The organism is Ruegeria sp. CDSC052 (genome assembly GCF_059610685.1).
Genome location: NZ_JBXWOB010000005.1, coordinates 111,691 through 223,789, shown reverse-complemented (window position 1 = coordinate 223,789; position 112,099 = coordinate 111,691). Strand labels below are relative to the sequence as shown.

At 57.6% G+C, this 112,099-nt stretch carries 113 protein-coding genes, 4 tRNA genes, 1 other RNA gene and 1 pseudogene (1 of these 119 cut by a window edge); 54 read left to right on the top strand and 65 right to left on the bottom strand.

From position 1 onward, the window contains the following. The first annotated feature begins 515 nt into the window (after positions 1-515). Positions 516-3,953 carry a pyruvate carboxylase gene (locus AC2FIM_RS11390; protein ID WP_496677743.1) on the top strand — a complete coding sequence of 1,146 codons (3,438 nt, stop codon included), beginning with the start codon at positions 516-518 and terminating at the stop codon, positions 3,951-3,953. 56 nt (positions 3,954-4,009) lie between these two features. Here the strand turns inward: AC2FIM_RS11390 and AC2FIM_RS11385 are convergent, their stop codons facing one another. Together AC2FIM_RS11385 and AC2FIM_RS11380 are read right to left on the bottom strand one after the other, a co-directional pair. Then, complete coding sequence (locus AC2FIM_RS11385) at positions 4,010-4,939, bottom strand: hypothetical protein (RefSeq protein WP_496708138.1); 930 nt, start codon at positions 4,937-4,939, stop codon at positions 4,010-4,012. Positions 4,940-5,073: 134 nt separating this feature from the next. Then, the gene (locus AC2FIM_RS11380) at positions 5,074-5,457 is read right to left on the bottom strand and encodes an MAPEG family protein (protein ID WP_142636882.1); all 384 of its coding nucleotides are present in this window, start codon (positions 5,455-5,457) and stop codon (positions 5,074-5,076) included. Positions 5,458-5,658: 201 nt separating this feature from the next. Between AC2FIM_RS11380 and AC2FIM_RS11375 the strand changes: the two genes are divergently transcribed. The 3 genes from AC2FIM_RS11375 (at position 5,659) to AC2FIM_RS11365 (ending at position 6,053) form a co-directional block, all read left to right on the top strand. Continuing rightward, positions 5,659-5,733: transfer RNA gene (locus AC2FIM_RS11375), tRNA-Gly, on the top strand. Between the two features lie 33 nt (positions 5,734-5,766). After that, positions 5,767-5,841 (top strand) — tRNA-Gly (locus AC2FIM_RS11370). A gap of 56 nt (positions 5,842-5,897) precedes the next feature. Continuing rightward, on the top strand, positions 5,898-6,053 hold the full coding sequence (locus tag AC2FIM_RS11365) for a hypothetical protein (RefSeq protein WP_185956685.1): 156 nt from the start codon (positions 5,898-5,900) through the stop codon (positions 6,051-6,053). Here the strand turns inward: AC2FIM_RS11365 and AC2FIM_RS11360 are convergent. Then, positions 6,050-6,289: an Lrp/AsnC family transcriptional regulator gene (locus AC2FIM_RS11360; RefSeq protein WP_142636899.1), complete on the bottom strand. Its 240-nt coding sequence runs from the start codon at positions 6,287-6,289 to the stop codon at positions 6,050-6,052. The two genes, AC2FIM_RS11365 and AC2FIM_RS11360, sit on opposite strands and share 4 nt — an antisense overlap. Positions 6,290-6,443: 154 nt before the next feature. Between AC2FIM_RS11360 and hisB the strand changes: the two genes are divergently transcribed. After that, complete coding sequence (hisB, locus tag AC2FIM_RS11355; protein ID WP_142636880.1) at positions 6,444-7,031, top strand: imidazoleglycerol-phosphate dehydratase HisB; 588 nt, start codon at positions 6,444-6,446, stop codon at positions 7,029-7,031. Beyond that, positions 7,032-7,670 carry an imidazole glycerol phosphate synthase subunit HisH gene (gene hisH, locus AC2FIM_RS11350; RefSeq protein WP_271949515.1) on the top strand — a complete coding sequence of 213 codons (639 nt, stop codon included), beginning with the start codon at positions 7,032-7,034 and terminating at the stop codon, positions 7,668-7,670. It begins immediately after the preceding gene. Positions 7,671-7,674: 4 nt separating this feature from the next. Here the strand turns inward: hisH and AC2FIM_RS11345 are convergent, their stop codons facing one another. Continuing rightward, positions 7,675-8,082 carry a DUF2147 domain-containing protein gene (locus tag AC2FIM_RS11345; RefSeq protein ID WP_271949514.1) on the bottom strand — a complete coding sequence of 136 codons (408 nt, stop codon included), beginning with the start codon at positions 8,080-8,082 and terminating at the stop codon, positions 7,675-7,677. 134 nt (positions 8,083-8,216) lie between these two features. Between AC2FIM_RS11345 and hisA the strand changes: the two genes are divergently transcribed. Then, on the top strand, positions 8,217-8,936 hold the full coding sequence (hisA, locus tag AC2FIM_RS11340; protein WP_142636874.1) for a 1-(5-phosphoribosyl)-5-[(5-phosphoribosylamino)methylideneamino]imidazole-4-carboxamide isomerase: 720 nt from the start codon (positions 8,217-8,219) through the stop codon (positions 8,934-8,936). A 1-nt stretch (position 8,937) separates the two neighbouring features. Here the strand turns inward: hisA and AC2FIM_RS11335 are convergent, their stop codons facing one another. After that, the gene (locus tag AC2FIM_RS11335) at positions 8,938-9,384 is read right to left on the bottom strand and encodes a DUF302 domain-containing protein (protein ID WP_425596240.1); all 447 of its coding nucleotides are present in this window, start codon (positions 9,382-9,384) and stop codon (positions 8,938-8,940) included. Between the two features lie 116 nt (positions 9,385-9,500). Between AC2FIM_RS11335 and hisF the strand changes: the two genes are divergently transcribed. The 3 genes from hisF (at position 9,501) to AC2FIM_RS11320 (ending at position 11,204) form a co-directional block, all read left to right on the top strand. After that, entirely contained in the window at positions 9,501-10,262 is a 762-nt protein-coding gene (gene hisF, locus AC2FIM_RS11330; RefSeq protein ID WP_271949509.1) for an imidazole glycerol phosphate synthase subunit HisF, read from the top strand. After that, complete coding sequence (locus AC2FIM_RS11325; protein WP_271949507.1) at positions 10,259-10,576, top strand: phosphoribosyl-ATP diphosphatase; 318 nt, start codon at positions 10,259-10,261, stop codon at positions 10,574-10,576. Before hisF ends, AC2FIM_RS11325 begins: the two co-directional genes overlap by 4 nt. Before the next feature lie 61 nt (positions 10,577-10,637). Continuing rightward, positions 10,638-11,204 carry a hypothetical protein gene (locus AC2FIM_RS11320; RefSeq protein WP_142636866.1) on the top strand — a complete coding sequence of 189 codons (567 nt, stop codon included), beginning with the start codon at positions 10,638-10,640 and terminating at the stop codon, positions 11,202-11,204. Between the two features lie 4 nt (positions 11,205-11,208). Here the strand turns inward: AC2FIM_RS11320 and AC2FIM_RS11315 are convergent, their stop codons facing one another. From AC2FIM_RS11315 to rlmB, 4 genes are all read right to left on the bottom strand, one after another. Continuing rightward, positions 11,209-11,679: a CoA-binding protein gene (locus tag AC2FIM_RS11315; protein WP_271949505.1), complete on the bottom strand. Its 471-nt coding sequence runs from the start codon at positions 11,677-11,679 to the stop codon at positions 11,209-11,211. Between the two features lie 201 nt (positions 11,680-11,880). Next, positions 11,881-12,327 (bottom strand): YHS domain-containing (seleno)protein, encoded by a 447-nt coding sequence (locus tag AC2FIM_RS11310; protein ID WP_496677742.1) that lies wholly within the window; start codon positions 12,325-12,327, stop codon positions 11,881-11,883. 108 nt (positions 12,328-12,435) lie between these two features. Beyond that, a complete protein-coding gene (locus AC2FIM_RS11305; protein WP_271949529.1) occupies positions 12,436-12,711 on the bottom strand; it encodes a hypothetical protein in 276 nt (91 codons plus the stop codon). Between the two features lie 15 nt (positions 12,712-12,726). Further along, on the bottom strand, positions 12,727-13,500 hold the full coding sequence (rlmB, locus tag AC2FIM_RS11300; protein WP_496677741.1) for a 23S rRNA (guanosine(2251)-2'-O)-methyltransferase RlmB: 774 nt from the start codon (positions 13,498-13,500) through the stop codon (positions 12,727-12,729). Positions 13,501-13,616: 116 nt separating this feature from the next. On the opposite strand from rlmB, the gene AC2FIM_RS11295 reads away from it, so the two are divergent. Then, positions 13,617-13,700 (top strand) — tRNA-Tyr (locus tag AC2FIM_RS11295). A gap of 110 nt (positions 13,701-13,810) precedes the next feature. Here the strand turns inward: AC2FIM_RS11295 and AC2FIM_RS11290 are convergent. The 5 genes from AC2FIM_RS11290 to AC2FIM_RS11270 form a co-directional block, all read right to left on the bottom strand. Continuing rightward, positions 13,811-14,332 carry a DUF2478 domain-containing protein gene (locus AC2FIM_RS11290; RefSeq protein ID WP_496677740.1) on the bottom strand — a complete coding sequence of 174 codons (522 nt, stop codon included), beginning with the start codon at positions 14,330-14,332 and terminating at the stop codon, positions 13,811-13,813. 70 nt (positions 14,333-14,402) lie between these two features. Next, entirely contained in the window at positions 14,403-15,068 is a 666-nt protein-coding gene (locus AC2FIM_RS11285; protein WP_142636854.1) for an NnrU family protein, read from the bottom strand. 105 nt (positions 15,069-15,173) lie between these two features. Then, positions 15,174-17,237, bottom strand: coding sequence for an ABC transporter permease (locus AC2FIM_RS11280; RefSeq protein WP_496677739.1), 2,064 nt, complete (start codon positions 17,235-17,237; stop codon positions 15,174-15,176). After that, the gene (locus tag AC2FIM_RS11275) at positions 17,234-18,283 is read right to left on the bottom strand and encodes a quaternary amine ABC transporter ATP-binding protein (RefSeq protein ID WP_496677738.1); all 1,050 of its coding nucleotides are present in this window, start codon (positions 18,281-18,283) and stop codon (positions 17,234-17,236) included. The genes AC2FIM_RS11280 and AC2FIM_RS11275 overlap by 4 nt, the downstream gene beginning before the upstream one ends. A 10-nt stretch (positions 18,284-18,293) precedes the next feature. Beyond that, complete coding sequence (locus tag AC2FIM_RS11270; protein ID WP_496677737.1) at positions 18,294-19,244, bottom strand: ABC transporter substrate-binding protein; 951 nt, start codon at positions 19,242-19,244, stop codon at positions 18,294-18,296. A 386-nt stretch (positions 19,245-19,630) separates the two neighbouring features. Between AC2FIM_RS11270 and AC2FIM_RS11265 the strand changes: the two genes are divergently transcribed. Beyond that, positions 19,631-20,293 (top strand): DNA-3-methyladenine glycosylase I, encoded by a 663-nt coding sequence (locus tag AC2FIM_RS11265; RefSeq protein WP_496677736.1) that lies wholly within the window; start codon positions 19,631-19,633, stop codon positions 20,291-20,293. Positions 20,294-20,337: 44 nt separating this feature from the next. Further along, a complete protein-coding gene (locus AC2FIM_RS11260; protein ID WP_496708136.1) occupies positions 20,338-21,024 on the top strand; it encodes a hypothetical protein in 687 nt (228 codons plus the stop codon). Between the two features lie 3 nt (positions 21,025-21,027). Here AC2FIM_RS11260 and AC2FIM_RS11255 read toward each other — a convergent pair whose 3' ends face one another. Next, positions 21,028-21,432 carry a c-type cytochrome gene (locus AC2FIM_RS11255; RefSeq protein WP_271949485.1) on the bottom strand — a complete coding sequence of 135 codons (405 nt, stop codon included), beginning with the start codon at positions 21,430-21,432 and terminating at the stop codon, positions 21,028-21,030. A gap of 91 nt (positions 21,433-21,523) precedes the next feature. Between AC2FIM_RS11255 and AC2FIM_RS11250 the strand changes: the two genes are divergently transcribed. Beyond that, positions 21,524-21,961: a DMT family transporter gene (locus AC2FIM_RS11250; RefSeq protein WP_496706574.1), complete on the top strand. Its 438-nt coding sequence runs from the start codon at positions 21,524-21,526 to the stop codon at positions 21,959-21,961. On the opposite strand, the gene AC2FIM_RS11245 is transcribed toward AC2FIM_RS11250, so the two are convergent. The 3 genes from AC2FIM_RS11245 to AC2FIM_RS11235 all read right to left on the bottom strand — a co-directional run bounded on the left by AC2FIM_RS11245 (position 21,945) and on the right by AC2FIM_RS11235 (position 25,065). Further along, positions 21,945-22,631 carry an ABC transporter ATP-binding protein gene (locus AC2FIM_RS11245; RefSeq protein ID WP_281972747.1) on the bottom strand — a complete coding sequence of 229 codons (687 nt, stop codon included), beginning with the start codon at positions 22,629-22,631 and terminating at the stop codon, positions 21,945-21,947. The genes AC2FIM_RS11250 and AC2FIM_RS11245 overlap by 17 nt on opposite strands. After that, positions 22,624-23,919 (bottom strand): lipoprotein-releasing ABC transporter permease subunit, encoded by a 1,296-nt coding sequence (locus tag AC2FIM_RS11240; RefSeq protein WP_271949481.1) that lies wholly within the window; start codon positions 23,917-23,919, stop codon positions 22,624-22,626. Before AC2FIM_RS11240 ends, AC2FIM_RS11245 begins: the two co-directional genes overlap by 8 nt. Positions 23,920-23,982: 63 nt before the next feature. Further along, positions 23,983-25,065: a DUF6492 family protein gene (locus AC2FIM_RS11235; RefSeq protein ID WP_271949479.1), complete on the bottom strand. Its 1,083-nt coding sequence runs from the start codon at positions 25,063-25,065 to the stop codon at positions 23,983-23,985. A 248-nt stretch (positions 25,066-25,313) separates the two neighbouring features. Here AC2FIM_RS11235 and AC2FIM_RS11230 point away from each other — a divergent pair, with 248 nt between their 5' ends. After that, positions 25,314-25,673, top strand: a complete 360-nt coding sequence (locus AC2FIM_RS11230; RefSeq protein WP_142636832.1) for a hypothetical protein — start codon at positions 25,314-25,316, stop codon at positions 25,671-25,673. On the opposite strand, the gene AC2FIM_RS11225 is transcribed toward AC2FIM_RS11230, so the two are convergent. Together AC2FIM_RS11225 and proS are read right to left on the bottom strand one after the other, a co-directional pair. Beyond that, the gene (locus AC2FIM_RS11225) at positions 25,670-26,560 is read right to left on the bottom strand and encodes a glycosyltransferase family 2 protein (RefSeq protein WP_496732009.1); all 891 of its coding nucleotides are present in this window, start codon (positions 26,558-26,560) and stop codon (positions 25,670-25,672) included. The genes AC2FIM_RS11230 and AC2FIM_RS11225 overlap by 4 nt on opposite strands. Continuing rightward, positions 26,544-27,884 (bottom strand): proline--tRNA ligase, encoded by a 1,341-nt coding sequence (gene proS, locus AC2FIM_RS11220; RefSeq protein ID WP_496732007.1) that lies wholly within the window; start codon positions 27,882-27,884, stop codon positions 26,544-26,546. Before proS ends, AC2FIM_RS11225 begins: the two co-directional genes overlap by 17 nt. 167 nt (positions 27,885-28,051) lie before the next feature. Here proS and AC2FIM_RS11215 point away from each other — a divergent pair, with 167 nt between their 5' ends. The 5 genes from AC2FIM_RS11215 to AC2FIM_RS11195 all read left to right on the top strand — a co-directional run bounded on the left by AC2FIM_RS11215 (position 28,052) and on the right by AC2FIM_RS11195 (position 33,839). After that, positions 28,052-29,416: an FAD-dependent oxidoreductase gene (locus AC2FIM_RS11215; protein ID WP_496732005.1), complete on the top strand. Its 1,365-nt coding sequence runs from the start codon at positions 28,052-28,054 to the stop codon at positions 29,414-29,416. After that, the gene (locus AC2FIM_RS11210; RefSeq protein ID WP_496708132.1) at positions 29,416-30,390 is read left to right on the top strand and encodes an isopenicillin N synthase family dioxygenase; all 975 of its coding nucleotides are present in this window, start codon (positions 29,416-29,418) and stop codon (positions 30,388-30,390) included. Before AC2FIM_RS11215 ends, AC2FIM_RS11210 begins: the two co-directional genes overlap by 1 nt. A gap of 91 nt (positions 30,391-30,481) precedes the next feature. After that, on the top strand, positions 30,482-31,555 hold the full coding sequence (locus tag AC2FIM_RS11205) for an AI-2E family transporter (RefSeq protein ID WP_142636822.1): 1,074 nt from the start codon (positions 30,482-30,484) through the stop codon (positions 31,553-31,555). Continuing rightward, positions 31,556-32,245, top strand: a complete 690-nt coding sequence (locus AC2FIM_RS11200) for a P-loop NTPase family protein (protein WP_271949468.1) — start codon at positions 31,556-31,558, stop codon at positions 32,243-32,245. A gap of 49 nt (positions 32,246-32,294) precedes the next feature. Continuing rightward, entirely contained in the window at positions 32,295-33,839 is a 1,545-nt protein-coding gene (locus AC2FIM_RS11195; protein WP_271949467.1) for a Ppx/GppA family phosphatase, read from the top strand. Positions 33,840-33,842: 3 nt separating this feature from the next. Here the strand turns inward: AC2FIM_RS11195 and AC2FIM_RS11190 are convergent, their stop codons facing one another. The 6 genes from AC2FIM_RS11190 to scpA all read right to left on the bottom strand — a co-directional run bounded on the left by AC2FIM_RS11190 (position 33,843) and on the right by scpA (position 39,309). Next, positions 33,843-34,214 carry a hypothetical protein gene (locus AC2FIM_RS11190; protein ID WP_271949466.1) on the bottom strand — a complete coding sequence of 124 codons (372 nt, stop codon included), beginning with the start codon at positions 34,212-34,214 and terminating at the stop codon, positions 33,843-33,845. Between the two features lie 37 nt (positions 34,215-34,251). Next, the gene (locus tag AC2FIM_RS11185; RefSeq protein ID WP_142636815.1) at positions 34,252-35,256 is read right to left on the bottom strand and encodes an endonuclease/exonuclease/phosphatase family protein; all 1,005 of its coding nucleotides are present in this window, start codon (positions 35,254-35,256) and stop codon (positions 34,252-34,254) included. A gap of 4 nt (positions 35,257-35,260) precedes the next feature. Continuing rightward, positions 35,261-35,941 (bottom strand): molecular chaperone DjiA, encoded by a 681-nt coding sequence (locus AC2FIM_RS11180; protein WP_142636813.1) that lies wholly within the window; start codon positions 35,939-35,941, stop codon positions 35,261-35,263. 45 nt (positions 35,942-35,986) lie between these two features. Continuing rightward, positions 35,987-36,475 (bottom strand): GNAT family N-acetyltransferase, encoded by a 489-nt coding sequence (locus AC2FIM_RS11175; RefSeq protein WP_282021472.1) that lies wholly within the window; start codon positions 36,473-36,475, stop codon positions 35,987-35,989. Next, on the bottom strand, positions 36,472-37,074 hold the full coding sequence (locus tag AC2FIM_RS11170; RefSeq protein ID WP_496708131.1) for a VOC family protein: 603 nt from the start codon (positions 37,072-37,074) through the stop codon (positions 36,472-36,474). The genes AC2FIM_RS11175 and AC2FIM_RS11170 overlap by 4 nt, the downstream gene beginning before the upstream one ends. A gap of 108 nt (positions 37,075-37,182) precedes the next feature. Further along, positions 37,183-39,309 carry a methylmalonyl-CoA mutase gene (scpA, locus tag AC2FIM_RS11165; RefSeq protein WP_282021474.1) on the bottom strand — a complete coding sequence of 709 codons (2,127 nt, stop codon included), beginning with the start codon at positions 39,307-39,309 and terminating at the stop codon, positions 37,183-37,185. Positions 39,310-39,477: 168 nt separating this feature from the next. On the opposite strand from scpA, the gene AC2FIM_RS11160 reads away from it, so the two are divergent. Further along, the gene (locus tag AC2FIM_RS11160; RefSeq protein ID WP_271949456.1) at positions 39,478-39,924 is read left to right on the top strand and encodes a DUF4174 domain-containing protein; all 447 of its coding nucleotides are present in this window, start codon (positions 39,478-39,480) and stop codon (positions 39,922-39,924) included. 76 nt (positions 39,925-40,000) lie between these two features. On the opposite strand, the gene AC2FIM_RS11155 is transcribed toward AC2FIM_RS11160, so the two are convergent. From AC2FIM_RS11155 to AC2FIM_RS11135, 5 genes are all read right to left on the bottom strand, one after another. Next, positions 40,001-42,046: an acetyl-CoA carboxylase biotin carboxylase subunit gene (locus AC2FIM_RS11155; RefSeq protein ID WP_271949454.1), complete on the bottom strand. Its 2,046-nt coding sequence runs from the start codon at positions 42,044-42,046 to the stop codon at positions 40,001-40,003. Between the two features lie 114 nt (positions 42,047-42,160). Then, on the bottom strand, positions 42,161-42,364 hold the full coding sequence (locus AC2FIM_RS11150) for a hypothetical protein (protein ID WP_142636801.1): 204 nt from the start codon (positions 42,362-42,364) through the stop codon (positions 42,161-42,163). A 706-nt stretch (positions 42,365-43,070) separates the two neighbouring features. After that, on the bottom strand, positions 43,071-43,424 hold the full coding sequence (locus AC2FIM_RS11145) for a hypothetical protein (RefSeq protein WP_496708130.1): 354 nt from the start codon (positions 43,422-43,424) through the stop codon (positions 43,071-43,073). 73 nt (positions 43,425-43,497) lie between these two features. Continuing rightward, on the bottom strand, positions 43,498-43,824 hold the full coding sequence (locus tag AC2FIM_RS11140) for a DUF6497 family protein (protein ID WP_496689677.1): 327 nt from the start codon (positions 43,822-43,824) through the stop codon (positions 43,498-43,500). A 256-nt stretch (positions 43,825-44,080) separates the two neighbouring features. Then, positions 44,081-45,613 carry an acyl-CoA carboxylase subunit beta gene (locus tag AC2FIM_RS11135; RefSeq protein WP_142636795.1) on the bottom strand — a complete coding sequence of 511 codons (1,533 nt, stop codon included), beginning with the start codon at positions 45,611-45,613 and terminating at the stop codon, positions 44,081-44,083. A gap of 183 nt (positions 45,614-45,796) precedes the next feature. Here AC2FIM_RS11135 and AC2FIM_RS11130 point away from each other — a divergent pair, with 183 nt between their 5' ends. After that, positions 45,797-47,002: a multidrug effflux MFS transporter gene (locus AC2FIM_RS11130; RefSeq protein WP_271949449.1), complete on the top strand. Its 1,206-nt coding sequence runs from the start codon at positions 45,797-45,799 to the stop codon at positions 47,000-47,002. Between the two features lie 65 nt (positions 47,003-47,067). Beyond that, positions 47,068-48,468, top strand: a complete 1,401-nt coding sequence (locus AC2FIM_RS11125; RefSeq protein ID WP_271949447.1) for a helix-turn-helix domain-containing protein — start codon at positions 47,068-47,070, stop codon at positions 48,466-48,468. 59 nt (positions 48,469-48,527) lie between these two features. Here AC2FIM_RS11125 and AC2FIM_RS11120 read toward each other — a convergent pair whose 3' ends face one another. The 6 genes from AC2FIM_RS11120 to AC2FIM_RS11095 form a co-directional block, all read right to left on the bottom strand. Next, positions 48,528-48,767 carry an HP1242/YdcH family protein gene (locus AC2FIM_RS11120; RefSeq protein ID WP_142636790.1) on the bottom strand — a complete coding sequence of 80 codons (240 nt, stop codon included), beginning with the start codon at positions 48,765-48,767 and terminating at the stop codon, positions 48,528-48,530. Positions 48,768-48,845: 78 nt separating this feature from the next. Continuing rightward, entirely contained in the window at positions 48,846-50,504 is a 1,659-nt protein-coding gene (betA, locus tag AC2FIM_RS11115) for a choline dehydrogenase (protein WP_496732001.1), read from the bottom strand. Between the two features lie 86 nt (positions 50,505-50,590). Continuing rightward, entirely contained in the window at positions 50,591-52,099 is a 1,509-nt protein-coding gene (betC, locus tag AC2FIM_RS11110) for a choline-sulfatase (RefSeq protein ID WP_496731999.1), read from the bottom strand. Next, the gene (gene betI, locus AC2FIM_RS11105) at positions 52,096-52,668 is read right to left on the bottom strand and encodes a choline-binding transcriptional repressor BetI (RefSeq protein ID WP_271949443.1); all 573 of its coding nucleotides are present in this window, start codon (positions 52,666-52,668) and stop codon (positions 52,096-52,098) included. Before betI ends, betC begins: the two co-directional genes overlap by 4 nt. 87 nt (positions 52,669-52,755) lie before the next feature. Then, on the bottom strand, positions 52,756-53,664 hold the full coding sequence (locus AC2FIM_RS11100; protein WP_271949441.1) for a DMT family transporter: 909 nt from the start codon (positions 53,662-53,664) through the stop codon (positions 52,756-52,758). Between the two features lie 40 nt (positions 53,665-53,704). Continuing rightward, positions 53,705-54,304 (bottom strand): LysE/ArgO family amino acid transporter, encoded by a 600-nt coding sequence (locus AC2FIM_RS11095; protein ID WP_271949439.1) that lies wholly within the window; start codon positions 54,302-54,304, stop codon positions 53,705-53,707. An 86-nt stretch (positions 54,305-54,390) separates the two neighbouring features. Here AC2FIM_RS11095 and AC2FIM_RS11090 point away from each other — a divergent pair, with 86 nt between their 5' ends. Then, positions 54,391-55,275, top strand: a complete 885-nt coding sequence (locus AC2FIM_RS11090; RefSeq protein WP_496677723.1) for a LysR family transcriptional regulator ArgP — start codon at positions 54,391-54,393, stop codon at positions 55,273-55,275. A 14-nt stretch (positions 55,276-55,289) separates the two neighbouring features. Here AC2FIM_RS11090 and AC2FIM_RS11085 read toward each other — a convergent pair whose 3' ends face one another. Both AC2FIM_RS11085 and AC2FIM_RS11080 read right to left on the bottom strand, forming a co-directional pair. Next, positions 55,290-56,561 (bottom strand): permease, encoded by a 1,272-nt coding sequence (locus AC2FIM_RS11085; protein ID WP_271949435.1) that lies wholly within the window; start codon positions 56,559-56,561, stop codon positions 55,290-55,292. A 136-nt stretch (positions 56,562-56,697) separates the two neighbouring features. Then, positions 56,698-57,438: a YebC/PmpR family DNA-binding transcriptional regulator gene (locus tag AC2FIM_RS11080; protein ID WP_271949434.1), complete on the bottom strand. Its 741-nt coding sequence runs from the start codon at positions 57,436-57,438 to the stop codon at positions 56,698-56,700. A gap of 110 nt (positions 57,439-57,548) precedes the next feature. Here AC2FIM_RS11080 and AC2FIM_RS11075 point away from each other — a divergent pair, with 110 nt between their 5' ends. From AC2FIM_RS11075 to AC2FIM_RS11060, 4 genes are all read left to right on the top strand, one after another. Next, a complete protein-coding gene (locus tag AC2FIM_RS11075; protein WP_496708129.1) occupies positions 57,549-59,321 on the top strand; it encodes an SLC13 family permease in 1,773 nt (590 codons plus the stop codon). A gap of 17 nt (positions 59,322-59,338) precedes the next feature. Then, positions 59,339-60,073 (top strand): glutamine amidotransferase, encoded by a 735-nt coding sequence (locus AC2FIM_RS11070; protein WP_496677721.1) that lies wholly within the window; start codon positions 59,339-59,341, stop codon positions 60,071-60,073. Positions 60,074-60,145: 72 nt separating this feature from the next. After that, positions 60,146-61,003 carry a bile acid:sodium symporter family protein gene (locus tag AC2FIM_RS11065; RefSeq protein ID WP_271949427.1) on the top strand — a complete coding sequence of 286 codons (858 nt, stop codon included), beginning with the start codon at positions 60,146-60,148 and terminating at the stop codon, positions 61,001-61,003. 11 nt (positions 61,004-61,014) lie between these two features. After that, entirely contained in the window at positions 61,015-62,676 is a 1,662-nt protein-coding gene (locus AC2FIM_RS11060; RefSeq protein WP_496677720.1) for an FAD-binding dehydrogenase, read from the top strand. On the opposite strand, the gene AC2FIM_RS11055 is transcribed toward AC2FIM_RS11060, so the two are convergent. From AC2FIM_RS11055 to AC2FIM_RS11045, 3 genes are all read right to left on the bottom strand, one after another. Continuing rightward, positions 62,677-63,423, bottom strand: coding sequence for a YbaY family lipoprotein (locus AC2FIM_RS11055; RefSeq protein WP_496677719.1), 747 nt, complete (start codon positions 63,421-63,423; stop codon positions 62,677-62,679). It lies immediately after the preceding gene. Between the two features lie 96 nt (positions 63,424-63,519). After that, entirely contained in the window at positions 63,520-65,298 is a 1,779-nt protein-coding gene (locus tag AC2FIM_RS11050; protein WP_271949419.1) for an SLC13 family permease, read from the bottom strand. A 90-nt stretch (positions 65,299-65,388) separates the two neighbouring features. Beyond that, the gene (locus tag AC2FIM_RS11045; RefSeq protein ID WP_142636761.1) at positions 65,389-66,204 is read right to left on the bottom strand and encodes a TIGR00282 family metallophosphoesterase; all 816 of its coding nucleotides are present in this window, start codon (positions 66,202-66,204) and stop codon (positions 65,389-65,391) included. Positions 66,205-66,291: 87 nt separating this feature from the next. Here AC2FIM_RS11045 and AC2FIM_RS11040 point away from each other — a divergent pair, with 87 nt between their 5' ends. Continuing rightward, positions 66,292-66,525 (top strand): putative hemolysin, encoded by a 234-nt coding sequence (locus AC2FIM_RS11040; RefSeq protein WP_142636759.1) that lies wholly within the window; start codon positions 66,292-66,294, stop codon positions 66,523-66,525. An 8-nt stretch (positions 66,526-66,533) separates the two neighbouring features. Here AC2FIM_RS11040 and AC2FIM_RS11035 read toward each other — a convergent pair whose 3' ends face one another. Beyond that, positions 66,534-67,091, bottom strand: a complete 558-nt coding sequence (locus tag AC2FIM_RS11035) for a 5-formyltetrahydrofolate cyclo-ligase (protein WP_281994934.1) — start codon at positions 67,089-67,091, stop codon at positions 66,534-66,536. Then, positions 67,088-68,482, bottom strand: coding sequence for a magnesium transporter (gene mgtE / locus AC2FIM_RS11030; protein WP_496689670.1), 1,395 nt, complete (start codon positions 68,480-68,482; stop codon positions 67,088-67,090). The genes AC2FIM_RS11035 and mgtE overlap by 4 nt, the downstream gene beginning before the upstream one ends. A 140-nt stretch (positions 68,483-68,622) precedes the next feature. Between mgtE and guaD the strand changes: the two genes are divergently transcribed. Then, entirely contained in the window at positions 68,623-69,912 is a 1,290-nt protein-coding gene (guaD, locus tag AC2FIM_RS11025; RefSeq protein WP_271949527.1) for a guanine deaminase, read from the top strand. Here guaD and AC2FIM_RS11020 read toward each other — a convergent pair. The 3 genes from AC2FIM_RS11020 to AC2FIM_RS11010 form a co-directional block, all read right to left on the bottom strand. Beyond that, a complete protein-coding gene (locus tag AC2FIM_RS11020) occupies positions 69,909-71,243 on the bottom strand; it encodes an 8-oxoguanine deaminase (protein ID WP_496708127.1) in 1,335 nt (444 codons plus the stop codon). The two genes, guaD and AC2FIM_RS11020, sit on opposite strands and share 4 nt — an antisense overlap. A gap of 114 nt (positions 71,244-71,357) precedes the next feature. After that, on the bottom strand, positions 71,358-72,149 hold the full coding sequence (gene hisN, locus AC2FIM_RS11015; RefSeq protein ID WP_281972720.1) for a histidinol-phosphatase: 792 nt from the start codon (positions 72,147-72,149) through the stop codon (positions 71,358-71,360). 44 nt (positions 72,150-72,193) lie between these two features. Next, positions 72,194-72,565, bottom strand: a complete 372-nt coding sequence (locus AC2FIM_RS11010; RefSeq protein ID WP_142636749.1) for a helix-turn-helix domain-containing protein — start codon at positions 72,563-72,565, stop codon at positions 72,194-72,196. Positions 72,566-72,904: 339 nt separating this feature from the next. On the opposite strand from AC2FIM_RS11010, the gene AC2FIM_RS11005 reads away from it, so the two are divergent. Continuing rightward, complete coding sequence (locus tag AC2FIM_RS11005; protein ID WP_496677716.1) at positions 72,905-73,861, top strand: NADPH:quinone oxidoreductase family protein; 957 nt, start codon at positions 72,905-72,907, stop codon at positions 73,859-73,861. Between the two features lie 7 nt (positions 73,862-73,868). On the opposite strand, the gene AC2FIM_RS11000 is transcribed toward AC2FIM_RS11005, so the two are convergent. Beyond that, a complete protein-coding gene (locus AC2FIM_RS11000; RefSeq protein ID WP_142636745.1) occupies positions 73,869-74,750 on the bottom strand; it encodes a LysR family transcriptional regulator in 882 nt (293 codons plus the stop codon). 125 nt (positions 74,751-74,875) lie between these two features. On the opposite strand from AC2FIM_RS11000, the gene AC2FIM_RS10995 reads away from it, so the two are divergent. Both AC2FIM_RS10995 and AC2FIM_RS10990 read left to right on the top strand, forming a co-directional pair. After that, on the top strand, positions 74,876-75,085 hold the full coding sequence (locus AC2FIM_RS10995) for a DUF1127 domain-containing protein (protein WP_496677715.1): 210 nt from the start codon (positions 74,876-74,878) through the stop codon (positions 75,083-75,085). Positions 75,086-75,266: 181 nt separating this feature from the next. Further along, the gene (locus tag AC2FIM_RS10990; RefSeq protein ID WP_142636741.1) at positions 75,267-76,046 is read left to right on the top strand and encodes a Bax inhibitor-1/YccA family protein; all 780 of its coding nucleotides are present in this window, start codon (positions 75,267-75,269) and stop codon (positions 76,044-76,046) included. 166 nt (positions 76,047-76,212) lie between these two features. Here AC2FIM_RS10990 and AC2FIM_RS10985 read toward each other — a convergent pair whose 3' ends face one another. From AC2FIM_RS10985 to gatC, 7 genes are all read right to left on the bottom strand, one after another. After that, a complete protein-coding gene (locus AC2FIM_RS10985) occupies positions 76,213-76,719 on the bottom strand; it encodes a hypothetical protein (RefSeq protein ID WP_185956682.1) in 507 nt (168 codons plus the stop codon). Positions 76,720-76,947: 228 nt separating this feature from the next. Next, positions 76,948-77,115, bottom strand: a complete 168-nt coding sequence (rpmG, locus tag AC2FIM_RS10980) for a 50S ribosomal protein L33 (protein WP_007799108.1) — start codon at positions 77,113-77,115, stop codon at positions 76,948-76,950. Between the two features lie 281 nt (positions 77,116-77,396). Continuing rightward, an RNA gene (rnpB, locus tag AC2FIM_RS10975) (RNase P RNA component class A) lies at positions 77,397-77,812 on the bottom strand. A gap of 123 nt (positions 77,813-77,935) precedes the next feature. Beyond that, positions 77,936-78,619 (bottom strand): N-acetylmuramoyl-L-alanine amidase, encoded by a 684-nt coding sequence (locus tag AC2FIM_RS10970; RefSeq protein ID WP_496710170.1) that lies wholly within the window; start codon positions 78,617-78,619, stop codon positions 77,936-77,938. Continuing rightward, positions 78,603-79,295 carry a hypothetical protein gene (locus tag AC2FIM_RS10965; RefSeq protein WP_142636737.1) on the bottom strand — a complete coding sequence of 231 codons (693 nt, stop codon included), beginning with the start codon at positions 79,293-79,295 and terminating at the stop codon, positions 78,603-78,605. The genes AC2FIM_RS10970 and AC2FIM_RS10965 overlap by 17 nt, the downstream gene beginning before the upstream one ends. Positions 79,296-79,334: 39 nt before the next feature. Then, entirely contained in the window at positions 79,335-80,822 is a 1,488-nt protein-coding gene (gene gatA, locus AC2FIM_RS10960; RefSeq protein WP_271949391.1) for an Asp-tRNA(Asn)/Glu-tRNA(Gln) amidotransferase subunit GatA, read from the bottom strand. A 3-nt stretch (positions 80,823-80,825) separates the two neighbouring features. Next, on the bottom strand, positions 80,826-81,113 hold the full coding sequence (gatC, locus tag AC2FIM_RS10955) for an Asp-tRNA(Asn)/Glu-tRNA(Gln) amidotransferase subunit GatC (protein ID WP_142636734.1): 288 nt from the start codon (positions 81,111-81,113) through the stop codon (positions 80,826-80,828). A 227-nt stretch (positions 81,114-81,340) separates the two neighbouring features. Between gatC and AC2FIM_RS10950 the strand changes: the two genes are divergently transcribed. Then, entirely contained in the window at positions 81,341-81,499 is a 159-nt protein-coding gene (locus tag AC2FIM_RS10950; RefSeq protein ID WP_496677714.1) for a hypothetical protein, read from the top strand. A 136-nt stretch (positions 81,500-81,635) separates the two neighbouring features. Then, positions 81,636-82,199, top strand: coding sequence for a DUF4202 domain-containing protein (locus AC2FIM_RS10945; protein WP_496677713.1), 564 nt, complete (start codon positions 81,636-81,638; stop codon positions 82,197-82,199). On the opposite strand, the gene AC2FIM_RS10940 is transcribed toward AC2FIM_RS10945, so the two are convergent. After that, complete coding sequence (locus tag AC2FIM_RS10940; RefSeq protein WP_496677712.1) at positions 82,190-82,846, bottom strand: ceramidase domain-containing protein; 657 nt, start codon at positions 82,844-82,846, stop codon at positions 82,190-82,192. The genes AC2FIM_RS10945 and AC2FIM_RS10940 overlap by 10 nt on opposite strands. Before the next feature lie 58 nt (positions 82,847-82,904). On the opposite strand from AC2FIM_RS10940, the gene AC2FIM_RS10935 reads away from it, so the two are divergent. Beyond that, positions 82,905-83,597 (top strand): metal-dependent hydrolase, encoded by a 693-nt coding sequence (locus AC2FIM_RS10935; RefSeq protein ID WP_271949385.1) that lies wholly within the window; start codon positions 82,905-82,907, stop codon positions 83,595-83,597. Positions 83,598-83,604: 7 nt separating this feature from the next. Beyond that, positions 83,605-84,582 carry a nuclear transport factor 2 family protein gene (locus AC2FIM_RS10930; protein ID WP_271949383.1) on the top strand — a complete coding sequence of 326 codons (978 nt, stop codon included), beginning with the start codon at positions 83,605-83,607 and terminating at the stop codon, positions 84,580-84,582. Between the two features lie 25 nt (positions 84,583-84,607). Here the strand turns inward: AC2FIM_RS10930 and AC2FIM_RS10925 are convergent, their stop codons facing one another. After that, a complete protein-coding gene (locus AC2FIM_RS10925; RefSeq protein ID WP_271949381.1) occupies positions 84,608-85,063 on the bottom strand; it encodes a nucleoside deaminase in 456 nt (151 codons plus the stop codon). 61 nt (positions 85,064-85,124) lie between these two features. Between AC2FIM_RS10925 and AC2FIM_RS10920 the strand changes: the two are divergent. The 16 genes and pseudogenes from AC2FIM_RS10920 to AC2FIM_RS10845 all read left to right on the top strand — a co-directional run. Continuing rightward, positions 85,125-85,931 (top strand): annotated as a pseudogene (locus tag AC2FIM_RS10920) (pseudouridine synthase); the annotation flags it as partial. A gap of 177 nt (positions 85,932-86,108) precedes the next feature. Next, positions 86,109-87,023 (top strand): 5-bromo-4-chloroindolyl phosphate hydrolysis family protein, encoded by a 915-nt coding sequence (locus tag AC2FIM_RS10915; protein ID WP_496731996.1) that lies wholly within the window; start codon positions 86,109-86,111, stop codon positions 87,021-87,023. A 31-nt stretch (positions 87,024-87,054) separates the two neighbouring features. Continuing rightward, positions 87,055-88,245 (top strand): toxic anion resistance protein, encoded by a 1,191-nt coding sequence (locus tag AC2FIM_RS10910; protein ID WP_496731994.1) that lies wholly within the window; start codon positions 87,055-87,057, stop codon positions 88,243-88,245. Further along, on the top strand, positions 88,214-89,218 hold the full coding sequence (locus tag AC2FIM_RS10905) for a DUF2927 domain-containing protein (RefSeq protein WP_496701987.1): 1,005 nt from the start codon (positions 88,214-88,216) through the stop codon (positions 89,216-89,218). Before AC2FIM_RS10910 ends, AC2FIM_RS10905 begins: the two co-directional genes overlap by 32 nt. 22 nt (positions 89,219-89,240) lie before the next feature. Next, the gene (locus AC2FIM_RS10900) at positions 89,241-90,389 is read left to right on the top strand and encodes an SPFH domain-containing protein (RefSeq protein ID WP_496694759.1); all 1,149 of its coding nucleotides are present in this window, start codon (positions 89,241-89,243) and stop codon (positions 90,387-90,389) included. Between the two features lie 65 nt (positions 90,390-90,454). Further along, positions 90,455-90,946 (top strand): cytochrome b, encoded by a 492-nt coding sequence (locus AC2FIM_RS10895; protein WP_281994944.1) that lies wholly within the window; start codon positions 90,455-90,457, stop codon positions 90,944-90,946. Positions 90,947-90,964: 18 nt separating this feature from the next. Then, a complete protein-coding gene (locus AC2FIM_RS10890) occupies positions 90,965-92,074 on the top strand; it encodes a TFIIB-type zinc finger domain-containing protein (protein ID WP_281972708.1) in 1,110 nt (369 codons plus the stop codon). Between the two features lie 85 nt (positions 92,075-92,159). Beyond that, entirely contained in the window at positions 92,160-92,828 is a 669-nt protein-coding gene (locus AC2FIM_RS10885) for a nitroreductase (RefSeq protein WP_496677707.1), read from the top strand. A 20-nt stretch (positions 92,829-92,848) separates the two neighbouring features. Next, the gene (dtd, locus tag AC2FIM_RS10880) at positions 92,849-93,286 is read left to right on the top strand and encodes a D-aminoacyl-tRNA deacylase (protein WP_496708126.1); all 438 of its coding nucleotides are present in this window, start codon (positions 92,849-92,851) and stop codon (positions 93,284-93,286) included. Then, entirely contained in the window at positions 93,286-94,389 is a 1,104-nt protein-coding gene (locus tag AC2FIM_RS10875) for a DUF4147 domain-containing protein (protein ID WP_496677704.1), read from the top strand. Before dtd ends, AC2FIM_RS10875 begins: the two co-directional genes overlap by 1 nt. A gap of 51 nt (positions 94,390-94,440) precedes the next feature. Continuing rightward, a complete protein-coding gene (locus AC2FIM_RS10870; RefSeq protein ID WP_496677702.1) occupies positions 94,441-96,432 on the top strand; it encodes a CocE/NonD family hydrolase in 1,992 nt (663 codons plus the stop codon). A 125-nt stretch (positions 96,433-96,557) separates the two neighbouring features. Next, positions 96,558-98,141, top strand: a complete 1,584-nt coding sequence (locus tag AC2FIM_RS10865) for an ABC transporter substrate-binding protein (RefSeq protein ID WP_142636703.1) — start codon at positions 96,558-96,560, stop codon at positions 98,139-98,141. A gap of 15 nt (positions 98,142-98,156) precedes the next feature. Beyond that, positions 98,157-99,113 (top strand): ABC transporter permease, encoded by a 957-nt coding sequence (locus tag AC2FIM_RS10860; protein WP_142636701.1) that lies wholly within the window; start codon positions 98,157-98,159, stop codon positions 99,111-99,113. Further along, positions 99,113-99,928 (top strand): ABC transporter permease, encoded by an 816-nt coding sequence (locus tag AC2FIM_RS10855; RefSeq protein WP_142636698.1) that lies wholly within the window; start codon positions 99,113-99,115, stop codon positions 99,926-99,928. The genes AC2FIM_RS10860 and AC2FIM_RS10855 overlap by 1 nt, the downstream gene beginning before the upstream one ends. Then, positions 99,925-101,562 (top strand): ABC transporter ATP-binding protein, encoded by a 1,638-nt coding sequence (locus tag AC2FIM_RS10850; RefSeq protein ID WP_142636696.1) that lies wholly within the window; start codon positions 99,925-99,927, stop codon positions 101,560-101,562. The genes AC2FIM_RS10855 and AC2FIM_RS10850 overlap by 4 nt, the downstream gene beginning before the upstream one ends. A 143-nt stretch (positions 101,563-101,705) precedes the next feature. Continuing rightward, on the top strand, positions 101,706-102,542 hold the full coding sequence (locus AC2FIM_RS10845) for an alkaline phosphatase family protein (RefSeq protein ID WP_271949356.1): 837 nt from the start codon (positions 101,706-101,708) through the stop codon (positions 102,540-102,542). 4 nt (positions 102,543-102,546) lie between these two features. On the opposite strand, the gene AC2FIM_RS10840 is transcribed toward AC2FIM_RS10845, so the two are convergent. The 8 genes from AC2FIM_RS10840 to AC2FIM_RS10805 form a co-directional block, all read right to left on the bottom strand. Next, on the bottom strand, positions 102,547-103,470 hold the full coding sequence (locus AC2FIM_RS10840; RefSeq protein WP_271949354.1) for an alpha/beta hydrolase: 924 nt from the start codon (positions 103,468-103,470) through the stop codon (positions 102,547-102,549). A gap of 13 nt (positions 103,471-103,483) precedes the next feature. After that, a complete protein-coding gene (locus AC2FIM_RS10835; RefSeq protein ID WP_142636690.1) occupies positions 103,484-105,373 on the bottom strand; it encodes an acyl-CoA synthetase in 1,890 nt (629 codons plus the stop codon). A gap of 151 nt (positions 105,374-105,524) precedes the next feature. Then, entirely contained in the window at positions 105,525-107,345 is a 1,821-nt protein-coding gene (locus tag AC2FIM_RS10830; RefSeq protein ID WP_496677696.1) for an ABC transporter transmembrane domain-containing protein, read from the bottom strand. Between the two features lie 127 nt (positions 107,346-107,472). After that, a tRNA-Gly gene (locus AC2FIM_RS10825) sits at positions 107,473-107,547 on the bottom strand. Between the two features lie 138 nt (positions 107,548-107,685). Beyond that, positions 107,686-108,822, bottom strand: coding sequence for an N-acetylglucosamine-6-phosphate deacetylase (gene nagA / locus AC2FIM_RS10820; RefSeq protein ID WP_496708125.1), 1,137 nt, complete (start codon positions 108,820-108,822; stop codon positions 107,686-107,688). Further along, on the bottom strand, positions 108,819-109,847 hold the full coding sequence (locus AC2FIM_RS10815; RefSeq protein ID WP_271949347.1) for an SIS domain-containing protein: 1,029 nt from the start codon (positions 109,845-109,847) through the stop codon (positions 108,819-108,821). Before AC2FIM_RS10815 ends, nagA begins: the two co-directional genes overlap by 4 nt. Before the next feature lie 19 nt (positions 109,848-109,866). Further along, positions 109,867-110,616 carry a GntR family transcriptional regulator gene (locus AC2FIM_RS10810; protein WP_271949346.1) on the bottom strand — a complete coding sequence of 250 codons (750 nt, stop codon included), beginning with the start codon at positions 110,614-110,616 and terminating at the stop codon, positions 109,867-109,869. Further along, positions 110,603-111,478 carry a glucosamine kinase nucleotide-binding domain-containing protein gene (locus AC2FIM_RS10805; RefSeq protein WP_496708124.1) on the bottom strand — a complete coding sequence of 292 codons (876 nt, stop codon included), beginning with the start codon at positions 111,476-111,478 and terminating at the stop codon, positions 110,603-110,605. Before AC2FIM_RS10805 ends, AC2FIM_RS10810 begins: the two co-directional genes overlap by 14 nt. 171 nt (positions 111,479-111,649) lie before the next feature. Here AC2FIM_RS10805 and AC2FIM_RS10800 point away from each other — a divergent pair, with 171 nt between their 5' ends. Continuing rightward, on the top strand, positions 111,650-112,099 hold the 5' portion of the coding sequence (locus AC2FIM_RS10800; RefSeq protein ID WP_496677688.1) for an N-acetylmuramic acid 6-phosphate etherase. Its footprint extends 435 nt past the window's final position; the window shows 450 of its 885 coding nt (coding positions 1-450); it begins with the start codon at positions 111,650-111,652; the stop codon falls past the right edge of the window.

Sequence of the window (112,099 nt, the reverse complement as noted above, 5' to 3'; positions counted from 1 at the left end):
CCAAAGGTATTCCTCTCGGCCATCGCTCTCGCTGCTACAGTCCTATTCTGGCTGTAAATCAATGAGTCTGGAGCCTAGACTCTTAAACGGTCGGTGATCTTTCAGAGGATCGGATAAAGAAGTAACGCAATGATTTGAGGCAAGCGGAACGCAAACGATCTGCCCAAAACCTCTCGGGGCTGCACATCCACGAAAACCGGGCGCGGTCAGGCCTTTCATTCCCAACGTGCTTGAAATCAATCGGCTCGGCACCCGGCACGACCATGCGCGCAACTTGCCGGCTAAGTCGAAACTTGGCAAAGCATCTGCCGACCGTGGCCAAAAAGTCCTTAATGAACACACCAAATCACGCCGCAATTCACCAGTCTTGATGCCGCAGCGCAGCAAGGCTATCAAACATTCACCAACAGGAGGCGTTTGCGAGCGTTAACATGCCGGTTCTACCCAAATCACCGATATACCTGCGCGTATTGTTCGCCTAGAAGTTCGCCAAACAAACAGGACCGGGACCTGATATGACACATTTCGACAAGATCCTGATCGCCAACCGCGGCGAGATTGCCATTCGCGTGATGCGCGCAGCGAATGAGATGGGCAAACGCACAGTCGCCATATATGCGGAAGAGGACAAGCTTGGCTTGCACCGTTTCAAGGCGGACGAGGCCTATCGCATCGGCGAGGGGATGGGGCCGGTTGCGGCTTACCTCAGCATTGACGAGATTATTCGCGTGGCCAAGGAATGTGGTGCGGATGCCATCCACCCGGGCTATGGCTTGTTGTCGGAAAACCCAGATTTCGTGGATGCCTGCGTCCAGAACGGGATCACCTTCATTGGACCAAAGGCCGAAACCATGCGCGCCTTGGGCGACAAGGCCAGCGCCCGCCGCGTGGCCATCGCCGCCGGAGTTCCGGTGATCCCAGCGACCGAAGTGCTGGGCGACGATATGGACGCGATCCGGTCACAAGCCAAAGAGATCGGATATCCCCTGATGCTCAAAGCATCCTGGGGCGGAGGTGGCCGCGGCATGCGCCCAATCGAATCCGAGGACGAAATGGAAGAAAAAGTCCTGGAAGGCCGCCGCGAAGCCGAGGCTGCCTTTGGCAATGGCGAGGGCTATCTGGAAAAGATGATTATCCGCGCCCGCCATGTCGAGGTGCAGATTCTGGGCGACAAACATGGCGAAATTTACCACCTGTATGAGCGCGACTGCTCGGTCCAGCGCCGTAATCAGAAAGTCGTGGAACGCGCGCCTGCCCCGTATCTCAGTGAAGAACAACGCGCGGAAATCTGCGAACTGGGCCGCAAGATTTGCGCCCATGTAAATTATGAATGCGCAGGCACCGTCGAGTTCCTGATGGATATGGAAACCAGCAAGTTCTACTTCATCGAGGTGAACCCGCGCGTTCAGGTGGAACATACCGTCACCGAGGAAGTCACAGGTATCGACATTGTGCAGGCACAGATCCTGATCGCCGAGGGCAAATCGTTGGCCGAAGCCACCGGCGCCGCCAGCCAAGCGGATGTGCACCTGAACGGTCATGCCCTTCAGACCCGGATCACAACCGAAGACCCACAGAACAACTTTATTCCCGACTACGGTCGCATCACCGCATACCGCTCGGCTACTGGCATGGGTATTCGCCTAGATGGCGGCACGGCCTATGCGGGTGGTGTAATCACGCGGTACTACGACTCGCTGCTGACCAAGGTCACGGCCTGGGCCCCGACGCCACAGGCCGCGATTTCGCGAATGGACCGAGCGCTGCGCGAGTTCCGTATTCGTGGCGTCAGCACCAATATCGACTTTGTCATCAACCTGCTGAAACACCCGACCTTCCTGTCGAATGAATACACCACCAAGTTCATCGACACGACGCCCGAGCTGTTCACCTTTAAACGACGCCGTGACAGGGGCACCAAGGTTCTGACCTATATTGCGGATATCACCGTGAATGGGCATCCCGAAACCAAGGATCGTCCCGAACCGCGTACCGATCTGAAAGAGGCCAAGGCCCCGGCTCTGAAAAGTGAACCGCAGATGGGCACCCGCAATCTGCTAGAACAAAAGGGCCCGCAGGCGGTGGCCGATTGGATGAAGGCTCAGCGCCAGTTGCTGATCACCGACACCACGATGCGCGACGGGCACCAGTCGCTGCTGGCGACGCGGATGCGGTCGATCGACATGATCAAAGTGGCCCCGAGCTATGCGGCCAACCTGCCGCAGCTGTTCAGCGTCGAATGCTGGGGCGGCGCCACTTTCGATGTGGCTTATCGGTTCTTGCAGGAATGTCCGTGGCAACGTCTGCGTGACCTGCGCGAGGTGATGCCGAACCTGATGACCCAGATGCTTTTGCGCGGTGCAAACGGGGTTGGATACACCAATTACCCCGACAACGTGGTGCAGGAATTCGTTCGTCAGGCGTCAGAAAATATCGACGTGTTCCGCGTCTTCGACTCTCTCAACTGGGTCGAAAATATGCGTGTCGCGATGGATGCGGTGGTCGAGAACGGTAAAATCTGTGAAGGCACCGTTTGCTATACTGGCGATATTCTGGACCCGAACCGTGCCAAATATGACCTAAAATACTATGTCGGCATGGCGAAAGAGCTCCGCGATGCCGGGGCTCATATTCTGGGCCTGAAAGACATGGCCGGCCTGCTGAAACCAGCCTCGGCCAAGATTTTGATCCGTGCGCTGAAAGAAGAGGTCGGGTTGCCAATCCACTTCCACACGCACGACACTGCCGGTATCGCCAGCGCCACCATTCTGGCCGCCTCCGAGGCGGGTGTGGACGCAGTGGACTGCGCGATGGACAGCTTCAGTGGCAACACTTCTCAGGCGACATTGGGCACTGTGGTCGAAGCGCTGCGCCATACGGAACGCGACACCGGTCTGGACATCAAGGCCATCCGCGAAATCAGCGACTATTTCGAGGTGGTCCGAGGCCAGTATGCGGCCTTTGAATCTAGCCTGCAGGCCCCTGCATCCGAGGTATATCTGCACGAGATGCCCGGTGGCCAGTTCACCAACCTCAAGGCTCAGGCGCGCAGCCTTGGCCTGGAAGAGCGTTGGCATGAAGTGGCGCAGATGTATGCGGACGTGAACCAGATGTTCGGCGATATCGTCAAAGTCACGCCTTCGTCAAAAGTGGTTGGCGATATGGCGCTGATGATGGTCAGCCAGGGGCTGACGCGCGCCGATGTCGAAAACCCGGACTCGGACGTGGCCTTCCCGGATTCGGTCATCGACATGATGCGCGGCAATCTGGGGCAGCCTCCGGGCGGGTTCCCTGATGCGATCATCAGCAAGGCGCTTAAGGGCGAAAGCCCCAACACTGACCGCCCCGGCAAAGACGTACCCCCGGTCGATCTGGAGGAAACGCGCGCCGAGCTATCCAAACAACTGGACGGCAAAGAGGTCGACGACGAGGATCTGAACGGATACCTGATGTATCCCAAGGTGTTCCTTGATTACATGGGTCGCCATCGGATCTATGGCCCCGTCCGCACCCTGCCCACGCGCACATTCTTCTATGGAATGGAGCCCGGCGAAGAGATCGCCGCGGAAATCGATCCTGGCAAGACTCTTGAGATTCGCTGTCAGGCCATCGGTGAAACCGATGAAAATGGTGAGGTCAAAGTGTTCTTTGAACTGAACGGTCAACCCCGTGTGATCCGGGTGCCAAACCGTCTGGTGACGTCAACCACGCAGGCCCGACCCAAAGCGGAAATCGGCAACCTCGCACATATCGGCGCACCGATGCCGGGTGTCGTGGCAACCGTTGCGGTTACTGCGGGACAAGAGGTCAAAGAAGGCGATATGCTTTTGACCATCGAGGCCATGAAGATGGAAACTGGCATTCACGCCGAAAGGGACGCCGTAGTCAAAGCCATCCACGTTCAGCCAGGCGGCCAAATTGACGCCAAGGACCTGCTGATCGAGCTGGAATAGCAAAAAAATAAGGCGCGCCTCTGGGGCGCGCCTTTTCCATTTCATCGGGTTAAGGTTCAGCCGTCTACGGTTTCTTCTTCAACCTCATCTTCGACCAATGCCTTTTCTGTTTCATCATCAGAAACATCATAATCCGCAAGCGCCGGCAGACCCAGCAGGTCGTGCAGCTCGTTCAGGGCGTCGTCAGACAACTCGCGACCGCCGGTCAGAATATCCAGAGCCTCTTGCGGGTCAGAAGATCCGGCCAGGTTTGTCTCGGCCTCCTCTACGGCCAGCGCAGCCTCTTCGACCGCGTCGTCGTACTTGTCCTGAGCGGTGATGCCCTCGGTAAGCTCGTCCTCGGTCGGCTCATAGGCCTCTTCGATCTCTTCTGCGGTCAGTTCCTGCAGGTCTTCCAGTTCATCCGTCTTATCCTGCAGATCTGTCGCCGCATCGGTATGACCAAGAATGCTCTGCTGATAAGAGTACAGTTTTCCTGGCATACTGTTCGGGGACGCATTCATAAGAGCCGTTTGGCTGGCATGGGCTGCGTTCAGACCTTTAAGCTCCGATGCAATTTTGCCGTGCTTGTTGGGGTGAACCGGCTCCTCATCAACGACAGGAGTGGTAACTTTGGTCATCTTGGCAGGTTTCTTATTGCCCTTGACCAGATTACCAATCGAAGCGACCAGCCCGTTTTTCTTTTGAGTCGTAGCGCCCGTTTTGGCAGTTTTTTGCTTTTTCAGGCCAAGACTGGCGAGCAACCCTTTGCCAGTCCCCTTTTTACCCAAGGACTTGCCACCTTTCACCTGTGAGGACTTGTCGCCAGACTTATCCGCGCCGTTCCCATTTCCACCACCATTGCCTTTGCCACCGCCATTACCTTTGCCGCCACCATTTTTGGCGATGGCCATATCAGGTACGGCAACAACTGCCACAAAGCTTACAGCGCCAAGCAGCAGAAATGAGGTCGCAACTACACGCGAAAGTAACAAGAACCGTTTCATATTATTCACCTGTCCTTCTTGAGCAGTGGCAGCAGATACCACAAAATCAAGCACCTGAGTTAACGTTGACAGTTAGTTAATAATTGAATTTGGGTAAAATGGTGGCTTTTTTCGGCGTGTGCGACCCACCGCGCTCACACCGCCAGCACAATATTGGCTATTGCAGCTACGAAGATTGAACCAAATGTCAGCAGCATTCCGATTTGCCTGAGGATAACGATCTGCGGAGACCTGCCAAACCCATATGCATGAAGCAGGCGACCACCCAGCAAGGCCAATCCCAACAGGTTCAACAGCAACCCGCTGGCGCCCTGCAATTCAACCATCGCCATCAATAACAGCGCAAACGGCGCGTATTCCGCGAAATTTCCATGAGTTCGGATCGCCTTGATCATTTGCCCCTTGCCACCATCCCCGTAGGAAACCTTTTCGCCCCGTCGGTGGCCAATGACCCGAAGGCTCAGCGCCAGATACAAAAAGGCGGCTAATGCCGCATAAACCGGTGTAATTGTCAGCATGGGTGGCTCCGTCTATTAATATTCCTAAGCTCTGGGCAAAGCTTAACGCGGAATCTCGACCGGTCCAGTTGAACCGGGCTGCTGCTACGCGAGGTCAAGTCTGTCTGGATTTCCTCCGCACGAGAAGATTTTTTGCAAAAGTCGCGTTTTTCCCCTTGCAGCTTTCCGCCAGAATTAATACTTCACGCCTCACTCAACGGCGCGGGCGTAGCTCAGGGGTAGAGCATAACCTTGCCAAGGTTAGGGTCGGGCGTTCGAATCGCCTCGCCCGCTCCATTGAGAGGTCTCCGGACCAAATATGTATCTGATGCGGGCGTAGCTCAGGGGTAGAGCATAACCTTGCCAAGGTTAGGGTCGGGCGTTCGAATCGCCTCGCCCGCTCCAGATACAAACCCTCTCACTCAACGCTGTTTTCTTATGGCGCGGCCTGCTGAAAAAGCATGACCCGCGTATATGTTCATATGCCGCAACCGAACAAAGCCACCTTCACATTGGCCGCGCGGACGGCGCATAAGAACGTCTTTGACACCGCGCCGAAGTACTCCGATCACGACCCGGACCGAATCTTCCGCGTGACAACGTTTGAGCAGGGCTAGAAGGCCTTGAACGTCATTGTGGTCAGCGAGCGTTCTATACCCGAGATCACCAGCAGATTTTCATTGATGAAATGTCCCACATCCTCGGCCTCGGGGATGTAAAGCTTCAGCAGCAGGTCATATTCGCCGCTGGTAGAGTAGAGCTCCGAGTGGATTTCGCGCAACGCGATCTCTTCAGCCACCTTGTAAGTGGTGCCGGGTTTGCAGCGGATCTGGATGAAAACACAGGTGGACATGGGCCGGGCCTTGTTGGTTGAGTTGGCCGCAGGCTGACATGGGCTGCGCCCGGGCGCAATCCCCTGCAACAGTTTGCGGCGATTGCGACGGATGGTCTGGATCAACCCGCCCTACCCCGTCTATAAGCACGCCTGTAGTAAAAGGAATTCGCCCATGCGCAGCGCAAAGATCAGCCGTCAGACCGCCGAAACCGAGATCACGGTCGAGGTCAATCTGGATGGGACTGGCCAGTATGACAATCAGACCGGCGTCGGTTTCTTTGACCACATGCTGGATCAGTTAGCGCGCCATTCTCTGATCGACATGACGATCCGCGCCAAGGGCGATTACCACATCGACGACCACCACACGGTCGAGGATACCGGAATCGCACTGGGGCAAGCGTTGACACAGGCCTTGGGCGACAAAAAGGGCATCCGGCGGTATGGCGAATGTCACCTGCCGATGGACGATGCACAGGTGCGCTGTGCGCTGGATCTGTCAGGGCGACCGTTTCTGATCTGGAACGTAGACCTGCCGACTCCCAAGATTGGCACCTTCGACACTGAACTGGTGCGCGAGTTCTTTCAGGCGCTGGCCACTCATGGCGGCATCACGCTGCATATCGACCAGTTGCACGGGTTCAACAGCCACCACATCGCAGAAGCGGCGTTCAAAGCTGTCGCGCGCGCATTGCGCGACGCGGTTGAGACCGATGCGCGCAAAGCAGATGCGATTCCTTCGACCAAGGGCGCGTTGTAAATGCTCACCGCCATTATCGACTATGAAAGCGGCAATCTGCATTCCGCTGAAAAGGCGTTTCAGCGCATGGCGCGGGAACTGGACGCCGGCGAGGTCGTAGTAACTTCAGACGCGGATGTCGTGGCGCGCGCCGACCGGCTGGTGCTGCCCGGTGACGGCGCTTTCCCTGCCTGCGCGGCCGAGCTGCGCGGGCACAAGGGTATCTATGACGCGATGGTCGAAGCGGTCGAGCAGAAAGCTCGCCCATTTCTGGGTATCTGCGTGGGTATGCAGCTGATGGCCTCGAAAGGTCATGAGTACACTGACACCGATGGGTTGGACTGGATTGCTGGGGATGTGGTGCAGATCGCGCCGTCAGACCGATCGCTGAAAGTGCCCCATATGGGCTGGAACGATCTGGTGTTGGAAAGCGACCACCCGGTTTTTGCCGGGGTCAAGTCAGGCGATCACGCCTATTTCGTCCACTCATACCATTTCCGGGTCAGCGATCCGGCACAGCGTCTGGCCTATGTGGATTACGGTCAGGACGTCACGGCCGTAATTGGCCGTGACACTATGGTCGGGATGCAGTTCCATCCTGAGAAAAGCCAGGATGTGGGCCTGCGCATGATCGGGAATTTCCTGACCTGGACGCCCTGAGCGGTTACTGAACCCGTGTCCAGTCCTGCCCGCGACACACCAATCCACCCGCAACACAACCTTTGACGGTCAGCTTGTTCTGGCTGTCCAAGGTCATTTTCGAGCTGTAGGTCTTGTCTCTGTCCGGAGCCCAGATCTTGCCTCCGCCATAGGTGCCGTCGCCATCGGACACCATATCCCAGATGATCTGCTTGCCGAGGTTTTCATATTCCAACTGTTCATTCCCGTCTTTGTCAAAAGCGGTATCGATGGTACCGCAAATCGCGCTGCCGCATTCGGCGATCGAAACATGCAGATATCCGCCGGTGTCTCCGGGCTGGGTTTTCCAAAGACCGTCAACCGGGTCGGCCATCGCCGCTCCCGAAATCAGTGATGCCAGCCCCAAGGCTGCTACAAAAGTTGTTTTCTTCATAAAATCCTCCCTATTTGACCAGCAGTCTGGCGCGCTGGTGGACGTGGGGCAAGATTGACTTTGCGTCGCGTTGCATCCCCTGCCCTGCCTGTGCGATATCCCGCCGGGAAAACAGCGATTCAAGGCCTGACAACATGATCCTCTATCCTGCCATCGACCTCAAAGACGGACAGGCCGTGCGCCTGCTGCGCGGAGAAATGGACAAAGCGACCGTGTTCAATGAAGACCCCGCCGCCCAGGCCCGTGCCTTTGTCGACGCGGGGTGCGAATGGCTACATCTGGTTGACCTGAACGGTGCCTTTGCCGGTGAGCCGGTCAACGCCGCCCCAGTCGAGGCAATTCTGAAGGAATGCAACGTTCCCGCCCAGCTTGGCGGCGGTATCCGCGACATGGCCACCATTGAAACCTGGATCGACAAAGGTCTGGCCCGAGTGATTCTGGGCACAATCGCGGTCGAGAACCCGGATCTGGTGCGCAAGGCGGCCAAAGCCTTTCCCGGCAAAGTTGCCGTTGGCATTGATGCCCGCAACGGCATGGTCGCGACCAAAGGCTGGGCTGAAGAGACGAATGTGCAGGTCACTGATCTGGCGCGCAGCTTCGAGGATGCCGGCGTTGCTGCAATCATCTATACCGATATCAACCGCGATGGCGCGATGCAGGGCCCTAACATTGAGGCCACCGCGGACTTGGCCCGTGCCGTATCGATCCCGGTGATCGCTTCAGGCGGCGTCAGCTCATTGGATGATCTGATCGCTCTGCGTGATTGCGGTGTGGAATTGAACGGCGCGATTTCCGGCCGGGCGCTGTATGACGGCGCGATTGACCTGGCAGAGGCCATTCGCGCCCTGTCCTGATTTACTGCGCTGCAGCCGCAGTCAGCTTTGCCAGCGCCCCGCGCATTTTCTCGATGATGGGAGAGTTTTCGACCGCGTCGAACTCATCCATCGTCTCTTTTGGATCTTCATAGATCAGCCAAACCTGACCGTCGGCATCTTCATACGCTTGCACCTTGAGCGGCAGGAACAGTCCGGCACGCGGGTCGATCTGCATTGCAGGCGTACCCAGCGCAGGATTGCCGAAAATCAGCACCTGATTGGGCGGGATCGGCGTTCCGACTTTTTCGGCCCCGGCCGCGTGGTCAACCCGCGCAAAAACCGTTGCACCAGCGTTGCCAATCGCCGTCTCAAGCGCGTCCAGCGCCTGGGTCACCGATTTGTCGGTCTTCATCTTGATGATATCGTCAGCCATTGCGGCAGCTGCTCCTGCGAAAATGAACGTGGTTGCTAGAAAGAGTCTACGCATCTCATTGATCTCCTGATGAATTGGGGACAGTTTTCACAGGTTCCAGAGTTGTGACAATCACAAGTCTGGCATCGGCGGGGCTTTGCCGTTAGAGGTGCGCCAACAAAGGACGAGAGATGCTGAAAACCCGTATCATACCCTGTCTGGATGTCGCCGATGGCCGCGTTGTCAAAGGTGTTAACTTTGTTGGCCTGCGCGATGCGGGTGACCCGGTGGAATCCGCCAAGGCCTATGACGCGGCTGGCGCTGACGAGATTTGCTTTCTGGACATCCATGCCACCCATGAAAACCGCGGGACCATGTTCGATGTGGTGCAGCGCACAGCGGAACAGTGCTTTGTACCCCTGACCGTTGGCGGCGGCGTGCGGACCAAGGAAGACGTGCGCGCTCTGTTGCTGGCCGGTGCAGACAAGGTCAGCTTCAACTCAGCGGCAGTGGCAAACCCGGATGTGATCGCCCAAGCCGCCGATCAATTCGGCAGCCAGTGCATCGTCTGTGCCATCGACGCCAAGACCGTCAGCCCTGGCAAGTGGGAAATTTTCACTCATGGCGGACGCAAGCCCACCGGCATCGACGCGGTTGAGTTCGCCAAAACCGTCGTCGCCAAGGGCGCGGGTGAGATTCTGCTGACTTCGATGGATCGCGATGGTACCAAAGCCGGGTTCAACTTGCCGCTGACACGCGCCATTTCGGATGCTGTGAATGTACCAGTGATCGCCTCGGGCGGGGTTGGAACTCTGGATCATCTGGTCGAAGGCGTCACCGAAGGCGGTGCCAGCGCTGTCCTTGCCGCATCGATCTTTCACTTCGGCGAATTCACCATCCGCGAGGCCAAGGAACACATGGCTGCCGCTGGCATCCCGATGAGGCTGACATGAGCATTCTGCACGACCTGGCCCAAACGATTGAGGCCCGCAAAGGGACGGATCCTGAAGGCAGCTGGACCGCCAAGCTGTTGGCCAATGGCCCCGAGAAATGCGCCGAGAAATTCGGCGAAGAAGCGGTTGAGGCCATCATTGAGGCGGTCAAGGGCGACCAGGCCAAGCTGACCTCAGAGGCGGCGGATGTACTGTATCACCTGCTGGTCATGCTGGCCGCGCGCGATGTGGCGCTGGATGATGTGTTGGCCGAACTGGTCCGGCGTCAGGGCACCAGCGGCATCGCGGAAAAGGCCGCGCGACCCAAGGGGTGACGCAGGTGTTGTCGATCCTTTATTCTGATCCTGACAGGTTCGCAGGTCAAAGGGCGCGCAGATGATCAGAGCTTTGGTATTTGGACTGGCGCTAGCCGTTCTGGGGTCCTGCGCAATTGCCCCGCCGTCCACCAGTGATGAAGTTCAGCGCCTGGCGTCTGAAATCCGCAACCTCGGGCCTGACATCGACCCTGAAGAGGCCAACCGCGCCGCGCGCATTGCCTATGCCTACACCGATCAACTGGCTCAGGAATATCAGATCACCGACCCGCCACTGATCCACAATGCCAAAGTCAACAAGGGCCTGAAGCCGCGAGGACTGTGTTGGCACTGGGCCGAGGATATCGAACGGCGGCTGGATCAGGAAAACTTCCAGACGCTGGAAATGCACCGCGCCATCGCTAATGCCGACAACCCGTTCCGGATCGACCACAGCACGGCAATCATCAGTCGCAAAGGCGAGACAATGTATGACGGTGTTGTGCTGGACCCCTGGCGCTATGGCGGCGTGCTGTACTGGACGCCCTTACCACAAGACACGCGCTATGACTGGGTTCCGCGCGAAGTGGTTCTGGAAAAGCGGCGTTTGGAACAATTCGGCGAACTGCAACCATATCTCGGTGAATAACCGCTCAGAGTTTCGACGAAATCATTCCGGTGGCAAAACCACCCATGCGCAATTCGCCAAACAAACGCTGATATTCGATCTTCGGGCAGCGGTTCATCACGACATCCACCCCGCGCGCCTGCGCTGTGGCCGCAGCCGTGGCATGTTCTATTCCAATCTGCATCCAGATTGTGCGCAGATTGGGAAACGCCTCAAGCGCCTCGTCCACTATGGGTGGTACAGCTTCGGATCGGCGAAAGATATCGACCATGTCTACCGGTTCGGAAATCTCGGATAGCGACGCACGGATTGTCTGGCCAAACAGCATCTTGCCCGCATGGCCGGGGTTAACAGGGATCACTTTGTATCCCCTGAGTGACAAATACCGCGCCACATAATAGCTGGGTCGCACCGGATTCATCGACACGCCCGCCACCGCAATGGTTTTGGTACGCTTTAGAATCTGGGTCAGGAAATCATCGGAATATTCAGTCATTTGCGCACCCTAGTCGCCCTTTCCAAAAGAAAAAAGCGCCCAGGAATACCTGAGCGCCAGTTGTTGGAACGAGGGACAGTGAAATGACCCGCGGCAGTTCCGTTCCGCGGTCACTGTGACATTTAAGCATGAGTTCAGAGAAAAAAAGAGGTAGCGCGCAATTTTGTGATGACAGATCAGAAAAAAACGACCGCCGCCCTGTTATTCATACAGAACGCTTGGCCAATGCGCCTCGGCCTCGCGGATATAAGCTGCGGTATCGCGTTGCCAGATGCGCTCGATTTCTGGCGAGTGGGTTAGATATAGCCGACCGTCAATCACCTGCCAAATAGTCGGATCGGTGCTGACAAGCTCTCCTTGCGCCATTGCAAAGGCGCAGTACCCGCCGAACTGAGGTGCATAGGCACGCGGATTCATCTCAAACGCATCCCGATTCTCAGCGGTGGCAAAGTGCCATTCGGCGCCTTTCCACATAACCGCGTATTCAGGCTGACCCCGAACAGGTGTTTCGCCATTGAAATAGGACACCGCATCATATCCGGCCATGGCTGCACCGTCCGTCCGATAGAAGACGGGCAGATCCTGCGCAAACGCAGGAAGAGCAATCACAAAGGCGGCAATCGCGCCAAAAAGGAAACGTCTGTTCATGGTCATCGGATCACAAATAGAAACTCAGGGTATCAAGATGCAATTTATTATCGCGACTGAAACCCCTTTTAACGCGCTTGTGAACATTCGAACCGTCAACGCCAGCCTTTAGTCGAAAATGTCCTCGATCACATCCCAGGCTTCATCCAGCACCCGTGAGAAAACGCCTTTTTTCTTCTTTTTGCTCTTGTAGGGACGATCCTGCTTGGCTGTTTGACGGTTCGCCTTGGCATCGTCCAGTTTGCGCTTTGGCATCATCTTGAGGTTATGCAGCGGGGCACCGCAGCTTGAACAACTGAGCTCTTGGCGCTGCGTGCCTTTTAGAACAAGCGCTGCCCGGGTCCCACAGTAACAGCAGGTCGCAATTTTGGATGGCGTGGAAATGGCGTTCTCCTGTCGTTATCTTTGCCTAGAAGCATATAGGGCAATCGCCGCCGCATTTGAGACATTGAGAGAACCAAACCCGCCCACAGCGTCAATTTTGACCAACTTGTCGACGGTTTCTTTGGTTTTTTGCCTCAGGCCCGGCCCCTCTGCGCCCAACACCAATGCCACTGGCTGGTCCGGGTTACCTCTCAAGGCGGCCTCGATCGTGTCGTCCGCCTCGCCGTCCAGTCCTAGAACCAGAAACCCCATTCCCTGCAACTCGACAATGGCATCAGCCAGGTTACGCACCCGCAAATAGGGTTGACGTTCCAGTGCGCCGCTGGCGGTCTTGGCCAGCGCGCCAGTTTCCGGCGCCGCGTGATGGCGCATACCGACTACAGCGCTGGCTCCAAGAACCTCAGCTGACCGTAGAATCGCTCCGACATTATGGGGGTCGGTCACGCGGTCTAACAAAATGATGCGCGGGTGTTCGCGCCCGATGCAGTTTTCCGCCAGACCACCCCATTCCAAAGGCTTAACCTCAAGGGCCGCGCCCTGATGAACCGACCCCGGGTCAATCGGAGCGGTAAATTTGCGTGGATCAACCATCTCGGGCTCAATACCTGCAAATTCAATGGCTTCCACCAGCTTGTCCCGCGCATTCCGCGTCACAATCAGGTGCAATTTTGTGCGGTTTGGGTTCATCAGCGCATCCCGCACCGCATGCAGACCAAACAGCCAAACAGTTTCGGATGCGGCAGCTTTGCGCGCCTGTTCTTTTTCGACGACCCACTTGGGTTTCTTCATTTCTTTGGCCTCCGGGCCGCGAATTCGGTTTCCTGCGTCAAAGCAGTATTTTCCTGTTGACGCTCCTTTAGAGCGCTAGTAATCACGCCTCCACGTCAGGTGCAACGCCTGACAGTGGGCGACAGGCCGCAAGGTGTGGCAGGGGACTGTAACTCCCTCGCGGAGACGCACGCCTGGTTCGATTCCAGGGTCGCCCACCATTTTCTTCCAGACATCCAGCAAGCTTTGCCAGCGCGAATGATGGATGGCTGATCACACCGCACCATGCAGAAATTGGCAGGACCGATGGCCCCGCCTTATGACCGTTCTGTCAGGCGGCAGCTTCACGTTGCGCAGTGACCCAGTCAAACCAGGCCAAGATCGCCTCAAGGTCAGGCTCAATCTGCTCGGCACCGCCGCCCGTGAATTCTTCGAATTTAGCCGCGTTCAAGCCGTTCACCCCGACAAGAACCGGAATGTCCTGCGCCAGTGCTTCAGCGATGACCGGGCGAAAACCGCGCCCATCCGCCTCGTGCTTGCCGAACTTGTTAACGATCAGCAAATGGGGATTCTCTGCCAGCGATGCCGTCACATATCCAACTGCCCGCTCAAGTGCCGCAGGGTCCAGACGGCAGCCGCGCGACTGTGTACCCAAAGATTGCGAAATCCGGATGGTCTCTCCCTCTGGCAGGACACGGACGTCCATGTCGCACTTGCTGCTGTCGGCGCATTCGGTGTTGGTTTGCACCACACCCGCCAACTGCGCATCTGCGGCCAAAAGGCGATCCGCAGCCGCGCTCAGCAGACGGTCGGTTGCACCGCGGTCGGTGGTCGTAACATAGGCGAGGTACATGCAAATCCCCTTGTCGCAACAATTCGAAACATCAAATAGCACGCACGACCCGCCCCGACCACCACTCAGCTTATGGCAGCGGAGACAATCCGATCACCGGTTCGTGTAGGTGAAGCAGGATTGCAAATGCCGCCAGCGCTACAAACCCGATCCAAACAGGCGGCCAAGGGCGTGGCGCACGCAAAGAAAACCTTGCAGTGTTGCGCGACAGCCGACCCCATTCAGCACCCATCTGACGGGATTTGCGTCGATCAATCAGCGGCAGCCCCATCGCAGCAAATACCGCAAACAAACCGAACAAAATCACGTGGGACAGGCTGCCATTGGCCAGCAGATGAGCGACGGCCCACACCAACAGCGCCACCAAAACCGGGTGGCGCGTGGTGCGCAGAATGCCGGGCTTTTCCGGATCGAACGGGCGCTGGCCTAAACCACCAAATGAAAACGGGTTCTGGATCGTCAAGCCCGCAACCGCGAGCCAGCACACAACGGGCATCATCAGAACGGGAATCCAGCGGAATATCCAAATGGGTGGGATCACCTCGACATACGGGGCTTGCGCTGCAGCGATGATCAACCAACCCAGAACCAGCAGAGACAAGATGGAATAAGCCACGAAATACCCGCGCCGTCCGAACGTAGTGATCAGACGATCGCGCACAGCGGGGCGCGCTGGTATCGCATGGGTCGCCAGAAACGCTATCAGTGCAGCAAAGAATAGGGGCCAGCCTGCCATGGTAGTCTCCGATCATTTGCGCCAGGTTTAATTACCGGCGCCGGAACGTCCTTGCCCGAAATCAAATGAGGCAGAGAGGCGGTTGTTCCGCCTTTCTGCCGATGTTTACAGGCCCAGCGCCTTGCGACGTTCCTCGGCAAAGCCCTGCACGATGCGGTCAGCTATCAGCGCAAGGATAGCCATCGCCGCCCCTGCTGAAATCCCCAACCCCACATCCGCCTGGCCCAGCGCAAGGTAGATCGACTGGCCCAGACCGGTGGTTCCGATCAGCGCAGCGATCACCAGCATGGCAAAGGCGTAAAGGATGGTCTGGTTCAGACCCAGTAAGATAGTCGGCGCAGCATAAGGCGCGCGCACGTCACGCATGATCTGCCACTCGGTCGCGCCACTAGAGATGGCGGCCTCCATCATCTCATCCGGTGTATTGACCAGCCCGTGCCGAGTGTAGCGGATCATCGGAACAACGGCATAGGCGCAGATTGCCAGAAAGGCCGAAAACTCGCCGATCTGAAACACCATCAGCACAGGAATCAGGAACACGAACAGTGGGATCGTCTGCAACATGTCACAGACGGGGCGGACCACCTTCCAAACAGGCAACCAGACTGCACTGGCAAGACCAATCACACCACCGACTACGGCACAAGAAAACACCGCAGCACCGCTCAGATACAGCGATAACAGCGCGCGTTCCCACAGGCCCGAGACAAGAATGGTACAGAGCAATCCGACCGAAAGCGCCGCCAATCGCCAGCCCCCTGCCACCCACCCCAACGCGGCGGCGGCAGTCAGAACGAAAGGCCAGGGCAGATTGGCAATGCCGGTTTCGAGCATCCCGATCAGGATCAGCATCACAAGCCCGCCGGTCAGGTGTCCGCGCCATGCCATTAGCACAGCAATCGCTGCGGCGGCGGCGAACAGGCCATAGCTCATCACGGGCGTCCACTGAAAACCCCATGTGAACGGCAGCACGGCCTGGTCCAAACCAATCCGAAGCGGCAGCAGCACATAGAACAAAGAGTTGTTCTTGAGCGCGTCAAGCCACGGCCCATTAGCCTGGGTAAACGCCGTCAGCCCGCCGTCAATCACCCCGGCCAGCGGGTCGAGAATGGTCAGTTCGGACGGGTTCGGCAGCCTGGTCCAAAAGGCAGCGGTGAACAGCACGGCAACGCCAATTACTGCCCAGGCGACACGCTGGTCATAGCGTTTACGTTCGGTCGCCAGCGTCCCGCTCATCCGGTCGATGACGACGGCAAAGACCACGATCACCAGACCGGCCATCAAGGCTTCGCCGAACTGTGCCTTGCGCATGGTCAGAAGAACCTCCCAACCGATATCGTTGAAGCCGCCAATGACGGCTGCGATGATAACCATCGACAGCGCAGCCATTAGGCACTGGTTCACACCGACCATGATCTGCGTGGCTGCAGCCGGGATCTCGACCTGAAACAGCTGTTGAAACCGCGTGCCGCCGGACATGATGGCAGCCTCTTTGATTTCCGGTTCGACCCGCTCCAGCCCCAACATCACGTTGCGCGCCATCGGAGGGGCCGCATAGATGGCCGAGGCGATCAGCCCAACCACAGGACCGAAACCAAACAGCAGCAGCAGCGGCGTCAGATAAGCGAATGTCGGCACGGTCTGCATCACGTCCAGCACGGCCTGCACAAATGACTTCACGCGCGGAACTTCGTTGGCAAGGATACCGATAGCTCCGCCCATGATCAGCGCAACCGGCACGGAAACGGCCACTAACGCCAGGGTGTTCATACTTTCGGCCCAATAGCCCGATGCCAACACAAAGCTAAGGCCCACAAAGCCCAGCGCCGCCATCGGCAAGCCGCCCAGATACCAACCCAGCGCAGTCACCAGACCGATCAGGATGGGCCATGGCGTATTGCCGAGAACAAAGTTGGCCCAGTTCATGGGATAGGCCATGAGATCGGAAAACAGCCGCGCCACCGGTTTGATCCCGTTCAGGAACCAGTCCAGAAACGTGCCGACCCATTGCGTTGCAGGCAGTTCCCAGCCTGCGGGCCATTTGACCAGCCAGGGCGCGACGCCTTCCAGCGCCAGACACAACGCACCGACGATCACTGTGATCAGTGCGGCGCGCGCGCCAATGCTCAGGCGCGCCTGCGGCACAGAAACTTCCGTCGCTACAGTCATGTTTCATCAACCTGCAGGGCGGCGGCCAGATCGGACGGATGAACCGTTCCGACGATGTTACCATCGGCATCCCTGACGGGCACCGGTTCATATAACTCCATGCAATGCGCCAATGCAGCGTCCAATGTCATCGAGGTTGTCAGGCCAGGGTCATCTGGTCCCCGCTCTCCGTCTTGGCGCATGACCGATGCGACCTTGGCATGCTGACCCTTGGCGACATCCTTTGAAAACTCTCGCACGTAATCATCCACCGGGCGCAGTACGATATCGGTGGGTGTACCGATCTGGACTATCTTGCCGTCGCGCATGATGGCAATCCGGTCGGCCAGTTTCAGCGCCTCTTGAATATCGTGGGTGATGAAGACGATGGATTTCTGCAGCGTCGCCTGAATGCGCAGGAATTCATCCTGCAACTGACGGCGGATCAAGGGATCGAGGGCCGAGAACGGTTCGTCCAAAAACCAGATATCGGGGTTCACGGCCAGAGACCGGGCAATCCCGACACGCTGTCGCTGACCACCCGAAAGCTGACGCGGGAAGCTGTCTTCGCGCCCCTCCAGACCGACCAACGAGATTACCTCCTGCGCACGGGCCATCCGCTCTTTGCGGCTAACACCCTGAACACGCAGCGGATAGGCGACGTTTTCGGCAACGGTCATATGCGGGAACAGGCCGAAATGCTGAAATACCATGCCCAGCTTTTTGCGGCGCAGCTCGGTCATGGCTTTCTTTGACGCGCCGATGACGTTCTCGCCATCCACACGGATTTCGCCACCCGTGCCCGGCAAAAGCTGCGAGATACAGCGGATCAAAGTGGACTTGCCCGAACCGGACAGGCCCATGATCACAAACAGCTCGCCCTCCTTGACCTCGAAATTGGCATCCTGAACGGCGGGGATGAACCCGTTTTCCCGCAGATCGGCTGCGGCTTTGTCAGCGTCATTCCCTGACCGAGACAGCGCGTCGGTCAGGGCTTTGTCAGCGCCGGGGCCAAACACCTGCCAGAGATTCTGGCAGGCGATGGCTGGCGAATTTGCGTCAGTCACTGATGTCAGCTCACTGCGTTGCCGCGTCAACAACAGGGCGCCATTTGCCTTCGTTTTCAGCCATCCAAGCGGCGACGACCTCTTCGACGGAACCACCATCAACGTCGATCGCACCCATCATCGGCTGCTGATCTTCGACCGCCAGCTGATAGTTGGTCAGGATTTCATAGGCTGCGGGCCATTTGTCTTCCATGCCGCTCCAACCCGCCTTGAAGATGCGCGACGGCGAGAAATCGCAATCGTTCACAGCGTTCGGGTTCGGGCCCCAAGCGGGATCGGTGAAACAGGCGTCTTCCCCGGCTGGCAGTTCGACGAATTGCACATCATAGGCCGACATAGCCCAATGCGGCTGCCAGAAGGTGATCAGCAGCGGCGAGTTGCGCTCGGTCGAGGCCCGAAGCTCGGCTATCAAAGCCCCCTCGGAACCTGCGGGAACCGCTTTGAACGGCAGATCCAGGCCCACCATACGGTCAGCGCCGGGCGTACCCCAATCAGCCGGGTAATCGACCAGACGGCCCCCGGGCAGCGTTTCGGCCGTCGCAAATACCTGCGCGCAGTCCTTCAGCGCTTCCCATGCGGGCAGGCCGGGACACAGATCAGCCACATGCGCGGGATAGGCGATGCCTTCTTTGGCGTCGAGGCCCAGATCGCCGATTTCAACGACGGTGCCTTCGTCGATCTTCTTGGAATATTCATCCGATACGTTGGACGACCAGATTTCCAGGGTCGCGTCGATGTCACCATCGGCCAGCGCCTGGAACTGATTCATCATGCCTGCGGTCACATATTCCACATTGTACCCGGCAGCTTTCAGCATCTCACCCGCGACATGGGTGGTCACGTGCTGGCCAGTCCATTCGTTGATCGCCAGTTTGATCGGCTGATCCACGGCCCCCATCTCGGCGGCATAGGCAGAGCCTGCAACGGTCAGCGCCATCAGGCTTACACTCAGTTTTTTCATTGATTTTCTCCCTGCAATATTCGTTTTGCCCGGTCCGGCGCGCTGTTACGCGCCAGTCGGCTTGTCATGTGACAAATCCATGTCGCAACATGCACAAAAACTGGCGAAGAAGGGAAGCAGACAGTTCGGCGCGGCACTGAATAACTCGCCCCTTTGCCCAAGTGTTTCCCCTCTTTCAGCATCATGCTAGGCGCCCGCGCCCACTGCATTTCCCCAGCATTGCGGTGCGGATATTGATTGACGAGTCAATCACAAACCAGAATCACCCACTTTGTCGAGCATTTCTTTTGGGCTTGGGATGTTTTTTTACCTTGGCAGGCATGTGTCCCGGGCCACCTTGCAACACCGACCGCAAAACGCGACGCTAGGTTTGGAGGATTCTGCAAATGCGCCATTTCGACGAGATTTTCGCCATAGCCGCCAGCCGTCACGGCGGGACAGATGCCCTGAGCAACAAGCTTTCCAAACCCAAAAGCCCTGCGGAACTGGCTGAAATGCCCGAAGATCGCTGGCTGTCGATTATCACGAAATGCATCTTTCAGGCCGGGTTTAACTGGAAGGTCATCGAAAACAAATGGGATGGGTTCGAAACCGCTTTTGACGGGTTCGACATTGGACGCTGCGTCTTTATGGACGACGAAAAATTCGATGCTCTGTTGCAGGACACTCGGATCGTGCGCAATGGCACCAAGATCGCCACGGTCCGCGACAATGCCGCCTTTTTGCTGGAACTGCGCCAAGAAGGTGGCGTCGGAAAGATTCTGGGAGGGTGGCCTTCGGATGACTATGTCGGTTTGCTGAACATGCTGAGCAAGCGAGGGTCGCGTCTGGGTGGCGCATCGGCGCAATATGCAATGCGATTTGCGGGGCGTGACAGTTTCATCCTGTCACAGGATGTGACCGCACGGCTGGTGGCCGAGGGCGTGGTCGATAAGCCGCCGACATCGAAAAAGGCCATGGCCTCGGTTCAAGCGGCATTCAACACATGGATGGAACAGTCCGGGCGATCTCTGACGGAAATCAGCCGCGTCCTGGCAATGAGCCTGTAAAAAAACCATTTGCACACGAGTGCTGCCAGAATAGATTTTTTGTCATGTTGCGCCTCATTTTGATGACGTCCCTTTTGGTATTCACCGCTTGCGGTCGCCCCCTGACTGATCAGGAGGCTGCTTTTACCCGCACACTTCAGGGTGATACGCTGAAACTCAACAAAGTGCGGTTGGTCGAAGGCGCACCAGCTGCGCCAATAACTTTCTATCGTAAAGATCGGTCACGCCTTGCTTGCCGCGAACGCATTTTGCCCGCCCCGCAGGAAGGTATCGTGACCGCAAAACCCGCAGCGGTGGCCCTATTCAACAAAGTCTATTTCACGCGGGACTGGTATCTGGACGACTACATGTCCGAATTCCCGGATCGGATGAGCCTGATCGCGGCGATGCTGTTGGGTCATGAACTGACCCATGTCTGGCAATGGCAAAACCGCAAGAAAACCGGATATCACCCGCTGCGCGCCGCAGCCGAGCATGGCGGCAACAGCGACCCCTACCAATTCGATCTGGAGAGCTCGCCTGATTTCCTGTCCTATGGGTTCGAACAGCAGGGCGCCATTGTCGAAGAATACATTTGTTGCCGGGCGCTGGATCCTTCGGCACCCCGCACCAGACGTCTGCACGAGATGCTGGGCGCACATTTCGATCTGGCTCCGCTACGTGGTGACAAGCGTGAAAGCGCAGTGGTCATCCCCTGGGCCGATGCCGAGATCGAAGGAATCTGTCGGTGACGTTCAGTTGGCCTGCAGCGTCTGCAGATAAGCCACCAGATCCACGATCGGCTGGCTGGTCAGGATCGGCTGCCCATCTGGTGTTTTCATCGCCGTATCCTGCCCTTCGAAATACGGTCCATAGACTGGCATCGGGCTGCCATGGCTGACCAGCGGGTCTCGTCCATCGATGCGCGCCACAACACGAGCGGTCGGGAATACCCCTTCGCTGCTTGCTAGCCGCGTCAGGTCAGTTGGCTGAATAACAAGGACGCCTGCCATTGGACCATAGCCCGTCGCGTCGATCCCGTGGCAGGTTGCACAATAATGCTGGTACAGCTCGGCGCCGGTATCTGCATCCTGCGCGCTGACCTGAGACGCCGTCACAATCGCCGCTATCGATAGCGCCCCCATTGCCTGTCTGATCATCACATCCTCCTGTCAGATTTGACATTTTCAGGCTTGCCCGTGCCTGGGCTTGGCGCAATGATCCAGATCAACGAGGCAATAGGAAAACCGCATGACACAATATGCTGCTATTATGCTTGTGGCTGGAATTGGGGTTCCGATCCTTGCCGCGTTGAATGCCGCATTGGGCAAATTGATCGGGTCGCCAACAACAGCGGCTGTGGTCCTGTTTGCGATAGCCTTTGCATCAAGTGCAGCGTTGATGGTGGTTTTTCCCGGCTTTGGAGCCCTTTCAAAAATTGCCGATGCCCCCAAGCACCTGCTTCTGGCCGGTGTGCTTGTCGCCTTTTACGTTCTGTCAATCACCCATGTTGCGCCACATTTTGGGGTCGGCAACGCGGTGTTCTTTGTCCTTCTTGGGCAACTCGTCAGCACTGCAACCATCGACCACTTCGGCTTGTTTGGCGCGCAGGTCACCCCGCTGACTTGGGTTCGCGCAAGCGGTATCGCAGTGATGGCTGCAGGCGTTGCCATCACTCAACTGGCCTAAGCGCGCCTCCGTCCAGCCTCAGTGTTCGGTCCATCCGGGCGGCAAGCTGCATGTTATGCGTGGCGATCAGGGCCGAGAGCCCCTCGTCCCGCACCAAAGCCATCAAAGCGTCAAACACCTGATCCGAGGTTTCAGGGTCCAGATTGCCCGTCGGCTCATCCGCAAGAAGAACCCGAGGTTTGTTGGCCAATGCGCGGCAGAAGGCCACGCGTTGCTGCTCACCGCCAGACAGGGCGGCCGGCCGGTGATCGGCGCGCGCGGCGACGCCGACATGATCCAGAAGGGACATCGCCCGTTCCTGGGCTGCCCTTTCGGACACGCCATTGGCCAGCTGCGGCAGTGTGATATTTTCCAGCGCGGTGAATTCCGGCAACAGATGGTGGAACTGATAGACAAAGCCGACATCCTGCCGCCGCAAGGCAGTACGCGTGCGATCACCTTTCCCGGTCACGTTCTGGCCTGCAATCTCAACCGATCCTGTGTCGGGTGTGTCCAACAATCCGGCAATATGCAACAGCGTCGACTTACCGGCACCAGAGGGCGCCACAAGAGCCACGGCCTCGCCCGCACGCAGGTCCAAATCGACACCGCGCAATACCTGAACCTCACCCGGCTTACCTTTGAGATAAGTCTTGGTTAGACCGGCCAATCGCATCATTACATCACTCATAGCGCAGCGCCTCAACAGGGTTCAGCCGCGCCGCGCGACGGGCGGGGAAATAGGTGACCAGGAAGGACAGCCCAAGTGAAAGACCAACAGCCTTGAGCACATCCGACAGATGCAGCTCCGCAGGCAGCGCATAGATGCCGCGGATGGACGGATCCCAAACCCCGCCCCCCATCACAAAGTTCACAAAACTGAAGATTGGGTCGATATAGATTGCAAAGAGACAGCCCAGCACCACGCCCAACGCAGTGCCGATGATCCCCGTAAATGCCCCGCAGATAAAGAACACGCGCAGGATCGAGCCTTCGCTCAGGCCAATCGTGCGCAGGATGCCTATGTCTCGACCCTTGTTTTTCACCAGCATGATCAGACCCGAGACGATGTTCATCGCCGCGATCAGAACCAGGATCGACAAGATGATGAACATGACGTTGTCTTCCACTTCAAGCGCGCGGAGGAACCCGCCCGAGGCATCCTGCCATGTCCAGATCTGGCTGCGCTCGCCTGCGGCTTCAAGGATCGGGATCAGGATCGGCGTCAGTTCTTCGGGGCGGTCAACCATAACTTCGATCTCATCAGCCACACCCTCGCGGTTGAAAAAACCCTGCGCCTGTTCGAAGGGCATATAGACCCGCGTCCGGTCGATGTCATAACGCCCAGCAGAAAACACATAAACCACCTGGTAGGCATTCACTCGGGGAGAGGTGCCAAACGCGGTCTTCACCCCATTGGGCGAGGTCAGCTTGATGGTATCGCCCACCGTCGCCCCGATGCTGCGCGCGACGCCTGAACCTATGGCAATGACGTCCTGGCCGTTCTGAAACATCGACAGATCACCAACCGCCTGTTCGCTTTCGGCGACACCGGGCAGTTCCAGCAAATCTTCGGGCTGGATGCCAAATACCTCAACCCCGCTGCTGCGGTCGCGATTGGTGATCAGAACCTGACCTTTCACCAAAGGTGCTGCACGCTGAACGCCCGGAACCTGAGCGATCCGGTCGGCCATGTCCGTATAATCCGCAATAGTGCGATCTACCTGCCCCTGCGCAGTGAACTCACCCGATGAATACACGGTCACATGGGCGTTAGCCCCCAGAATGGTTCCGACAAATTCGGACCGGAAACCGGACCTGACGGCCAATGTGGCGATCAGCGCAAACACTGCCAGGGTAATCCCGATCAGCGAAATCCATGTCATCACGCTGACGCCACCTTCAGCACGGCGCGCACGCAGGTATCGCCAAGCGATTTTCCACTCAAAAAGCGCAAATGGCGGTGGTGTCTTGGCCATGTCTGCTCCGCTGGTTTTGTTTTGTGGCGACCCTCTCGGCAATTCGACCGGGGGTCAAGCCGGTTATCCGCCCACTTCGACTTGCCCCGTCAAAGCAGCGGTTCTGTTCAAGGCGGCCTCGGCGATGGAACGATCGCAGATACCGCGGCTTTCCAGCTCGTGAAACACCCGGTTTCGAATGTCGGCGGGCAGCTTGTAAAGCGCTCTGTTATGCAAGCCTAGGGTCAGAGTTTCCGGATCGTCCAGGCGGGAAAGCTCATCAGTCAGTTTCTGCGCTGAAAAGGATGGCCACAGCCCTATGCTGGTGTTTCCCGAGGGTTCGAACCAAGGCGCAAAACCGGCTTCGGATTTCAGACAAAATGCATTCAACAACATAAACTCAGACGGGCGCCTGCGAGAGGCAAATAGCGACTGAACCGATCCGTGGCGCGCATTTATCTCTTGCAGCAGATTCAGGATCAGCGACCGGCGCACAGGATAAGGCGTTGCGAAATTTGTTGTCTGTATACCGTCCGTTTCCGGGATCGACGCGCCCAGCGCATCAAAGCTCTGTTCCAGCCAGCGTCTGTGATAATCGCTGTTCACACCGATAAACGGAATCCGCGCCGCACCACTGTCCGAGAAAAACTCGGCCTCCTGAAAGGGGCGCAGAAACAGGTTCTTGGTGTCCAGTATTACAATGTTTTCTGTCGAGGCAGCCCGAGCAGATCCCAATTTCAAAACCTGCTGTGTCCGGTATCCGTTGTTGCCACGCCATCCACCCTTGCGCGCGCCCGGAATGCGGTATCGGTTTTCGACTAATATCCTGTCCGAGATCGACCGGCGCGCGCATTGCCCAGGAGCCAGCAAAACGTCATCGCCGCTCAGGACTTCAACTTTGGGTCGCAACGGACCGTAAGAAGCCAAAATCGGTTCCACCATCGCGCGCAGTGCCGGTTCGTCCACATCGTTCATGATCACCCGGATCGAGCCGACCTGATCAGGGTCAACAAATCGGGCAAAAGACAATGCCTGCAATTCAAGCAAGGGGAAGTCTTTGGAATAGACGACGGTTGTGAAGCTCAGCAAACCGTGGATCCTTTTGTGATTTTCGGCCCGTGTATCAGCAAATTGCAGGTGATCCAATTCCGCAAGAAATTCAACCATCGGCGAATCAGGTCGGAGTTTTTTCAAAATACGGATGATTTCCACATGCCGCATTATACCCTTGGTTGTGAAGCCCTTCACAGACAGCACCGCATTGTTTCAGCTATGAAGTCAATGTGAGCATTCAGGGTGAAACTGCACTCAAAATGCAACATTTTAGGCGCAATATTATTTCGCTTTTTGATTATTTAAAGAAACTTTGTCACCCTACTTTGTGGGGGAATTCATTTCCAGAGCGGGGGTCGCTCATGAATATTCGTACTGAGACAGAACAACCGGGCGCAATTTCGGCCCGGAAACTATCTACAGAAATTGATTGCGAGACCGCAGCACTGCTGCGCGCAGCGATACGTCCGATATTTTCTGGCGCCGCAAGTTGGAGCAATCTGACAGATATCCTGAAAGACAAAGGGTATCATCTGGCGTTCCGGCAAGGGCGGCTCTGTATCACCGACCGCATGACCGGTGACCGTGTTTGCGGAATACGATTTCTGGGGTTCGAGTTTAAGGACCTGGTCAATCGTTTGGGTCGTCCGATCGTTGTCCCACGCGGATCAGGTGCTGATGGCGACCTGGTCTCGGTCCGACCGACTGCGACAGGCCACTAATAGCGCCGCCAAAACTGTATGGACCGGCGGGCTGTTTTCCAAAGGCTATGGCGTGCAGCCAATTTGATCCCGTCCGGCGTATCAGGGCGTCGCAGCAATTCAATCATCAGATTGGCGGGCATATGTCCGCGGCGGTAGAACCGGAAGAAATCCTGCTGGGTCAGGGTCCGAGCCGCATTGAAGCCTGAATAGAACTGCACCCAGACGCGGGCATAATCTTCGGCGGTGTTGACGATATCGCTGGTGACACCCCTGCCCCAGAACATCGAAATCGGCTCATCCGTGCGCGCGCCCTGATATCCTCCGGCGACGAGCCGCAGCATCAGGTCATAATCGGCAGCCACCCGAAACTGCGTGTCATGCCCGCCCAGCGCCTGAAACACATCCCGCCTCAGCAAGACCGAGTTGTGGCAGAACGGCATCCGTTGCAGGATCGCCTTGAGCGCCATGCGCTTTTCCCGACTTTCCGTGCCGTCCTCGTATTTGCGCAGGGTCGAGCCATAGAGGAAATCCGGTCGAGATTCCGCAAGCCGGTCGGCAAGGGTGTTCAAAATGCCAACCGATGCCAACGAGTCATCCGAGTTCAGGAACAGCAGATATTCACCCTGTGCAGCCTCGGCGCCTTTGTTCATGGCATCATACAGGCCAGTATCAGGCGCGCTGATCACGCGCGTTCGTGGTGCACCTGCCGTCAGCTCTTCCAGAAACGCCACCGTGCCGTCATCCGATGCGCCATCCTGAATGATATGTTCGGCCCGGTCGCAACTCTGCCGGGCCATACAGGCTATGACTTCGCGGAAACTGTCCTGCCGCCCTTGGGACAGTAGGTTATATGTCGCCGTGATGACCGAGATCAGCGGCGTGACGGTTTCAGGCGATGCGCTCATAGATCTCGGCGATCTTGGTGACGGCGGCTTCGGGGCTCAACTCTTCGCTTTCGCCTGTGCGGCGGCAAGTCAGTTCGACCAAGCCGTTTTTCAGGCCGCGCGGGCCAACGGTGATGCGCCATGGCAGACCGATCAGGTCCATGGTGGCGAACTTGCCCCCGGCCCGTTCCTTGCGGTCATCATAGAGCGGATCAAGCCCCAGCACGGTCAGCGCGGCATAGAGTTTTTCACAGGCTGCGTCCGCTTCGTCATCACCTTGTTTCAGGTTCACGATACCGCAATGGAACGGGGTCACGCCCTCGGGCCAGATGATGCCCTTGTCGTCATGGCTGGCTTCAATGATCGCGCCAACCAAGCGGCTGACACCGATGCCGTGGCTACCCATATGGACCGGAACCGGTTTGCCATCGGGGCCTTGAACGGTTGCCCCAAGAGGTTCGGAATATTTTGTGCCGAAATAAAAGATCTGGCCAACTTCGATCCCGCGCGCCACGCGGCGCCGATCTTCCGGCACCTGATTGAACAGCGCCTCGTCATGCGTCTCGTCGGTGCGGGCATATTTTGAAGTGAACTCTTCCAGAATAGACTGACATTGACCACGGTCGTCATAGTCAATCTGACGGTCTCCAAAAGTCAGGTCGGTGACGGCGCTGTCATAGAATACCTCAGACTCGCCGGTTTCAGCCAAAACCAGGAATTCATGCGTATCGTCGCCACCGATTGGGCCGGAATCGGCGCGCATTGGGATCGCCTGCAAACCCATGCGCTCATAGGTGCGCAGATATGTAACCAGGTGGCGGTTATAGGCGTGCAGCGCATCCTCTTTGGTCAAGTCGAAATTATAACCGTCCTTCATATAGAACTCGCGGCCCCGCATCACGCCGAAACGCGGACGGATTTCATCGCGGAATTTCCACTGGATCTGATAGAGCGTCAGCGGCAGGTCCTTGTAACTACTGACATGACCCCGAAAAATGTCGGTCACCAGTTCCTCGGCAGTCGGGGTAAAAAGCATGTCCCGGTCATGCCGGTCTTTCATGCGCAACATTTCCTGGCCGTAGTCGTCATAACGTCCGGATTCGCGCCACAGATCTGCCGATTGCATGACAGGCATCTGAATGGCGATGTGACCCGCCCGCGCCTGTTCTTCGTGCACGATGTTTTCCAGCTTGCGCAGAACTTTGAACCCCAGCGGGAGCCAGGAATAGATCCCAGCAGCGGCCTGCTTGATCATGCCCGCGCGCAGCATCAGCCGGTGGCTGACGATCTGAGCCTCGGAGGGGTTTTCCTTGAGAACGGGCAGAAAGTAACGGCTGAGGCGCATGGCTTGACCTTTAGAGGTAAAATTCGACTTCAAAGGTGATTATGCCAAAGCCCCGCCGGGGGCAATCACGCATTGGGGTTTTACGACCACGGGCCTGTCGGTTTTTTGATTGACCCGCCAGTTAGCTGCGTCAAATGTGGCGGCAATGTAAAGTCACCGAGGCGCCCATGCAGACCATTCAAGAACCCGCCCGTCAGATCCCCGTTGTCCATTCCACGGACGTTCTGGTCGTTGGCTCCGGGCCTGCAGGTCTGGCCGCAGCGCTGGCGGCCGCACGGGCCGGAGCCGAAGTGTCGCTGGTCGACCGCTTCGGCTGCATGGGCGGCAATATCACCGCTGTCGGCGTTGAAGGCTTTGCCTGGTATCGCCACGAACAAACGGTTGAGGCTGGCGGCATCGGCATGGAATTCGAAATCCGCGCCAGGGACATGGGCGCGGCCGTGCCGGAAAGCCAATCTCTGAGTTATGAGCTGGACAGCGAAGGCTTTAAACTGGTCGCGGACAAGCTGGTCGAAGAGGCGGGCGTACACCCGATGCTGCACCGGCAATTCGTGGCTCCGATCATGGACGGCGACCGGATCACCGGCATCATCACCGAATCCAAAGCCGGGCGCGAGGCGATACTGGCGAAGGTTGTCATTGACGCTACCGGGGACGCAGATGTCGCCCATCGCGCCGGTGCGCCCACGCACAAGACCGCACGCGAAGACATGATGGCGGCCTCGGTCATGTTCCATCTGGCGGGCGTCGACAAGCGCGCCTTTATCGAAGGCGTCAAGGCCGACCCCCAGACCTATAAGGATTGGGGCGGTGGTGGCGAATGGAACATTGAGACCAGCGGTAAAGAGGACGACATGTACTCGCCCTTTGTGCACAAACCGTTCCAGCAGGCGATTGATCAGGGGCTGATCCCAGCACATCTGAACACCATCGCGGGCACTTGGGGCGCGATGCATGACACCGGTGAGCTGACCTATATGAACCTGATTCATCTGGCCGAGATCGATGGCACCGATCCCGACAGCATGACCCGCGGTGAGATCGAAGGGCGACGTCAGTCAATGCTCGCCATCGAGGCGCTGCGCCGGTTCATGCCCGGGTGTGAGAACGCCCGGCTGCGGAATTTCGGGATGACCATCGGCATTCGCGACACCCGCAAGATCGACGCGGTGTACAACATGACCGAGGATGATGCCCGCCATCAGGGCCGGTTCGAAGACACCATCGGCATCTATCCCGAATTCATCGACGGCTATGGCATTCTGATCCTGCCCACGACTGGTCGGTACATGCATATCCCCTATCGGTCGATGCTGCCCAAAGGGATCAGAGGCCTGCTGGTCGCGGGCCGGTCACATGGGGCGGACCGGGTTGCCCATGCGGCGACGCGCAACATGGCTTGCTGTGCGGTCATGGGTCAGGGTGCGGGGATTGCTGCGGCGCTTTCACTCAAAAGCAACCAAGACCTCGATAAATTGAACCTTGCCCCGGTGCATAAAGAACTGGCACGGCAAGGCGTGAGGATGCGCTGATGGACCACATCCCAACAATCGACATTGCTCCGCTGGGTGACTCCAGCCACCCCGATTTCAACGCAACCGTTCAGGCAGTCATGGATGCCTGCACCCGGATTGGGTTCCTGTCGATTACCGGCACCGGCGTTTCGCGGGACACCGTCAACAACATGCGCACTTGCGTCCGGGAGATTTTCGACATCGACGATGATGCGAAATGGGATCAGGCGATCACACGCGAGAATTATCGCGGTTTTATCCCGATGGGGTTTTTCACCCCGAATGACGGGTCGGGCAAAGCGGATAAATACGAAGGCTACAAGCTGCATTATCAGGTGGACCTGGATGCGCCCATCCGCCGAGATTGTGCCCTCTATGGCCCCAATATCTGGCCCTGTCATGTTCCACGGGCACAGGCAGTGATTCTGGATTACTGGTCAAAGCTGGACGGTGTTGCGCATATGCTGCTGGGCGCGCTGGAGATGGGATTGAAGCTACCTGCGAACCAGTTGCGAGACGCGTTTCATGATCCTATGACCAATATGTCCCTGCTGCACTATCCCCCTCAGGCCCCGGACGATACCGGCTATGGCATCCACCCGCATAAGGACACAGATGCGCTGACCATCATCGCCCCTGACCCGGTCGGCGGGCTTGAAGTTCAGACCCGCGATGGCGGCTGGATCACACCCGACTGCCCGCCGGATGGGTTTGTCGTCAATATCGGCGACATGCTAGAGCTTTGGTCGGGTGGCCGGTTGAAATCCACCCCTCACAGAGTGGTCAACCGATCGGGGCAGGAACGCTATTCCTTCCCGTATTTCGCGGTGCCGCGGCATGATGTGGTTGTCGAACCGCTTTTGACGCCTCTGCCTGGCTTTGACCGTCCATCCGTTCATTGCGGCCATTGGTCTGCCGAAATCTGGCGCACCAACTGGCCCAACGAAACAGCCCATGACGCCACCCCTGAACTGGGCACGTTAAGCGACTAGCCCCGCGCGATTCTGGCAGGTCATGAAGCGCTTGCATCGTGGGGCCGCATACGCCAAGAACGTTTGCACGTGCCGAAACAAGGGGACAGCCATGGCTTTGCCGGTAAGAGATCAACTCAGGTACTGGGGCATCGCCGCAGTGGTTATTGTACTGCTGTTGTGGGCACTTGGCGATGTATTGCTGCCCTTTGTAATCGGTGGCGCGATTGCCTATTTCCTTGATCCTGTTGCGGATAGGCTTGAAAAGCTGGGCCTGTCCCGTATGGCCGCTACCGGGGTAATCACGGTTGTCGGCGTTTTGGGTTTCGTACTGCTTATCCTGATGGTCGTTCCGGCGCTGATCACCCAGTTGATCGACCTGGTCGAGGTTATGCCCAGCCTTCTCAAGCAGCTAAGAGGGTTTATCGAACAGCAATTCCCGTCGCTTTTGGACCGCGAATCCAACACGCACCAGTTTCTGGTGTCCTTGGGAGAGACGCTTCAGTCCAAAACTGGTGATGTCCTGCAATCTGTCGCTGCGTCGCTTGGATCAGCCATCAACGTGGTGGTTCTGCTGGTGATTGTCCCAGTGGTCACCGTCTACATGCTGTTGGACTGGGACCGCATGATTGCTCGTATCGCAGAGCTTTTGCCCCGCGACCACGCCCCCACCATCAAGCGGCTGGCTGGTGAGATTGACAGCGTTCTGGCCTCATTTGTACGTGGAATGGGCACGGTCTGCCTGATCCTGGGCACCTATTACGCCGTCGCGCTGATGGCCGTCGGACTGCAGTTCGGGCTGGTCGTTGGGTTCATCGCCGGCTTGGTCACGTTTATCCCTTATCTGGGCGCCCTGATCGGGGGCTCACTGGCCATTGGTTTGGCACTTTTCCAGTTCTGGGGAGACTGGACGCAAATTGGGCTGGTCGCAGCGGTCTTTGCATTGGGTCAGGTGGCCGAGGGCAATTTTCTGACGCCAAAGCTCGTCGGCAGCTCGGTCGGGTTGCACCCGGTCTGGCTGTTGCTGGCATTGTCGGTCTTTGGCGCCCTGTTCGGATTTGTCGGGATGCTGATCGCCGTCCCGGTCGCCGCAGCACTTGGCGTTCTGGCGCGCTTTGCCACGTCGATCTATTTGGATAGCCGTCTGTATACTGGCCTTGTGGGTTTGGACCAGGAAGACGATTGAATGGCCCTACAGCTGAGCTTTGATCTACCGGCCAAGACTGCGCTGGGGCGCGAGGATTTTTTCGTCTCGCCCGCAAATGCGCTGGCCGTGGCCATGATCTCGGCTACCTCATGGCCGGGGAATAAACTGGTGCTCAGCGGTCCTGCAGGCGCGGGCAAGACACATCTGGCCCATGTGTGGGCGGCCGAGACCGGTGGTCGCATTGTGCAAGCCTCGCAGATTAAGCACGACGAGGTTCCTGACCTCGCCCAAACACCGATCGCAGTGGAAGATGTCCCCATGATTGCTGGCGATATCGACCAGCAGAAAACCCTATTCCATTTGCACAATCTTGTGTTGGCAGAAGGCCACGCCCTGTTGATGACCGGACGCCTGGCGCCAAATTTCTGGCAGTTGCCCTTGCCTGACCTGCAAAGCAGGATCGAAGGCGCACATCACGTTGCGCTGGACCCGCCCGATGACGCGCTACTGGGCGCCGTGCTGGCCAAACTGTTCGTAGACCGACAGCTGAACCCCGGACCCGAGGTCATCGCTTACCTCGTCAAACATATGGATCGCCGTTTCGAAACCGCCGCCAGCGCTGTGGCGCTGCTGGATCAACTGGCGCTGTCTGAGAAACGAGACATCACGCGGGCTCTGGCCGTACGGGTACTGAGTGCGGAACTGGAAGATGCCGAAACCAGCGATTGACCCGTCCCCGGTGATTTCGCATCTTAAGCCTGGAATATCTGGAAGAGATATGGATCAAGCCGTAGATACCAACATTCCCGACTGGGGACCTTTCGGAAAGCCGTTGTTTGACAACCCCGAGGCCCGCGCCCTGTCGCGCGTCGGCGTTGTTGATGTAGGGTCGAACTCGGTCAGGATGGTGATCTTTGATGGTGCGGCGCGATCGCCTGCCTATTTCTACAATGAAAAAGTCATGTGCGAGCTTGGCGCGGGCCTGTCCGAGACCGGCCGCCTGAACCCGCTTGGCAGGATACGTGCCCTGGCTGCGTTGAAGCGTTTTTCCCGGCTGTCAGACGATCTGGGTCTGCCGGGGCTGCACGTCGTGGCCACCGCCGCCGTGCGAGAGGCCAAGGATGGCCCGGATTTCTGCGCCGAAGTTCACGCGCTAACCGGGTTGACGGTCTCGGTCATCGACGGCGGGGAAGAGGCACGCCTGTCCGCTCAGGGCGTTTTACTGGGCTGGCCCGGTGCATATGGTCTGATCTGTGATATCGGCGGGTCCTCGATGGAGCTGGCCGAGATCGGTGGTGGAGACGTTGGTCGTCGCCTGTCATCGGCCCTGGGTCCGCTGAAGCTGCGGGATATCAAGGGCGGTCGTCGCGCGCGCAAGGCGCAAATCAAGGAGACGATGGAAAACCTGCGCGACCAGATGGGCCCTCAGCGCGATCGTCTGTTTCTGGTGGGCGGAAGCTGGCGGGCCTTTGCAAGGCTCGACATGCTGCGCCGGGGATATCCCCTGAACGTGCTGCATGAATATCGGATGACGACAAAGCAGGTGCATCAGACCATCAAATTCATCGAAAAGGGTGACCCGGAAAAACTGCGCAGTCTGGCAGGCGTCTCGGGTTCTCGGATGGCGCTGATCCCTTATGCGATGGATGTGCTTGCGCGACTGGTGCGAACGTTCAAACCCAAGGACATTGCCGTTTCCAGCTATGGCATCCGCGAAGGCCTGCTTTACGAACAGATGCCACAAATCCTGCGCGATCGTGACCCTCTGATCGAAGCCAGCTATTTTTCCGAAGCCAAAGATGCCCGCCTGCCCGGGTTTGGCAAACATCTGTTCGAATTCGTCATGCCTCTGTTCAAATCCGCGCCGCCCGCGCGGGTCAGGCTGATCAAGGCTGCGTGTCTTTTGCACGATGTCAGTTGGCGCGCCCATCCGGATTACCGGGCTGAAACCTGCTTTGATTACGTAACTCGCGCCAACTTGGGCGGTTTAAAGCATTCCGAACGGGTTTATATCGGGCTGGCCCTGCAGCACAGGTATCGCAACAAGCGTGAAGGCAACCGGTTTACCCCTCTCTATGACTTGTTGGGCGAAAAAGATCAGGAACAGGCCGAGATTCTGGGCAAAGCCATGCGCTTTGGTGCAATGCTGTGGATGCAGAACGAAGCCACGATGGGCACGCTTCGGCTGTACCCTAAAAAACGTCAGCTAGAGCTGATTTTGCCAGAAGCCGCAGCCCCTCTCTTTAGCGAAGTGGCCGAAGCACGACTGAACTCATTGGCAAGCACGCTGAAATCCGAACCCCGCTTGATCATCAAAGGCTGACCCTCAGATATCAATCTCGCCTTCGGGTTCATTTTCGGGTTTTTCCGGCTCAAGCTCGGGCTCGGGCGGCTTTTTGCGGATAATGATATCCCCGTTCGGCAGGATTTCCGGAGCCTCATAAACACTCCAGTCCTGTACTTCGGCGGCCAGTTCCGCCAGGGCCGGTCCCATTTCCTCAAAAAACGACTGCATCGCGGGGCCGAATTGATCTGCCAGCCCCAACAAATCTTCAAGCGCGGGCTCCATTTCCTGACGCAGCCCTTCAAAGAACAACTCAGCCCCTTGTTCCATCAAGGATTTGCCTGTGTCGTCCTCTGCCTGTGCCGGAACGCCCATGGCCGCTGTGACCACGCATATTGAAATGAACTTTTTCATGCTTCAGATATAAGTCGCCCACGCCGGTGATGAAAGGTCACAGATCAATATCCAGCGTGACAGGGAAATGATCCGAGGCTGTCAGCAGCGCCTCGTGCAGGTCCCGCGAGGCATAGCATGCAGGGTCCTGGAAAGGATGCCATATGCGCCATTTCGGGCGCTTAACACGCAGCCCTTCGCTGATCATGACATAGTCCAACAGCGCCTCAAGATGATCAGCCCTGTCGCGGCGAACAAAGCGCGCGGACGAGGGTAAGATTTCGGGTTCAGCCTCGTTTGCCATCACCGCATGCGGATCGAACAGACCGGTCTGCAACAGGATTTCGACAGATGAGCGTCCGAACAGGTTTTCAAACTCATCCAAGCCCGGCCCGTCGTTGAGATCGCCCAAAAGGATGACATGCTCGTCAGCCGCAATATGTGCCTGTACTCGCCGCCCTAACCAGACAGCCTGTGCAAGCTGTTTGCGTCGATTGGCGATGGATATCCGGATCGCCTCATCGCGGCTTTCTGCCCCATGCGGGGCTTTGGATTTCAGATGCGCTCCGATCAGTCGAAACGTCGCCCCGCCTGACGTCTGCGCTGACAACTCCATTGGCGGCTTGGAAAAGCGCACATGATCCTCGGTTGCATCAATATCCAGGTCGATCTTGAACACGCCATCAAAACGAGGGGCAGCCCCTTTTCCCTCCTTGTTTCCTTTGGGATCATGGCGCAATGACAGGATCTGAGGATCGAAAAGAAACGCAAGTTCCTGATGGGTATCGTTCGGAAACCCCATGATCGCGTTTCCTATGCGGAGATCGAACGCTTCGGCAAACCCTTGCAGCGCACGCACGGTGTTCTGCGTCTTACCAGTATTCGGAGCTTCAACAATCAGTACGGCATCCGCGTCGATTGCCGTCAGCACTTTTGCGATGGCCTCGATCTGTTCAGCTTTGGTGACATTGTATCTGCCGGACCAGCTGTCATCTACGATCAAACGGTCTTGCCGGTCGAAGAGATTGGCGAACCATTCAATATTGTAGGTTGCCAATCGCATCGGTTCAGGCCTGCGCGCCTTTGATTTCATCCCAGGCGCGATTGATGTCGATCATCTTTTTTTCGGCCAGACGAATGGCCTCTTCCGGAACGCCTCGTGACATCATTGCGTCGGGATGAGTGTCGCGTACAAGTTGCCGCCAGACCTTACGAATGTCGGGCAGAGGCATATTCCGCGGCACACCCAGCACCGTATAAGGATCCTTTGGTGCATCCGGTACAAACCGTGCGCGTAAGGCCAGAAACTGAGCATCGGTCTGACCGAATATCCGGCTGACATCTTCCAGAAACTTATTTTCGTTGGGATGATAAAACCCGTCGGCCATTGCGATATGAAACAGCCCCTCCATCAGGTCGCACAAGGTGGTGCTGTCTTCTGCGAACATATAGGCAATTTTGCTGGCATATTCCTGATACCCGGCGACATCGGTGCGCGCCATGTCAAAGACTCGAGCTGCACCGGCCTCATCTTCGCGTGCGATCTGAAATACATCCCGAAAGGCAGTAACCTCGTCTCGCGTGACCTGCCCGTCGGCCTTGGCCATCTTGGCCCCCAGGGCGATGACCGCAATCGCAAAGGCGACCGAGCGTTCCGGCGGCGTGCGCAGTTTCTCGAACACGGCCGTCAGGCTTTCGCCCTGTGCAAGCGCGCTTAGCGCATCGGATATACGGGTCCAAATCGACATGAGTGCACCCTAACCCGCTCCTTCGCGACTGTCAGGTGCGACAGATCACTGCGGGGCAAGAATTTTCTGCATCAGCACAAGATCCAACCACTGACCGCATTTAAACCCCACCTCGGGCATCAGGCCCACTTGTGTAAATCCGGCAGCTGTATGGAAAGCGATGGCCGTAGGATTGGCCGAGGAAATGCCCGCAATCAGAACATGAACATTGTCCATCTGTGCGCGGGCTTCCAAGGCCTGCAACAATGCGCGGCCTATCCCCTGGCCCCGCGCCTGCGGTGCCAACAGGATCGAGTGTTCACGCGTATGGGCATAGCCCGGCCCTGACCGAAACGCACCATAGGTTGCGAAGCCCAGAACAACGCCGTCACGCTCGGCCACCAGAAACGCCCCCCCCCTGGAGAGGATATCCAAGGCAACGGCGTCATCGCTGCGCAATTCAGTGGTGAATGTGATCAGCGTATCGCGGATTATCGCATTCCAGATCGCCGCAACGGCGGGCGCGTCGTCTGAACTGGCTTGCCGGATATTCATTCCAGCACCCGCACCCCGTGAGGCGTGTCAATTTCCGCGCGCAACGCCGCCGGGCCGCTTTCAAACTCAACACGCTCTAACGGGCCTAGCGCTTTGGCGAGGTCCAGTGCGTCAGGGTGATAGACAATCAGGCGGCGCAGACGGCAACCGCTGTCGTTCAGCATGTTTGCCGGGTGCAGATCTCCCTGCCATTGGATGAGCGCTGGAAAGAGGTTGTCGAACGGCAAGCGCCCGTTCGGGGGCACCGCCATGCGCCAACGCAGCGCGCCACGGTTTAGGTCGATCGGTTGGCCGACTCCGTCAGGAAAGACCATCAGTGAGGTCTCGATATCCGGAACCTGGCAAATCCAGTTAGTCAGGCGGGGAGCGCCCTGAAACCGATCTAGATCGAACCAGCGGGTTCTTTGCGGATTGGGTGCATCGGGGTCAATCGCGATGGCTTCCAGATACAAACCGTCCCGCAGGCCCAACAACCGGTTATGAGTTCCGAATTTCTCGTGCTTGCCGCCGTCCTGCAAGGGTACGCCCAGCGCCTGTTCGACATGAGCCGAGGCCTGTTCAAGCGTTTCGCCAGCAACCGCCAAGTGATCAAGTAACACGGATGAGCCCCCCAGATGACATACGGCCAGACCGCAAGGGTCTGGCCGTATGTTTTCCTCAAAGGCGCTGGATCACAAGATTTTTCGACGAAAAAACTTAGCGCCGGGTCAATCTTTGGCTTCGCCGATCAAACTCAGGATATCTTGTGCCGCCTCTGGGATGTTCGTACCCGGACCAAAGATCGCCTTAACCCCGTGATCATAGAGGAACTTATAATCCTGTTGTGGGATGACACCTCCGCAGATGACGATGATATCCTCAGCCCCGGCCTTTTTCAGTTCTTCGACCAGCTGCGGGGCCAGCGTCTTGTGCCCGGCTGCCTGAGACGAAATGCCGACGACATGGACGTCATTGTCCACCGCGTCTTGTGCTGCCTCGGCTGGCGTTTGGAACAGCGGGCCAACGTCCACGTCAAAGCCGATATCGGCAAAGGCTGTGGCGATCACCTTGGCTCCCCGGTCGTGCCCGTCCTGCCCCATCTTGACGACCAGCAGGCGCGGGCGACGGCCTTCGGCCTCAGCAAAATCCTCAATGGACTTCTGGATGGCGGCAAAGCCTTCGTCGCCCTCATAGGCGGCCCCATAAACACCGGCCAGCGTTTTGACCTCGGCGCGGTGGCGACCAAATTCCTTTTCCATTGCCATGCTGATCTCTCCTACAGATGCGCGGGCACGGGCGGCTTCGACAGCAGCGGCCAGCAGGTTGCCGCCATCGCGGGCGGTGGTCGTCAGGGTGTCCAGCGCCTTTTGGCAGGCAGCCTCATCGCGCGTGGCACGGATGCGTTCCAGACGTGCCACCTGCGCCTCGCGGACAGCCACGTTGTCGACATCCAGAATGTCTATCGGGTCTTCCCGTTCCTTGCGGTACTTGTTGACGCCGACGATTACCTCGTCACCCCGGTCGATCATCGCCTGCCGTCGGGCGGCGCTTTCTTCTATCCGAAGCTTTGGCATGCCGGATGCAACGGCCTTGGTCATGCCGCCCATTTCCTCGACCTCTTCCATAAGAGCCCAGGCTTTTTCGACCAGCTCATTAGTCAGGCTTTCGACGTAGTAAGACCCGGCCAGCGGATCGACCACATCGGTCACCCCGGTTTCCTCTTGCAGCACCAACTGAGTGTTCCGTGCAATGCGAGCAGAGAAATCGGTGGGCAGCGCAATCGCCTCGTCCAAGGCGTTAGTATGCAGCGATTGGGTGCCGCCCAGAACCGCGCTCATCGCCTCATAGGCGGTGCGGATCACGTTGTTATAGGGGTCTTGTTCTTGCAGCGACACGCCTGAGGTCTGGCAATGGGTCCGCAGCATCTTAGAGCGCTCGGATTTCGCGCCGAAATCGGTCATCACCCGATGCCAAAGGGTACGGGCCGCACGCAGCTTGGCAATTTCCATGAAGAAATTCATGCCAATGGCAAAAAAGAACGACAAGCGACCAGCGAATTTGTCGACATCCATTCCGGCCTGCGTCGCTGCACGAACGTATTCGCGCCCGTCAGCCAGCGTATAGGCCAGCTCCTGCACCAGGTTCGCGCCGGCCTCTTGCATGTGATAGCCCGAGATTGAGATCGAGTTGAATTTGGGCATATCATTCGACGTATATTCGATGATGTCCGAGATGATCTTCATCGAAGGCTCAGGCGGGTAGATATAGGTGTTACGCACCATGAATTCTTTCAGAATGTCATTCTGAATAGTGCCGGACAGGACGGATTTGTCGTGGCCCTGTTCCTCACCCGCTACAATGAAACTTGCCAGGATAGGAATCACGGCACCGTTCATGGTCATCGAGACCGAGACCTTGTCCAACGGGATGCCGTCGAACAGGATTTTCATGTCCTCTACGCTGTCGATGGCCACACCGGCCTTGCCCACATCGCCGACAACGCGTGGGTGGTCGCTGTCATATCCGCGGTGCGTGGCCAGATCGAAAGCAACCGAGACCCCCTGCTGACCCGCCGCCAGATTGCGACGGTAGAAGGCATTCGATTCTTCGGCGGTAGAAAACCCCGCATATTGGCGGATCGTCCAGGGACGACCGGCATACATTGTCGCCTTTACCCCGCGCGTGAACGGCCCAAACCCGGGCATGGAGCCCATATGTGGCAGATCAGCCGTATCTTCCTGCGTATAGAGTGGCTTGACGGCGATGCCTTCCAGCGTCTCTTTGGTCAGGTCGTCCAACGGGCGACCGCGCAGCTCTTTCTCGGCCAGCGCCTGCCAGTCTTTCCTATTGGTCATTGCGATATCCTTTTCTCAATTCGGGTCGCGCAAGGGCGTGGCCCGCGCGTTATCATCCGTGGTTGCGCCCATTGGAATTGGATGGGACGCAATATTTTATGGGCTGCGTGCATTTCGCTGGTCGCATTCGTGCGCACAGGGACTATATTCAATCCAACAGGAGGCCCAATGACACGAACGCTAGCCTTTGTTTTTTCGGCGCTATTTCCACTGGCGGCCCTTGCAGCTGACGGGGTAGCCCCGGTTGACGATGAATTTGTCCGCCCTGTGGGGGATAGCGAGCTCAGCGAATATCTGTGGATCAAGCGGCCCATTGTTGTCTTTGCCGATACACCTGCTGACCCGCGATTCCAGCAGCAGGTCGACATGCTTTTGGAAGGGGAGGACGTCATGCGCGACCGCGATGTGGTCGTTCTGATCGACACTGACCCTGACGCCCGCTCGCCCATCCGGTCAAAACTACGCCCGCGCGGGTTCCAGATGGTGTTTGTCGACAAGGACGGCGTGGTCAAACTGCGCAAACCCTCCCCTTGGAGCGTGCGTGAAATCGGTCGCTCCATCGACAAGACCCCCCTGCGCCAACGCGAAATCCGTGAACGGCGCGAGGGCGGCTGAACGCGTTTCCCATACCCGACGGCCCCGGCGGCGACCGCCGGTTCCCTTGCAGGATATGACAAACGCACGGTCATGATCATTCAAACTCGATGATCACATCATCCACGGCGAGGCTGTCGCCGGGGCCTGCGTTGATCTTGGCAACGGTGCCTTTTTTCTCGGCGCGCAGAATGTTTTCCATCTTCATCGCCTCGATGGTGCACAGCGCCTGACCTTCCTGCACTTCTTGGCCCACTTCGACATCGACCTTTACGATCAGGCCAGGCATCGGGCAGAGCAGCAGTTTCGACGTATCCGGCGGCAGTTTCTCGGGCATCAGCTTGGCCAGTTCCGCCTGTCGCGGACGGCGCACATGCACCTTCATATCCGCGCCCCGGTTGCGGATCCGGAACCCGCCCGAGATTTTGTCGGCCTTCAGAACCAGCGGGCTACCGTCTATGTCCAGCACCGCCAGCTGATCGCCCGGCGTCCACTCCGAGGCCACGCGCAATGTCGCGCCGTCTTCGAATTTGACCGTCGCACCCTCTTTATCGGCATTCACCTGAACTGCGTATTCCTGGCCCTGCAGGGTCACGACCCAGCGTTTGCCGACCTTGCGTTCATGGTTGTCCATCCGGCCCGATACACGGGTGCGGCGAATCTCAGCCACCCGGTGCATGGCGGCGCAGGAGGCTGCGATCTGGCGCAGGTCAGCCTCGGGCAGCTCTACGCCCTGGAACCCATCGGGGTACTGTTCTTCGATGAACGCGGTAGTCATCTCGCCCTTGATGAAGATCGGATGATCCATCACTGCCGACAGGAACGGCAGATTGTGCCCGATGCCTTCGACCTCGAAACTGTCCAGCGCCACTCGCATCGCCTCAATCGCTTGATCACGGGTCGGGGCCCAGGTGCACAATTTGGCGATCATCGGATCGTAATACATACTGATCTCACCGCCTTCATAGACGCCGGTATCGTTGCGAACGGCGGCCTCTCCGCTGGGGGCCTCACCCTGCCATTTGTCATTTACCAACAGCGGACCAGCGGCAGTTTCCTGAGGCGGGCGGTAGCGCGTCAAACGACCAATGGACGGCAAGAAGCCACGATAAGGATCTTCGGCATACAAACGGTTTTCAATCGCCCAGCCGGTCAGTGTGACATCGTCCTGGGAGATCGACAGTTTCTCACCGGCTGCGACGCGGATCATCTGTTCAACCAGATCGACACCGGTGATCAGTTCGGTCACCGGGTGTTCCACCTGCAGGCGTGTGTTCATTTCCAGAAAATAGAAGTTCTTGTCACCATCAACGATAAACTCGACCGTGCCAGCGCTGGCATAATCCACAGCCTTGGCCAAGGCCACCGCCTGTTCGCCCATCGCCTTGCGTGTCGCCTCGTCCAGGAAAGGCGATGGCGCCTCTTCCACAACCTTCTGGTTTCGGCGCTGAATCGAGCATTCGCGTTCGCCCAGATAGATGCCATTACCATGGCTGTCGCACAGAACCTGAATCTCGATGTGACGGGGTTGGGTCACGAACCTCTCAATGAAAATCCGGTCATCGCCAAAGGAATTCGCGGCTTCGTTCTTGGAGGACTGGAACCCTTCGCGCGCCTCGTCGTCGGTCCATGCGATCCGCATACCCTTACCACCGCCACCAGCACTGGCCTTGATCATGACCGGATATCCGATCTCATTCGAAATCTTGACGGCCTCGTCGGCGTCTTCGATCAGGCCCATATAGCCCGGAACCGTAGAGACGCCGGCCTCTTGCGCGATCTTTTTAGAGGTGATCTTGTCACCCATGCTTTCAATCGCACCGACCGGAGGGCCGATAAAGGCCACGCCTTCGGCATCCAGCGCTTGGGCGAATCTCGAGTTTTCCGACAGAAAACCATACCCCGGGTGAACCGCCTGTGCACCGCTCTGACGGATTGCCTCCATCACGCGGTCGATGACGATATAGGACTGGTTTGCAGGCGGTGGGCCAATATGCACCGCCTCATCCGCCATCGATACATGCAGGGCGTTCTTGTCCGCGTCAGAATAGATGGCGACCGTGCCGATGCCCATCTTGCGGGCGGTTTTGATAACCCGGCAGGCGATCTCGCCCCGGTTGGCGATCAGGATCTTGTTGAACATGGAACGTCCTCTGTCTTGAAGTTCTGGAAACGCAAAACGCCGCCGCGGGGCAATGGCCCCACGACGGCGTGTCGCGCGATGACGGTCGGGGCGACGGGGGCCCCGAAGATTTCGTTATCTACAGTTGTTCTGGGTCTTGCAGTAAAGCACGTTGCCTGCCGCGCCGACCACGGCACCCAACAGCGGGTCGGCACTGACGACTGCCGCGCCAACGGCGCCGGCTCCGCCGCCAAGCAACGCCTGCTCGCCGGTCGAGTCTCCGCACGCCGCGAGCCCTGCACAGGTCGCCATTGCAAGAATGACTTTCGAGATTCGCATGATGTCTGCCCTTTTTGGTTTTTTAACAATTTCAGAGCCAGATGCGGGAAATCGCCACTGTTATTCAATAACGAGCCTACCGAAATGCCCATTTGCGCAGTTTTATGCCATCCAATGACTGAAGTTTGCACAAAGAAAAACGCGGGCAGGACATTGTGAGAACCACAAGCCTGCCCGCGGAAGGAAGGGGTACGGAATAGTAGGTGCGCGTGCGGCGCAGGCAAAGTAGAGCCGCACGACCCGCTCACCATGCACGGCCCGGTTGCACCTGCAAACCGGGATTGGCCAGTGGTGAAATTTCCGGCCAGAATCTGCCCATTCAGCGAAATATCGCGCAGAAACGCGCCGATTCCGCTCGCGTGAACTTTGGTTGGGCAGGGCGAAATTCGCACCCCGACAGTCACGCAAACCTTTGTTTTATCAACGCTACCTGAGATCACATGACCTGAAGAATTCGATCCTAAGTCGCCGCGGCCAACCCCCGCCGACCGGCCTTTTTCCTGTCCGAGCCTTGATGGTTTTCCCGCCACCAAGCCACGGGTTATACAGGCCATAGTATCAGTGGTTTGCGCCCTTTCCCTCAGGTATTTTGCGCGATTGTCACGCGCCCGATCTGCACAGCGCACATATCCTTCTTGACCCAACCGGGGCAAAGAAACCCTGTTGGAATTTCCAAGGCGTTTATGTGCGACGACGTCGATCACCTTCAGCTATCCCCGCCGAAAATGTCCGGAAACGAGGCTCTGGCCACGCTCGGATCAATGACCAGCAAGGCATCATAGCTGGCGGGGTCAAACGGATCCTCCGCCGGAATGACCTCACGCCCGAAAAACCAGCTCAGGCGACCGGCATCCAGATTGCCACGTTCGAATGGCTGGTCGCCGAAATGCTCCCACAGGGCCTCGATAAAGGCTGCATCCGCGCGACGATCAGCAGGTTTACGATCCCGGAACCGTTCACGCATTGTCAGTGGGGTAACACCCTTTGGGTTGGCCCGTCTGATAGTGAATTGATAATCCGTCCCGGTCAGACGGCCGGGAAATCCGCGATGTTTCAACATTTCAGCGCCTCTTCGCTAAGGTCCTTTGAGGCGAAGGGGAATGCACAGAAATTGTGGTAATTGACAACCATTCTCAAATCCCTCCGTCCCAGATACATTGGGAATCCTGCAGAAGATACGCTTCGAAGAACTGCGTGGCATCCGGCGCGGTATGGCCAAAATCTATCGGCTTGTTCGAAAGGGAAATCACAACCCTGGCTGGTTCCAGCTTGTGGTGCGCGACATAGGCCACGGCCAGCGTCTGACACAGGTGCTCCATGTCGATCGTGGCGACATCATATCCAATGCGTCCCACATCCGAGCCTATCTTTGGCGCGATGAAGCGAAAGCGCAGCCATAACTCGCCCGGATTGTTGTCCAGCAGGACATCGTTCAGATGTACAGGCTGCCCAGAGGGCACCGGCACTAATGCTTCTGCGAATGTAGGCGAACCAAGACAGAGAATTGCCAGACATAAGGCGCGATCCCAGACCCACCAAAGGCGAGCTCCTCTCTCCGGGATCGCGCGCGCATGCCTACTGGCCCGCGCTTTTCTATGTCCAATAAGGCATTTCATTTAGCAGCTTTGCTCTCAAAGTCAAATTCGCCGTTTGGGGGTCTTTCACCAACGTGCCCAGAGGCAGGCAAACCAGAGCGCCTGCCCCGCGACCGTCAGCTTACAGCGGAATGTTATCGTGCTTTTTCCAGGGGTTTTTCAGTTGCTTGTTACGCAAGCTGGCAAAAGCTCGCGATACGCGGCGGCGGGTCGAATGCGGCATGATCACCTCATCAATGAATCCACGTTCCGCAGCCACAAACGGGTTGGCAAACCGGTCCTCATAGTCCTGAGCGTGCTGTGCGATTTTCTCGGCATCGCCCAGATCCGCACGGTGGATGATTTCGGTCGCGCCCTTGGCCCCCATCACCGCGATCTCGGCGGTTGGCCAAGCATAGTTGAAATCGCCACGCAGATGTTTGGATGCCATCACGTCATAGGCACCGCCATAGGCCTTTCGGGTGATCACTGTGACCTTCGGAACGGTCGCCTCGCCATAGGCAAACAGCAGTTTTGCGCCATGTTTGATCACGCCGCCATATTCCTGCGAGGTTCCCGGCAAAAAGCCCGGCACATCAACCAGTGTCAAAATCGGAATTTCAAAGCAATCACAGAACCGGACGAAGCGCGCGGCTTTGCGGCTGCTGTCGATATCCAGACAGCCGGCCAGCACCATCGGCTGGTTGGCTACAACACCTACGGTCTGACCTTCCAGACGGATAAAGCCCGTGATGATGTTCTTGGCGTAATCTTCTTGAATTTCGTAAAAATCACCCTCGTCCGCCACTTTGGCAATGAGTTCTTTCATGTCATAAGGCGTGTTCGGGTTGTCCGGGATCAACGTATCCAGCGAAGCCTCAATCCGGCCCGGTTCGTCAAAGAAGGGACGAACGGGCGGTTTTTCCTTGTTGTTCAACGGTAGGAAATCGACAAGACGGCGCACTTCGGCCAGTGCTTCGACATCATTTTCGAATGCACCGTCGGCAACCGAAGATTTCTTGGTATGGGTCGATGCACCACCCAGCTCTTCGGCGGTTACAACCTCATTGGTGACTGTCTTGACGACATCGGGGCCCGTCACAAACATGTACGAGGTGTCTTTGACCATAAAGATAAAGTCGGTCATCGCCGGACTGTAGACGGCGCCACCGGCGCAGGGCCCCATGATCACACTGATCTGCGGAACCACGCCCGAGGCCATGATGTTACGCTGGAACACCTCGGCATAACCCGCAAGCGAGGCCACACCTTCCTGGATTCGCGCACCACCCGAATCGTTGATGCCGATCACCGGAGCACCATTCTGGATTGCCATGTCCATGATCTTGCAGATTTTCTGCGCGTGGGTTTCCGACAGAGACCCGCCGAAAACGGTGAAGTCCTGGCTGAAGACATAGACCATACGACCATTGATTGTGCCCCATCCGGTGACGACACCATCGCCTGCAGGCTTTTGATTTTCCATCCCGAAATCCGTGCAACGATGGCTGACAAACATGTCGAATTCTTCGAAACTGCCTTCATCCACCAACAGCTCTATGCGTTCGCGTGCGGTCAGCTTGCCCCGCGCATGCTGCGCATCAATACGTTTTTGCCCACCCCCCAGCCGTGCATCGTTGCGGCGGCCTTCAAGCTCGGAAAGGATGTCTTTCATAACGATGATCCCCTTTGAAATTTGGCGCGACACTATACTTAGTTTCGTTCAGACCAAAGCCTCATTCGGCAAATTTGCAAATCTTTGAAAATATAGTTTCAGGTAATTGTAAACATGCAAAGTTTCGCACTGATACACGGTCACGGATGGCAATCCCAAAAACCGTCACTATACATGTGAACCATGCAGTTTACTTTTTCGCCAGCGCGTCGTTCGCCCCCCACCATTGCCACACTTGTGATGCTATCCGGGCTGTCAGCACTGAGCTTGAATCTTTTCCTTCCCAGCCTGCCCAATATGGCCGCGTATTTTGACGCAGACTACAAAGTCATGCAGCTGTCGATCGCTCTGTATCTGATGATCAGCGCAGTAATCCAAATTCTGATCGGCCCCATCGCAGATAAGGTTGGCCGCAGGCCGGTTATTCTATGGGGATTGGTTCTGTTTCTGATTGCGACATTGGGTTGCATCTACTCCCCGAACGCCGAAGTATTTCTGGCCTTCAGGATGTTTCAAGCGGTCGTAGCTGTTGGAATGGTCCTTAGCCGCGCAGCGGTGCGAGACCTTTACGAAGCGGATCAGGCGGCTTCGATGATCGGCTATGTCACCATGGGAATGGCCATTGTTCCAATGATCGGCCCTGCCATCGGCGGCTTTCTGGAAGAGAGCTTTGGCTGGAAGGCAAATTTCTGGCTTCCTTTCGGGCTGGGCCTACTGGCTCTAATGCTGACCTATTCCGACTTCGGAGAAACATCCCGCAAAAGCGGGCTGACCTTGCTGCAGCAGTTTCGTGAATACCCGGAATTGCTCAAATCCCCTCGGTTCTGGGGCTATTCCATGGCCTCAGCCCTGTCGTCGGGCGCTTTCTTCGCCTATCTGGGCGGCGCGCCTTTCGTCGGGACTGAACTGTTCGGCCTAACAGCGTCAGAACTTGGCATTTACTTCGGCGCCCCTGCGGTGGGTTATTTCTTCGGCAACTTCTTCAGCGGCAGGTTCTCTGTCCGCTTTGGCGTGAACCGGATGGTTCTTTGGGGGTGCTGGATGAACGCAACCGGCGTTGCATTGTCAACGATCGTGTTCCTTACGGGCTACGGCTCGGTTCTCAGCTTCTTTGGGTTCATGACCATTGTTGGTGTGGGCAATGGTATGACCATTCCAAACGCAACTTCAGGCGCACTGTCCGTCCGCCCGCACCTGGCCGCAACAGCATCTGGGCTGAGCGGCGCCATCATGCTGGGCGGCGGAGCTGGCCTGAGCGCGCTCACGGGCGCAATACTAACCCATGAAACAGGCGCGATGCCGCTGCTGTGGCTGATGTTAGCCTCTGCAACATTTGCCATCGTTGCTATTGCCATCGTGATCCGGCGCGAACGGTATTTGGGCCTGTAACACGCCTTGCGCAGGACGGTTTGCAAAGCTAGCGTTCAAGATTAGAAAAGTTGCAAAGGCACGCCATGGCGACCCAAAAGCTCTATGCTGGTGCAAAACTGCGTGAAATGCGCACGCGCCTGACGCTGACACAAAAGGAATTCGCAGCCAAACTGGGGGTTTCGCTTCCCTATCTGAACCAGATGGAGAATAACAACCGCCCGATCTCGACCACGGTTGTTCTGGCGCTGGCGCAGGAATTCGGCATGGACGTGACCGAACTCAGCACTGGTGACAGCGAACGTCTGGTCTCAGACCTGCGCGAGGCGCTGGCGGACCCCGTGTTTGATGACGCCATGCCACCGCTCGCTGATCTGCGCCTGACAGCTTCAAACGCCCCCGCAATGGCCCGAGCGTTTATCGCCCTGCACCGCACGTATCGCCAGACGCATGAAAGGCTGGCCTCGCTGGACGAAGCCCTGGGACGTGAAGACGCACAGATTCAGGCCAGCCCCTGGGAAGAAGTACGAGACTTTTTCCATTATTGCGACAACTACATAGACGCGGTGGACCGGGCCGCAGAACGATTTGCAGGCCGCGCCCAGGACAAAGGCGGAATTCGCGCCGCCGCAATCGAAAGCTTGGGAGAAAACGGTATTCGCGTTCAGTTCCCGGATATCGAAGAAACCCGGAAATACGATGCGGATAGCAAAACATTGCTGCTGTCATCACGGATTGCACCGCAAACACAAGTGTTTCAGCTGCTCTTGCAGGTATCCCTAATCAATCAGGACAAGCTGCTTGAAGCGACACTGGATTTCGCCAAATTTCACAGTGATGAGGCGCGCGCGATTGCGAAGATCGGCTTGGCGAATTATTTCGCTGGCGCCTCTCTGATGCCCTATGGCGAATTTCTCAGTGCAGCCCAGCTTTACCGCCATGATTTGGAATTGCTCAGCAATCGTTTTGGAGCATCCATCGAACAGGTGGCCCACAGGCTTTCGACGCTGCAGCGCCCCGGCGCAAAGGGGATACCATTCTTCTTTGTTCGGGTGGATCAGGCCGGAACGATCACAAAACGCCACTCCGCCACGCGCCTGCAATTTGCGCGCTTTGGCGGTGCCTGCCCATTGTGGAATGTGCACCGCGCCTTTGAAACTCCGGGTCACTTCCTGCGGCAGCTTGCCGAAACCCCGGACGGGGTCCGCTATATCTCGCTGGCGCGGGATGTTTCGAAATCGGGCGGTTCGTACGGAGCGCCTGTCCGGCGCTATGCGATTGCGCTGGGATGCGAGGTCCGCCACGCCGAAGCGTTGGTTTATGCGGACAATCTGGATATCTCAAACGCCAGTGCCTACGAGCCCATAGGTATCTCGTGCCGGATCTGCGAACGCCAGAACTGCCACCAACGGTCAGTTCCTCCGCTGGAACGTCGCTTGTCCATCGACACTCATACCCGCGGAACCTTACCCTATGAAGTCACCTGAGCTTTACCCGGCCTAAAACCACGGCCAGCCGAAACGGGGGCAATGCCCCCGCCCAATCCTTAAGCGTTCGACAAAATCGCCCAGATCTCATCCTTCAATGCGGCGCGTTTCTTGCGCAGCTCGCCTTCGGCAAGGTCCTCCATCGGCTCGACGTTAGTTTCCGCGCGGTGCACGATACGATTGACCTCGTGATACTCTTCGGCCAGCCGAGAAAAATGCGCATCGGACTGTTTAAGCTGACTGATCAATTCGACCTTGTCGGGAAACTCTTCGGCCAATTCGTGCGGGGTGTGGGACATTCCTGTTCGCTCCTTAGAAAATGCGTTGCGATTCAGGTCTATATTGGTCCCACTCCCCCCGCTTTGACGCGGATCAAATCAGCGCTGCGCCGAGGCCCATTGCGGATGAATCCAAGGCTGATCATTGGCTTTGGGCAACGGATCTTTGCCCAGCAGATGATCCGAGACTTTCTCGCCCACCATGATCGACGGCGCATTAAGGTTGCCGTTGGTGATTTGCGGAAAGATCGAACTGTCCGCCACACGCAGCCGATCCACGCCGATCACCCGGCCTTCGGAGTCGACAACCGCGTTCTGGTCATCCGCCCGTCCCATCCTGCAGGTGCCGCAGGGATGATAGGCACTTTCGGCATGCTCAGCGATAAAGGCGTTCAACTCTTCATCTGTTTGTACCGCAGCACCGGGCTGAATCTCTTTCCCGGCAAAGGGTCTGAACGCCTCTTGCCCGAAAATCTCTCGCGTCAGGCGGATACAGGTGCGGAACTCCTCCCAATCTTTTTCCTGGCTCATGTAATTGAACCGGATGACAGGTGCGTCCTCGGGTCGAGCCGAGCGCAATGTCACAGCACCCCGTGATTCCGATCGCATCGGACCCACATGTGCTTGGAACCCGTGCCCCTCGGCCGCAGCCTGCCCGTCATAGCGCACCGCCATCGGCAGGAAGTGGTACTGGATGTCGGGGTATTCGACACCCGGCCTTGATCGGATGAAGGCCGCGCTTTCGAACTGGTTCGAGGCACCAAGGCCGGTCTTGGTGAACAGCCATTGCGCCCCAATCAGACCCTTGCTGACCAGGTTCCAGTGTTTGTAGAGCGTGATCGGCTGAAGCGAGGCTTGCTGGATATACAGCTCCAAATGGTCCTGTAGATTTGCGCCAACCCCCGGACGGTCTGCAACAACTCCGATCCCCTGCTCAGCCAAATGCGCAGCCGGGCCGATTCCAGACAGCATCAAAAGTTTCGGCGAATTGATGGACGAGGCTGCGATGACCACTTCGCGGCGGGCGCGGATCACCTCTGTCTTGCCGCCACGGATCAGTTCAACACCAACAGCACTTCCGTTTTCCAGAACAATCCGGATCGCAAGACCGCGCACGATATCGCAGTTCTCGCGCTTGAGCGCAGGCCGCAGATAGGCATTTGCCGCCGACCAGCGCCGCCCTTTCCAGACGGTCTGCTCCATCGGGCCGAAGCCTTCTTGCTTTTCACCGTTATAGTCGCCCGTGACTTCATACCCGGCTTGCTGGCCCGCATCGACAAAGGCCTGGAACAGCGGGTTCGCACGCGGGCCCCGCGACACATGCAGCGGCCCGTCAGTGCCCCGCCACGCGGAATCACCACCATGACCGCCGTCATGCCAGGTCTCCATCCGTTTGTAATACGGCAGAACATCCGCATAAGACCAACCATCCGCGCCCATCTCGGCCCAGGTATCGAAGTCCCGGGCGTGGCCGCGCACATAAACCATTCCGTTGATCGAAGAGGACCCACCAATCACCTTCCCTCGCGGGCAGGCCAGACGGCGGTTGTTCAGATGCGGCTCAGGCTCGGATTGATAGCCCCAGTCATAGCGCGACATGTTCATCGGATAGCTTAGCGCGGCGGGCATCTGGATAAACGGGCCCATGTCGGTACCGCCATGCTCGATCACCAGAACCGAGGCACCGGCCTCACTCAAACGATATGCCATCGCGCAGCCTGCGGAACCTGCGCCGACGATGACGAAATCTGCTTCCATTTTCGGGTCTCCATTCTCAACCGGAGCCAAGATTTTTCATCGAAAAATCTCTGCCTGACCGGAGAGGGTCTTGTTAATTCGGGTTGTTACTCTCCGCGTGGAAAGCGTTGGCTTTCCTCGACGATATTCAGATCCATGTGGTTACGCATGTACCGCTCAGATGCTTTCTGCAGGGGCTGGTAGTCCCACGGATAATACCCGCCCTGGCGCAACGCCTCGTACACGACCCAGCGACGCGCCTGGCTGGCGCGAACTTCGGCGTCGAACCGATCCAGATCCCAACGGGCATCGGACTTGGCACGCAAGGTCTGCAACGTTCCTGCATGCTCTGGCCTGTCTGCGAGGTTCTCCAACTCGGAAGGGTCCGTCTCGAGGTCGAACAGTTGATCAGGGTCTAGCGCACATCGGTTGTATTTCCATTTGCCATAGCGCAAGGACACCAGTGGCGCATAAGAGGCCTCGGCCGCATATTCCATTGCAACCGGCGCGCTGCGTTCGTGACCCTTGGCCAGCGGCACAAGGTTTTCGCCATCTGTCCAGGGCGCGATCTCTTCCATATCGACACCGGCCAGAGCGCCCAAGGTCGGCGTCACATCTATGGTCGAAACCGGAGCGTCGATCCGGCCCGCTGGCAGATCGGGTGCACAGATCATCAGCGGGACGCGGGATGACCCTTCGTAGAAAGTCATCTTGAACCACAGCCCGCGCTCACCCAGCATATCGCCATGGTCCGAGACAAACAGGATGATCGCCTCTTGCCGCGTGGCCTCTAACACCTCGAGTATCTCGCCGACCTTGTCGTCCAGATACGAGATATTGGCGAAATAGGCGCGGCGTGATTTGCGGGTATCTTCTTGAGTGATGTCAAAGCTGCGCCAGTCATTGGCGTCAAAAATCCGTTTCGAATGCGGGTCCTGATTATCATAACCAAGGTCGGCAATCTCGGGCAGAAGGTGCTCGCAATCTTCGTACAGGTCCCAGTATTTGCGACGTGCAACATAGGGATCATGCGGGTGGGTAAAGCTTACAGTCAGGCACCATGGACGGTCGTCCTTGCCACGGGCCAGATCGTATAGCTTGGACTTGGCGTTATAGGCCACCTCGTCGTCATATTCCATTTGGTTGGAAATCTCGGCTACACCTGCGCCCGTGACCGAACCCATATTGTGATACCACCAGTCAATCCGCTCGCCTGGTTTACGGTAGTCCGGGGTCCAGCCGAAATCGGCGGGGTAGATGTCGGTGGTTAGGCGATCTTCAAACCCGTGCAACTGATCAGGCCCGACGAAATGCATCTTGCCCGACAGACAGGTATAGTACCCTGCACGGCGCAGATGGTGGGCATATGTCGGAATATCACTGCCAAACTCGGCGGCATTGTCATAGACACCAGTGCGCGACGGCAACTGACCGGACATAAAACTGGCCCGACCCGGCGCACACAGGGGCGACGCCGTATAGGCATTCGCAAATCGCGTGGATCGTTCGGCCAGCTTTTTCAGGTTTGGCGCATGCAGCCAGTCGACAGGACCGTCAGGAAAAAGGGTCCCGTTCAACTGATCCACCATCAGGATCAGAATATTAGGTTTTGTCATTTCTCGGCCTCGAGCAAGGTGCTGAGCACGCGCATCGCGTGGTTTACAGCCAGTTGCGGTTCTTCCGGGGCGCTCAGCGCGGCGTGGATATAAAGTCCGTCGATCAAGGCGATCATGTTCCCGGCCGCCTCAACCGGATCGGCCAAATGCGGGCGCAGCGCATAAACTAGGTTCGACCGGATACGGGCCTGATAAATCTGCCACAATCGCAGGGCGTCGTCATTGGTCTGCGCAAGAACGTAGAATGTCATCCACGCTGCCGTCACATCCGGCGTGAAACAGGATGGGGCAAAGCATGCCCGGATGATCGCCTGCGCGCGTCCACTTGGCGTGGCTGCTTTCAGTTCTGACCGGACCTCTGCCCCGAAATCCGACAGGATGCGGCGCATCGCTGCCAGAAAAATCTGATCTTTACCGCCGAAATAGTGATGTGCCAGCGCGCTGGACATGCCAGCCCGCTTAGCGATCTGGCTGACGGTTACATCGAGGGATTTTTTCGACCCGAGCTCAGCAATCGTTGCCTTAACGATCGCATCACGGCGGATTGGCTCCATTCCGAGTTTCGGCATCCGTACCCCTCAACTGCTTTTGATAGAAAAACGCTAGGAGATTTTTATTGACTCGTCAATTAATAACGTTTTTCCGGCAGAAATCGGCTAAAGTTTAGGTGCAATACTGGGGGTCGTCAGGCTGCTGCGGTTCAACACAGCCTCGCGCCAGGCAATAAAACTGACTGCCAACAGAATCAGCGTGCCCCCGGCGACCACCCACAAATCTACGCTTTCGTGGAAAACCAACGCCCCAACCAGCGTGGCCCAGATCAGCTGTAAGAATGTGACGGGCTGCGTCACTGCTACGGGGGCGGCCTGCAGGGCCAAGGTCATCAGATAGTGTCCAAGTGTGGCAAAACAGGCAACCAGAAACAGCACACCCAAATCATGGAGACTTGGAGGGGACCACACGGCAATGGCGAAAGGTATCAGCGCCATCGTCACCCATATGGACATATGTGCAACCACGACCGAGGGCGGCAGATCTCGCACCAGCATCTTGGCCAGCAGGTAGGACGCACCAAGCGTCAACGAAGTCCCCAACATGGTCACGTGACCAACCGAGATATCCCGAAACCCAGGTCGGAGAATAATTGCTACACCGATCAATGCGACACCAATGGCGGCAATCCGGCGGAAGGCTAGCTTCTCGCCTAGAAACAGCACAGCACCCAATGTGACATAGACCGGCGTCATGTAGTTCATGGCCGTGACTTCGGCCAACGGAATTCGGGTCATGGAAAAGAACCACAGCATCACGGCAATGGCGTGAACCACCCCGCGGATGCCGAACAGTGTCAGATGCCTACGTGTCAGAGGTGTCCTAACGATCAGCCGTAACGCTGGCAGTAGGAACACCAACCCAAAGACAAAGCGCAGAAATGCGGCCTGTATCGGGTCCATGGAGGTGCCCAGAGATTTGACGAGCGCAGTCATGACAACAAAGGACAGACCGGCGGAAAACATCCAGAACATTCCCGCCAATGGCCGATAGGTGTTAGGTTGAGTTGTCATGTTAACGGTTCAACACCGAAACACAGGTGGGAACAAGACCTCAGATCGCCACCAGCTTGGCCGCAATCGCCAGCATGACAAAACCGATAACAACATCCAGCACCTGCCATGCCCTTGGGCGGGCAAAGACCGGCGACAGAATCCTTGCCCCGTAGCCCAACGAGAAGAAGAAGACAAAGCTGGACAGCATCGCTCCAATAGCAAAGGCCAACCGGTCATCATATTGTGCAGATATCGACCCGATCAGAACCACCGTGTCCAGATAGACATGCGGATTCAACCAGGTGAATGCCAGCACGGTCAGCAGGACAGACCTCAGACTTGAACGTGTCCCTTCACTGACATCCATGGAAGACCCGCCGTGCCAGGCCGATAGCAGGCTGCGCAACCCGTACCAGGTCAGAAACACAGCCCCGCCATAGCGCATGACCGGCTCGAACCAAGGAGCAGTCTGAGCAAGCGTTCCGAACCCGGCAACCCCTGCCGCAATCAGAATGGCATCCGATACGGCGCAGGTCAGGCATAGGGCAAAAACATGTTCGCGGCGCAGCCCTTGACGCAGGACAAAGGCGTTCTGCGCACCAATGGCCAAAATCAGACTAAAGCCTAGAGCGAATCCGGAAATCAGAGATGCGGACATGAAACCTCCTGTGTTCGATTTGATTGACTAGAGCCAGTCAGTCGATTTATCAAATTAAAGAAGTTACACCTGGTTAAGCTCTGCTAATGTTGCTGGATCCCAATCACCTTGCCGCACTTTCGGCCATTCTACGCCACGGAAGCTTTGACGCCGCCGCCACAGAGCTGTCGGTGACGCCTTCGGCGATATCGCAGCGGATCAAGTCATTAGAGGATCGGATAGGCGCCGCTCTGATCACTCGTGGTGCGCCCTGCACAGCGACACCCGCCGGCTTGCGCATTGCCAGATACGCCGAGGATATCGGGCTGCTTGAGGCACAGCTGGCCCGTGAACTTGCGTTGGAGGGAACCTCTGGCCCCACCCAGGTGCGCATTGCAATTCCTGCAGACAGTTTGGCCACATGGTTCATCGCTGCGATGGCCCAAACAGATGAGTTGCTGTTCGATCTGGTAATTGATGATCAGGACCATTCGGCCGATTGGTTGCGCCGCGGTGAGGTCAGCGCGGCTGTTACCACCGGAGGGCAACCGGTCTCTGGCTGCGATGCCCATCCACTTGGGGATTTCAGGTATATTCCAACGGCCAGCCCAGGTTTTATGCATAAATGGTTCCGGGACGGTGTAACCAAAAGCAGCCTTGCCATGGCACCGTGCCTGACCTTCAATCAAAAGGACGGTCTTCAGAAAGCCTGGTTTGCCAGAGAGTTCGGGCACCACATTTCCCCGCCATCGCATTTCCTGCCATCCTCACACGGGTTTGTGGATGCAGCGATCGCCGGCATCGGGTGGGGAATGAACCCGATTGAGTTGGTACAAAAGCCTTTGGCAGATGGCCTGTTGTGCCCCTTGATACCAGACACGCCCCTTGATGTTCCGCTGACCTGGCAGGTCGGGCGTGTCTTATCCTCGGCCCTTTCGCCGCTGACCGCCGCTGTAAAGCGCGCGGCTGTCGACGCGCTTATTCAACGATAGACAGGATTGGCCGATCAGGATGGCTCGGGCGCTTTAGGAATTGGCGTCACCACCCGGTAACAGGCAAAAGCTGCGATCAGGCTGACCAAGACAACGATCAAAACCGCCGCAGAGACCTCGTGCATATGCGCCAGCCCAGCCAGCGCCGCCGACACGATGACCGCAACAATCCGCGAGATGCTTTTCACCGCTGCCGCCCCTTTGACCCGCTGATCAAACGGGGCGATATCCAGAAAATACAACTTTCGGGCACTGCTGATGCCTGTTACCGCCACGGTCACCACAAACAGGGCAACCGCATGAGTGTGCACCTGATGACCGATATGGAGGTAATGGACCGTCAGCAGCCCTGCTCCGGTCAAGGCCACCATCAGAGTTCCGGATACCATGACCGCCCGGTGGGATTTCAGGTTAACAAACTGCCACAAAGGCGCAGAGACCAGATATCCAGAGGCCGACGAAATGATCATTGCGGTAAGACCTTTGGCCGAACTGTGATGTGCCTCGGCCGCCATCAGGGCAAAGAACGGAACCGATAGACTGACAACCACAATCGGAAGGCGCATGACCATATAGCGCCGGAACCAGGTCTGGTTGAACATCGCCAGAATATCGGTGAAATACTCGGACCAATGTCTTTTGCTTTCGTCCTCAGGCGCTGTGGAAATTTTCTGATGCGGAACTTCGGACATCGCCAGGATTGATAGGCCAGACAACAGAAAAAACACCACTGCAACTCCGATCACAACCGAATGGCGCGCAAACGGAGGGTTGCCCAGCGTGATTTGATGGACCAACAGAACAAGACCGATTGCGCCCAATCCGCCGGCGCCTAACTGCAGATATCGCATGATCATCCGTGACCTGGACTGAACGTGCGCGCCCAGCAGGTCAGTAAGCAGCAATGTCTGGATCTCACCTACGAGACCGATCAAAAAAAATGCGGCGATAAAGGCTGTAGCCGTGAACACGAGACTGCCCGTCGCGGCCGCCGCCAGAGCCATGACAAGGCAGGCCCCGATCAATACTTCGGTCATCGCGATGCTGCGTTTCTTCTGTTCGCGCAGCGCAATGACTTGGGCCAGAAACACGTCGGCGATCATGCTGCCGACCATGCGGATTGAAACCAGCGCGCCGGCGATGAACATCGGGAGTTCCAGCGAAACCGCAAGAAACGGCAAGACAATGGACGGGCTGCCAAGGGTCCAGGCGACCTGGGACAGAATACTCTGCCCGGTCAAAACAGGCACATTGCGTTTGGCCAAATCAAATTGAGGTTCGGTCATCTGCTCTTTGACTCACTGCTTCAGCTATTCGACCCAGCCTATGGGTTCGAACCTGATCGGCCAATAGCCCTATCCTCCAACCAACAAAAAACCCGGCCTGACGGCCGGGTTTCCAAATCTCAAGATGCGGGGCAGATCAAAGCTGCGCCATCACCTCATCCGAGGCTTCGAAATTGGTTGTGACGCGCTGAACGTCATCATCATCTTCCAGCGCATCGACCAGCTTCATCAGCTTTTGCATATCCTCAAGCCCCAGCTCGGTCGTGGTGCTTGGCTTCCAAACCAGTTTGGTGGATTCCGTTTCACCCAGCGCAGCCTCGAGCGCGTTCGAGACGTCGTTCAGATCGGTGTCGGCGCACCAGATGATATGACCTTCGTCCGAGCTTTCAACATCTTCCGCGCCTGCCTCAATGGCCGCTTCGAACACGGTGTCGGCATCACCAACCGTTTCCGGATAGACCACTTCACCCTTGCGTTCGAACATAAAGCCGACGGAACCGGTCTCGCCAAGATTGCCGCCATTCTTGGAAAAGGTCGAGCGCACGGTCGATGCGGTCCGGTTCCGGTTGTCGGTCATCGTCTCGACGATGACGGCCACGCCGTTGGGGCCATAGCCTTCATACCGGATTTCTTCGTATTCGTCGCCGTCGCCTGCCTGCGATTTCTTGATCGCCCGGTCGATCACGTCTTTGGGGACCGAGTTTGACTTGGCCTCTTTCACCGCCAAACGCAGACGCGGGTTCTTGTCTGGGTCGGGGTCGCCCATCTTAGCGGCAACAGTGATCTCTTTTGACAGCTTGGAAAACAGTTTGGACCGCGCGGCGTCCTGACGTCCCTTGCGGTGCTGGATATTGGCCCATTTGGAGTGGCCTGCCATGGTGCGTCCTCGTGATAGTGATTGCGTATTTGGCGCCCATATAGACGTTTGCGGGCCATGGGATCAAGAGACCGGCTTGCGACGGCTTCTTCTGCGAGTATGTTGGCGGTATGACGACAGATCAGATCATACTTTTCGCTCTCTTTGCCACTGTATTCGGAATGCTGCTTTGGGGGCGGTTTCGCTATGATCTTGTTGCGTTTTCCGCGCTTCTGATCGGAGTGGTGTTGGGTGTAGTACCCGTCGATGACGCTTTTGCCGGTTTTGGTCACTCGGCGACCATCATCGTCGCGCTGGTTCTGGTCGTTTCGGCCGGACTGGTCCGGTCCGGTGCGGTATTCCTGATCACGCGATCCCTGGTTGACGCGGCACGCGGCCTTGGGGCCCATATCGCCTTGATGGGCGGTATCGGGGCGGTTCTGTCCGCCTTCATGAATAACGTCGCTGCCTTGGCCCTGTTGATGCCGGTCGACATTCAGACCGCACGAAAAGCCGGACGAGCCGTCGGCCTGACCCTTATGCCGCTCAGCTTTGCAACAATTCTGGGTGGGATGGCGACCCTGATTGGCACGCCACCGAACATCATCATCGCCTCAATCCGCGCAGAAACTCTGGGCGAGCCCTTTCGTATGTTCGATTTCGCCCCTGTGGGTGGCATTGCTGCGATTGCCGGGCTTGCCTTTGTCTCACTGGTGGGCTGGCGATTGATCCCGAACCGGGGACCGCAAACCGAAACCTCTGAGGCGCTGGCCGAATATATCGCAGAACTGACCGTCCCAACGGAATCGCCGTTGATCGGCAAACGGGTCAGCGAGCTTTATGAAGATGCCGAGAAATCCGACGTCGCCATCATCGGCCTGATCCGCGACGGCAAGCGCCGCTATGGCCGGTCGGCCCATGCAACACTGAATCAGGGTGACGCGCTGGTGCTTGAGGCCCGCCCCGAGGCGCTGGATGAATTCCGCGCGGCGCTGAAGCTGGATTTTTCGGACACACGTCGACAGGAGCTTCTGACCGCTGAAGGCGACGGGCTGGAAGTCGTCGAGGTTGTCGTGACCGAAAACGCCCGCATCACCGGGCGTACGGCGCAGGGGTTGGGGTTGGCATGGCGGCAGAGCACCGTTTTGATGGGCATTTCGCGCCAGGGCCGCAGCATCACCGAACAGGTCCGCAAAACCGAGGTTGAGGCTGGCGACATCCTGTTGTTGCTGTGCCCGCGTGATCGCAGCGCCGATGTGACCGAATGGCTGGGATGCCTACCGCTGGCCCAACGCGGTCTGAACGTCACCGCCAATGAAAAGGCGTGGCTTGCGATTGGCCTGTTTGCCACCGCGGTGCTGGCGGCCAGTATTGGGCTGATCTACCTGCCGGTCGCATTGGGGCTTGTTGTGGTTGCCTATGTGCTGACCAAGATCATGCCAATCGCGGATCTCTATACTCACATCGAATGGCCGGTGGTCGTTTTGCTGGGCTCGATGATCCCCCTGGGCAGCGCACTGGAAACCTCGGGCGGCACCGAACTGATCGCCAATGCGCTGATCCAGTTAACTAACGGCCTGCCTGCATGGGCTATTCTGACCGTTCTGATGGTGGTCACCATGACCCTGTCGGACGTGTTGAACAACACCGCCACGGCGATTGTGGCGGCCCCGGTCGGCATTCAGATGGCCCGCACGCTTGAGGTTTCCCCCGACCCGTTTCTGATGACGGTCGCCGTTGCAGCCTCGGCTGCGTTCCTGACGCCTATCGGGCATAAGAACAACACGCTGGTTCTGGGTCCGGGTGGCTATCGGTTCGGAGACTACTGGCGCATGGGCCTGCCGCTGGAAATCCTGATCATTGCGGTTTCGATACCCGCCATCCTTGTGTTCTGGCCGCTGTGACGGGTAAGAGCCGTTCCATGAAACAATTTCTGATCCTGCAGTTACGCCCGGAAACCGATGCGTCCGATGCCGAATATGCCTCGATTTTGGACAAGACCGGCTTGAGTTCTGAACAGACCCATCGCATCCGGTTGGATTGTGAAGACCTGCCCGACGGCTTGGACGTGACCGACTATGCTGGAGTGATCGTCGGCGGCGGCCCCGGCTGTGTCAGCGACGATCCGGCGACAAAATCGCCGACGGATGCCCGCACCGAAGCCGCCATCATGGGCCTGATGCCGCAGATCACCGCGCGCGATCATCCGTTCATGGGGTGCTGCTATGGGCTGGGTATTCTTACCGCGCATCTGGGTGGCGATGTCAGTAAAGACCAGTTCGGAGAGCCCGTCGGCCCCTCAACCTGCCACGTGACAGAGGACGGTGCGACCGATCCACTGATCTCGGGGCTGGGTCAGAGTTTTGATGCTTTTGTGGGCCATAAAGAGGCTGTGCAATCCCTGCCAGAAGGGTGCGTGCATCTGCTTGCCTCGGACCCTTGCCCGTTCCAGATGATCCGCTGGGGCCAGAATGTCTATGCCACACAGTTCCACCCCGAGGCTGATGCCCGCGACTTTGAAGAACGTATCACCATCTACAAACACCACGGCTATTTCCCGCCCGAAGATGCTCAGCGTCTGATCGACATTTGCCACGCCGCCCATGTCACTCTGCCCGGTGAAATCCTGCGCAGGTTCGCCCAACGCTACGGCTGACCCTACGGCGCGGTTGCCTGCGGCTTTGACCCTCGCTTACGCTGGTCCGAACGGCTTTGGGAGGAGTTGTAGTTGGATCTGCTTATTAATGTCGGCCTGCCACTATCGTTGGCCATAATCATGCTGTCCTTGGGTGTCGGGCTTGAGATCGCCGATTTCCGCCGGGTTGTCAGCAGACGATACCCTTTTGCGATAGGGGCGTTCTGCCAGGTGATCTTGCTTCCCATTGCGGCATTTACAACGGTCAAACTCTTTGCACTGCCACCGGAAATTGCAGTCGGTGTTATGCTCCTCAGCTTTTGCCCCGGCGGTGTTACCAGCAATATCCTGACTAAACTGGCCAAGGGTGATGTCGCTCTTTCCGTCAGCCTGACAGCCATCATCAGCTTGCTGTCGATGGTGACGGTACCCGTATTGGCCGCCTGGTCGATCAATCACTTCATGGGCGAGGACGCACCCGAGGTCTCGATCACCGGCCTCGCCATAGCGATGTTCCTGATAACCACCCTGCCCGTCGCTATCGGCGTCAGTATACGGCATTTCGCAAAAGGATTCGCAGAACGGGTCGATGCCCCTCTGTCCAAACTGGCTTCGATTCTTTTCGTCCTGATCGTTCTCGCCGCGCTGGCCGGGAACTGGGAAATGTTCGTCGAAAATTTGGGGCTGATGGGGTCGGCGTTGATCACCCTGAACATTGCGCTGCTGCTGATCGGGCTGGGACTGGCCTGCGCCGTGAACCTGTCATGGAACGAGAGCAAGACGATCTCGATCGAAACTGGCATCCAAAACTCGACTCTTGGCATCACATTGGCAGCGCTGATTACCAGCACGGAAAACGGGCTAAGCCCTCTTGCTCTGCCATCGGCCGTCTATGGTATCTTGATGTATGTCGTCGCCCTGCCATTTATCGCCTGGCTGCGCCGCAGCTGAGAGGAAAAAACATGTCCAATAACACCGCAGATGCCATTGTCGTTGGGGCTGGGCTGGCTGGGCTTGCGGCCGCGGCCGAGCTAGGCGACCGCGGAAAAAAGGTGATCATACTGGATCAGGAACCCGGTCATTTCCTCGGCGGTCAGGCGTTCTGGAGCCTCGGTGGATTGTTCATGGTCGACACGCCGGAACAGCGCCGGATGGGCATCAGGGACAGCCACGAACTGGCCTTGCGTGACTGGCAGGGCAGCGCGCAGTTTGACCGCGAAGAAGACGCTTGGCCCCGCAAATGGGCCGAGGCTTATGTCGAATTCGCCGCCGGTGAAATGCGGCCCTGGCTGCACGATATGGGGCTGCGATGGTTTCCTGTGGTTGGATGGGCCGAACGTGGCGGTTCTTATGCCGATGGACATGGCAATTCGGTACCTCGGTTCCACATCACATGGGGCACCGGCCCTGGTGTTCTGGAACATTTCATCCGTCGCGTGCGCGAACATGTCAGCACAGGCCTGATCCAGCTGAAGTTCCGCCACCAAGTCAGCCATATCATTATGCAAAACGGCTGTGCCAAAGGCGTCTCGGGAGAGGTCTTGGCTGAGGACGCAGCCGCGCATGGCGCCAAGACCAACCGGGAAGAGGTCGGGGAATTCGAGGTCTATGCTCCTTCGGTCATCGTCAGTTCGGGCGGTATTGGTGGCAATTTCGAAATGGTGCGCAAGAACTGGCCGCGCGACCGCCTGGGCGAACCACCCAAAGACATGATCGCGGGCGTGCCGTTCCACGTTGACGGTCGGATGATCCCTATCAGCGAAAAGGCCGGTGGGCATGTGATCAACGGCGACCGGATGTGGCATTACACCGAGGGCGTCAAAAACTGGAACCCGATCTGGCCATCGCACGGAATTCGTATCCTGCCCGGCCCAAGCTCTATGTGGTTTGACGCGCGCGGCAATCGTCTGTTGCCCCCTTGTTTGCCGGGGTTCGACACGTTGGGCACGTTGAAAGAGATCCTGAAAACCGGTTATGAATACAGCTGGTTTGTGCTGACCCAAAAGGTGATCAAAAAGGAATTTGCGCTCTCCGGGTCGGAACAGAACCCGGATTTCACCTCGGGCAGCTGGAAAGAGGTTATCCGTCAGCGCATTTTGTCAGGATCGCAAGCCACCGCGCCGGTCGAGGCCTTCAAACAACACGGGGAAGATTTCATCGTTGCCAACACTCTGACCGAACTGGTCAGCGGCATGAACCAACTGGGTGGCGATCTGATCAAAGAGGCGCATTTGCGCGCCCAGATCGAAGCGCGGGACTCACAGGTCGACAACCCTTTTACCAAGGACGCGCAGATGGCGGCGATTCTGGCGGCCCGCAACTATCGGGGTGACAGGTTGATCCGCACCGCCAAACCACACAAGTTCCTTGATCCTGCGAATGGGCCGCTAATCGCGGTCAAACTTCACATGCTGACGCGCAAAACGCTGGGCGGTTTGCAGACCAACCTCGACAGTCAGATGATCGGTGCAAACGGTCAGGTCGTTCCCGGGTTGTTCGCCGCAGGAGAGGTCGCCGGTTTCGGCGGCGGCGGCTATCACGGATACAACGCACTGGAAGGCACATTTCTGGGCGGCTGCATCTTTTCCGGGCGCAACGCAGGACGGTCGCGCGCTGTGGCCTGATTAATGCGTGCGTATGAATTTCAGAACCGGGTCGCCTGCGCTGTCCAGCAGCGCAAGGCTATCGCCCGCCACCGCATAGGACACCACGTTTTGCAGCGCGGCAAAGAACTGATCCTCGACCTGCTCCATCTCGGGTGGGCAGGCCATCAAAGTGGCCGCAATATTGTCTGGAAACGTCAGCGAAGTGCCCGAAATCTCGGCCTGCCCGGTGAACCGGTTGCAACCGCCTGAGCCGCTAAAGGCACCGCCTTGCGCAAACTCAAGCTGCGGGGCGCGTTCGCTGTTCAGCACGGCCCCCTCCACACCAATCGCCGTCCAGCTTGTGTTTTCCAGCCCCGCCGACGTGGGGCCGTCCGTCTTGACCAACAAAATGTCGGCCGTATCCGGCGCACCATTGGTCAGGACCGGATACACCGTGTCGGTCGTAAACAGCAGTTGTGACCCACGATATATTGCCCCCCGCACCGCATAGGTCATCCCGTCACGGATCAGAGCATCATCATAGGTCAGTTCAAACTCGGCAGGCACCCCGCTCAGCACGTAGCGCTGCGCAGCCAGCGTTACCGCTGGCGCATCCGCAAGCGATATATCCTGCAGCTCGATATAAAGCGTCGCGTCTTCAGGCACGGCAATCCGTTCGCGGTAGGAGGCGGTACCGGTCACCGAACCAGCCGATACATCGCTGCCAATCAGCGCCACCATAATCGCACCCATTACGATCAACTGACCAAATTTTGGAAAAGGCATAATCCCGTCCTTTCGTCCAAGTTCTAGAGGAAAAGATTGTGTCTGGATCAGCCTTTACAAGACCGTCAGCGCAAAACCGGCGGGTTCGCGCCGGTGTTACAACGGCCAGATGATCGGAATAAGCAACGAAGCAAGCAGCCCTACCGTCAGGTTCAAGGGGATGCCAACCTTCATGAAATCGACAAACCGATATCCCCCCGGACCATAGACCATCATGTTGGTCTGATATCCGATTGGTGTCGCAAAGGATGCAGATGCCGCCAACATCACCGCAACCACCAGCGGCCTTGGGTCTACGCCGACGGCCTGCGCCAACCCGATTGCGATCGGCGTGACCACTACCGCAACGGCGTTGTTGGAGACGAGTTCGGTAAGCACCGAGGTCAAAACATAGATGGCCCAAACGATCAGGAACGGTGGCAGCGCACTTAGCCCAGGTGCGATTGCATCGACGATCAGGGAAACCGCACCAGACTTATCAAGCGCAGCCCCGATGGCCAGCATCGAGAATATCAATGCCAGAAGTCGCCCCTCGATAAAGGAAAACGCCTCATCCGCGTCTATGCAGCGGGTGACCAGAACCAGAGCGACCGCAAGAATGGAGAGCAACAGAATTGGCGCCACACCCAATGCGGCCAATACAACGATCCCGATCAATGCCCCAATCGCCACCGGAGCGTGATTGCGGCGGAACGCCCGCGCCGAGGGCTGTGTCACGTCGACCATATCCATATCAGCGGCAAGCTTCTGGATATCGGCAGGTGATCCCTCCAACAGCAGAGTATCCCCGACTCGCACCACGAGGTCGTCTAGTTGACGACCGATATTCTGGTTCCGCCGATGTACCGCCAGAACGTAGACACCATAGCGGCGGCGCAGGCGCATCACGCCCAGCGTTCGCCCAACCATACGGCACCCCGGTGTGATCAGCACTTCGACCGTTTTGGTCTCGACCGCAGAAACCTGATCAACACGCTTTAACTCTTTGTTGCTTTGCAGGCTCAGCAACTCGGTCATCTCGGTCCGCAGGACCACGCGATCCCCAACCTTAAGTGTCACCCCTTTGAGGTTGCGCCGCAAAGACTCGTCCCCGCGGACCACGTCAATCAGGCGTACGCCGGGGCGTTTGAACAGTTGCACCCCTGTCACCTCGCGCCCGATCAGGTTGCTGTCGGGCGGAATGACGGCCTCGGTGAAGAACTTCATCTTAGAGCGATCACTGAGAAGCGAGGCCATGCTGTCGCGTTCCGGCAGCAGGCGCGGCGCAACAAAGCGCAGATAGATCATGCCGTAGATCACCACTGCGATGCCCAAGGGCGTGACTTCGAAAATCGTGAATGCAGCCAGACCCTGAGATCGCGCGACACCATCCACAAGCAGGTTGGTCGAGGTGCCGATCAGTGTCAGCGTCCCCCCCATGATGGCAGCATAGCTGAGCGGGATCAGCAGTTTCGAGGCCGGCACATTCAACGTGCGGGCAATCTGTACAAAAACCGGGATCATCACGACGACAACGGGTGTGTTTGACACCACCGCCGAGGCCAGAACCACAAACCCCATCAGCAGTGCGATAGCGATACGCGGATTAACCTGCGCCTGTTTCTGCGCAGTCGCGGTAAAGGAATCCAACGCCCCGGTTCTGACCAGAGCCCCCATGACGATGAACATCGCCGCAATCGTCCATGGCGCAGGATTGGACAGAACTGCCAACGCGCTTTGATAGGGCAGGATACCGGTCACCAGCATCAGGGCAACGCCCGCGATGGCGACAACCTCGGTCGGGTAAGCCTCGCGCAGGAACATGACAAACATGCCTGCGACAACCAATAGCGCCACGATCGCGCTGCCCGTTTCTGTCAGTTGAAGAAATTGCATTCGTGGTATTCAGTCCGAACCCTGGCCCAGCTTGCGCGCCCGTCGGGCAGTTTCCCGTATTGCGGGCAGCAGGGCAAGCCCAACCTCGCGCTATTGCGGCCCGGCTTGTTGCAAGCGACCCCCAACGCGCACCATTTGCACGGATTTTGCCTGACCATTGCGATCATCGGTTTCCACGAACACACCGCTTAGCGTTGCTTCGCCATTTGCAGGCGTAAACCGCGCCTTGGGCATCCCGGTGATGAACCGGCGCATCGGTTCTAGCTTTTCCATACCAATGACAGAATCGTAATCCCCGCACATCCCGGCATCGGTCAGATAGGCTGTTCCCCCCGGAAGGATCTGCGCATCCGCGGTTGGAACATGCGTATGGGTTCCAACCACGAGGCTGGCGCGCTTGTCGCAATAATGCCCCATCGCCATCTTTTCGGATGTGGCCTCGCAATGCATATCAACGATGATCGCCTGCGCCTGACCGCCGCGCGGGTGTGACTTCAGAATTGGCTCGATGGCCGAGAACGGATCATCGAAGGGCCGCTTCATAAAGACCTGCCCAAGCACCTGTACAACCAGAACCTTGCGCCCGCCAGGGGCGGTATAGAGACGATGCCCGCGCCCCGGAGCACCCTTAGCAAAGTTAACGGGGCGCACAATGCGCGGTTCGCTCTCAATGAATTGCAACATGTCCTTCTGGTCGAAAGCGTGGTCGCCCAGCGTCAGACAATCCGCCCCTGCATCTAACAGCAGCTTGGCATGATCCCCGGTCAAACCCATTCCGTTCGAGGCGTTCTCACCATTGATCACCACGAAATCCAGCCGCCATTCGTCGCGCAGACGTGGCAGATGTTGCTGAACGGCCGCGCGTCCAGCGCGGCCCATAACGTCACCCAGAAAAAGTATCCTCATAGAAACCGTCTAAGTGTGGCAATTCGCAAGTACAAGCCGTTAAGCTGACCCAATGAACGGCAAAACTCTTTATTTAGGAGATTCTTTATGTTTCGGATCGGTCTGACCTTTGGTGTCTGTGCCACCCTTGCTGCCTGCTCGGAAGAGCAAGCGGTCAACTCAAACCCACAGCTGCCAAACCCCTCGGCCATCTATTGCATCGACAGCGGTGGGCGGTATGAAATTCGGGACGGAGAGAATGGCCAGACCGGCGTGTGCATATTGCCTGATGGCACCGAAAAAAATGCCTGGGAATATTTTCGCGCTAAAAACCAGGGCTGATACCTTCGTTAAAAGGTCAACACTCGGCTTTCGGTTACTACCATATCAAGCGGCTGATCCGTCGATTCCAGCGGCAGCCCGTCTGCTTCTTGCGCATCGAAGGCAAAACCGATGGCCAGAGTCGGGCGTTTCACGCGCAGCCCTTCCAGTGTCCGGTCATAGAACCCGCCCCCATAACCCAGACGCCCTCCATTTGCATCGAATGCCACCAGCGGAACGATCAGAATTTCGGGATCGAAATAGTCATCGACCTCGGGCACTTTGGCGCCAAACGGGCCATCCTTCAGCCTGCCTTCGGGCGTCCAACGAGAGAATTTCAGCGGCTGTCCGGCCGCCTGAATAACCGGTACGCCCACCGGGCCGTAAGCGGACGCCTCGGCCATGGCGGGCAGCGGGTCACTCTCGGTCCGGATGGGCATATAACCCGACAGGGGTACTCCGCGGTGCCCGGCCAGAATTTCAGACAGTCGCCCGGCGGCACCGGGCGGATTTGCATCAAACGCAGATTTGCGCCGGGCAAAGGCCGCCTTGCGCGCGGCAGCTTTGATTTCGGTCAGATCGGTCACAATAGCACCACGCTGGCAAGCCCAAGAAAGATAAAGAATCCCATGACATCCGTCGTTGTCGTCACAAAGGTTCCTGACGCCAGCGCCGGGTCAATACCCATCCGGTCTAGCACGACCGGTACTACCGTACCTGCAAAGCCTGCGATCACCATGTTCACGACCAGAGCGGAGCCAATCACGACACCCAGCAACGGCGAGCCGAACCAATACATTCCCACCACGCCCAGAACGGTGGCAAAACACAGCCCGTTCAACATGCCCACCAGCAGTTCCCGTCGGATCACCCGCATCACGTTCGCACCTGTCAGGTCGCGCGTTGCCAGGGCTCGCACTGCGACGGTCAGCGATTGTGTCCCCGCATTGCCCCCCATCGAGGCCACAATCGGCATCAGAATGGCCAACGCCACCAACTGATCAATCGCCGCCTCGAACTGGGAAATCACCAGCGAGGCGCAGATCGAAGTACACAGGTTTACCGCCAACCATGGCAGGCGTCGCCTGCTGGTCGCGGCCACACTGTCGGACAGCGAGCTTTCGTTGCTGACACCGGCTAGGCGCAACATATCCTCTTCATATTCCTCATCCAGCACCACCATCGCGTCATCAATGGTGATCACACCAACAAGCCGTCCGTCACCATCCACCACTGGGGCCGAGATCAGGTGGTACTGATTGAACGCATAGGCCACGTCCTCTTCATCCTGATCGACGGGAATGGTATAGAACTCTTCTTCGGCAATTTCGTGCAGAGGCACCTCGCGCCGGGTGGCCATGAGTTTGCCTAGTGTTACCTGTGCTGTTGGCTTCAGCCGCGGATCAACAAGAACCAAATGGTAGAATTGTTCTGGCAGTCCGTCATTGGCACGCATAAAGTCAATGGCCTGCCCAACTGTCCAATGCTCGGGCGCCATGACGACTTCGCGTTGCATAAGCCGTCCGGCCGAGTTTTCCGGGTAGGATAACGCCTGTTCGGCCGCGATCCGTTCGGAATCCTCCAGCGCACCCAGGATGGCTTCTTGCTGCGGCTCTTCAAGGTCTTCCAGCAGATCGACGACATCGTCGCTTTCCATGTCGCGTACGGCATCCGCCAGAACATCGGGACGCAGGACTTCAATAACTTCTTCCCTGACACCTTCGTCCAGTTCAGACAGAATATCGCCGTCGAACTCTTTGTCATACAGACGGATCAACCGGGTGCGGTCATAGGGGTTGATCTGTTCCAGAAGGTCGGCGATGTCGGCAGCGTGCAGCGGGTCCATCAATTCGACCAGCTTATCGCGGTCATCAACATCAACTGCATACAGAATGGATGCTACTGTTCGACGATCCAGTGCATAAGCGTCATCATCAGAAGTCGGCTCACTTACGGGTTCGTTAATACCTGTTGTCATATCTGCCCCCGCTCTGTTCGCCCATTGGCCCCTAAATAGAAGAAGCAGCTACCGGAAAACAATGACAATGCGCCGATTTACCGACAACTTTCCTGTCCCTATGCTGTTTCGCAGTCCCAGACAGGCGGAGATGAATGAGTATGGCGCAAAAAACGCTGCTGAAAGGGCGTGTCCTGAGTTTCACTGGCACCCCGTTCGAGGGCGAACCGACCGAGGCTGTCAAAATCAGCGAAGCGGTTCTGATCGAAAACGGTCGGATTTCCAGCGTATCGGATGCCGACAGTCTGAACAACGCCCACCCCGAGGCAAAAGTCGTGGATCATGGTCAGCACGTGATCCTTGCAGGATTTGTTGATGCGCATGTGCATTATCCGCAGACCGCCATGATCGCCAGTTGGGGCAAACGCCTGATCGACTGGCTGAACACCTATACCTTCCCCGAAGAGATGAAATTCGGCGATGCAGCCTATGCCTCTGAGATTGCCAACCGGTATCTGGACCTGACAGCGGCACATGGCACCACCACGATGTGCAGCTATTGCACCATCCATCCCGAGAGTGTTGATGCCTTTTTCCTTGCGGCCAAACAACGCGGTCAACGGGTGGTTGCGGGCAAAACCTGCATGGACCGTAACGCGCCCGATGGTCTGAGGGATACGGCGCAAACCGCCTATGACCAGTCCCAGGCCTTGCTTGAGAAATGGCACGGGATCGACCGCCTGTCCTATGCGATTACGCCGCGTTTCTCACCCACCTCCACACCCGAACAGCTAGAGGCCATGGGCGCATTATGGGCAGAGCATCCCCATTGCCTGATGCAAACCCATCTCAGCGAACAGACTGATGAAATTGCCTGGGTACGCGAGCTGTTTCCCGACGCCCGCGATTATCTGGACACCTATGAAAAGTTCGGCCTGCTGGGCCCCAACGGCCTGTATGGCCACGTCATCCACCTTGAGGCACGTGAACGCGACCGACTGCGTGAGGTCGACGCTGCGTTGATCCATTGTCCGACCTCAAACACCTTTATCGGGTCAGGACTGTTCGACATGGCAGGGTTGATGCGCGACGGACACCGGGTTGGTCTGGCAACGGATACTGGTGGCGGTTCAAGTTTCTCGATGCTGCGCACGATGGCATCGGCCTATGAGATCGGACAGCTGCGCGGAACCCCGCTGCACGCCGCGCAACTGCTGTGGCTGGGCACCGTAGGGTCGGCCCGAACGCTGAGGCTGGATGACAGCATCGGCAATATCGCCCCGGGAATGGAGGCCGACCTGATCGTGCTCGACCTCGCCTCAACCCCGGCCATAGCTCAGCGCGAGGCCTGCGCCGATGACCTGTGGGAGGCCCTCTTTCCCACCATCATGATGGGCGATGACAGGGCGATTGCCGAGGTCTGGATCGCGGGTCAGCCTGTCCAAACCTAAGGTTGCAAAGCGCGGGCCAATCGGTTCTGCCGCTCAATCACCCGGGGCAGATCCAGCGTTGCGATCTGCCCGTCCCGCACGATCTGGCGACCTTCGACAAACAGGTGCTTCACCCGCGCCGGTCCGGCAAGCAACAGGGCGGCTGGATCCCAACTGCCCGCGCTTTCAATACCGCGCGTATCCCATATGGCTATGTCAGCACGTTTTCCGGGCTCCAGCCGACCGCAATCGGGCCGATTCAAGACATCCGCCCCACCCCGCGTGGCAATTTCAAGCGCCTCACGTGAGGACATGGCATCGGCACCGCTTGCGACGCGCTGCAACAACATAGCCTGCCGCGCCTCGAGGATCAGATTGCCGCTGTCATTACTGGCCGACCCATCGACGCCCAGACCCACAGGCACGCCGCGATCTCGCATCGACCGTACAGGGGCAATCCCCGAGCCCAACCGGCAGTTCGAACAGGGACAGTGCGCCACGCCTGTGCGGGACCGTGCAAACAGATCAATCTCTGCCCCGTCCAGTTTCACGCAATGGGCGTGCCAGACATCTGACCCGGTCCATCCCAATTCCTCGGCATATTGACCAGGACGGCACCCGAATTGTTCCTGAGAATAGGCGATATCCTCGTCATTTTCGGCCAGATGTGTGTGCAGCATTACGCCTTTGTCACGGGCCAGAATGGCCGTGTCACGCATCAAGTCACGACTGACAGAGAACGGTGAGCAAGGTGCCAGCCCGACCCGACACATTGCACCCTCTGACGGGTCATGAAAGGCGTCGACCACACGCATCATGTCTTCGAGAATAGCTGCTTCGGCTTCGACCAGTGAATCCGGCGGCAAGCCACCATCACTTTCACCAATACTCATGGCGCCGCGTGTTGGGTGGAACCGCAGGCCAACCTCGGCAGCCGCAGCAATAGTGTCATCCAGACGCGCACCGTTCGGATATAGATACAAGTGGTCGGAACTGAGCGTGCATCCCGTCAACGCCAGCTCGGCTAAACCGATCTGGGCGGATACGAACATCTCTTCGGGGCCAAATCGCGACCAAATCGGATAGAGCGTTTTCAGCCATCCGAACAAAAGCGCATCCTGCCCGCCAGGCACGGCGCGGGTCAGGGTCTGGTACAGATGGTGGTGCGTGTTCACGAGGCCGGGCGTCACCACACATCCGCTTGCATTATGGATCTCTGCGGTTGCCTGCAACCCATGGCCGATCTGTTCAATCTGTCCATCTCGGATCAGAATATCCGCGCCAGAAAGTTCTCGGCGCTGGTCATCCATGGTCAGGATCGTGTCTGCATTTATGATGAGGATATCAGTCATCTTGCTCTCCTTGCATCGCCCGTTTCATGCATGGAGTGCAAAAGCTGGCGGAAAACGGGCACAAGAACCAGCCGGCTCAAGGTTAATCCGCTCGCCGGGTCGCCGCAACAATTTTCAGAAGTTGCGCAGAATTTCCAGCGCAGCTGCGTGAATATCCGGGTTTGCCGCCGCCAGAGCCCGACCGCCATTATGGGCGGGGCCGCCTTGCCAGTCTGTGACGATACCGCCAGCCGCATGAATCACGGCGATTGGCGCCTGAATGTCATAGGCGTTCAGACCTGCTTCGATCACCAAATCCACCTGACCCGCTGCAAGCAGAGCATAAGCATAGCAATCCATTCCATAGCGGGTCAGGCGTACGTGCTGTGACACAGCCTCAAACCCGGCACGATCTTCCGACGCGCCGACCTCGGGGAAGGTCGTGAACAGAATCGCCTGGTCCAGAGAAGGTGTTGAACGGGTCTTCAGGGACATATCGCCCGTAGGACCATGGCTTCGCGCGATATCCGCCGAGCCGATGAAGCGTTCCCCGATATACGGCTGGTCGATGATCCCCATGGTTGGCCCGTCCTGCGTGCTAAGCGCAATCAGAACCCCCCATGTCGGTGTCCCGCTGATAAACCCTCGGGTGCCGTCGATCGGATCCAGAACCCAGGTGCGGCCACTTTGCCCCTCGTGCTGCCCATATTCCTCGCCAAATATTCCATCTTGGGGCCGATGTCGGGCTAAAACCGCGCGCATGGCTTTTTCGGCTGCGCGGTCGGCGACAGTGACCGGATCAAATCCCTGATCCAGCTTATTCGAAGTCTCAAGATTAGACTTCCTGAAAAAAGGAAGAATGGCCGCACGCGCCGCGTCGGCCATTTCTTCAGCTACTTCAAGATCACTCAGCGACATCTTATCCATACGCTACCCGTGCGTTTCGTCAGGATCAGAGTCAACCCGTGAAATCAGGCAACATCACTCAGAACGCGCGCAAGCTCGAACAGGCGGCGACGCTGGTTTTCCGGTATGGCATAGTAAGAGCGGACGAGATCCAGGGCCTCTTTGTCGCCCATAAGGTCTGCAGGAACCGATTTCTTATCCGAGCTTCCTTTCTCGACCTCTTCCAGGCCTTCAAAGAAGAAACTGACGGGAACATCCAATGCCTCGGCAATGTCCCAAAGACGAGACGCGCTGATTCGATTGGCACCGGTTTCATATTTCTGGATTTGCTGAAACTTGATACCAACTTGCTGTGCCAACTGCTGTTGGGTCATGCCAATCAGCCAGCGGCGATGCCTGACGCGTTTGCCCACATGGACATCGACGTGATGGGTCATTGGTACTATCCTCCCTTACACACACAACTGATACGGGTGCGCAACATGCTTTGTTACCGCAACATTAGCGAGCCCGACTTAACCACTCCCTAATTTGGAACATGCCCCCCAAATCAGCACCATAGCGCACTATTACGTTTTTTGGCGCTTTTTTCAAGAAGGTTGAATCTGATTCCACAAACAATGGTTTATAGTTGTGTTGTGAATACCGCGCACACGTTGATTCCAATCTGGAAACAATCACCCGATCAACACCGGATTAACGGGGTCTTCAGCAGGGTAACAGATTGACAAGACCACGACAGCACTGACCTATGCCCGAAAAGACGGAGCCAAATCATGCTGGCGTTTCATATCCAGACCAACGGGGCCAAGGCCCAGCTTTGCAATATTGACCTGACAGAACCCGGCGACAGCCAGGTCTGCATTCAAATCAAAGCCTGCGGTTTGAATTTTGCGGATCTCCTTATGCAGAAGGGGACGTATCAGGACACCCCGGTGGCGCCCTTTTCCTTGGGCATGGAAGTCGCAGGGATTGTTCGCGAAATTGGAAACAATGTACGCCACCTGAACCCGGGTGACCGCGTCGCTGTCTACTCCGGCCAGGGCGGCCTTGCTGAATTCGGAGTGTTCGACGCCGATCGTGCAATCGCAATCCCTGACTCTATGAGCTTTGAAGACGCCGCCGCAATTCAGATCACATATGGCACCAGCCATATTGCCTTGGATCATCGTGCGCGGCTCAGGCCCGGCGAAACCCTGCTGGTGACCGGTGCGGCAGGTGGCGTCGGCCTGACGGCGGTAGAGATCGGCAAGCTTATGGGCGCCACGGTTATTGCGCAGGCGCGCGGCAGTGAGAAACTCAAGGTGGCACAGAGGGCCGGGGCCGATCATCTGATCGACGCATCCGAAGATCTCCGCGCCCGTGTCCAGGCATTAGGAGGCGCGGATGTCGTATATGACGCGATCGGCGGCGATGTATTTAAAGCCGCGTTTCGCGCGACCAACCCCGAAGGTCGCATCTTGCCCATTGGCTTTGCGGGCGGTGAGGTGCCGCAAATTCCGGCCAACCATCTACTGGTCAAGAACCTGACAGTCATCGGGCTCTACATCGGAGGCTACTTGAAGTTTCGACCTCAGATTGTGACGGACAGCTTTGAAACGCTGTTTCGCTGGCATAGCGAGGGCCGCATCAAACCGCATATCAGCCATGTCCTGCCCCTGTCCGAAGCCGAACGCGGACTGGCCATGCTGCGCGACAGGACGGCCACCGGGAAAGTCGTCATAACCCCCTAACGGATGATCAACCGACAACGGCTTTAAGCGGCACCCCCCCAAGCAAACGAAAGTTCTGGCGCACCAGCGTCGCCAACGCCTCAACCACGGCTCCGCGGCCAGTTTCGCCGCCATAAAGATTTATCATATGCGCAGGAAGCTCGGGCAGGACGCCACCCGAATCGATCTGGGCAAGATGTGCGGCCTCTGTCCCTTCGAGCATGGCATGAACTGCCAAATCGGCGCTGACGGTTGCCTCGATAGTACGGTCATTTTCGGTTTCCACCGAAAGCTCCCAGGGAATTCCAGCCGCGTCCAACGCAGCAATGACCTGCGGCCTGAACAGACACCGACGCCCAAGCGCTAGCGGAATGGGGCGTTTTCGCCAGGCAGACCCGCCCGGCGCACCAATCCAGCGCAAAGGAAGCTCGGCAATCGTCTCGGCCCCCTGCCCCACTGTCGCCTCGGTCGTTAGGATCAAATCGCAGTCTCCGCGCTTAAACATATCCTTCAGTTGCAGCGAATAGGAGGAGATAAGCTGCACACGGACGCGTGGGAAATCCGCGTTGAACCGCTGCAGCACCCGGGGGATCGCCGGATAGACGATATCATGCGGCACACCAAGAACGACCTCGCCCTCATAGGCCTGATCCGTCAGCTTGGACATCACCTCGTCATTCAACGAGATCATGCGTCTGGCATAGGCCAAAAGCTGTTCGCCCGACGCTGTCAGCGCGATGGTTCTGCCACTTCGGTCCAGCAGCTCCAGACCTAAAAGCTCCTCCAACCGCTTTAGCTGCATCGATACGGCAGATTGTGTCAGGTGCAGGAAACCGGCTGCCCGCGTCACGCCACCCTGATCGGCAACTGCCACAAAGGAGCGGAGAGTGGTGATGTCCAAATTTCGCATCTTCACGATTCCTTATGGATGTGTTCAATAATATTCATTTTCAAAATGTGTCACAGTCCTCCATATAAATCAAGGAAGTTGATGCAATAAGCACAACACATCAGCAAAACCGAAAGGACAAGGCTATGACGCAAATCACAGCTTCAACATATTGCAAGCCTCGGCAGCGCTTTAAGCTCATTTCTGTTCTGGATGCGCTATCGCTACGGCGCCAACGCTGTCAGCTCGCCAGATTGGACGACCGCGCCCTTCTCGATATCGGCATTACCCGTGAAGAGGCCGAAGCCGAAGCAAAACGCCGCATATGGGATGCTCCGGAATTCTGGCAAAAATGAACCTAATCCACTACTTTTACCACTGAATGGCGGCTGACACCTCGAAGCCGCCATTTTTGTTGCGTGTTTTAGCCTGTTTCCCACGTTAAACCCTTGAAACACAGCCCGCACTTGACGATATTTGCGAGGAGCGCGGCCTGACATCGGGACGCAAAAAGAATATGTGGAGGGAGACCTTTTAATGGCACAATTTGACACGATCCGGACGGCGACCGGTACGCGCGCTGCCCAGATTGACGAGGGCCTGCGCGCCCATATGAACAAAGTCTACGGCACAATGTCCGTGGGCATGCTGATTACGGCACTCGCGGCCTGGGCTATTGCTGGCCTTGCCGTGACCTCAGATCCAAGCAACGCAGTTGCTCAGATCGGCGCTGATCGTTATCTGACCAGCCTGGGCGGCACCCTGTTCCTGTCGCCGCTGAAATGGATAGTGATGTTCTCACCGCTGGCATTCCTGATCTTTGGCTGGGGCGCGCTGATGCGGCGCGGGTCGGCTGCGGCGGTGCAACTGGGTTTCTTCGTATTCGCGGCCGTTATGGGCGTTTCGATGAGCTCGGTGTTCATGATCTACACTCCTTACTCGATCGCGCAGACGTTCATTGTGACCTCGATTGCCTTTGCTGGTCTGAGCCTGTTTGGCTACACCACCAAGCGCAATCTAAGCGGCATGGGCACATTCCTGATTATGGGTGTGATCGGCCTGCTGGTGGCGATGGTCATAAATATGTTCCTGCAATCGCCTGCGATGATGTTCGCGATCTCGGCAATCGGAGTGATTATCTTTGCTGGCCTGACGGCGTTCTACACACAGGACATCAAAAACACCTACGTTGCGCATGCAACACATGGTGACCAGGAATGGCTGAACAAAGCGGCTATAGACGGCGCGCTGAGCCTCTATATCTCGTTTCTGAACATGTTCCAGTTCTTGCTGATGTTCATGGGGCAACAAGAGTAGCACACCGCATTACAGCAGCAAATAAACAGGGCGGGTCCGAAACGACCCGCCCTTTTCTTTTGCGGCCTGCAGCAGGTCGCCCTGCGGTCAGCTCCTCGCCACGTGCTCCCAAAAAGAAAGGCCCCGTCCTGATGACGAGGCCTTGGAATTGAAAGCGAACGGAACTTTAGCTGCAGTTCAACTGAACAGCAAATCCGGAACTGCGCTTTTCTGAACCTTTGCGATAAACGTCGCCGACAGGCAAGCAGCCAGTGAATTGTTCGGCGCCAGTACCAAAGTTTGCACCAATCGTATTCGGAACCCTGGTGCGGCTATTTTCGGTACGCACGACGCCGAAAAGCGTTCCGTTCACTTCAACAGTGCTCAGGAACAGGTTTGTATCTGAGCCAGAAACGACTACTGCGCTGGTATCGCTGCGCGCGCCATTTTCTATTGCAACACGTGCAATTTTACCCGGATCGGTCTCGTCCGTTGAAACTCGGACCGGGGGTAGCTCTGCCAACTCTGCCGGAACATTGGTGGACTCTGGAACAAACGCCGCCGCACCCGGCACTTCGCTGATGCTCCGCGGCTCACCATCAATGCCCGTAAAGCCAACACCCTCGCGGTTATAGGGGTCTTCACAGGCTGCGAGAGCCAGAATAGTTGCTGTGGATAACAAGATTTTTTTCATGACGGCCAACATTTTGGAACGGTTAGCTCAAGCGTAGTTGCAATACATTCCAAAAAGCAACCCAGCGGGCAAACGAATGCCTCGGCTGCTGATGCTTAGCTGCAACGGCCTCCAAGCGCGCTCCGGCTGCTTTGAGCCGGTAGATTCAGGTATGAAACATCGTCGCGCAAACGAAAAAGGCCCTGTCGAAACAGGGCCCTTGTCATTCTGTCCAAGCAGGACGGCAGATTACTTGATCTTGCCTTCCTTGTACTCGACATGCTTCCGAACGACCGGGTCGTATTTACGAACGGTCATTTTCTCGGTCATGGTGCGCGCGTTCTTTTTGGTCACATAGAAGTGGCCCGTGCCCGCGGTCGAGTTCAGACGGATCTTGATTGTCGTCGGCTTCGCCATGGTTATCTCCTGCGTCCGAAAAGGCAGGGGCCTTTCGGTTGAATTCCTATGAGCGTGCGCTTTTACCCGGTCATGCAGCCGAGTCAACCTGAATTCGGGTAGATCGGCGCAGATTTCATCAAAACACAAGATCGTCTCTGCACCCAGCTTATCGCAGACCTTAACGCGGCCATTTCGGCCACAAGGGATGCCAGCTCAGCAGCCACAGCAAGACCTGTATCAAAGGATGACTCCAGCCGTGACCCACCTGTGGAACAACGCGATTCGTCTTAGCAATATTAACGCGCGGAGGGCCTGTAAGCCGGATCTTGTTCCAGGGTTGCCCCCTTCGATGACCATTCCTCTAGGCCGTGCATTGCTGCACGGCTCAAGCTGCCAACCCGGTCCCTCTCGGCCAAGACGCACTTAGCGGCGGTATCGGCGGACGCCGACCTGCCCGCGTGGGGACCCTATTTGGCATTGCTCCCAGTGGGGCTTGCCGTGCCACCCCTGTTGCCAGGGGCGCGGTGGGCTCTTACCCCACCGTTTCACCCTTACCACGTTTTGCCGGAGGCGAACCTTCGACACGTCGTGGCGGTCTGATTTCTGTGGCGCTTTCCGTCGGGTTGCCCCGCCCGGGCGTTACCCGGCACCGTTGTCTTGTGGAGTCCGGACTTTCCTCTCGGGCTTGCACCCCAGCGGCCATCCGGCCCTCCGCGCGGAGACGTGGGTATGCGCAGTGTCAGGCCGCGTCAAGGGCCGATAGGGCGTTAAGGGGCAGCCCCTTCTTGGCCTGCGGTCAATTCAGCCCCGAGATATTTTTGGCCAGATGAAAAGCCGATCAGGTCCAGAGCGCCGCATGGCCGAGCGGGGTGAAATCCGCAGGTTCCAACGGGCCTTTGGCCCAAGGGCGGTATCTGAGACGCACGGTGGCAAGCAGTGTGTCGTCGTCCGTTTCGGGCGAAAAGCCCATCTGTTGCGCCAACGCACGGAACAGCGGCATCGAGGCCTCTTGCGGGCCGTCATCCTGGCCACGTTGGCCAGCAAAATTGAGATGTTCGAGCCGTTGCCAGGGAAAGCGCGGGCCGGGGTCGACCTTGCGCCCCGGAGCCATGTCGGAATGGCCGATAACCCCGTCCGGTGCAATCGCCCATCGGGCCATGATACGGGCCAGAAGCCACTCAAGCGTGGTCATCTGAGGTTCGGGAAAAGGATGGGTGCCAAGATTGTCCAGCTCGATCCCAATCGAACGCGAATTGATATCAGTTCGCCCGCGCCATTCCCCTGCCCCGGCGTGCCAGGCCCGGTCCTCTTCGCGCACCAATTGCCAAAGCGTGCCATCGGAACCGATCAGGTAATGCGCAGAGACTTCGAAGGCCGGGTCACACAAGCGATCCAGCGCAGCCTGTGCACTGTCCATTGCGGTGTAGTGCAAAACGATCAATGACGGCGTCAGCCCATCCCGGCGATCTCCGAAATTGGGGGATGGGTGCCAGATGGGCTTTGGATCAGTTGTTGACGGCACTGCGGAACGGGCTGGGATCCCAGCCGCAAGCATATCCGTCGCCATCAGGGTCCAGCCCCTTGCGGTCCTTCTGGGGACCGCCATTTGACAGGAACTCGATCTGCGCCTGGTCCGCCGATGGGAATTTCGCGCAATTCCGCTGTGCCTTGGCCTGCAGGTTGAACCCTGCACGGCTGTAAAGCTGGGCACCGACCGGATTGGATGTGCTCAGCGCGTATTGGACGATGTTTGGCTGACCATCCGCTCCGCGTTGCGGAACCGCGGTTGGGGCGACAACCTCATAGGTTTGGCTGTTCTGTTCGATTCGAGCAGCATCGGTTTCGATACTGCGACGTTCAGAAACCGCAGCAAAATCCTGTTCGTCAGAGATGCCGCTGTTGCTCGCAGTCCGCACCGATGCTGAAGCGGCGGTCGCCTGCGTCGAGGTGCTTGCAAGCGCTGCAGCAGTGGCCGTGGCCAGGTCAGCACCATCCGCGCCCGATGTGGGCGACCCCAGAGGTTGTTGCGAGACCTCATAGGGTTCCGGCAGAGGGCTTCCGGTGCCGCCCTGCCCTGCCAGCTCAGCTTCTCTTTGCGCCTGATAAGTCGGGGTGTTGAACCCTGTACCCTGAACCGGGGCCACCGTGTTACAGGCGGCCATCAACCCGATTGCGGGGATCAGAATCGAAAAGCGCATCCAGCTGCTCCGTTCTACGTTGTCTTGTTGATCAGAGGATTACCACCATTTCCCCGGCTTGGCCACAAAGCCCGCAGCGCTTTCCAGCGCATAGGCCGTGTTCAGCAAATCGCCTTCGTCCCATGGACGGCCAATCAGCTGCAGACCAAGCGGCAAACCCTGAGAATCAAGACCTGCAGGAACCGAAATGCCCGGCAAACCAGCAAGGTTGACCGTCACGGTAAAGACGTCGTTCAGATACATCTGAACCGGATCCGCCTCGGTCATTTCGCCCAGTCCGAACGACGCCGACGGCGTGGCCGGGGTCAGGATGGCGTCGACACCGGCGGCGAAGACGTCCTCGAAATCTTTCTTGATCAGGGTACGGACCTTGCGGGCGCGGTTATAATAGGCGTCATAGAAACCCGCCGACAGAACATATGTCCCGACCATCACCCGGCGCTGCACCTCGTGCCCGAAGCCTTCGGCGCGGGTCTTTTCGTACATCTCGGTGATGCCGTCGCCCTGCCCTATCTGCGCGCGGCGGCCATAGCGGACACCATCATAGCGCGCCAGGTTCGAGGACGCCTCGGCAGGCGCAATCACGTAATAGGCGGGCAGCGCGTATTTGGTATGCGGCAGAGAGATGTCGACGATCTCGGCCCCTGCGTCCTTCAGCATCGCCGCGCCATCTGCCCAGAGTTTTTCGATCTCGGCGGGCATGCCGTCCATCCGGTATTCCTTGGGGATACCGATCTTCTTACCCTTGATGTCGCCGGTCAGCATGGCCTCGAAATTCGGGACGGCCAACTCGGCGCTGGTGGAATCCTTGGGGTCATGACCGCACATGGTTTCCAGCATGATCGCCGCGTCGCGGACATTCTTGGTCATCGGTCCGGCCTGATCCAGTGAGGATGCAAAGGCCACGATGCCCCAGCGCGAACACCGGCCATAGGTCGGCTTGATGCCAGTAATCCCGACAAAAGCCGCTGGTTGACGGATCGAGCCGCCAGTATCGGTGCCAGTGGCGGCCAGACACAGATCAGCTGACACCGCCGAAGCCGATCCGCCGGAGGACCCGCCCGGTGTCAGCTGTGCGTCGTCATTGCCACGGCGCCACGGGCTGACCGCATTGCCATAGACCGAAGTTTCGTTGCTGCTGCCCATGGCAAACTCGTCCATGTTCAGCTTGCCCAGCATCACGGCACCCGCGTCGGCCAGTTGCTGCGAAACGGTAGATTCGTATTCAGGTTTGAAGCCTTCAAGAATCTTTGAGGCTGCCTGCGAGGGCACGCCCTTGGTGCAGAATAGGTCCTTGATGCCGATCGGCAGACCACACATCGACGGCGCATCACCCGCTTTGATGCGCGCGTCCGCTGCCTTGGCACGTTCTATCGCGATCTCGGGGGTTTTATGAACAAAAGCGTTCAGCGCATCTGCTGCATCAATGGCGGTCAAGCAGGCTTCGGTCAGCTCGACCGAGGTGACATCACCGGCACGCAGCGCGTCGCGGGCTTCGGCCAGGCCCAGTTTGTTCAGATCGCTCATGTCTTACTCCACCACTTTGGGGACTGCGAAAAAACCTTCGCGTGCGTCGGGGGCATTGGCCAGAACCTTGTCCTGCTGGTTGCCGTCGGTGACCACATCCTGGCGGCGCTTCAGGCGCATCGGTTCGACCGAAACCATCGGCTCGACACCGTCGACATCCACTTCATTCAACTGTTCGATGAACCCAAGAATGGTGTTGAACTCGGATGCCAGCGCAGGCAGCGCGTCATCCTCGACCTTGATCCGGGCCAGTTTGGCCACCTTTGCGGCGGTGCTTTGGTCAATCGACATCGGAAAACCTCATATGCGTCAGGGGGCATTTACCTGTCTGATGCCTCGGTCGCAAGGGTAGCAGGCGGTTGTTCTGCCCCTTCTATGCAAGGAAGTGGCTTAGCCATACAAAAATGCATAGCGCCTATGCACAAAAGTAAACCAATTAGTTCAGAATCCGCCTTGAAAAAGTGAACTGCGCCGTTCACTTCTTACAGCATGGCACAGCCACTAACTGGAGTAAGATGATGAAAACGCTCATGACCGCATTTGTGTTGGCCACTACTGTTCTTGCTGCGCAAGCTCAGGCATTCGGACCCACCATGGGTTCGCTAACCCGCGACCTGTCTTTCCCCGATCAGGTTTCCGAACCAGTTACACAGGACAAAACGAAGCTGGGTAACTGACGCCACAACTTCGTCCGGGTCGGATCCCCCCTCTCCGACCCGGAATTTCGCATTTGACTGCTGCGTTTGATTTGCCGACCCGCTACGATGCGTCCGAACACACCGCCGGATTTCCGGCAAGCCCACGGAGCATAGAATGAGCGCGCGAAAACAGGCAGTCCTGGACGCAATCGACGCAGCCAACACCCAAGATCCAACCTTAGAGAACGGCCAACCCGCAGCGTTGCTTTACGGACAACGCATGAGCGCTGAACTGGCCAGGCTTTTTCCCGATGCATCGAACTCGCTTGAGATCGCCGCACGCGGGCAACATGTTGAACGCTGGAAGCTGGCCCGAAGTGAATATCCCGAAGGGCGCGCCGGGTATCTGGCTTGGCGCAAGGCGCAGGGCGAACACCATGCGCAAACCGTCATGACCTTGATGAAGCAGTGCGGATTTGAAGAAAACGAAATCCAAGACGCCGGACGCATGGTGCGCAAGCAGGGTATCAAACGTGACATCGAGGTGCAGGCGCTGGAAGATGTGGCCTGTTTTGTGTTCCTCAAATGGTATTTCGCTCCCTTCGCCGAAAAGCACTCGCAGGAAAAAATCCTCAGCATTGTCGAGAAAACCGCGCGTAAGATGTCATCCGATGCACGCACCAGGGTTCTGGCCGAATTTGACCTGCCGGCAGAACTGGCTGCTGCGTTTCAGGCCTGAGACGCACGGCTTAGGTGCCTGCGGTAGACCTCGATCATCCAGCCCAACATCGTGGCGTTCAGGATGTGCCACAGAAAATGCGTGCCAGTCGGGAACTGCGTGCAAATCGGTGCGTCCAAAGCGCGAAAGGTAATTGACACGATCAGGATCACTGCGCCGGTCGCCAGCCCGCGGGCGGTATCAGGCAGGCATTTCGACAACAGGACGGCGTAAATCAGGATCAATAGCGGCACCGGAGCATAGGCGGCCGATCCGCCCAGACCCGGAATCAGTTGGAACACCGGAATCGTCAAAGCGGCATATGGCACAAACAGGGCCGCGCCGATCCCCGCGTAAAGCGGCCGCAACTGCCAGACGTCGCGATTCATTGCAAAAATATAGGTCAGGATAAAAAGCAGGATGGGTGCTGTATCCGTCAACGCGGACCAGACCTGTGCATGGGTGTGAAACAAATAACTGCCAATTCCGATGCCGACCAGGATAACCACAAGCATTTTTGCCAATGGCATCCCCGGCCCGCGCACCCGCCGCCACATAATGAAAGCCGCAATCAAAAAGGCGGCATTCGTAACCGCATTTATCGGCTCTGCCCAATAGGCAGGCGATAAACGCTCGCAATAACTGTCAATTTCCCGAAACCAATCCATGAAATTTTACATACCCGATGCTAGTCTGCAGCCAACAGTTCATTTGGGAGTGCTTTTCATGAATATCATCTGGCTTGGGCATGGCAGCTTTCGCATTGAAACAGCAGGACAGGTTCTTCTGATCGACCCTTGGCTGACCGGCAACCCCGTTTTGCCTGAAGATCAGCATGACGCTGCTTTGGAAGACGCGACACATATCCTGCTGACACACACGCATTTCGATCATGTTGTTGACGTTGTCTCATTGGCCAAACATCTGAACGTCCCCGTGGTCGGTCAGTATGACCTAATGGGGTACTGGAGCGAAGCCGAGGGTCTGGAAACAGTCGGCTTCAACAAAGGCGGCACGGTCAACCTGAACGGCGTTATGGTCTCGATGGTACCCGCCTCGCACAGCTCGACATTTTCGACCCCAGACGGGCTGCGAACCGGCGGCAGCGAGGTCGGTTTCATGATCTCATCCGAGGGGCACATGCTCTATGTTTCGGGCGACACCGATATCATGGCCGATATGGGCTGGATGGGGGATTACTATAATCCCGATATTGGTATCCTGTCCGCAGGGGGCCACTTTACCATGGACATGAGAGGCGCCGCCTATGCTGCAAAGCGCTATTTCAATTTCAAAACCGTGATTCCCTGCCATTACAAGACCTTCCCGATTCTGGAACAATCCGCGCAGGTGCTGGCGGACGGTTTGCCGGGTGTCGAGGTGATCGAACCGCAGCTGATGCAAGCCATCAAGCTGTAGCCGCTTGATGAGTAACGCGGTAACACCCTCTCCAGAACTGGTCGCCGTCATACGGCGCTGGAATGATGCGGTTCGCCTCAAGGATCGCGCCGCGCTGATGAACCTGCTCTCGTCATCTGAACATCTGCGGTATCAGGGGTCGGCAGATGGCGAAAGCTGGTCCGGACAGGTGTTCCGCCAGGGCTTTGCCGACCACACCCGCGAAATTCCGGATTTCAGCTGGGACGAACATTCGCTCGAGGCGTTTGAATGCGGTGACATAGGATGGGCCCATTGCGAAGCAACACTTGCATTCACATCAAACGGCAAAGCCACGCTCCATAGGTTCACCTTTGTATTGCATCTGGAAAACGGTGTCTGGAAGATGATCCAGATGCATGTCTCCAACCCGACTTCGAACATGGAGAAAATCGGGATCGAGCATGAAGCGCTGAACGCATTGATCGCGGCAGCTCGGCAGGAATTCACTCAGGATCAACAAGAGGGCGCGGCTTCGGTCATGTTTACTGATATCGCGGGTTCTTCTGAAATCACGCGTCAGGTCGGAGATCACAAATGGACCGCGCTCATATCCAGCCATTTCGATCTGGCTGAAAACCTGATTCACACCCATGGCGGCCGACTGGTCAAATCACTTGGGGATGGCACGATGTCGATCTTCTCCTCTGTCCACGACGCGATCCAAGCGGCGACCGAATTCCAAAGGGAAAATGCGGCCCTACAGTCGGATATACCCTTGGGTCTTCGGGTTGGCATTCATACCGGCGATGTCATTCAGCGGGACGAGGATTTCTTTGGATCGGTGGTCAATAAGGCCGCACGGGTGACTGGCCTTTGTGGCGCGAATGAAATTCTTGTCACCGACGTTACCCGATTGCTGCTGGGCGCGACCGCCGGGCTGCAGTTCAGCGCTCCGATTTCGGCTCAACTAAAGGGGTTCGGTGGGCCACAGACGGTCTATCGCGTGGACTGGGCCGAACCCTAGCACCGCAGGCCGGTCCCAACCCAGATTATTTACTGGCCCTCTTTTTGGTGAAGAATTCGCGCAGCAGGGCTTCGCAATCCTTGGCGGCAATACCGTCAAACACTTCGGGTTTATGGTGCGACTGTGGATGGGAAAACACACGCGCCCCGTGAGCTACCCCACCCGATTTGGGATCAGAGGCCCCGTAATAGATCCGCCGAACACGAGCGGCGGCCAAAGCCGCGGCGCACATCGCGCAGGGTTCCAGTGTGACATAGATGTCGTGGTCAATCAGGCGTTCCGATCCGGTCGCAGCACAGGCGGCGCGCAGGGCCAGTATCTCGGCATGTGCGGTTGGGTCGTTCAACTCGCGTGTCTGATTGCCTGCCACGGCGACAACCCGGTCGCCCAGCACGATAGCAGCCCCTACCGGAACTTCGCCGCGTTCACCGGCTTCGCGCGCCTGCTCAAGCGCGATATCCATGTACGATCTGAACTCCATGCCTCTGACTGCATCAGAAACCTGCCTTTCGCAAGGCGGCGGGATGCGCTATGGGCTGCAAATGACTAATACCCCTCCTCCAGGCGACCGGATCGCCAAAGTCCTTGCCCGCGCTGGCGTCGCCTCGCGCCGGGAAGCGGAACGCATGATCGAAGCAGGTCGTGTGGTTGTGAACGGCAAGACCATCGACAGCCCCGCGCTGAACGTTACCGCCAAAGACAAGATCACCGTCGACGGCAAGCCGGTGTCCGAGCCGGAACCGTCACGTCTTTGGCTGTACCACAAGCCACCCGGTCTGGTTACGACGACGAAGGACGAAAAAGGCCGCGCGACGATCTTCGACAAGTTGCCCGAGGACATGCCCCGCGTCATGAGCGTCGGGCGGCTTGACCTGAACTCGGAAGGGTTGCTGTTGCTGACAAATGATGGCGGCATCAAGCGCAAGCTGGAACTGCCTGCCACTGGATGGCTGCGCAGATACCGCGTCCGTGTAAACGGGCGTCCAAAAGACGAGGATTTCGCGCCGCTCCGAAAGGGGCTGGTGATCGAGGGTGAACGGTTCCAACCGATGGACGTAACACTCGATCGGCAGCAGGGCGCAAACGCCTGGCTGACCATTGGCCTGCGCGAAGGTAAAAACCGCGAAATCCGCCGCGCGATTGAGGATATCGGCTTTGCCGTGAACCGGTTGCTGCGCGTCTCGTACGGCCCGTTTCAGTTGGGCAAACTGAAACCCGGAGAGGTCGAGGAAATTCGCCGCCGGGTCATGCGTGATCAGCTTGGTCTTGAGGCTGAGCCCGAGGCTCCGGCCAAACGCCCTGCACGGCCACAGCGCAAACGGCCTCCGATCGGCAAGAAATCTCGCAAATGATAAGGGTTAGGTAACCTTCCCCCTAGCGCCGGGGCCGCGCATCCCCTAAGTTTTCCGCAAAGAGAAACTCAGGGAGCATCATGTCCGGGTCCGGAGTACAAAAACTGGCTTACGTGGCCTTATTGGTTCTGTTGTTCGGCGTCTGCACCGGGTTACTGGGAGGGCTGTAAGCACATGGCCAAACGCTTTGGCGGCAAATACAGCCCAAACGACTCAGATTCGTCGACAGATCAACCGGCGCGCGGTCAGTTTGATGGCGCGCGCGTAGAACCAGCTGGTGCACGGGCTAATATCCTGTTTATCCCGGCTGTTCCATTGGTGTTTCTGTCGCTGAACGACGGTGCAATCGGGATGACCATTGGCCTGATTGCCGCTGGTTTGCTGACCGGGGCGGCCTTTCTGCTGCGCGAAGGGTTGCGGGCCGAAGCGGCCTATAACGCGCGGCGCACAGCCCGGCGCCCGGCAATTCCCCGCAAGATATTTTCCAGCGTTCTGACCGGCCTTGGGGCTGGATTGGCCTCATACCGATCCGAGTTTCTCGATGCGGCAACCGTGTCTGACGCCAGCCTCATCGCCCCAGTTTTATTCGGCACCGCTGCTGCTGTGTTGCATTCCGTTTCCTTCGGCCTGGACCCTATGTCAGACAAAGGCATGGAAGGCATCGATACCTTTCAGCAGGACCGTGTCGCACGGGTAGTCGAAAACGCTGAGGTGCATCTGACCGAAATGACCGACGCCATCAAACGTGCTGGGGACCGCCGGATCGAAGCGCGGGTCGAGCGATTTCAGGAAACTGCCCGCGATTTGTTTCGCACCGTCGAAGAAGACCCGCGCGATCTGGCCGGAGCAAGAAAATACCTGACCGTCTATCTGCAGGGTGCCCGTGACGCGACGGTAAAGTTCTCGGATGTTTATGCCAGAACACGTGATGCACAGTCGCTGCAGAATTACTCGTCTCTACTGGATGACCTGGAACAGAATTTCTCTGCCAGGACCCGTAAGATGCTATTGGATGACCGCAGCGATCTGACGGTTGAAATTGACGTGCTGCGCGAACGGTTGCAGCGCGAAGGCGTTCGGTTGGACTGACCGGCCCAAAGTATACAGAGAGGATTACCCCATGTCCGAGGAAGTAAAGAACAAGGCGGTCGAAGCCGAAACGCTGGTACAGGAAGTGACCGCCGTAGCCCTGCCCGACCCCACGGCGGAAGTTGTCCTTCTGAAAGAGGCCGACGAGCCTGTAGGTGCTGAAATTCGTAAACGCATGGGCGAGATCGACATGGGGAACACGAATTCCATCGTGTCCTTCGGCTCGGGTGCGCAGGCCGAGTTGCAGGAAATCAGCCAGGCGATGCTGGCGGATGTACGCAACAAGGATGTCGGTCCGGCAGGTGACAGCCTGCGTCATATCGTGACCACGATCCGTGGATTCTCGGTCAGCGAACTCGACGTGCGGCGCGAGCGTAGCTGGTGGGAAAAACTGTTGGGCAAGGCCGCCCCGTTCGCCAAGTTCACCGCCCAATACGAACAGGTTCAAGGCCAGATCGACCGGATCACGGATGACTTGCTTTCGCATGAACATACGCTGTTGAAGGACATCAAGTCCCTTGACATCCTGTATGAAAAGACGCTGGGCTTTTATGATGAGCTGGCGCTTTACATCGCTGCGGGCGAAGAGAAGTTGAACGAACTGGACAGCCGGGACATTCCTCAGAAAGAGGCCGAGGTTCAGGCCGCGCCCGAAGAGGATCAGGTGATGAAAGCGCAGGAGCTGCGCGATTTGCGTGCTGCGCGCGATGATCTGGAACGCCGGGTGCATGATCTGAAGCTGACGCGACAGGTAACCATGCAGTCGCTGCCCTCGATCCGTCTGGTTCAGGAAAATGACAAATCCCTGGTGACCAAGATCAACTCGACCCTAGTGAACACCGTGCCGCTCTGGGAAACCCAGCTGGCACAAGCCGTTACCATTCAGCGCAGCGCCGAGGCCACCGCCGCCGTGCGCGATGCGAATGACCTAACCAACGACCTTCTGACTGCGAATGCCGCCAACCTGCGCGAGTCGAACAAGGTGATCCGTCAGGAAATGGAGCGCGGTGTCTTTGATATCGAGGCCGTAAAACAGGCCAATGCCGATCTGATCGGAACCATCAATGAAAGCCTGGAGATTGCGGATGAAGGCAAGGCCAAACGCGCCGCTGCCGAGCAAGAGCTGCAGAAGATGGAAACCGAACTGCGCGACACTTTGGCCGCAGCCAAAGCGCGCAAGGACGGTATCGGTGACAACGCCGGAACAGCTGTTCCGGGCTAATGGTGGATTGAAGGTGCGGTCACTGGGATATCTGAAGCCCGTATTGGGTCTGGTCGCATTGCTGGCGTTGGCCAACTGCGACGAGGCCCTGACGTCTTCGGTTGCCACTCAACCGCGCCCCGTAGTCCCCCCAGCGCCTGCCCCTAATGCCTATGTACCTCCATCTGCGGCCAGTCAGGATCTGGCGCGGTTCTATCAGCGGGTAGAACGTGACCTGCTAACGCGTGGTATGCTGCGCAGCGATGGCGGCGGGCCGGACACACCCTATGATGCCAGCGATCTGGAGCGCAATTTCGAGACGATTGCCTTTTTCAACGAGTATCCAGATCACGCCGTCACCGCGACCACATACTCGACCGAGGGCCAGCTTAGCCGATGGTCCGCCCCCATCCGTGTTCAGACAGAATTCGCCCCGTCTGTGTCCCCCGAAATGCGGGCAAAGGATGCCGAACAGGTCGAGACCTTTACCGCGCGGCTGTCCAAAGTGACCGGTCATCCGATGTCTGTCGTTACCCGCAAGGCAAATTTCCATGTCTTTTTCGCGGGAAAGGATGACAGTGCATACGTGGTCTCCCGCCTGAAACAGCTTGTACCTGGCATCGATCAGCCATTGCTTGACCTGGTTGCAAACCCGCGTTCAAATATTGACTGTTTTGTCATCGCGTCTCCGACCAACCGGTCCCTGCACCGATTTGTTCGGGCGGTGGTGCTGATCCGTGCTGAATTGCCTGATATGCTGCGGCGCAGTTGCATCCACGAAGAAATGGCGCAGGGGCTGGGACTCTCCAATGACAGCAACGCTGCGCGACCATCCATCTTTAATGATGACGATGAATTTGCGCTGCTGACCAGCCATGACGAGAAATTACTGACAATGCTCTATGACCCGCGTCTTGAGCCTGGCGTGGCTGTCGAAGACGCGCGTCCCGTGGTGCGGATCATTGCGCGCGAACTGATGGGCCAGCAGCTGTGAGCCCAAGATAAGGAGACCCCAAATGGGTATTTTCGATTTTCTGACCGGCGAGTTCATCGACGTCATCCACTGGGTCGACGACACCCGCGATACGATGGTCTGGCGGTTCGAACGCGAGGGCCATGCGATCAAATACGGCGCCAAACTGACCGTGCGCGAAGGCCAGGCGGCCGTTTTCGTGCATGAGGGGCAGCTGGCGGATGTTTTCACCCCCGGTCTCTATATGCTTGAGACCAACAATATGCCGATCCTGACGACACTGCAGCATTGGGACCATGGCTTTCAGTCTCCGTTCAAATCCGAGATTTATTTCGTCAACACGACTCGCTTCAATGACCTGAAATGGGGCACCAAGAATCCGATCATGCTGCGCGATCCGGAATTCGGACCGACCCGCATTCGCGCTTTCGGTACTTATACAACCCGGGTCAAAGACCCAGCAAAATTCATGATCGAAATCGTCGGCACCGATGGTGAGTTCACGATGGATGAGATCAGCTTTCAGGTGCGCAATATCATCGTTCAGGAATTCAGCCGGGTCATCGCAGGATCAGGCATTCCGGTTCTGGACATGGCCGCCAATACCGCCGATCTGGGCAAGTTGATCGCGGCAGAAGTGACCCCGGTCTTGGACGGGTACGGGCTGGAGATGCCTGAATTTTATATCGAGAACATCTCACTGCCACCCGCAGTTGAAGCGGCGCTGGACAAGCGGACATCGATGGGGCTGGCTGGTGATCTGGGTAAATTCACCCAGTATTCAGCCGCTGAGGCGATGACAGCCGCGGCCAACAATCCCGGTCAGGGCGGTGGCATGGGCGCTGGCCTTGGCATGGGAATGGGCATGGCCATGGCACAGCAGATGTCGAACATGGCAGCGGGTCAGCCGAGCGGTCCGTGGGGCGGTTCCGCCCCCGCTGCCCAGCAACCTGCGGCGCATACGGCGCCTCCGCCGCCTCCGCCAGTGGAACACGTCTGGCATATCGCCGTTGACGGGCAAACCAGCGGGCCATTTTCCAAGGCCAAGATGGGCCGCATGGCGACAGAGGGAGAGATCACCCGTGACACCCATGTCTGGACCGCCGGTCAGGACGGCTGGAAAAAGGCGGGTGAGGTACAGGAACTGGCGCAGTTGTTCACGATCTTGCCGCCGCCCCCGCCCGGAGCCTGAAGTGACGGAAAGCTTAGGCAGCAACGTTTAACGCGTATCCGCAACCTCTCTGAAAGAGCAAACGAATGTCTACTTTGGACCGCTACTCAAAGCCCCAAATCGTATTGCACTGGCTGATCGCTGTGATCATCATCGGCGAATGGATCAGCAGCGATGGCATGGGACGGGCCCTGCACGCCCGGCTCGAGGGCAACACGGTCTGGACAGAAGGGGCCACCCCTCATGTCTGGCTTGGCTGCATCGTCTTTGCGCTGATCCTGGTCCGCATCCTTCTACGGTGGCGACAGGGCGCGCCTGCCCCGGTTGAGGAGAGCTCGGCCCTGATGGCGACCGCAGCAAAGTTGGGACATCTCTTGCTTTATGCGCTGATGGTCGCGGTGCCAATCTTCGGCATGTTGGCCTGGTTCGGGGGTATCCATGTTGCTGGTGAGGTCCACGAAACCGTGGGCAATGCCCTGTTGTTCGTCGCATTAGGTCACGCTGCCTTTGCCATCTGGCATCATTTCATCAAACGGGACGGGGTGCTGAACCGGATGCGCCTGTCCTCTGGCCGATAACGCAAATTCGAGACTTCAATGGCCCCTACCGACCCTAACATTGTAGACGAACACCGCTTTCCCTGCGATCAATGCGGGGCGGATTATCGGTTCAATCCCGGTGATGGTACGCTCACCTGTGACCATTGCGGTCACTCAGAGGCAATTGGCGCCGGACCGTGGGGCGGTTCCAGCCTGAAAGAGCTGGATTTCAACAGTGCGCTTTCGGATCAGCTGCCTGACGATGAGATCGAGGAAACGCGTGTTCTGACCTGCCCCAACTGTGCGGCTCAAGTTGAATTTGACCCGGCCACGCACGCAGCCGAATGCCCCTTTTGCGCAACCCCAGTAGTGACGGATACCGGCATCAGCCGTCACATCAAACCCCGCGGCGTGCTGCCCTTTGCGCTGGATGAACGCACTGCGCATAAGGCGATGGGAGACTGGCTGGGACGGTTATGGTTCGCCCCAAACGGGTTGAAGGATTATGCCCGCAAAGGGCGCAAGATGCAGGGTATCTATGTTCCATACTGGACCTTCGATGCGGATACGAAATCCACATATCGGGGCGAGCGCGGCATAGTTTACTATGAAACACGCAGCGTCATGCGCGATGGCAAGCGTGTACAACAAAGGGTCGCCAAGGTGAGATGGTCCCCGAAATCGGGCCGGGTCGCACGGTTCTTTGATGACGTTCTGGTTTTGGCATCCCAGTCTTTGCCCAAGAAGTACACCGACGCGCTGGAACCCTGGGATTTACCCGCGTTGGAACCGTATCAGCCTGAGTACCTCGCCGGTTTTCGGGCCGAGGCCTATACAGTCGAATTGAATGACGGCTACACCGAAGCCCGCACACATATGTCCCGCGTGATAGAACGGGATGTACGCTTTGATATTGGTGGCGATCGGCAGCGCGTTCATGCGGTTGAGACCGATGTGCGGGATGTGACCTTCAAGCATGTCCTCCTGCCGATCTGGATGGCCGCCTACAAATATCGGGGGCAGACGTACAGGTTTGTAGTAAACGGCCGCACCGGGCGCGTTCAGGGGGAACGTCCCTGGTCAGCGCTCAAGATCTCTGTCGCCGTGTGCCTTGGCCTTTTGGTAGCTGCCGGTGTTGGTTACATGGTGGCAACCGGTCAGCAATGACGTGACCGGCTAACCGCATCAGCACTTGAACATCCGCCAGTCTGACCTCATCCTGCGCCCTGTCAACGCCGATGGGGAGGCCTGTGTGACACTATCCGCTCTGAACAGTCTACTGGATCAACGGCATTCCTGCCGCGCCTTCCTGTCTGACCCGGTGCCAAAGGATCAGATTAATCAGATCCTGACCAGCGCAGCCCGCGTTCCAAGCTGGTGCAATGCGCAGCCCTGGAACGTGACCATCACCAGCGGGCCAGAGACCGATAAGTTTCGGAAGGCTCTGCAGGATGAGGTAACCGCGGACACGCCATCCCCGGACCTGCCCTTTCCTGCCTCCTATTCGGGCATCTACCAGGAACGCCGCCGTGAATGCGGCTGGGCCCTTTACGAAGCCGTTGGCGTTGAACGCGGAGATCGCGCCGGGTCCACCCGGCAGATGATGGAGAATTTCGCCCTTTTCGGAGCGCCCCATTGTGCAATCATATCCAGCCCAACGGAACTCGGCGCTTATGGCGCGATGGATTGTGGTGGCTTTGTTACGGCCTTCACCCTGGCGGCGCAGGCTCTGGGCATAGCGACAATTCCGCAGGCCGCAGTGGCCAGCTATGGCCTTTTTCTGCACCGATATTTCAACATCCCGGATGACCGTCTGATCCTATGTGCGATCTCTTTCGGCTATGCAGACAAAGACCACCCGGCCAACAGGTTTAGAACCAGTCGCGCCGCGCCCGACGCGTTTGTCGAGTGGGTCGACTGACCATCAAATGGAGGAACCAAATGCGTGCGCTGTTGCAGAGGGTCTCGCTGGCAAAAGTCTCGGTCGAGGGTACGGTGATCGGACAAACCGGTCCGGGCCTGCTGATACTGGTTTGCGCGATGCAGGGGGATGACGACCAAAAGGCCGAACAGCTTGCTGACAAGGTCTCAAAGCTGCGGATATTCAAGGATGAGGCCGGCAAGATGAACAGGTCGGTTCTGGATACGGGCGGCTCGGCCCTAGTAATCAGCCAGTTCACACTTGCCGCTGATACCTCGCGCGGGAACCGCCCGGGGTTTTCTGAAGCGGCACCGCCAGAGGTTGGAAAACGCTTGTATGAGGTTTTCGCGCATCGGCTAAGTGGTCTTGGCGTCCCTGTCGAAACCGGTCAATTCGGGGCGGATATGGCCGTCGAACTGGTCAATGACGGCCCGGTCACGATCTGGGTCGAAAGCTGATGGAGCAAAGGCAAAAGGCAACCCGAATATGGCAGGCCGGGGTTGACGCGGTTGGTGGATATGCGGCGACGTTATCCGCCTTGAACGATGTAGAGCAACCCAACCAAATTCTGGCTGTCGGCAAAGCTGCGGCGGCGATGACCCGCGCAGCGCTGGACCATTTCGGCCCCCTCCCCGCGCTGGTTGTCACCAAGGATGGCCACGGGGACGCCCTGCCTGACCATGTCAGGGTGATCGAGGCCTCTCATCCCGTTCCTGATATCCGCAGTCTGCAAGCGGGCCGCGCACTGCGTGAGATGGTCCAGTCGATGGGATCATCTTCGCATTTGCTGCTGCTGGCTTCGGGCGGGGCCTCGTCTTTGGCTGAGGACCTTGTACCCGGCAATACGCTGGCGAATCTGGAGCAGTTGAACCGAAAACTGCTGTCGGAAGGGTTGAATATCTCTGAAATGAACGCCGAACGGCGCAAACTGTCCCAAATCAAAGGGTCTGGCCTGTTGGCCCAGTTCAAAGGAGCGAAGGCGACTGTTCTGGCGATTTCCGATGTGCCCGGCGATGACCTGAACGTTATCGGATCGGGCATTGGCGCACTTCCTGAGCCGCGCGATTTTCAGGGAGTTGCGCGCATCGTTGCATCGAACAAGCATGCCCGTGCTGCCGCCGCCCGACTGGCCATGGCCGAGGGCGCACCCGTTTTAGCGAATGAGGAATGCCTGCACGATGACCTGAAAAGCATAGCAGCCCGTTTGGGGCCACGGCTGCGCAATATGCCCGAAGGCGTCATGGTTTTCGGTGGAGAGCCAACTGTCGTGCTGCCCAGAAATCCAGGCAAGGGTGGGCGCAATCAGGCCCTCGCTTTAGCGTTGGCCAGAGAAATCGCGGGTATTGCTGGGCTGACGCTGCTTGTCGGGGGCACCGACGGCACCGACGGGCCGACCCAGGCCGCGGGGGCGATTGTTGACGGGACCATTTGGGGCGATGGTGCGGAAAAGGCGCTGCGGGATGCTGACAGCGGCAGCTATCTGGAACGCGCAAATGCTCTTTTCGTCACCGGACCGACCGGAACCAACGTAATGGACCTTATTGTCGCAATCCGAGGCTGATTTGACGATTTTCACCTGCACCAAATCCCTTTTGGCCCCGAGACTGACCGAATGAATCCAGCCGACAATTCGCTACTCGACATCGAAGACCTGCCAGATGTCGGCATTCACATGCCGGATGGGTGCCGGCTTTCAGCCCGGATATGGAAGCCGTCGCGTGCAGAAAGCCACCCTGTACCTGCCATTCTGGAGTTCCTGCCCTATCGCAAGCGCGACGGCACTGCGACACGAGACGCCCTGACCCATCCTTGGTTTGCCAAGCGCGGTTATGCCTGCATCCGCGTGGACATGCGCGGCAATGGTGACAGCGAAGGGCTGATGGAGGATGAGTATACCCAGCAGGAACTGGACGATGCAGTTGCAACTATCGAGTGGCTGGCGCAGCAACCGTGGTGCTCTGGTTCTGTAGGAATGATGGGGATCAGTTGGGGCGGATTCAATGCTTTGCAGGTGGCGGCACTACAGCCAGAGGCGCTGAAGGCGATTATCACGCTGTGCTCGACCGCCGACCGGTATGCGGACGACATCCACTACAAGGGTGGCTGCCTGCTGAACGAAAATCTCGGCTGGGGCGCGACCATGTGGTCTTATTCATCGCGCGCTCCCGATCCGGCCCTGCGTCCGAACTGGCGCGAGCTGTGGCTGGACCGCCTTGAGAACGAGCCCTTTCTGCCCTCTGTCTGGTTGCGCCATCAGACTCGGGATGCCTATTGGCGTCACGGGTCAGTCTGCGAGGATTTCAGCGCTATCCGGGCGGCGACTTTGGCTGTTGGCGGCTGGGGTGATGCCTATAAGAATACGGTGCCTTTATTGGTTGAACAGCTTGATTCTCCGGTCAAGGGGATCGTCGGACCATGGGTTCACAAGTATCCGCATTTTGCTGTTCCGGAGCCCCGAATCGGATTTCTGCAAGAGGCCCTGCGTTGGTGGGACCATTGGTTGAAAGGCCAGGATACTGGCGTCGACCAGGAACCCGACTATCGCGCCTATCTTATGGATGGGGTACGCCCCCAGCGCTGGTACAAGGAACGGCCCGGTTGCTGGATAACCGAGGATAAAGGCGCGACCTCGCATCTTCCTATTCAAACTCTGAATATTTCTAATGTTGGGCTGGACCAACCCGGACCGCTGGACACGTGCATCCGATCCCCCCAGACCTGCGGGATGGAAGGCGGAGAATACTGCGCCATCTGGTTGGGGCCGGATATGCCGGGCGATCAGCGTGTGGATGATGCATTTTCGGCCTGTTTCGACAGCGCCCCACTGGCCAATGATCTGAACATCGTGGGCGCGCCGCAAATATGCCTGCACATCAGTGCCGACCGTCCCCATGCCCAGATGGCAGTGCGCTTGAATCACGTCCATCCCGATGGGGCAACAACACGCATAACATACGGTGTCCTTAACCTGTGCCATCGCGATACCCATTCGCAACCGACCGAATTGGTCCCAGGCAAGGTATACGAGGTCACGCTGGATCTGGACCATATCGCTTATCGGGTGCCAAGGGGACACCGCTTGCGGATTGCGGTATCCAGCGCCTATTGGCCGCTGATCTGGCCTTCGCCCGAGTCTGCAGAACTGCATCTGACCGAGGGCCAAATCAAGCTGCCCATCCGTCACGCGGCTAGCGAGGCATATGTATTCCCTCCCCCGGATGCCGAGGCCGCACACGACATCACGACTGTCCGAGACAGCCGGAACTCTCGACAGGTCGAAACTGACATGAATTCGGGGGAAACTCATCTGATTATCGAAGATGACTTTGGCCTTGTTACGGACAACCACCACGGCCTGACACATGGCGGAACAGCCTTTGAACGTTGGTCGATTCGCCCTGATGACCCCTTATCTGCGCGCGGATATTGCCATTGGACACAAGAGATAATCCGTGACGGCACAGAGCTGCGTACAGAAACATCTTGCGAAATGTGGTCAGACGCCGGAAACTTCTACCTCTGTGCTGAACTCAAGGCATTTGAAAACGGCAGTATGGTATTTTCAAAGACTAAGGAGGATACCGTACCGCGTAATCATATGTGAAATTCAAGCAGGTCTGAGCCGGACTTTTTTCTTGCTCGACCAACCGAATTGCGCCTAACTTGACTGGCGCGTCAATAAAAAAACCCGTCAGGGGCTGACGAGATAAATCACTGGGAGATATCTGAATGAACGAACAAATCACTCACATGGCCAAGCAGGTTACAGCTGGCAAGCTGACCCGCCGCGAATTTATGGGGAAAGCTGCAGCACTTGGTGTGTCTGCTGCGATGGCCAGCACAATGTTTGCCGATGCTGCACGCGCGGCTGGCCCGAAAAAGGGCGGTGATCTGAAATTTGGCCTGCAGGGCGGGGAATCCACCAACTCGCTTGACCCGGCCACCTATGCCAGCTCGGTTCCGTTCCAGAACGGCAAGCAGTTCGGCGACCAACTGGTCGAGGTTGCGCCCGATGGATCGATCGAACCGCGCCTTGCAGAAAGCGTCGAAGGCAGCGCGGATGCCAGGGTCTGGACCTTCAAACTGCGTCAGGGCGTGGAATTCCACAACGGCAAGACCATGACCAGCGAAGACGTGCTGAAAACCATGGAGCGTCACTCGAACGAGGATTCCCAATCCGGTGCTCTGGGCATCATGCGCGGCATCGAATCGATGAAGGCTGATGGCGACAATTTCCAGGTTACGCTGAATGAACCAAATGCCGACCTGCCCTATCTGATGGCGGACTATCACCTGATCATCCAGCCGGATGGCGGCATGGAAGATCCGGGCGCAGGGGTTGGCACCGGCCCTTACCAAGTGGAAGTCAACGAACCCGGCGTGCGCCACGTGTTCAAGAAATTCGCCAACCACTGGAGCGATTACGGCAATTTCGACAGCGTCGAAGTGGTTGTTATCAATGACGCAACCGCCCGGACCGCCGCGCTGCAATCCGGTCAGGTCCACGCGATCAACCGGGTCGAGCCCAAGATTGCTGATCTGCTGGGTCGCGCACCGAACCTGACTGTGCATTCAACCGCAGGCCGTGGCCACTATGTGTTTATCATGCATTGCGACACGGCACCGTTTGATAACAATGAACTGCGTTTGGCCCTGAAACACGCGATTAACCGTCAGGATCTGGTCGACAAGGTTCTGCGTGGCTATGGCTCGATTGGGAATGACATGCCGATCAACGCGGCCTACCCGCTGTTTGACGGTTCGATCCCGCAGCGTGAATTCAGCATCGAAAAAGCAGCTGAGCATTACAAGAAGTCGGGTCATGACGGCTCACCAATCATTCTGCAGGTCGCTGATGGCGCCTTCCCTGGTGCGGTGGATGCGGCCGCCCTGTTCCAGCAGACCGCGGCTCAGGCTGGTATCCCGCTGGAAATCAAGCGTGAACCCAACGATGGTTACTGGTCCGAGGTTTGGAACGTACAGCCGTTCTGCGCCTCGTACTGGGGTGGCCGTCCGGTGCAGGACCAGATGTATTCGACCGCGTATCTGTCGACCGCAGACTGGAACGACACGCGGTTCAAGGTTCCGGCCTTTGACGAGATGCTGTTTGCAGCCCGCGCCGAGCTGGACAATGACAAGCGCAAGGACATCTACAAACAGATGGGCATGATGGTCCGCGACGAAGGCGGCGTAATCTGCCCGATGTTCAATGATTTCGTCGAAGGTGTCAGCAATCAGCTGGAAGGTTGGGAAAGCGACCCGACCCAAGAGATGATGAACGGCAACATGTCCCGCAAGATGTGGTTCTCCTGATAAGGACCACGGATCATGCATCCTATCATCAAATTGGTTTCCCAGCGCCTTGCGCTGGGACTCCTATTGCTGTTTGGCGCTTCGGCCCTGATTTTTGGCCTGACCGAAGCCCTGCCCGGAGACGCCGCGCAAGCCGTCCTGGGACAGTCCGCAACTCCTGAGGCTCTTGCTAACTTACGTGAGGAAATGGGGCTGAACCGCCCTGCCCTGACCCGATACGCCGAATGGCTGGGCGGGATCGTTCAAGGCGATCTGGGTCAATCGATGACCAACAAACTGGATATCGCTGAAAGCATCGGCAAGCGCCTGGGCAACACGCTGTTCCTGGCTTGTGCCGCCGCCGTCGTCTCCGTACCACTCGCTATCTTCCTTGGCTTGTTGGCCGTCCGCTATCGCAACCGTATGCCGGACAAATTGATCTCAGCTGTGACCTTGACCACGGTTTCGATCCCCGAATTCCTGATCGGCTACGTGATTATCTACTTCGTTTCCGTAAAACTGGGCTGGTTTTCCTCGCTTGCGATGATCAACGATTCGATGTCCTTCGGCGAAAAGCTCTATGCAATCGCCTTGCCGGCCTTTGTGCTGACGCTGGTGGTATTGGCACAGATGATGCGGATGACCCGCGCCGCAATCCTAAACCTGATGCAGTCGGCCTATATCGAAACGGCTGAGCTGAAAGGTTTGTCCAGTTTTCAGGTCATCGCGCGACATGCCTTCCCCAACGCGATTTCGCCCATTGTCAACGTAGTTATGCTGAACCTGGCCTATCTGGTCGTGGGCGTCGTCGTGGTCGAAGTGGTGTTCGTTTACCCTGGCATGGGGCAATATCTTGTGGACTCGGTGACCAAGCGTGACGTGCCTGTGGTTCTGGCCTGCGGCGTTGTCTTCGCTGCGGTCTATATCGGGCTGAACATGGTTGCCGATATCGTGTCCATCCTTGCCAATCCAAGACTGAGGCACCCGAAATGATGAAGAATCTTCCTATTTCGGCCATGATCGGTCTGTTTTTCACCGGGCTGTACTTTTTCGTGGCGCTCGCCGCACCTCTGATCGCTCCTTACGGCATGGCCGAGGTGGTCGGTGATGTCTGGGAACCGTCCAGTGCCAAACACCTGTTGGGTACGGACAATATCGGGCGCGATCTGCTAACTCGCATGATCTATGGCGGGCGCACGACCATCTTTATCGCTGCTGCTGCCACAATCCTCAGCTTTGCCACCGGCACCACGCTGGGCTTGCTGGCCGCTGTTCTTGGTGGCTGGGCCGATCAGGTCCTCAGCCGAGCGGTTGACCTGGTCATGTCGATCCCGACACTGATCCTGGCGCTGGTCATTCTGGCGATTGTCCCGGTGACTGTCCCGATCCTGATCCTGGTGATGGGCCTGCTGGATGCCACACGCCCCTATCGCCTGTCGCGATCTGTCGCTGTGGATATCAATGTGATGGACTATGTTGAGGCTGCCAAGCTGCGCGGTGAGGGTCGTATCTGGATCATCTTCCGGGAAATCCTGCCCAATGCTCTGTCGCCTCTGGTGGCCGAGTTCGGATTGCGGTTCATCTTTATGGTTCTGTTTATCTCGACCCTCTCGTTCCTGGGTTTGGGCGTCCAACCGCCGCTGGCGGATTGGGGTGGAATCGTGAAGGAAAACAAAGACGGTATCGTCTATGGCATCGGCGCGGCGCTATATCCGGCTGTTGCCATCGCGACCCTCGCCATCTCGGTCAACCTTGTTGCTGACTGGGTCCTGAACCGTACCACATCGCTGAAAGGAGGCCGGGGATGAGTGATACCCTTCTCAAGGTCCGCGACCTCAAAATCGGCGCGACCGTCTATCCACCGGGTGAAAAACCCCATGATATCGAAATCGTGCACGGGGTCAGCTTTGACCTTGAACGCGGCAAGGTGTTGGGGCTGATCGGTGAATCCGGGGCCGGTAAATCCACCATTGGTCTGGCCTCAATGGCCTATGGCCGTGGTGGTGTTGAACTCACCGGCGGAGAGGTTTGGGTTAACGGGCGCGATATCCTGAAAACCCCGCATAGCGATATCCGTAATCTGCGCGGAGGCGAAGTAGCATATGTTTCGCAATCCGCTGCAGCATCGTTCAACCCAGCCAAGAAGATCATGGATCAGGTGATCGAAGCCGCGGTGGAGCACAAGAAGTTCTCGCGTAAAGAGGCCGAAGCCCGCGCGCGGGAACTGTTCGCCAAGCTGGGGCTTCCCGATCCGGACAATATTGGTGATCGCTATCCGCACCAAGTTTCGGGTGGTCAGCTACAGCGGTGTATGACAGCACTGGCGCTTTGTCCTGAGCCTGATCTGGTGGTGTTCGACGAACCGACAACTGCGCTGGATGTAACCACCCAGATCGATGTTCTGATGGCCATTAAGGAAGCCATTCGTGATACCGGCGTTGCCGCGCTCTATATCACCCACGATCTGGCCGTCGTTGCACAAGTCAGCGACGACATCATGGTTCTGCGCATGGGTAACACGGTTGAGTACGGCAACACCGATCAGATCATCAACAACCCGCAGGAAGAGTATACCAAGGCGCTGGTCTCGGTCCGCTCCATCGAACATGAAGAAAAGAAGCCAACATCCGAACCAGTGCTGACAGTTGACGGGATCACTGCGCGCTATAAGGGGCTGAATTTCGACGTGCTGCACAACGTCAATGTCGAGCTTCATCCGGGCCAAACATTAGCGGTTGTGGGCGAATCCGGTTCTGGCAAGTCCACGCTGGCACGGGTGATCACCGGTCTGCTTCCGCCGCGCGATGGCGAGATCAATTTCGCCGGACGCAAGCTCAGTGGCGACCTGAAGGGCCGCAGCCGTGAAGACCTGCGCGAATTGCAGATGATCTATCAGATGGCAGACGTGGCGATGAACCCGCGTCAGACCGTTGGAACGATCATCGGGCGCCCGCTGGAGTTCTACTTCAACATGCGCGGCGCCGAAAAGCGCAAGCGGATCGTGGAACTGCTGGATGAGATCGAGCTGGGCGAGAAGTACATGGATCGCTATCCGGCGGAACTTTCTGGCGGCCAGAAACAGCGTGTTTGCATTGCGCGTTCATTGGCGGCCAAGCCTAAGATGATCATCTGTGATGAGGTCACCTCGGCGCTCGATCCGCTGGTGGCGGATGGTATCCTCAAACTGCTGCTGGACCTGCAGAAGATCGAGGATGTGGCCTATCTGTTCATCACCCACGATCTGGCAACGGTGCGCGCGATCAGCGACAGTATTGCGGTGATGTATCAGGGCCGAGTCGTCCGCTACGGCCCCAAGTCGCAGGTGCTGAGCCCACCGTTTGATGACTATACCGACCTACTGCTCAGCTCTGTCCCCGAAATGCATCTGGGCTGGCTGGAAGAGGTCGTCGCCCACCGCAAAATGGAAAGCGCCGGGAACTGATCCCGGCCCTTCCCGTAAGTTTATGAAATCCCGGCGCCATTCGATCAAGGTGTCGGGATTTTGCCATTCGGGGCGGGATCAGGCAGCCAGACCGCACCGAATCTTTTAGGGTCGGCTGAAGCAATCTGAAAAAGGGTCAGAGCATGGACCGCAAACTTCTCCTCATCATTCTGGACGGTGTTCCATGGCGCAATTTCCGTCGCTTGTTCGGCAATCTGGAAGGCTGGGTCGACACCGGCGAGGCGCGCGTTTGGAAGAAGCGCGCTGTGCTACCGTCAATCTCGGCAAGCTGCTATGCCTCGATCCATACCGGTGTAACACCGCAGGAGCATGGCTGTACCGGCAATGGCAACGTGTTCCGCCTGAGTCAGAAGGACATCTTCAGCCAAGTGCGCGAAGCCGGCGGCGTGACTGGGGCTGTGGCCCACAGCTTCTGGTCGCAATTCTTTAATCGCCATCCATTCGACTATGTCCGCGATGTTGAATATGACGAGCCCAACAGCAAAACGATCAATCATGGTCGGTTCCACACGATGACAGGCTATGGCAAAGCAAACCAGATGACGCCCTGTGACGTCGATCTGTTCGCAACGCTGACCAATCTCTGCCTACGCCATGGCTTGGACTATGGATTGCTGCATACCAGCACTTTGGACAGCATGGGTCATAGGTTCTTTCATGAATGTGAAGAGATGGACCATGCCTGTTTCGTGATGGACGAAATGCTGGCCCCGTTTATCCCGCGCTGGCGGCAGTTGGGTTACGACGTCATCGTCACCGCAGATCACGGCCAGGACGATCGTGGCCATCACGGTGGGCGTGGCGCATTGCAGCAGGAAACCGCGCTGTATTACTTCGGTGACGCCGAAGGCCCCGATGCGAATGCTGTGATCGGCCAGCTACAGCTGGCGCCCACGATTCTGGACCGTTTGGGTGCCCCGATTGCCGAAACCATGAACGGTCAGCCCTTCTTGAAGTAGGGGATCAGTCGTAGGGCCAGATCTGCTGGCCCAACGCCTCTATCGCCACCGAGATCCTCTCGAAGCTGTCCGCCGCACGTTTGACCATAGTGCGCGCCCGCAGATAGCCGTGCACAAGGCCGGGTTCATTGATGCAATGAGCCTGCCCACCTGCAGCCCTGATCTGCTCGCAATAGATCGCACCATCATCACGTAAGGGATCACAATCTGCAGTTACCACCACGGTTGGGGGCAGCCCCGAGAAATCCGTGTCATGCAATGGAGCGAATGTCGGGTCGTTTTCCGGCACATCTCCACCACAGCGCACCTTCTCGTAAAAACTTACATCCTCCAGCGTCAGCAAAGGCGCATGGGCATGTTCCTTATAGGAACCACGGGACGAATCTCCGCCCAAGCCTGGATAGATGAGGACCTGACCAAGAAGATTGTCGAACTGCGTCCGTCCGTGCTGTGAAACTGCGGCGGCCAGATTTCCACCCGCGCTGTCGCCCGCCAGAACGAAAGGGTCCTGGAACTCTTGCACCGCCCAGTTGGTTGCCGCCCAGCTATCGTGAAACTGGGCAGGATGAATATGTTCGGGGCTCAGGCGGTAATCCACGGCAATCACCCGATACCCAGTTTGTGCACAAAGTTCGGCACAGACATCGTCGTGACTGTCCAGTCCGCCGACGACAAACCCGCCTCCGTGGAAATAGATCACCGTCCGGCTTGGATTGCCTGCGGTGTAAATGCGAACAGGCACGCCATCGGCGCACCTGTCTTCTGTTTCAACACCCATTGGGCGAGGCTGGCGAAAATCCTTGCACATTACGTCATAGACGCCGCGCTGATCTTCGATCGACAATTCGACCGCGTCATCAGGATAGCTTTCAGCCGTTCGTCTTATGAACGCCCAGGTTTCTTCATCGATCAGACGTTCATAGTCCATAGCCCCTCCGCGATCAGGCAGCCCACTCCCATGGCCGGGTGAACGATCCCAGCACTTTGCTGACATCGTCGTCCGAGGAACCGTTGGCGTCAAGCTGCGCGACAAGTCCGCGCTTTTTATCATCCAGAACCGAAACCACACGCGCAGCAACGCCTGCGTCTTCAAGCGCACCATTGTAGATGCGTGTGATCGCCTGCTTACGTAGCTCGGGCTTAAAGACTTTGCCCACTGCCGTTTTGGGCAGTTCGTCCAGAATAGTCATGTGCTTAGGTTGCGCGGCACGCTCGTGAACGTGAACTCTGCAGTATTCCATCAGCTCCTGCTCTGTCACACTGGCCCCAGAGACCAGTTCGACAAAGGCACAGGGCACTTCACCCGCATGGGCGTCTGGTTGACCGATCGCACCGGCAAATGCCACGGCCTCATGCCCCAACAGCGCCTCTTCGATCTCGGCCGGGTCGATATTGTGCCCGCCGCGAATGATCAAATCCTTGGCACGACCGGTGATCCACAAATAGCCATCATCGTCAAACCGGCCCAAATCACCGGTGCGCAGATATTTGTCATAGTGGAACAGGCCCACGTTCTTTTCGACCTCTGTATACGTGTTGCCCGCAAATACGCCGGGGTTCGAGATACAGATCTCACCAATCTGATCAGTTCCACATTCGGTCGGACCGTCGGGCCCATCCTGCAGGATTTTCACATCCGTATAAGGGAACGGAACGCCAATCGAACCGATCTTCTTTTCGCCATCCACCGGGTTGCACGACACAAGGCAGGTGGCTTCGGTCAGGCCATAGCCTTCGACTATAGTGACGCCGGTGGCCTCTTCAAAGCGACGGAACAGTTCAACCGGCAAAGGAGCCGAGCCTGAGAAGGCCGTTTTCACTGACGAGATATCAGCGTCGACAGGGCGCTGCATTTTGGCAGAGATCGCTGTCGGAACCGTGATGATAAAGCTGACTTTCCAACGCTCGATCAGTTTCCAGAAATTGTCGAAAACGCCATCCCCGCGATATCCTTGAGGCGTCGGGAAGACCACATGCGCACCCGAACTCACCGCAGCCATGACGATCACATGCACAGCAAAGACGTGGAACATGGGCAGTGGGCACATGACCACATCGTTTTCGTCGAACAACAAGGTGCCACCACACCAGCCATTATAGATCAGGCCGGAATATTTGTGTTGTGCAACCTTGGGCATGCCGGTTGTACCACCAGTATGGAAATAGCACGCAACACGGTCTGATTTACTGTCTTCGAATGTCAGTGTCTTGGGCTGTTTCGCCAGCTCTTTGCTGAAATTCAAATAGTCCGCATGAGCCAATTTAGCCTTGTCGCCCATTTTGGGACGCACAAGGGGCACGATCCACGATTTCGGAGGCGTCAGATAGCGATTCAGGTCGATTTCCAAAATTGTGTTCACACCGGGCGCGTGGCGTACGGCCTCTTCCACCTTCTGTGCAACATCGGCTTTGGGAAATGACTTTAGCGTCACAACAACCTTGGCTTTCGTCTCGCGCAAAATTGCTGCGATTTGCTCGGGCTCCAACAACGGGTTGATCGGGTTCACGATCCCTGCGACGGCCCCTCCCATGAGGGTCACCAGAGTTTCGTTGCAGTTGGGCAGCACATAGGCCACCACATCGTTTTCACCGATACCCAGAGATCTGAAAAGATTGGCGGCCTGATTGACCTTACCCAGCAGATCAGACCACGTCAGTGTCTCGGCCTTATCGGTTGGGCCGGAAAACAGCTGAAAGCTAATGGCCTTGTGGTCGGGGAACTTGGCCGCCGTTCGAGAAAGTAACTGATGAAAGGTTACCGGTACGTCTCGATCCTCCCACGGCATTTCATTTTCTATTCTTGCCTTATCGTCTAATCCCGCGAATGCCATTAGTTCCTCCCTGTACTTTTACTGCGTCACGCGCAGGCTCTCATCTAGGATGAAAGTAAAACCCGCTCATGTGCAAGTAAGGGCTTAACGGCAGAACAACCCAGAATGTAGAATGACGCTGGGGCGCAAAACAAAATATCTCGCCATCAGGTTACTCTGCTGCAACACCATCGGTAAATTGCAACCGTGCCAAACGCGCGTACAGCCCATCCTGCGATACCAGATCGTCATGCGTTCCCTGCGCAACGATCTGCCCGTTCTCCAGGACGATGATGCGGTCGGCTTTTTTCACGGTTGCCAATCTGTGCGCAACAATCAGCGTCGTCCGCCCTGCACGCAACCTGTCGACAGCCCCTTGCACAGCGCGCTCGCTTTCAGCGTCCAATGCCGATGTCGCCTCATCCAACAACAGGATCGGAGCATCGCGCAAAATGGCGCGGGCGATGGCGATCCGCTGTTTTTGTCCCCCGGACAGCATGACGCCTCGCTCTCCTACAAAGCTGTCATAGCCTTCGGGCAGCGTCGAGATGAATTCGTGGGCCGCAGCTGCGCGGGCTGCGTCTTCAACCTCGGCATCCGTCGCATCGAGCCGCCCAAATCGGATATTTTCGCGCGCCGATGCTGCGAATATCGTGGGATCCTGAGGCACAAGTGCCATATGACGGCGGAAATTGGAACGATCCAAATCTCGCAGGTCAATACCATCCAAACAAACGCGTCCCGAGTCAGGATCATAGAATCGCTGAATCATCTGGATCACGGTTGTTTTTCCGGCCCCCGAGGGGCCGACAAATGCGACGGTTTCCCCGGGGTTGACTGTCAGCGACAGTTCATTCAACGCCACGACATCCGGACGCGCCGGGTAGCGGAAAGTCACATCGTCGAACCGAATCTTGCCGCGCACGGGCGCGGGGAAAGCTTGCGCCTGGCCGGGATCGTTCACGGTGTCCTGAGCATTCAACAGCTCGACCAACCGCTCGGTCGCACCGGCCGCACGCTGCAATTCGCTCCAGATTTCGGACAGGGCCGCAACCGAACCGGCCATGATGATCGAATAGATCACGAACTGGATCAGAACGCCCTCGGTCATGACACCGTTGCGGACATCATTCGCCCCCATCCACAACACGCCCACGATTCCGGAAAACACCAGGAATATAACGATGACGGTCAGCACGGCCCGGGTCTGAATTCGGCGCAGCGAGACAGTATAGGACGTTTCGGTCATCTCACCGAACTGATTTCGGCTGGCCTGCTCATGGGTAAAGGCCTGAACGGTTTGAACTGCGCTCAGCGCTTCACCGGCGTTGCCCGATGAGGCTGCGATCCAGTCTTGGTTTTCCCGGCTAATAACCCGCAGGCGCCGCCCCAATACCAGTATCGGAACTACAACCAGCGGAATCAGCAGCAAGACCATCCCGGTCAGCTTGGCCGAGGTCAGCAGCATCAGCACAAGCCCGCCCAGAAACATCAACATATTGCGTAGAGCGATCGAGACTGACGAGCCCAGCACGGATTGAATCAGCGTGGTGTCGGTCGTGATCCGGCTCAGCACCTCACCCGTCATGATACGTTCATAGAATTCGGGGCTCATCCCGATGACGCGATCAAAAACGGCTTTGCGGATATCGGCGACAACGCGTTCGCCCAGGCGCGTAACAAGCGCGTAGCGGATACCTGTTCCGACGGCCAGAATCGCGGCGATGCCCAGCGCCGCCAGAAAGTACCAATCCAGTAGCTCTCCGTCTTCGATCCGAAAGTTGTCGACCACACGGCGGACAGCCAAAGGCAATGTCAGCGTCATGCTGGCGGTCAGAACCAAGGCCAAAGAGGCCCCAATCATTTGCAATCGATAAGGCTTCATGAATGGCCAGAGCGAAGCCAGAACACCGATTTTCCTGGACCTGGCCCGTTCCTCAGCCGCACCGGGTGCGGGTTTTGCTGCTGGACTGGCTGAGACGGGTTTTGCCATGTCAGGCCCTTACATCGTGTTCGAATTCCGGTATCCCGCTTCTTGGCGTCTACAACCCGCCGGGTCAAGCGGTGCAGCCGAATGGCCCAAACGAAAGGCTATTTGACGCAGACTTTTGGGGCTGATTTGGAGCGGGCGGCGGGAATCGAACCCGCTTCATCAGCTTGGAAGGCTGAGGTAATAGCCAGTATACGACGCCCGCTCAGCGGTGGCTGGTTTATGCCATGCCCAAGGTGTCGTCAAGCACAGTTCGCACGCGAAATTCAAAATCATATGACACCCGGGGACGGACCCCGGCGCATCGGTAATCCCGGGGTCGTTTCGGCAGCGCGCGGCTTATTCAACGCGCGGCATTCGCCCATTCGCAAGTTTCAAGATCCGCCGAAATACGGATCATGGATGCCAGATTCTTACTGGAAGATTCGGCCAAGCCAATCAACTTCGCAGGATAGGTCGTTGCGGCGCTCAGCGCATCCTTCAGCGGGACACCGACATTTTTGACAAGGATGCGAACAGCCGTCGTCAGATCCAGGTCAGCCCCTGCCAGCGTTCCATTTTCAAGCGTCAGGCGGCCATCCGTTCTGGTAATACGGCGCCCTTCAAGGTTGAATTCGGCATCCTCTGTTCCGGCAACAGCCATGGCATCGCTGACCAGAAATATCCGGGCCGGGCCGGTCTTTGCCGCCCATGCCGCCCGCATGACCTCAGGGTGTACGTGTATACTGTCTGCAATCAGACCCGCAGACAAACCCGCATTGGCCAGCGCCGCCCCCACAAGACCAGGCTCGCGGTTTCCAAGCTGGCTCATGGCGTTGAACAGATGTGTGACACAGCGCGCGCCCGCCGCAGCATAACGTTGACAGGTCGCAAAATCCGCATCGCTATGACCCAGAGACACCAGAATTCCGGCCTCAGCCAAAGAGGTAACCTGTCGCTCAGACACAGCTTCTGGCGCCAGGGTTACTTTAAGGCAAGGCAATCGGCTGGCCGCGGCTATCAGGGTGGTCAGATCCTCTTCATCCATCGGGCGGATCAGCGCGGCGTCATGCGCCCCTTGTCGCGCCAACGAAAGATGCGGTCCCTCCAGATGCAGTCCAGCGACACCGGGAACACCGACATCCACAGCCTTGATCGCGGCCTCTATTGCCTGCTGGGTCTTGGCCGCAGTGTCGGTAATCAGGGTGGGCAAAAAGGATGCGACTCCAAGCTTTCTATGCGCTTGAGAAATGCGCTGGATAGTCTCGACAGAAGGGTCATCGTTGAACATGACACTTCCGCCGCCATTGACCTGTAGGTCCACAAATCCGGGGCAGAGAATATCACCGTTCAGATCGACCTGCTGCCCGGCGATTTTGGTTCCGTCTGCCGGGGTGATCTCGGACAAATTACCTTGGCGAAACACAACCGCCTGCCCCTCCAGCAGGTGTGTGCCGTCGAAATAGGCGCCGTTTCTGAATACAACCGTCTCAGAGGTCATACAGTTTCCGTAACTTTCTTAAGGTGACGCGGGGCATCAGGGTCAATTCCGCGATTGCAGGCGACCGATTCAACCATGCTGTAGAACGATGTGATGGCGCTGATGGGATCGGTCAGCCAATGGTCCGTTCTGACGACCGGCAGAGGCTGCGCCCGTTTCACCGCCGAGGTTGTGGCAAAAACGGTAGCCCCTTTTGCCGCCAACGCATCAGCCGCTTCTGCCGTTGTTTGTTCAGCGGCATCACTGGCAGCGAACACAATGGTTGGAAACCCTTCTTCAACGATTGAGACCGGCCCGTGCAGAACTTCTGCAGTCGAATAGCTCTCGGCGTGGATCTGGCAGGTCTCTTTGATTTTCAGCGCCGCTTCATTCGAGATCGCCAGCGATGGACCGCGACCCAAGGTAAAAAGGGACCGGCCGGAAATCGCATTGGCGGCCGGGGTCCAGTCGCATTGGGCAGCCTTCCCAAGATACCCGGGCAGTGACCATATGGCCTGCTTCAGCTCTGCCTCATCCGCGATTTCCGCCAGCAACCACAGCCCCGCCACCAGAGACGTCACAAAGGTCTTGGTTGCTGCCACACTCAATTCCGGTCCCGCATGAAGAGGCAGGACGGCGTCCGTGGCATCTGCCAGGTGGGATTCCGTATTGTTCGTAATGGCGACCGTCACGGCACCAGATCGTTTCAGCGCGCGCGTCATGCCAACGATATCCGGGCTTTGACCAGATTGCGACACCGATATGCTCAACGCACCCTGCGCCCGAAGCTCGGCACCATAGATCGAGTTGACCGAGGGCCCGACCGAGGCAACAGGAAGGTTCAGCAATAGTTCGCATGCATATTTCAGATAGGTGCAGGCGTGATCCGAAGATCCTCGCGCCACCGAGACCAGAAAACGCGGGTCTGCGTCGCGCGCCAACTGGGCAGCGTGGCGGATATTGTCAGCCCCATTGCTTAGCAATCGGTCTACGGCATCAGGAATTTCCAGAATTTCCTGACGCATCTTCGAGAGTTCTACGGACATCTAGTTCCGTCCTTTCAGGTTACAACCGCAATTCAGCGACAAAATCATACGCATCGCCGCGATAAAGCGAGCGTGTCAGTTCGGCGACGCGTCCGTTTCTGAGAAAAGAAACACGTTCAATATTCAGCCCGGCGGCTCCCTCGGGAACATCAAGAAGTTCAGCCTCACGCGCGGCCAAATTCAGGGCCGAGATCTTCTGAACCGCCCGAACAGGACGGCGGCCCAGCCGATCCAAGACCTCGTACAGAGAGGTGGTCACCTCGATCGGGTTCGGCAGGATATCCAAAGGTAACGCCGCTTTTTCCAGCGCCAATGGACGGCCATCGGCTTCGCGCAATCGGTAGATACGAGAGATTTGCTCACCCTCGGACAAGCTCAAGGCGGCAATCTCTTCTTGGGTCGGCGCAAAGACCCCCCGCTCCAGCCATTTCGACGCGGTTTTCATTCCACGGCTGGACATGTCTTCGGTGAACGAAGTCAGATGTGTCAGCGATTGTTCGACCCGTGGGATGCGCTCGCGGATGAACGAGCCCGAGCCCTGGCGCTGTTCGATCACGCCCTCTTGGACAAGCTCTTGAATCGCCTTTCTCACGGTGACGCGCGAAAGGTCCGTGATCTCGACAAGTTCTCTCTCGGAAGGAAGCGACGATTTGGGGGGCAGAACACCCGTATCAATGCCCTCCTGCAGCCTTCGCCGCAGTTGGACATATCTCGGCCCATTATCAGCGGTCAGCCAGGAATCCGAACGCAGAAAATCAGCAATGCTCATGTTCGACCTCCTTTGCCAAGGCGAGCGCCCCGTCGAGCGGTTCTCCTAACGGCGCGCGCAGGTCGGATTGCATGTTTTCGGGCAGATACGACGCGTATTGACCACCAATACCGCCCGTCAGGCACAGCGCGGTTCCCGGGTTCCACCCCAAATGCATGGCGGTATCCGCCAGATAGGCAGCACCTGCCCGCATGATTTGTTGCGCAACCACGTCGTCATCTTGGGCAGCCATGGTCACTTTTGGTGCAATCGCACCAAACTGCGCAGGGTCTGCAGCCCCCGCAAAGCGAACGATCCCGGCAGGTCCGTCATGCTCGGACAGCAAAGTGGTCAAAAGGTCCGAACGGGCCTGCGTTCCATCAAACGCACGCAATGCCAAGGACAATGCCATCCTTCCAACCCACTGGGCCGAGGCTTCATCCCCCAAGACCGAGCCCCAGCCACCGGCAAAGCGCATGTCTCTACCAGTTTGTCTGGCCAGAAATGAGCCTGTACCACAATGGGCAATCAGCCCGTCCTGCGCACCCAGCGCCCCGCGCAAGGCTGCGGGACGATCATCCTCTATCCGGGCGTGCTTTAGACCAAGCGCATCCCTCAAACGAGTTGCGATCGCCTGATCCGTGACCCCAGCCAAACCAACAAAGGCAGGACTTGCCAACAAGCCCTCAACCCCGATGCCAAGCTTGCCAGACAGCCGGTCTAACCCCAGCTTTATCTGTGAAACGCCAGCCTGAAAATCAGTCGAGACGTTTGCAGCGCCAACTTCAACGCTGTGAGCGATTCCAGCAACTTCACAGGCCACACGACAGCGCGTTCCACCGCCATCAATGGCCAGCACAGCATTATTCAGGGACTCAGTCATGACAATACCAATACAATACCTATTTCGATTAGAAAAGCCTCGTTTTATGCTATTTTCGCCAATATCTCGATTTTTCCTTTAAAATCAGCACCCAAATAATACCGAAAAGAAAATGTTGGACAGGTGGTATTAAATAGGTATTGTAATCGGGAAACCTGGGAGGGGATTCTCTTGACGCTGCCGTCAACCGAACAACTGCACCGCGACGCCGCCAGCCTGAGCCGCGAAGACCTGACAGGGTCGGCGCTGTTGCTGGCCGAGGGGCAGATCGCTGCGGCAGCGGCGGTGCGCTCGGCCACACAGGCTATTGCATTGGGCGCCGCTGCGATGGCCAGGACGCTCCGGTCGGGCGGCATGTTGCACTATGTTGCGGCAGGCTCGTCCGGTTTGATGGCGGCGGCTGACGCGCAAGAGCTGGGCGGAACATTCTCGATCACGCCAGACCAGTTGCGAATCCATATGGCTGGTGGTCTTCCGACGGGTGTCGAGATGCCGGGTGATTCCGAAGACGCCGACGGTGACCTGCGTGAAGCGCTGAACAGTTTGTCAGCCCAGGACACGGTGATCGCCGTATCCGCAAGCGGGTCGACCCCCTACACGATGACAGCCGCAGGCATCGCC

Excerpts from the sequence above, each read along its gene's own strand:
- AC2FIM_RS11020 (WP_496708127.1), bottom strand. The coding sequence starts at position 71,243 with ATGACTGATATCCTCATCATAAATGCAGACACGATCCTGACCATGGAT.
- AC2FIM_RS10850 (WP_142636696.1), top strand. The coding sequence starts at position 99,925 with ATGAGTGATACCCTTCTCAAGGTCCGCGACCTCAAAATCGGCGCGACC.
- AC2FIM_RS11280 (WP_496677739.1), bottom strand. The coding sequence starts at position 17,237 with ATGACTGTAGCGACGGAAGTTTCTGTGCCGCAGGCGCGCCTGAGCATT.
- hisA (WP_142636874.1), top strand. The coding sequence starts at position 8,217 with ATGATCCTCTATCCTGCCATCGACCTCAAAGACGGACAGGCCGTGCGC.
- AC2FIM_RS11325 (WP_271949507.1), top strand. The coding sequence starts at position 10,259 with ATGAGCATTCTGCACGACCTGGCCCAAACGATTGAGGCCCGCAAAGGG.
- AC2FIM_RS11240 (WP_271949481.1), bottom strand. The coding sequence starts at position 23,919 with ATGGCCAAGACACCACCGCCATTTGCGCTTTTTGAGTGGAAAATCGCT.
- betI (WP_271949443.1), bottom strand. The coding sequence starts at position 52,668 with ATGCCGAAACTCGGAATGGAGCCAATCCGCCGTGATGCGATCGTTAAG.
- dtd (WP_496708126.1), top strand. The coding sequence starts at position 92,849 with ATGCGTGCGCTGTTGCAGAGGGTCTCGCTGGCAAAAGTCTCGGTCGAG.
- AC2FIM_RS10860 (WP_142636701.1), top strand. The coding sequence starts at position 98,157 with ATGCATCCTATCATCAAATTGGTTTCCCAGCGCCTTGCGCTGGGACTC.
- AC2FIM_RS11260 (WP_496708136.1), top strand. The coding sequence starts at position 20,338 with ATGTTGCGCCTCATTTTGATGACGTCCCTTTTGGTATTCACCGCTTGC.
- AC2FIM_RS11095 (WP_271949439.1), bottom strand. The coding sequence starts at position 54,304 with ATGTCCGCATCTCTGATTTCCGGATTCGCTCTAGGCTTTAGTCTGATT.
- AC2FIM_RS11245 (WP_281972747.1), bottom strand. The coding sequence starts at position 22,631 with ATGAGTGATGTAATGATGCGATTGGCCGGTCTAACCAAGACTTATCTC.
- betC (WP_496731999.1), bottom strand. The coding sequence starts at position 52,099 with ATGACAAAACCTAATATTCTGATCCTGATGGTGGATCAGTTGAACGGG.
- AC2FIM_RS11180 (WP_142636813.1), bottom strand. The coding sequence starts at position 35,941 with ATGTCGATTTGGACCCGTATATCCGATGCGCTAAGCGCGCTTGCACAG.
- AC2FIM_RS11290 (WP_496677740.1), bottom strand. The coding sequence starts at position 14,332 with ATGTACCTCGCCTATGTTACGACCACCGACCGCGGTGCAACCGACCGT.
- AC2FIM_RS10875 (WP_496677704.1), top strand. The coding sequence starts at position 93,286 with ATGGAGCAAAGGCAAAAGGCAACCCGAATATGGCAGGCCGGGGTTGAC.
- AC2FIM_RS11310 (WP_496677742.1), bottom strand. The coding sequence starts at position 12,327 with ATGAACAGACGTTTCCTTTTTGGCGCGATTGCCGCCTTTGTGATTGCT.
- AC2FIM_RS11385 (WP_496708138.1), bottom strand. The coding sequence starts at position 4,939 with ATGAAACGGTTCTTGTTACTTTCGCGTGTAGTTGCGACCTCATTTCTG.
- mgtE (WP_496689670.1), bottom strand. The coding sequence starts at position 68,482 with ATGACAACAGGTATTAACGAACCCGTAAGTGAGCCGACTTCTGATGAT.
- AC2FIM_RS11145 (WP_496708130.1), bottom strand. The coding sequence starts at position 43,424 with ATGTTGAAACATCGCGGATTTCCCGGCCGTCTGACCGGGACGGATTAT.
- AC2FIM_RS11200 (WP_271949468.1), top strand. The coding sequence starts at position 31,556 with ATGGCCCTACAGCTGAGCTTTGATCTACCGGCCAAGACTGCGCTGGGG.
- AC2FIM_RS11050 (WP_271949419.1), bottom strand. The coding sequence starts at position 65,298 with ATGCAATTTCTTCAACTGACAGAAACGGGCAGCGCGATCGTGGCGCTA.
- AC2FIM_RS11000 (WP_142636745.1), bottom strand. The coding sequence starts at position 74,750 with ATGCGAAATTTGGACATCACCACTCTCCGCTCCTTTGTGGCAGTTGCC.
- AC2FIM_RS11130 (WP_271949449.1), top strand. The coding sequence starts at position 45,797 with ATGCAGTTTACTTTTTCGCCAGCGCGTCGTTCGCCCCCCACCATTGCC.
- AC2FIM_RS11125 (WP_271949447.1), top strand. The coding sequence starts at position 47,068 with ATGGCGACCCAAAAGCTCTATGCTGGTGCAAAACTGCGTGAAATGCGC.
- hisH (WP_271949515.1), top strand. The coding sequence starts at position 7,032 with ATGCTCACCGCCATTATCGACTATGAAAGCGGCAATCTGCATTCCGCT.
- AC2FIM_RS11160 (WP_271949456.1), top strand. The coding sequence starts at position 39,478 with ATGACACGAACGCTAGCCTTTGTTTTTTCGGCGCTATTTCCACTGGCG.
- AC2FIM_RS11190 (WP_271949466.1), bottom strand. The coding sequence starts at position 34,214 with ATGAAAAAGTTCATTTCAATATGCGTGGTCACAGCGGCCATGGGCGTT.
- AC2FIM_RS11365 (WP_185956685.1), top strand. The coding sequence starts at position 5,898 with ATGACCCGCGTATATGTTCATATGCCGCAACCGAACAAAGCCACCTTC.
- AC2FIM_RS10940 (WP_496677712.1), bottom strand. The coding sequence starts at position 82,846 with ATGGATTGGTTTCGGGAAATTGACAGTTATTGCGAGCGTTTATCGCCT.
- AC2FIM_RS11380 (WP_142636882.1), bottom strand. The coding sequence starts at position 5,457 with ATGCTGACAATTACACCGGTTTATGCGGCATTAGCCGCCTTTTTGTAT.
- AC2FIM_RS11230 (WP_142636832.1), top strand. The coding sequence starts at position 25,314 with ATGAATATTCGTACTGAGACAGAACAACCGGGCGCAATTTCGGCCCGG.
- AC2FIM_RS11390 (WP_496677743.1), top strand. The coding sequence starts at position 516 with ATGACACATTTCGACAAGATCCTGATCGCCAACCGCGGCGAGATTGCC.
- AC2FIM_RS10810 (WP_271949346.1), bottom strand. The coding sequence starts at position 110,616 with ATGAGCATTGCTGATTTTCTGCGTTCGGATTCCTGGCTGACCGCTGAT.
- AC2FIM_RS10945 (WP_496677713.1), top strand. The coding sequence starts at position 81,636 with ATGAGCGCGCGAAAACAGGCAGTCCTGGACGCAATCGACGCAGCCAAC.
- AC2FIM_RS11320 (WP_142636866.1), top strand. The coding sequence starts at position 10,638 with ATGATCAGAGCTTTGGTATTTGGACTGGCGCTAGCCGTTCTGGGGTCC.
- AC2FIM_RS11075 (WP_496708129.1), top strand. The coding sequence starts at position 57,549 with ATGACGACAGATCAGATCATACTTTTCGCTCTCTTTGCCACTGTATTC.
- AC2FIM_RS11045 (WP_142636761.1), bottom strand. The coding sequence starts at position 66,204 with ATGAGGATACTTTTTCTGGGTGACGTTATGGGCCGCGCTGGACGCGCG.
- rpmG (WP_007799108.1), bottom strand. The coding sequence starts at position 77,115 with ATGGCGAAGCCGACGACAATCAAGATCCGTCTGAACTCGACCGCGGGC.
- AC2FIM_RS10865 (WP_142636703.1), top strand. The coding sequence starts at position 96,558 with ATGAACGAACAAATCACTCACATGGCCAAGCAGGTTACAGCTGGCAAG.
- AC2FIM_RS11225 (WP_496732009.1), bottom strand. The coding sequence starts at position 26,560 with ATGAGCGCATCGCCTGAAACCGTCACGCCGCTGATCTCGGTCATCACG.
- AC2FIM_RS11205 (WP_142636822.1), top strand. The coding sequence starts at position 30,482 with ATGGCTTTGCCGGTAAGAGATCAACTCAGGTACTGGGGCATCGCCGCA.
- AC2FIM_RS10830 (WP_496677696.1), bottom strand. The coding sequence starts at position 107,345 with ATGGCAAAACCCGTCTCAGCCAGTCCAGCAGCAAAACCCGCACCCGGT.
- nagA (WP_496708125.1), bottom strand. The coding sequence starts at position 108,822 with ATGACCTCTGAGACGGTTGTATTCAGAAACGGCGCCTATTTCGACGGC.
- AC2FIM_RS11100 (WP_271949441.1), bottom strand. The coding sequence starts at position 53,664 with ATGACAACTCAACCTAACACCTATCGGCCATTGGCGGGAATGTTCTGG.
- AC2FIM_RS10990 (WP_142636741.1), top strand. The coding sequence starts at position 75,267 with ATGGCACAATTTGACACGATCCGGACGGCGACCGGTACGCGCGCTGCC.
- AC2FIM_RS10840 (WP_271949354.1), bottom strand. The coding sequence starts at position 103,470 with ATGGACTATGAACGTCTGATCGATGAAGAAACCTGGGCGTTCATAAGA.
- AC2FIM_RS11055 (WP_496677719.1), bottom strand. The coding sequence starts at position 63,423 with ATGCCTTTTCCAAAATTTGGTCAGTTGATCGTAATGGGTGCGATTATG.
- AC2FIM_RS11265 (WP_496677736.1), top strand. The coding sequence starts at position 19,631 with ATGCGCCATTTCGACGAGATTTTCGCCATAGCCGCCAGCCGTCACGGC.
- AC2FIM_RS10930 (WP_271949383.1), top strand. The coding sequence starts at position 83,605 with ATGAGTAACGCGGTAACACCCTCTCCAGAACTGGTCGCCGTCATACGG.
- AC2FIM_RS10815 (WP_271949347.1), bottom strand. The coding sequence starts at position 109,847 with ATGTCCGTAGAACTCTCGAAGATGCGTCAGGAAATTCTGGAAATTCCT.
- gatC (WP_142636734.1), bottom strand. The coding sequence starts at position 81,113 with ATGTCGATTGACCAAAGCACCGCCGCAAAGGTGGCCAAACTGGCCCGG.
- AC2FIM_RS10925 (WP_271949381.1), bottom strand. The coding sequence starts at position 85,063 with ATGGAGTTCAGATCGTACATGGATATCGCGCTTGAGCAGGCGCGCGAA.
- AC2FIM_RS10950 (WP_496677714.1), top strand. The coding sequence starts at position 81,341 with ATGAAAACGCTCATGACCGCATTTGTGTTGGCCACTACTGTTCTTGCT.
- hisN (WP_281972720.1), bottom strand. The coding sequence starts at position 72,149 with ATGGATAAGATGTCGCTGAGTGATCTTGAAGTAGCTGAAGAAATGGCC.
- AC2FIM_RS11120 (WP_142636790.1), bottom strand. The coding sequence starts at position 48,767 with ATGTCCCACACCCCGCACGAATTGGCCGAAGAGTTTCCCGACAAGGTC.
- AC2FIM_RS11215 (WP_496732005.1), top strand. The coding sequence starts at position 28,052 with ATGCAGACCATTCAAGAACCCGCCCGTCAGATCCCCGTTGTCCATTCC.
- proS (WP_496732007.1), bottom strand. The coding sequence starts at position 27,884 with ATGCGCCTCAGCCGTTACTTTCTGCCCGTTCTCAAGGAAAACCCCTCC.
- AC2FIM_RS11185 (WP_142636815.1), bottom strand. The coding sequence starts at position 35,256 with ATGCGATTGGCAACCTACAATATTGAATGGTTCGCCAATCTCTTCGAC.
- AC2FIM_RS11345 (WP_271949514.1), bottom strand. The coding sequence starts at position 8,082 with ATGAAGAAAACAACTTTTGTAGCAGCCTTGGGGCTGGCATCACTGATT.
- AC2FIM_RS10855 (WP_142636698.1), top strand. The coding sequence starts at position 99,113 with ATGAAGAATCTTCCTATTTCGGCCATGATCGGTCTGTTTTTCACCGGG.
- AC2FIM_RS11155 (WP_271949454.1), bottom strand. The coding sequence starts at position 42,046 with ATGTTCAACAAGATCCTGATCGCCAACCGGGGCGAGATCGCCTGCCGG.
- AC2FIM_RS11255 (WP_271949485.1), bottom strand. The coding sequence starts at position 21,432 with ATGATCAGACAGGCAATGGGGGCGCTATCGATAGCGGCGATTGTGACG.
- AC2FIM_RS10985 (WP_185956682.1), bottom strand. The coding sequence starts at position 76,719 with ATGAAAAAAATCTTGTTATCCACAGCAACTATTCTGGCTCTCGCAGCC.
- AC2FIM_RS11195 (WP_271949467.1), top strand. The coding sequence starts at position 32,295 with ATGGATCAAGCCGTAGATACCAACATTCCCGACTGGGGACCTTTCGGA.
- AC2FIM_RS11080 (WP_271949434.1), bottom strand. The coding sequence starts at position 57,438 with ATGGCAGGCCACTCCAAATGGGCCAATATCCAGCACCGCAAGGGACGT.
- hisF (WP_271949509.1), top strand. The coding sequence starts at position 9,501 with ATGCTGAAAACCCGTATCATACCCTGTCTGGATGTCGCCGATGGCCGC.
- AC2FIM_RS11040 (WP_142636759.1), top strand. The coding sequence starts at position 66,292 with ATGTTTCGGATCGGTCTGACCTTTGGTGTCTGTGCCACCCTTGCTGCC.
- scpA (WP_282021474.1), bottom strand. The coding sequence starts at position 39,309 with ATGACCAATAGGAAAGACTGGCAGGCGCTGGCCGAGAAAGAGCTGCGC.
- AC2FIM_RS11005 (WP_496677716.1), top strand. The coding sequence starts at position 72,905 with ATGCTGGCGTTTCATATCCAGACCAACGGGGCCAAGGCCCAGCTTTGC.
- AC2FIM_RS10845 (WP_271949356.1), top strand. The coding sequence starts at position 101,706 with ATGGACCGCAAACTTCTCCTCATCATTCTGGACGGTGTTCCATGGCGC.
- AC2FIM_RS11270 (WP_496677737.1), bottom strand. The coding sequence starts at position 19,244 with ATGAAAAAACTGAGTGTAAGCCTGATGGCGCTGACCGTTGCAGGCTCT.
- AC2FIM_RS11250 (WP_496706574.1), top strand. The coding sequence starts at position 21,524 with ATGACACAATATGCTGCTATTATGCTTGTGGCTGGAATTGGGGTTCCG.
- hisB (WP_142636880.1), top strand. The coding sequence starts at position 6,444 with ATGCGCAGCGCAAAGATCAGCCGTCAGACCGCCGAAACCGAGATCACG.
- AC2FIM_RS10805 (WP_496708124.1), bottom strand. The coding sequence starts at position 111,478 with ATGACTGAGTCCCTGAATAATGCTGTGCTGGCCATTGATGGCGGTGGA.
- AC2FIM_RS11150 (WP_142636801.1), bottom strand. The coding sequence starts at position 42,364 with ATGCGAATCTCGAAAGTCATTCTTGCAATGGCGACCTGTGCAGGGCTC.
- AC2FIM_RS11060 (WP_496677720.1), top strand. The coding sequence starts at position 61,015 with ATGTCCAATAACACCGCAGATGCCATTGTCGTTGGGGCTGGGCTGGCT.
- AC2FIM_RS10900 (WP_496694759.1), top strand. The coding sequence starts at position 89,241 with ATGGGTATTTTCGATTTTCTGACCGGCGAGTTCATCGACGTCATCCAC.
- rlmB (WP_496677741.1), bottom strand. The coding sequence starts at position 13,500 with ATGAAGAAACCCAAGTGGGTCGTCGAAAAAGAACAGGCGCGCAAAGCT.
- AC2FIM_RS11175 (WP_282021472.1), bottom strand. The coding sequence starts at position 36,475 with ATGAATATCCGGCAAGCCAGTTCAGACGACGCGCCCGCCGTTGCGGCG.
- AC2FIM_RS11135 (WP_142636795.1), bottom strand. The coding sequence starts at position 45,613 with ATGAAAGACATCCTTTCCGAGCTTGAAGGCCGCCGCAACGATGCACGG.
- AC2FIM_RS11360 (WP_142636899.1), bottom strand. The coding sequence starts at position 6,289 with ATGTCCACCTGTGTTTTCATCCAGATCCGCTGCAAACCCGGCACCACT.
- AC2FIM_RS10910 (WP_496731994.1), top strand. The coding sequence starts at position 87,055 with ATGTCCGAGGAAGTAAAGAACAAGGCGGTCGAAGCCGAAACGCTGGTA.
- AC2FIM_RS10995 (WP_496677715.1), top strand. The coding sequence starts at position 74,876 with ATGACGCAAATCACAGCTTCAACATATTGCAAGCCTCGGCAGCGCTTT.
- AC2FIM_RS10935 (WP_271949385.1), top strand. The coding sequence starts at position 82,905 with ATGAATATCATCTGGCTTGGGCATGGCAGCTTTCGCATTGAAACAGCA.
- gatA (WP_271949391.1), bottom strand. The coding sequence starts at position 80,822 with ATGAGCGATCTGAACAAACTGGGCCTGGCCGAAGCCCGCGACGCGCTG.
- guaD (WP_271949527.1), top strand. The coding sequence starts at position 68,623 with ATGGCGCAAAAAACGCTGCTGAAAGGGCGTGTCCTGAGTTTCACTGGC.
- AC2FIM_RS11235 (WP_271949479.1), bottom strand. The coding sequence starts at position 25,065 with ATGGTTGAATTTCTTGCGGAATTGGATCACCTGCAATTTGCTGATACA.
- AC2FIM_RS10965 (WP_142636737.1), bottom strand. The coding sequence starts at position 79,295 with ATGCGCTTTTCGATTCTGATCCCCGCAATCGGGTTGATGGCCGCCTGT.
- AC2FIM_RS10915 (WP_496731996.1), top strand. The coding sequence starts at position 86,109 with ATGGCCAAACGCTTTGGCGGCAAATACAGCCCAAACGACTCAGATTCG.
- AC2FIM_RS11335 (WP_425596240.1), bottom strand. The coding sequence starts at position 9,384 with ATGCGTAGACTCTTTCTAGCAACCACGTTCATTTTCGCAGGAGCAGCT.
- AC2FIM_RS11085 (WP_271949435.1), bottom strand. The coding sequence starts at position 56,561 with ATGACCGAACCTCAATTTGATTTGGCCAAACGCAATGTGCCTGTTTTG.
- AC2FIM_RS11315 (WP_271949505.1), bottom strand. The coding sequence starts at position 11,679 with ATGACTGAATATTCCGATGATTTCCTGACCCAGATTCTAAAGCGTACC.
- AC2FIM_RS10890 (WP_281972708.1), top strand. The coding sequence starts at position 90,965 with ATGGCCCCTACCGACCCTAACATTGTAGACGAACACCGCTTTCCCTGC.
- betA (WP_496732001.1), bottom strand. The coding sequence starts at position 50,504 with ATGGAAGCAGATTTCGTCATCGTCGGCGCAGGTTCCGCAGGCTGCGCG.
- AC2FIM_RS11285 (WP_142636854.1), bottom strand. The coding sequence starts at position 15,068 with ATGGCAGGCTGGCCCCTATTCTTTGCTGCACTGATAGCGTTTCTGGCG.
- AC2FIM_RS11210 (WP_496708132.1), top strand. The coding sequence starts at position 29,416 with ATGGACCACATCCCAACAATCGACATTGCTCCGCTGGGTGACTCCAGC.
- AC2FIM_RS10835 (WP_142636690.1), bottom strand. The coding sequence starts at position 105,373 with ATGGCATTCGCGGGATTAGACGATAAGGCAAGAATAGAAAATGAAATG.
- AC2FIM_RS11070 (WP_496677721.1), top strand. The coding sequence starts at position 59,339 with ATGAAACAATTTCTGATCCTGCAGTTACGCCCGGAAACCGATGCGTCC.
- AC2FIM_RS11090 (WP_496677723.1), top strand. The coding sequence starts at position 54,391 with ATGTTGCTGGATCCCAATCACCTTGCCGCACTTTCGGCCATTCTACGC.
- AC2FIM_RS10895 (WP_281994944.1), top strand. The coding sequence starts at position 90,455 with ATGTCTACTTTGGACCGCTACTCAAAGCCCCAAATCGTATTGCACTGG.
- AC2FIM_RS10870 (WP_496677702.1), top strand. The coding sequence starts at position 94,441 with ATGAATCCAGCCGACAATTCGCTACTCGACATCGAAGACCTGCCAGAT.
- AC2FIM_RS11010 (WP_142636749.1), bottom strand. The coding sequence starts at position 72,565 with ATGACCCATCACGTCGATGTCCATGTGGGCAAACGCGTCAGGCATCGC.